The organism is Vibrio sp. CB1-14 (genome assembly GCF_040412085.2).
Lineage (GTDB): Bacteria > Pseudomonadota > Gammaproteobacteria > Enterobacterales > Vibrionaceae > Vibrio > Vibrio chaetopteri.
In genome coordinates, this window is the sequence record NZ_CP115920.1 from 1,730,144 (window position 1) to 1,845,486 (window position 115,343).

The 115,343-nt window shown below is 45.1% G+C and carries 108 protein-coding genes and 1 pseudogene (2 of these 109 running past the window's edge); 70 read left to right on the top strand and 39 right to left on the bottom strand.

Features of this window, described 5'->3' with window-relative positions; all coding sequences use genetic code 11:
* The 4 genes from PG915_RS07795 to PG915_RS07810 form a co-directional block, all read left to right on the top strand.
* Nucleotides 1-901: the 3' end of a calcium-binding protein gene (locus PG915_RS07795; RefSeq protein WP_353498611.1), read on the top strand. Its footprint begins 1,196 nt before the window's first position; 901 of the gene's 2,097 nt are visible here — the last part of the coding sequence; its start codon lies beyond the left edge, outside the window; the stop codon is at nucleotides 899-901.
* A gap of 235 nt (nucleotides 902-1,136) precedes the next feature.
* Complete coding sequence (locus PG915_RS07800) at nucleotides 1,137-2,429, top strand: GGDEF domain-containing protein (RefSeq protein ID WP_353498612.1); 1,293 nt, start codon at nucleotides 1,137-1,139, stop codon at nucleotides 2,427-2,429.
* Nucleotides 2,430-2,694: 265 nt separating this feature from the next.
* The gene (locus tag PG915_RS07805) at nucleotides 2,695-4,152 is read left to right on the top strand and encodes a hypothetical protein (protein ID WP_353498613.1); all 1,458 of its coding nucleotides are present in this window, start codon (nucleotides 2,695-2,697) and stop codon (nucleotides 4,150-4,152) included.
* 35 nt (nucleotides 4,153-4,187) lie between these two features.
* Complete coding sequence (locus PG915_RS07810) at nucleotides 4,188-4,754, top strand: hypothetical protein (protein ID WP_353498614.1); 567 nt, start codon at nucleotides 4,188-4,190, stop codon at nucleotides 4,752-4,754.
* A gap of 27 nt (nucleotides 4,755-4,781) precedes the next feature.
* Here PG915_RS07810 and PG915_RS07815 read toward each other — a convergent pair.
* The 3 genes and pseudogenes from PG915_RS07815 to PG915_RS07825 all read right to left on the bottom strand — a co-directional run bounded on the left by PG915_RS07815 (nucleotide 4,782) and on the right by PG915_RS07825 (nucleotide 7,648).
* Nucleotides 4,782-5,526: pseudogene (locus tag PG915_RS07815) on the bottom strand (SanA/YdcF family protein).
* A gap of 23 nt (nucleotides 5,527-5,549) precedes the next feature.
* Nucleotides 5,550-5,873 carry a DUF3392 domain-containing protein gene (locus tag PG915_RS07820; RefSeq protein ID WP_353498615.1) on the bottom strand — a complete coding sequence of 108 codons (324 nt, stop codon included), beginning with the start codon at nucleotides 5,871-5,873 and terminating at the stop codon, nucleotides 5,550-5,552.
* 86 nt (nucleotides 5,874-5,959) lie between these two features.
* Nucleotides 5,960-7,648, bottom strand: a complete 1,689-nt coding sequence (locus tag PG915_RS07825; protein ID WP_353498616.1) for an NAD-dependent malic enzyme — start codon at nucleotides 7,646-7,648, stop codon at nucleotides 5,960-5,962.
* Between the two features lie 209 nt (nucleotides 7,649-7,857).
* Here PG915_RS07825 and PG915_RS07830 point away from each other — a divergent pair, with 209 nt between their 5' ends.
* A complete protein-coding gene (locus tag PG915_RS07830) occupies nucleotides 7,858-10,233 on the top strand; it encodes a helicase-related protein (RefSeq protein ID WP_353498617.1) in 2,376 nt (791 codons plus the stop codon).
* Between the two features lie 230 nt (nucleotides 10,234-10,463).
* Nucleotides 10,464-10,850, top strand: a complete 387-nt coding sequence (locus tag PG915_RS07835; protein WP_353498618.1) for a transporter — start codon at nucleotides 10,464-10,466, stop codon at nucleotides 10,848-10,850.
* Nucleotides 10,851-10,936: 86 nt separating this feature from the next.
* On the opposite strand, the gene PG915_RS07840 is transcribed toward PG915_RS07835, so the two are convergent.
* The 6 genes from PG915_RS07840 to PG915_RS07865 all read right to left on the bottom strand — a co-directional run bounded on the left by PG915_RS07840 (nucleotide 10,937) and on the right by PG915_RS07865 (nucleotide 16,213).
* Nucleotides 10,937-12,043 carry a phosphoribosylaminoimidazolesuccinocarboxamide synthase gene (locus tag PG915_RS07840; RefSeq protein ID WP_353498619.1) on the bottom strand — a complete coding sequence of 369 codons (1,107 nt, stop codon included), beginning with the start codon at nucleotides 12,041-12,043 and terminating at the stop codon, nucleotides 10,937-10,939.
* A 344-nt stretch (nucleotides 12,044-12,387) separates the two neighbouring features.
* Nucleotides 12,388-12,789 carry a hypothetical protein gene (locus PG915_RS07845; RefSeq protein WP_353498620.1) on the bottom strand — a complete coding sequence of 134 codons (402 nt, stop codon included), beginning with the start codon at nucleotides 12,787-12,789 and terminating at the stop codon, nucleotides 12,388-12,390.
* Between the two features lie 338 nt (nucleotides 12,790-13,127).
* A complete protein-coding gene (locus PG915_RS07850) occupies nucleotides 13,128-13,316 on the bottom strand; it encodes a hypothetical protein (protein ID WP_042498447.1) in 189 nt (62 codons plus the stop codon).
* A 164-nt stretch (nucleotides 13,317-13,480) separates the two neighbouring features.
* Nucleotides 13,481-14,524: a J domain-containing protein gene (locus PG915_RS07855; RefSeq protein WP_353498621.1), complete on the bottom strand. Its 1,044-nt coding sequence runs from the start codon at nucleotides 14,522-14,524 to the stop codon at nucleotides 13,481-13,483.
* 57 nt (nucleotides 14,525-14,581) lie between these two features.
* Complete coding sequence (locus tag PG915_RS07860; RefSeq protein ID WP_353498622.1) at nucleotides 14,582-15,265, bottom strand: DUF2786 domain-containing protein; 684 nt, start codon at nucleotides 15,263-15,265, stop codon at nucleotides 14,582-14,584.
* A 267-nt stretch (nucleotides 15,266-15,532) separates the two neighbouring features.
* On the bottom strand, nucleotides 15,533-16,213 hold the full coding sequence (locus PG915_RS07865) for a DUF3334 family protein (protein ID WP_353498623.1): 681 nt from the start codon (nucleotides 16,211-16,213) through the stop codon (nucleotides 15,533-15,535).
* A gap of 271 nt (nucleotides 16,214-16,484) precedes the next feature.
* Between PG915_RS07865 and PG915_RS07870 the strand changes: the two genes are divergently transcribed.
* Nucleotides 16,485-19,523: a D-2-hydroxyglutarate dehydrogenase YdiJ gene (locus PG915_RS07870; protein ID WP_353498624.1), complete on the top strand. Its 3,039-nt coding sequence runs from the start codon at nucleotides 16,485-16,487 to the stop codon at nucleotides 19,521-19,523.
* Between the two features lie 66 nt (nucleotides 19,524-19,589).
* Entirely contained in the window at nucleotides 19,590-20,054 is a 465-nt protein-coding gene (locus PG915_RS07875) for a methyltransferase family protein (RefSeq protein WP_353496027.1), read from the top strand.
* Between the two features lie 63 nt (nucleotides 20,055-20,117).
* Here the strand turns inward: PG915_RS07875 and PG915_RS07880 are convergent, their stop codons facing one another.
* Together PG915_RS07880 and PG915_RS07885 are read right to left on the bottom strand one after the other, a co-directional pair.
* Complete coding sequence (locus tag PG915_RS07880) at nucleotides 20,118-20,843, bottom strand: DUF3581 domain-containing protein (RefSeq protein WP_353496028.1); 726 nt, start codon at nucleotides 20,841-20,843, stop codon at nucleotides 20,118-20,120.
* Between the two features lie 199 nt (nucleotides 20,844-21,042).
* Nucleotides 21,043-22,248, bottom strand: a complete 1,206-nt coding sequence (locus PG915_RS07885; protein ID WP_353496029.1) for an MFS transporter — start codon at nucleotides 22,246-22,248, stop codon at nucleotides 21,043-21,045.
* Between the two features lie 280 nt (nucleotides 22,249-22,528).
* Here PG915_RS07885 and PG915_RS07890 point away from each other — a divergent pair, with 280 nt between their 5' ends.
* From PG915_RS07890 to PG915_RS07915, 6 genes are all read left to right on the top strand, one after another.
* Complete coding sequence (locus tag PG915_RS07890; protein ID WP_353496030.1) at nucleotides 22,529-22,894, top strand: DUF333 domain-containing protein; 366 nt, start codon at nucleotides 22,529-22,531, stop codon at nucleotides 22,892-22,894.
* Nucleotides 22,887-24,107 carry an alpha/beta hydrolase gene (locus tag PG915_RS07895; RefSeq protein ID WP_353496031.1) on the top strand — a complete coding sequence of 407 codons (1,221 nt, stop codon included), beginning with the start codon at nucleotides 22,887-22,889 and terminating at the stop codon, nucleotides 24,105-24,107. The genes PG915_RS07890 and PG915_RS07895 overlap by 8 nt, the downstream gene beginning before the upstream one ends.
* Nucleotides 24,108-24,392: 285 nt before the next feature.
* Nucleotides 24,393-24,467 (top strand): tryptophanase leader peptide, encoded by a 75-nt coding sequence (gene tnaC, locus PG915_RS07900; RefSeq protein ID WP_112461785.1) that lies wholly within the window; start codon nucleotides 24,393-24,395, stop codon nucleotides 24,465-24,467.
* 324 nt (nucleotides 24,468-24,791) lie between these two features.
* A complete protein-coding gene (tnaA, locus tag PG915_RS07905; protein ID WP_353496032.1) occupies nucleotides 24,792-26,264 on the top strand; it encodes a tryptophanase in 1,473 nt (490 codons plus the stop codon).
* Nucleotides 26,265-26,385: 121 nt separating this feature from the next.
* A complete protein-coding gene (locus tag PG915_RS07910; RefSeq protein ID WP_353498683.1) occupies nucleotides 26,386-27,600 on the top strand; it encodes an aromatic amino acid transporter in 1,215 nt (404 codons plus the stop codon).
* Nucleotides 27,601-27,703: 103 nt separating this feature from the next.
* The gene (locus PG915_RS07915) at nucleotides 27,704-28,087 is read left to right on the top strand and encodes a RidA family protein (RefSeq protein WP_353496033.1); all 384 of its coding nucleotides are present in this window, start codon (nucleotides 27,704-27,706) and stop codon (nucleotides 28,085-28,087) included.
* 103 nt (nucleotides 28,088-28,190) lie between these two features.
* On the opposite strand, the gene PG915_RS07920 is transcribed toward PG915_RS07915, so the two are convergent.
* A complete protein-coding gene (locus PG915_RS07920; protein WP_353496034.1) occupies nucleotides 28,191-28,412 on the bottom strand; it encodes a hypothetical protein in 222 nt (73 codons plus the stop codon).
* A 282-nt stretch (nucleotides 28,413-28,694) separates the two neighbouring features.
* Here PG915_RS07920 and PG915_RS07925 point away from each other — a divergent pair, with 282 nt between their 5' ends.
* Nucleotides 28,695-29,465, top strand: a complete 771-nt coding sequence (locus PG915_RS07925; RefSeq protein WP_353496035.1) for a siderophore-interacting protein — start codon at nucleotides 28,695-28,697, stop codon at nucleotides 29,463-29,465.
* A gap of 345 nt (nucleotides 29,466-29,810) precedes the next feature.
* Nucleotides 29,811-31,268, top strand: a complete 1,458-nt coding sequence (locus tag PG915_RS07930) for a glyceraldehyde-3-phosphate dehydrogenase (protein ID WP_353496036.1) — start codon at nucleotides 29,811-29,813, stop codon at nucleotides 31,266-31,268.
* Nucleotides 31,269-31,401: 133 nt separating this feature from the next.
* On the opposite strand, the gene PG915_RS07935 is transcribed toward PG915_RS07930, so the two are convergent.
* Nucleotides 31,402-32,991 carry an alpha-amylase family glycosyl hydrolase gene (locus tag PG915_RS07935; protein ID WP_420884598.1) on the bottom strand — a complete coding sequence of 530 codons (1,590 nt, stop codon included), beginning with the start codon at nucleotides 32,989-32,991 and terminating at the stop codon, nucleotides 31,402-31,404.
* Nucleotides 32,992-33,181: 190 nt separating this feature from the next.
* Nucleotides 33,182-34,069, bottom strand: a complete 888-nt coding sequence (locus PG915_RS07940; protein ID WP_353496037.1) for a LysR family transcriptional regulator — start codon at nucleotides 34,067-34,069, stop codon at nucleotides 33,182-33,184.
* Nucleotides 34,070-34,552: 483 nt separating this feature from the next.
* Between PG915_RS07940 and PG915_RS07945 the strand changes: the two genes are divergently transcribed.
* The 15 genes from PG915_RS07945 to PG915_RS08015 all read left to right on the top strand — a co-directional run bounded on the left by PG915_RS07945 (nucleotide 34,553) and on the right by PG915_RS08015 (nucleotide 47,966).
* Nucleotides 34,553-34,771 carry a Flp family type IVb pilin gene (locus tag PG915_RS07945; RefSeq protein WP_353496038.1) on the top strand — a complete coding sequence of 73 codons (219 nt, stop codon included), beginning with the start codon at nucleotides 34,553-34,555 and terminating at the stop codon, nucleotides 34,769-34,771.
* Nucleotides 34,772-34,869: 98 nt separating this feature from the next.
* A complete protein-coding gene (locus PG915_RS07950) occupies nucleotides 34,870-35,310 on the top strand; it encodes an A24 family peptidase (protein ID WP_353496039.1) in 441 nt (146 codons plus the stop codon).
* Between the two features lie 31 nt (nucleotides 35,311-35,341).
* On the top strand, nucleotides 35,342-36,163 hold the full coding sequence (gene cpaB / locus PG915_RS07955) for a Flp pilus assembly protein CpaB (RefSeq protein WP_353496040.1): 822 nt from the start codon (nucleotides 35,342-35,344) through the stop codon (nucleotides 36,161-36,163).
* On the top strand, nucleotides 36,163-37,530 hold the full coding sequence (locus PG915_RS07960; protein WP_353496041.1) for a type II and III secretion system protein family protein: 1,368 nt from the start codon (nucleotides 36,163-36,165) through the stop codon (nucleotides 37,528-37,530). Before cpaB (PG915_RS07955) ends, PG915_RS07960 begins: the two co-directional genes overlap by 1 nt.
* On the top strand, nucleotides 37,527-38,021 hold the full coding sequence (locus PG915_RS07965; protein WP_353496042.1) for a hypothetical protein: 495 nt from the start codon (nucleotides 37,527-37,529) through the stop codon (nucleotides 38,019-38,021). The genes PG915_RS07960 and PG915_RS07965 overlap by 4 nt, the downstream gene beginning before the upstream one ends.
* A 2-nt stretch (nucleotides 38,022-38,023) precedes the next feature.
* On the top strand, nucleotides 38,024-39,265 hold the full coding sequence (locus tag PG915_RS07970) for an AAA family ATPase (RefSeq protein ID WP_353496043.1): 1,242 nt from the start codon (nucleotides 38,024-38,026) through the stop codon (nucleotides 39,263-39,265).
* Nucleotides 39,262-40,533 carry a CpaF family protein gene (locus tag PG915_RS07975; protein WP_338164258.1) on the top strand — a complete coding sequence of 424 codons (1,272 nt, stop codon included), beginning with the start codon at nucleotides 39,262-39,264 and terminating at the stop codon, nucleotides 40,531-40,533. Before PG915_RS07970 ends, PG915_RS07975 begins: the two co-directional genes overlap by 4 nt.
* A gap of 1 nt (nucleotide 40,534) precedes the next feature.
* Nucleotides 40,535-41,437 (top strand): type II secretion system F family protein, encoded by a 903-nt coding sequence (locus PG915_RS07980; RefSeq protein WP_353496044.1) that lies wholly within the window; start codon nucleotides 40,535-40,537, stop codon nucleotides 41,435-41,437.
* On the top strand, nucleotides 41,434-42,282 hold the full coding sequence (locus PG915_RS07985) for a type II secretion system F family protein (RefSeq protein WP_353496045.1): 849 nt from the start codon (nucleotides 41,434-41,436) through the stop codon (nucleotides 42,280-42,282). Before PG915_RS07980 ends, PG915_RS07985 begins: the two co-directional genes overlap by 4 nt.
* A 37-nt stretch (nucleotides 42,283-42,319) precedes the next feature.
* Nucleotides 42,320-43,009 (top strand): tetratricopeptide repeat protein, encoded by a 690-nt coding sequence (locus PG915_RS07990; RefSeq protein ID WP_353498684.1) that lies wholly within the window; start codon nucleotides 42,320-42,322, stop codon nucleotides 43,007-43,009.
* A gap of 3 nt (nucleotides 43,010-43,012) precedes the next feature.
* A complete protein-coding gene (locus tag PG915_RS07995; RefSeq protein ID WP_353496046.1) occupies nucleotides 43,013-43,495 on the top strand; it encodes a TadE/TadG family type IV pilus assembly protein in 483 nt (160 codons plus the stop codon).
* Nucleotides 43,482-44,042 carry a tight adherence pilus pseudopilin TadF gene (gene tadF / locus PG915_RS08000; protein ID WP_353496047.1) on the top strand — a complete coding sequence of 187 codons (561 nt, stop codon included), beginning with the start codon at nucleotides 43,482-43,484 and terminating at the stop codon, nucleotides 44,040-44,042. Before PG915_RS07995 ends, tadF begins: the two co-directional genes overlap by 14 nt.
* Nucleotide 44,043: 1 nt before the next feature.
* On the top strand, nucleotides 44,044-45,696 hold the full coding sequence (locus PG915_RS08005) for a TadE/TadG family type IV pilus assembly protein (RefSeq protein ID WP_353496048.1): 1,653 nt from the start codon (nucleotides 44,044-44,046) through the stop codon (nucleotides 45,694-45,696).
* Between the two features lie 8 nt (nucleotides 45,697-45,704).
* Nucleotides 45,705-46,325 carry an OmpA family protein gene (locus PG915_RS08010; RefSeq protein ID WP_353496049.1) on the top strand — a complete coding sequence of 207 codons (621 nt, stop codon included), beginning with the start codon at nucleotides 45,705-45,707 and terminating at the stop codon, nucleotides 46,323-46,325.
* A 192-nt stretch (nucleotides 46,326-46,517) separates the two neighbouring features.
* Nucleotides 46,518-47,966 (top strand): hypothetical protein, encoded by a 1,449-nt coding sequence (locus PG915_RS08015; protein ID WP_353496050.1) that lies wholly within the window; start codon nucleotides 46,518-46,520, stop codon nucleotides 47,964-47,966.
* A 173-nt stretch (nucleotides 47,967-48,139) separates the two neighbouring features.
* Here the strand turns inward: PG915_RS08015 and PG915_RS08020 are convergent, their stop codons facing one another.
* Entirely contained in the window at nucleotides 48,140-48,910 is a 771-nt protein-coding gene (locus PG915_RS08020) for an AraC family transcriptional regulator (protein ID WP_353496051.1), read from the bottom strand.
* A 451-nt stretch (nucleotides 48,911-49,361) separates the two neighbouring features.
* On the opposite strand from PG915_RS08020, the gene PG915_RS08025 reads away from it, so the two are divergent.
* From PG915_RS08025 to PG915_RS08090, 14 genes are all read left to right on the top strand, one after another.
* Nucleotides 49,362-49,541: a Flp family type IVb pilin gene (locus PG915_RS08025; protein ID WP_353496052.1), complete on the top strand. Its 180-nt coding sequence runs from the start codon at nucleotides 49,362-49,364 to the stop codon at nucleotides 49,539-49,541.
* A gap of 62 nt (nucleotides 49,542-49,603) precedes the next feature.
* On the top strand, nucleotides 49,604-50,116 hold the full coding sequence (locus PG915_RS08030; RefSeq protein ID WP_353496053.1) for an A24 family peptidase: 513 nt from the start codon (nucleotides 49,604-49,606) through the stop codon (nucleotides 50,114-50,116).
* A 9-nt stretch (nucleotides 50,117-50,125) separates the two neighbouring features.
* Entirely contained in the window at nucleotides 50,126-51,475 is a 1,350-nt protein-coding gene (locus PG915_RS08035; protein ID WP_353496054.1) for an AAA family ATPase, read from the top strand.
* Complete coding sequence (gene cpaB / locus PG915_RS08040) at nucleotides 51,468-52,223, top strand: Flp pilus assembly protein CpaB (protein WP_353496055.1); 756 nt, start codon at nucleotides 51,468-51,470, stop codon at nucleotides 52,221-52,223. Before PG915_RS08035 ends, cpaB (PG915_RS08040) begins: the two co-directional genes overlap by 8 nt.
* A 9-nt stretch (nucleotides 52,224-52,232) precedes the next feature.
* Entirely contained in the window at nucleotides 52,233-53,699 is a 1,467-nt protein-coding gene (locus PG915_RS08045; RefSeq protein ID WP_353496056.1) for a type II and III secretion system protein family protein, read from the top strand.
* 10 nt (nucleotides 53,700-53,709) lie between these two features.
* Nucleotides 53,710-53,982, top strand: coding sequence for a hypothetical protein (locus tag PG915_RS08050; RefSeq protein ID WP_353496057.1), 273 nt, complete (start codon nucleotides 53,710-53,712; stop codon nucleotides 53,980-53,982).
* Between the two features lie 9 nt (nucleotides 53,983-53,991).
* Nucleotides 53,992-55,206 (top strand): TadE/TadG family type IV pilus assembly protein, encoded by a 1,215-nt coding sequence (locus PG915_RS08055; RefSeq protein WP_353496058.1) that lies wholly within the window; start codon nucleotides 53,992-53,994, stop codon nucleotides 55,204-55,206.
* A complete protein-coding gene (locus PG915_RS08060; protein ID WP_353496059.1) occupies nucleotides 55,203-55,637 on the top strand; it encodes a TadE family protein in 435 nt (144 codons plus the stop codon). The genes PG915_RS08055 and PG915_RS08060 overlap by 4 nt, the downstream gene beginning before the upstream one ends.
* Nucleotides 55,630-56,172 (top strand): TadE/TadG family type IV pilus assembly protein, encoded by a 543-nt coding sequence (locus PG915_RS08065; protein ID WP_353496060.1) that lies wholly within the window; start codon nucleotides 55,630-55,632, stop codon nucleotides 56,170-56,172. The genes PG915_RS08060 and PG915_RS08065 overlap by 8 nt, the downstream gene beginning before the upstream one ends.
* 9 nt (nucleotides 56,173-56,181) lie before the next feature.
* A complete protein-coding gene (locus PG915_RS08070; protein WP_353496061.1) occupies nucleotides 56,182-57,402 on the top strand; it encodes an AAA family ATPase in 1,221 nt (406 codons plus the stop codon).
* Nucleotides 57,403-57,418: 16 nt separating this feature from the next.
* Complete coding sequence (locus PG915_RS08075; protein ID WP_353496062.1) at nucleotides 57,419-58,870, top strand: CpaF family protein; 1,452 nt, start codon at nucleotides 57,419-57,421, stop codon at nucleotides 58,868-58,870.
* 13 nt (nucleotides 58,871-58,883) lie between these two features.
* Nucleotides 58,884-59,852: a type II secretion system F family protein gene (locus PG915_RS08080; protein ID WP_418642283.1), complete on the top strand. Its 969-nt coding sequence runs from the start codon at nucleotides 58,884-58,886 to the stop codon at nucleotides 59,850-59,852.
* 1 nt (nucleotide 59,853) lies between these two features.
* Nucleotides 59,854-60,774 carry a type II secretion system F family protein gene (locus PG915_RS08085; RefSeq protein ID WP_353496064.1) on the top strand — a complete coding sequence of 307 codons (921 nt, stop codon included), beginning with the start codon at nucleotides 59,854-59,856 and terminating at the stop codon, nucleotides 60,772-60,774.
* 10 nt (nucleotides 60,775-60,784) lie between these two features.
* A complete protein-coding gene (locus PG915_RS08090; protein ID WP_353496065.1) occupies nucleotides 60,785-61,798 on the top strand; it encodes a tetratricopeptide repeat protein in 1,014 nt (337 codons plus the stop codon).
* A gap of 148 nt (nucleotides 61,799-61,946) precedes the next feature.
* Here the strand turns inward: PG915_RS08090 and PG915_RS08095 are convergent, their stop codons facing one another.
* The 7 genes from PG915_RS08095 to PG915_RS08125 all read right to left on the bottom strand — a co-directional run bounded on the left by PG915_RS08095 (nucleotide 61,947) and on the right by PG915_RS08125 (nucleotide 69,579).
* On the bottom strand, nucleotides 61,947-62,975 hold the full coding sequence (locus PG915_RS08095) for a DUF4382 domain-containing protein (RefSeq protein WP_353496066.1): 1,029 nt from the start codon (nucleotides 62,973-62,975) through the stop codon (nucleotides 61,947-61,949).
* Between the two features lie 39 nt (nucleotides 62,976-63,014).
* Nucleotides 63,015-63,296 (bottom strand): CG2 omega domain protein, encoded by a 282-nt coding sequence (locus PG915_RS08100; RefSeq protein ID WP_353496067.1) that lies wholly within the window; start codon nucleotides 63,294-63,296, stop codon nucleotides 63,015-63,017.
* Nucleotides 63,297-63,537: 241 nt separating this feature from the next.
* A complete protein-coding gene (gene cobA / locus PG915_RS08105; RefSeq protein WP_353496068.1) occupies nucleotides 63,538-64,293 on the bottom strand; it encodes a uroporphyrinogen-III C-methyltransferase in 756 nt (251 codons plus the stop codon).
* 112 nt (nucleotides 64,294-64,405) lie between these two features.
* Nucleotides 64,406-65,263, bottom strand: a complete 858-nt coding sequence (locus PG915_RS08110) for a formate/nitrite transporter family protein (protein WP_353498685.1) — start codon at nucleotides 65,261-65,263, stop codon at nucleotides 64,406-64,408.
* A 118-nt stretch (nucleotides 65,264-65,381) separates the two neighbouring features.
* The gene (gene nirD, locus PG915_RS08115; RefSeq protein WP_353496069.1) at nucleotides 65,382-65,705 is read right to left on the bottom strand and encodes a nitrite reductase small subunit NirD; all 324 of its coding nucleotides are present in this window, start codon (nucleotides 65,703-65,705) and stop codon (nucleotides 65,382-65,384) included.
* A gap of 2 nt (nucleotides 65,706-65,707) precedes the next feature.
* Entirely contained in the window at nucleotides 65,708-68,266 is a 2,559-nt protein-coding gene (nirB, locus tag PG915_RS08120; RefSeq protein ID WP_353496070.1) for a nitrite reductase large subunit NirB, read from the bottom strand.
* Nucleotides 68,267-68,958: 692 nt separating this feature from the next.
* A complete protein-coding gene (locus PG915_RS08125; RefSeq protein WP_353496071.1) occupies nucleotides 68,959-69,579 on the bottom strand; it encodes a LysE family translocator in 621 nt (206 codons plus the stop codon).
* Between the two features lie 282 nt (nucleotides 69,580-69,861).
* On the opposite strand from PG915_RS08125, the gene PG915_RS08130 reads away from it, so the two are divergent.
* Complete coding sequence (locus PG915_RS08130) at nucleotides 69,862-70,944, top strand: TRAP transporter substrate-binding protein (protein ID WP_353496072.1); 1,083 nt, start codon at nucleotides 69,862-69,864, stop codon at nucleotides 70,942-70,944.
* A 71-nt stretch (nucleotides 70,945-71,015) separates the two neighbouring features.
* Here the strand turns inward: PG915_RS08130 and PG915_RS08135 are convergent, their stop codons facing one another.
* Nucleotides 71,016-71,555, bottom strand: coding sequence for a DUF3124 domain-containing protein (locus PG915_RS08135; protein ID WP_353496073.1), 540 nt, complete (start codon nucleotides 71,553-71,555; stop codon nucleotides 71,016-71,018).
* 310 nt (nucleotides 71,556-71,865) lie between these two features.
* On the opposite strand from PG915_RS08135, the gene PG915_RS08140 reads away from it, so the two are divergent.
* On the top strand, nucleotides 71,866-73,977 hold the full coding sequence (locus tag PG915_RS08140) for a methyl-accepting chemotaxis protein (RefSeq protein ID WP_353496074.1): 2,112 nt from the start codon (nucleotides 71,866-71,868) through the stop codon (nucleotides 73,975-73,977).
* Between the two features lie 47 nt (nucleotides 73,978-74,024).
* Here PG915_RS08140 and PG915_RS08145 read toward each other — a convergent pair whose 3' ends face one another.
* From PG915_RS08145 to PG915_RS08180, 8 genes are all read right to left on the bottom strand, one after another.
* A complete protein-coding gene (locus tag PG915_RS08145) occupies nucleotides 74,025-76,076 on the bottom strand; it encodes a GGDEF domain-containing protein (RefSeq protein WP_353496075.1) in 2,052 nt (683 codons plus the stop codon).
* 226 nt (nucleotides 76,077-76,302) lie between these two features.
* A complete protein-coding gene (emrD, locus tag PG915_RS08150) occupies nucleotides 76,303-77,511 on the bottom strand; it encodes a multidrug efflux MFS transporter EmrD (protein ID WP_353496076.1) in 1,209 nt (402 codons plus the stop codon).
* A gap of 196 nt (nucleotides 77,512-77,707) precedes the next feature.
* A complete protein-coding gene (locus PG915_RS08155; protein WP_353496077.1) occupies nucleotides 77,708-79,375 on the bottom strand; it encodes a mechanosensitive ion channel family protein in 1,668 nt (555 codons plus the stop codon).
* Nucleotides 79,376-79,406: 31 nt separating this feature from the next.
* A complete protein-coding gene (locus tag PG915_RS08160) occupies nucleotides 79,407-79,574 on the bottom strand; it encodes a hypothetical protein (protein WP_353496078.1) in 168 nt (55 codons plus the stop codon).
* Nucleotides 79,575-79,879: 305 nt separating this feature from the next.
* Nucleotides 79,880-80,176 (bottom strand): ribosome hibernation-promoting factor, HPF/YfiA family, encoded by a 297-nt coding sequence (hpf, locus tag PG915_RS08165; RefSeq protein ID WP_353496079.1) that lies wholly within the window; start codon nucleotides 80,174-80,176, stop codon nucleotides 79,880-79,882.
* 94 nt (nucleotides 80,177-80,270) lie between these two features.
* The gene (locus PG915_RS08170) at nucleotides 80,271-81,551 is read right to left on the bottom strand and encodes an MATE family efflux transporter (protein ID WP_353498686.1); all 1,281 of its coding nucleotides are present in this window, start codon (nucleotides 81,549-81,551) and stop codon (nucleotides 80,271-80,273) included.
* Between the two features lie 148 nt (nucleotides 81,552-81,699).
* Nucleotides 81,700-83,613, bottom strand: coding sequence for a monovalent cation:proton antiporter-2 (CPA2) family protein (locus PG915_RS08175; RefSeq protein WP_353496080.1), 1,914 nt, complete (start codon nucleotides 83,611-83,613; stop codon nucleotides 81,700-81,702).
* Complete coding sequence (locus PG915_RS08180) at nucleotides 83,610-84,248, bottom strand: NAD(P)H-dependent oxidoreductase (RefSeq protein WP_353496081.1); 639 nt, start codon at nucleotides 84,246-84,248, stop codon at nucleotides 83,610-83,612. Before PG915_RS08180 ends, PG915_RS08175 begins: the two co-directional genes overlap by 4 nt.
* Before the next feature lie 150 nt (nucleotides 84,249-84,398).
* Between PG915_RS08180 and PG915_RS08185 the strand changes: the two genes are divergently transcribed.
* The 5 genes from PG915_RS08185 to ihfA all read left to right on the top strand — a co-directional run bounded on the left by PG915_RS08185 (nucleotide 84,399) and on the right by ihfA (nucleotide 90,057).
* On the top strand, nucleotides 84,399-84,872 hold the full coding sequence (locus PG915_RS08185) for a GNAT family N-acetyltransferase (protein WP_353496082.1): 474 nt from the start codon (nucleotides 84,399-84,401) through the stop codon (nucleotides 84,870-84,872).
* 125 nt (nucleotides 84,873-84,997) lie between these two features.
* A complete protein-coding gene (locus PG915_RS08190; RefSeq protein ID WP_353498687.1) occupies nucleotides 84,998-85,696 on the top strand; it encodes a class I SAM-dependent DNA methyltransferase in 699 nt (232 codons plus the stop codon).
* Nucleotides 85,697-85,888: 192 nt separating this feature from the next.
* Entirely contained in the window at nucleotides 85,889-86,872 is a 984-nt protein-coding gene (gene pheS, locus PG915_RS08195; protein ID WP_112461716.1) for a phenylalanine--tRNA ligase subunit alpha, read from the top strand.
* A gap of 18 nt (nucleotides 86,873-86,890) precedes the next feature.
* Nucleotides 86,891-89,296, top strand: a complete 2,406-nt coding sequence (pheT, locus tag PG915_RS08200; RefSeq protein WP_353496083.1) for a phenylalanine--tRNA ligase subunit beta — start codon at nucleotides 86,891-86,893, stop codon at nucleotides 89,294-89,296.
* Between the two features lie 467 nt (nucleotides 89,297-89,763).
* A complete protein-coding gene (gene ihfA / locus PG915_RS08205; RefSeq protein WP_006074250.1) occupies nucleotides 89,764-90,057 on the top strand; it encodes an integration host factor subunit alpha in 294 nt (97 codons plus the stop codon).
* Nucleotides 90,058-90,162: 105 nt separating this feature from the next.
* Here the strand turns inward: ihfA and PG915_RS08210 are convergent, their stop codons facing one another.
* Nucleotides 90,163-90,939, bottom strand: coding sequence for a RelA/SpoT domain-containing protein (locus tag PG915_RS08210; RefSeq protein ID WP_353496084.1), 777 nt, complete (start codon nucleotides 90,937-90,939; stop codon nucleotides 90,163-90,165).
* A gap of 231 nt (nucleotides 90,940-91,170) precedes the next feature.
* Between PG915_RS08210 and PG915_RS08215 the strand changes: the two genes are divergently transcribed.
* Nucleotides 91,171-91,824, top strand: coding sequence for a thiopurine S-methyltransferase (locus PG915_RS08215; RefSeq protein ID WP_353496085.1), 654 nt, complete (start codon nucleotides 91,171-91,173; stop codon nucleotides 91,822-91,824).
* Between the two features lie 97 nt (nucleotides 91,825-91,921).
* Here PG915_RS08215 and ppsA read toward each other — a convergent pair whose 3' ends face one another.
* Complete coding sequence (gene ppsA / locus PG915_RS08220; protein ID WP_353496086.1) at nucleotides 91,922-94,309, bottom strand: phosphoenolpyruvate synthase; 2,388 nt, start codon at nucleotides 94,307-94,309, stop codon at nucleotides 91,922-91,924.
* A gap of 154 nt (nucleotides 94,310-94,463) precedes the next feature.
* Between ppsA and ppsR the strand changes: the two genes are divergently transcribed.
* Together ppsR and PG915_RS08230 are read left to right on the top strand one after the other, a co-directional pair.
* Nucleotides 94,464-95,297, top strand: a complete 834-nt coding sequence (gene ppsR / locus PG915_RS08225) for a posphoenolpyruvate synthetase regulatory kinase/phosphorylase PpsR (protein WP_353496087.1) — start codon at nucleotides 94,464-94,466, stop codon at nucleotides 95,295-95,297.
* 134 nt (nucleotides 95,298-95,431) lie between these two features.
* Nucleotides 95,432-96,052, top strand: coding sequence for a TPR domain-containing protein (locus PG915_RS08230; protein WP_353496088.1), 621 nt, complete (start codon nucleotides 95,432-95,434; stop codon nucleotides 96,050-96,052).
* 70 nt (nucleotides 96,053-96,122) lie between these two features.
* On the opposite strand, the gene PG915_RS08235 is transcribed toward PG915_RS08230, so the two are convergent.
* Together PG915_RS08235 and PG915_RS08240 are read right to left on the bottom strand one after the other, a co-directional pair.
* Nucleotides 96,123-97,181 (bottom strand): 3-oxoacyl-ACP synthase III family protein, encoded by a 1,059-nt coding sequence (locus PG915_RS08235; protein WP_353496089.1) that lies wholly within the window; start codon nucleotides 97,179-97,181, stop codon nucleotides 96,123-96,125.
* Between the two features lies 1 nt (nucleotide 97,182).
* Nucleotides 97,183-97,863 (bottom strand): hypothetical protein, encoded by a 681-nt coding sequence (locus PG915_RS08240; RefSeq protein WP_353496090.1) that lies wholly within the window; start codon nucleotides 97,861-97,863, stop codon nucleotides 97,183-97,185.
* Nucleotides 97,864-98,047: 184 nt separating this feature from the next.
* On the opposite strand from PG915_RS08240, the gene PG915_RS08245 reads away from it, so the two are divergent.
* The gene (locus tag PG915_RS08245) at nucleotides 98,048-98,821 is read left to right on the top strand and encodes a ferredoxin--NADP reductase (RefSeq protein WP_353496091.1); all 774 of its coding nucleotides are present in this window, start codon (nucleotides 98,048-98,050) and stop codon (nucleotides 98,819-98,821) included.
* 20 nt (nucleotides 98,822-98,841) lie between these two features.
* Here the strand turns inward: PG915_RS08245 and PG915_RS08250 are convergent, their stop codons facing one another.
* Nucleotides 98,842-99,273: a hypothetical protein gene (locus PG915_RS08250; protein WP_353496092.1), complete on the bottom strand. Its 432-nt coding sequence runs from the start codon at nucleotides 99,271-99,273 to the stop codon at nucleotides 98,842-98,844.
* 146 nt (nucleotides 99,274-99,419) lie between these two features.
* Complete coding sequence (gene nrfA, locus PG915_RS08255) at nucleotides 99,420-100,835, bottom strand: ammonia-forming nitrite reductase cytochrome c552 subunit (RefSeq protein ID WP_420884599.1); 1,416 nt, start codon at nucleotides 100,833-100,835, stop codon at nucleotides 99,420-99,422.
* Nucleotides 100,836-101,339: 504 nt separating this feature from the next.
* Between nrfA and nrfB the strand changes: the two genes are divergently transcribed.
* The 10 genes from nrfB to PG915_RS08305 all read left to right on the top strand — a co-directional run bounded on the left by nrfB (nucleotide 101,340) and on the right by PG915_RS08305 (nucleotide 109,553).
* Nucleotides 101,340-101,933, top strand: coding sequence for a cytochrome c nitrite reductase pentaheme subunit (gene nrfB / locus PG915_RS08260; protein WP_353496093.1), 594 nt, complete (start codon nucleotides 101,340-101,342; stop codon nucleotides 101,931-101,933).
* 1 nt (nucleotide 101,934) lies between these two features.
* Entirely contained in the window at nucleotides 101,935-102,624 is a 690-nt protein-coding gene (gene nrfC, locus PG915_RS08265) for a cytochrome c nitrite reductase Fe-S protein (protein ID WP_353496094.1), read from the top strand.
* Nucleotides 102,621-103,577 carry a cytochrome c nitrite reductase subunit NrfD gene (nrfD, locus tag PG915_RS08270; RefSeq protein WP_353496095.1) on the top strand — a complete coding sequence of 319 codons (957 nt, stop codon included), beginning with the start codon at nucleotides 102,621-102,623 and terminating at the stop codon, nucleotides 103,575-103,577. The genes nrfC and nrfD overlap by 4 nt, the downstream gene beginning before the upstream one ends.
* A 1,092-nt stretch (nucleotides 103,578-104,669) precedes the next feature.
* Complete coding sequence (locus PG915_RS08275) at nucleotides 104,670-106,649, top strand: heme lyase CcmF/NrfE family subunit (RefSeq protein WP_353496096.1); 1,980 nt, start codon at nucleotides 104,670-104,672, stop codon at nucleotides 106,647-106,649.
* The gene (locus PG915_RS08280; protein WP_353496097.1) at nucleotides 106,642-107,070 is read left to right on the top strand and encodes a cytochrome c-type biogenesis protein; all 429 of its coding nucleotides are present in this window, start codon (nucleotides 106,642-106,644) and stop codon (nucleotides 107,068-107,070) included. Before PG915_RS08275 ends, PG915_RS08280 begins: the two co-directional genes overlap by 8 nt.
* An 87-nt stretch (nucleotides 107,071-107,157) precedes the next feature.
* Nucleotides 107,158-107,577, top strand: coding sequence for a GNAT family N-acetyltransferase (locus PG915_RS08285; RefSeq protein WP_353496098.1), 420 nt, complete (start codon nucleotides 107,158-107,160; stop codon nucleotides 107,575-107,577).
* A complete protein-coding gene (locus PG915_RS08290; protein WP_353496099.1) occupies nucleotides 107,570-108,064 on the top strand; it encodes a GNAT family N-acetyltransferase in 495 nt (164 codons plus the stop codon). Before PG915_RS08285 ends, PG915_RS08290 begins: the two co-directional genes overlap by 8 nt.
* A 1-nt stretch (nucleotide 108,065) precedes the next feature.
* A complete protein-coding gene (locus PG915_RS08295) occupies nucleotides 108,066-108,533 on the top strand; it encodes an ASCH domain-containing protein (protein ID WP_353496100.1) in 468 nt (155 codons plus the stop codon).
* On the top strand, nucleotides 108,534-109,049 hold the full coding sequence (locus PG915_RS08300) for a GNAT family N-acetyltransferase (RefSeq protein WP_353496101.1): 516 nt from the start codon (nucleotides 108,534-108,536) through the stop codon (nucleotides 109,047-109,049).
* A gap of 18 nt (nucleotides 109,050-109,067) precedes the next feature.
* Nucleotides 109,068-109,553, top strand: a complete 486-nt coding sequence (locus PG915_RS08305; RefSeq protein ID WP_353496102.1) for a GNAT family N-acetyltransferase — start codon at nucleotides 109,068-109,070, stop codon at nucleotides 109,551-109,553.
* A 25-nt stretch (nucleotides 109,554-109,578) separates the two neighbouring features.
* Here the strand turns inward: PG915_RS08305 and PG915_RS08310 are convergent, their stop codons facing one another.
* Nucleotides 109,579-110,277 (bottom strand): DUF1826 domain-containing protein, encoded by a 699-nt coding sequence (locus PG915_RS08310; protein ID WP_353496103.1) that lies wholly within the window; start codon nucleotides 110,275-110,277, stop codon nucleotides 109,579-109,581.
* A gap of 244 nt (nucleotides 110,278-110,521) precedes the next feature.
* Between PG915_RS08310 and PG915_RS08315 the strand changes: the two genes are divergently transcribed.
* The 3 genes from PG915_RS08315 to PG915_RS08325 all read left to right on the top strand — a co-directional run bounded on the left by PG915_RS08315 (nucleotide 110,522) and on the right by PG915_RS08325 (nucleotide 113,393).
* Complete coding sequence (locus tag PG915_RS08315) at nucleotides 110,522-112,426, top strand: alpha/beta fold hydrolase (RefSeq protein ID WP_353496104.1); 1,905 nt, start codon at nucleotides 110,522-110,524, stop codon at nucleotides 112,424-112,426.
* 119 nt (nucleotides 112,427-112,545) lie between these two features.
* A complete protein-coding gene (locus tag PG915_RS08320; protein ID WP_353496105.1) occupies nucleotides 112,546-112,983 on the top strand; it encodes a GNAT family N-acetyltransferase in 438 nt (145 codons plus the stop codon).
* A gap of 254 nt (nucleotides 112,984-113,237) precedes the next feature.
* Entirely contained in the window at nucleotides 113,238-113,393 is a 156-nt protein-coding gene (locus PG915_RS08325) for a hypothetical protein (RefSeq protein WP_353496106.1), read from the top strand.
* Between the two features lie 70 nt (nucleotides 113,394-113,463).
* On the opposite strand, the gene PG915_RS08330 is transcribed toward PG915_RS08325, so the two are convergent.
* Nucleotides 113,464-113,715, bottom strand: a complete 252-nt coding sequence (locus PG915_RS08330; protein WP_353496107.1) for a GlsB/YeaQ/YmgE family stress response membrane protein — start codon at nucleotides 113,713-113,715, stop codon at nucleotides 113,464-113,466.
* Between the two features lie 183 nt (nucleotides 113,716-113,898).
* On the opposite strand from PG915_RS08330, the gene PG915_RS08335 reads away from it, so the two are divergent.
* A protein-coding gene (locus PG915_RS08335) for a mechanosensitive ion channel family protein (RefSeq protein ID WP_353496108.1) crosses the window boundary here: on the top strand, nucleotides 113,899-115,343 show its 5' portion. Its footprint extends 259 nt past the window's final position; 1,445 of the gene's 1,704 nt are visible here — the first part of the coding sequence; its start codon is at nucleotides 113,899-113,901; its stop codon lies off the right edge, out of view.

Consider the following 115,343-nt stretch of genomic DNA (forward strand, 5'->3'; position numbering starts at 1 on the left):
CGATCGAGATGGAACTGATCAGCTGATAGATAGTTCGGTAGAAAAAGTATCATTTTCGGAAGGGACTTACACATTGATTACTGGTCATAATGCTCAAGACGGACACCCAGGCAATGTGAACAAAATGACTGCAGAGGATCAGGTTGATACTTTGTTAGTCGGCGATGGTGGCCATGACATACTTACTGGTGGATCGGGTAGCGACGTACTATTTGGTGACACTGGTGTAAATGGAGGTTCTGGAAATGACACTCTCAATGGTGGCGCTGGAAACGATCTTCTAGTTGGTGGTGGAGGAAATGACATACTAGACGGTGGTATAGGTGAAGATACGGCAGTATTTAGTGGCTCAATCCTAGAGTACAGGGTGGATAAAAATTATATCAAGGATTCAATCTCCAATCGAGATGGAACTGATCAGCTGATAGATAGTTCGGTAGAAAAAGTTTCATTTTCGGAAGGGACTTACACATTGATTACTGGTCATAATGCTCAAGACGGACACCCAGGCAATGTGAACAAAATGACAGCAGAGGATCAGGTTGATACTTTGTTAGTTGGCGATGGTGGCCATGACATACTTACTGGTGGTTCGGGTAGCGACGTACTATTTGGTGACACTGGTGTAAATGGCGGAACTGGAAATGACATACTCAATGGTGGCGCTGGAAACGATCTTCTAGTTGGTGGCGGAGGGAACGACATCATTGATGGCGGCGAGGGGGAAGATACCGTAATTTATAATGACGCGAGCATCACTAAAATAACTAAGGCCGATGATGTTTATACTATTGAGACGAATGAGGGCACCGATACAGTCGTAGGTGTTGAGTTGATAAAGATAGGGGATGATGACTCTATAAGTCTTGTATCTTATTATGACGAATTCATCACTAGTTAATCATTTGTAGAGAAATGACATCGACACAATAGACCATATATTTCGTGTTTCACTCAAGCGAGGGCTATTTTTTAGCTCTCGCTTTTTTATAAACCCACCCCAAAAGTCAACGCTCCCATTTTCAGCAGGCGAGGGAAGTCATACAATCCAAATTTACCTATTGCTAATGTTCAAGCGCCAAGCTAGTTTTGTTGATGGTATTGTCAAAGACTTGTGGTGTTGTTGAGTCGGTTTTATGAAGTTTTCGGTAAAGTTATTGTTGTCACTTATCCTCGTGACTTTGGTAGTGATCAGCAGCTATCGACTTTGGGGTGATCAAAAACGGCTTGTAGTATTGAGTGACAAATTTGGTTTTTTTGCGACTAATGATCAGTTCCAAGGTGGCGCGAGTCTATCTTCGCTAAGTCAGTTGGATCAAGGCGTTCAGCTCGATTGCACATTAAAGAAAAGCGATTACGCATGGCCTTATTGTGGCGTCTCTGTGCACTTTAACTCAGACCCACAGCATGGGTTAGATCTTTCTGATTATCATACACTTGAACTTGATATCGATTACGATATTCCTCCTAATAACGACCGCTCTCTTCGAGTCTATTTTCGCAATTACAATCCTATCTACTCTAATACACAAGATGAGTACACCCACAAATATAACGGCGTCACGCTACAGGCTGATGCAGGGAAAATGATCATTCCATTGCGTAATTTCCAAGTCATGACTTGGTGGGTGGTAGACAACAAAATTCCTATCGCGCACGCAGCGCCTGAGTTTACTAATATCAACAAGTTTGAACTGGCTACTGGGTCAAACTCCACGCTAGGTGAACACTCGATCAAACTTCATAGTATTACGTTGGTCGGCCGCTATATGTCTGGTGAGACACTGTTTCTTTTAATGCTGGTGGTTTGGGTTATTGTTGCTGTGTTTGCGTTACTATGGGAACTGCGAAACTATCAGCTTGATATGGAACGCGAGAAACGCAGAGCCAGTTACTTGTCCCAAGTTAATCAACGCTTAGAAAGCGAGAACATTAAGTTCTCTGAGTTAGCGCACCGTGATGAGTTGACGGGGATTCGTAATCGTCATGCCGTCCGTGCTTGGCTGGAAAGGCAGCAGCTGCAAATTCAGGCCTCGTCGATTGGTGTACTGTTTATCGATATCGACTATTTTAAGCGTATCAATGACACCTACGGTCATGGTATCGGCGACGATGTGCTGCGCGAGTTTGCGATGGTGCTTTCTGATCTCGTAGGTAGCAATGACAAAGTAGTGCGCTGGGGCGGCGAAGAGTTTGTGGTATTTTGCCAGCAAAAATCACAACGCGAACTGGTGAAGATGGCAGAGCAGATACGTCACTATGTTCACGCGCATTTATGGGTGCACGGTGACGAGATGAGTTGCAGCATTGGAGTGGCGTTGGGACAAAATCATCAGGTTTATGAGACCATCAATTTTGCCGACGATATGCTTTATGAGGCGAAACGGCAGGGACGAAATTGTGTTAGAGCGATTAATATTAGCGTTTGATTGTGCTTGAACATGGACTACTCACACTGCCCGGTAAAAAAATAACGAATAATCTGCAGAGAAGAAGCGAAAAATTGTCAGTGATGGCATATGGTTACGATAGGTATATCAAATTAGTACTTTGATTTTCAGCTAAGTTAAGGCTTCAAAACTAGGGATCATCTTGTCAACAGTAAAATGACGGTATTCCTAGTGGCCGGGTTTTAGTAGGATGTGCCGCCCAAATCTAGATAGCACTATGACAATAATTATGAGGTTCTAGGTAATGCAGACACGTCTACGGTGGTTCGGCTCTTTACCAATGCTGGTGTTACTTGGATGCAGCGGTAATATTCCCCCCAATGAGCGACAAACAGCTCGCGATGAGATAGATGCTACTTCCGGTCAAATTGTTAGCAAATTGAGTGATGAGTACAGTGAAATTCCCACTTTAGTTAATAACGCATACGGTTATGCCGCCATCAGCATGTCGGGAGTCAAAGTACCGGTTGTTGGAGGAGGGACGGGTATAGGGGCTATCTACAATAACCGCGATGGTAGCGTAACCTATATTGACGTGGATCGTTACGATGTTGGTGCAGGTTTAGCACTGGGCAATAATGAAGCCTTACTTATTTTCGATGATAAGCAGTCGCTAGAATCTTATCGAGCCGGTGTGTGGCGGTTTTCTATAGGTGCGGATGTGAGCTTCGGAGAGAGTAGTACTCATGTCAGTTCCACGATAGTGGGTGATGATGACGTTCCCATCTATTTAATCACAACATCTGGTGCGTCAGCGATAGGCAGCGTGCGAGTGGTATCAAGTTCTGTGAACTATGATTTAACAGAAACGGGAGTCGGGGACATTGGTATCGCCAATAGAGACTTAAATACCGATGCTCCAGCGAAGGGGGCAAAGAAGTGGGATAGAGCGCTGCCGTTTTATGCTCAACAGGTGATAGATAGAGGGTATTCTCTCCCAAAACCTTACGGAATCAGTATTATTTACACCGATACTTTTCAGTATATGGATATAACTGACCTCAACGTTGGCATTAATGGCTCTCAGAAGTACCCAATAGAGTTTGTTTCGTTTGATAATAATAGCAACAATACTCAATCACCTCAGCTTAAGCTCGATGCTTGGCTATTTCCATTTATGAATGTATTTGGTGCGGTGGGGAAAATCAGTGGCACGGCTGATATAGGAATTAAGTTCAGTGGCAACGACCTTATTGATCAAATGGAAGCGAACTGCAGCCTACCGCCACTACAAAGACCGAAAGTATGCTTGTTAAGGGATGCGGAAGCCGAGTTTGTCGCGCCAGCACAACTTGAAGGGAATAACTACACTCTCGGAACTGTTTTGGCAACGGGATGGAATGACTATTTCGTTACTCTGCCAATTTCATTTACCTACGCCGATATGAGAAAAAACGACGCAGAAGGATTGATTCTCAACGTTTCACCTCGTGTGGGTAAAGTGATCCCTACTGTGGGGTCGCAATCTGTGGCGGTATATGCCGGTGCAACATATCTCGATAGCACGCTAACTCTGACAGGCACCTACACCTTTAATGGGGTTGGTATCGACTACAAGGTGAAACAAAGTAATACCGATAAGTGGGCTGGCCTTGTTGGTGCGAATTACAACTTTAATCGTGATTGGTCTTTGATGATGGAATACGGCTGGAAAAGTGATAGGAAACGTCAGTTTGTTTCTGCATTGAATCGACGTTTTTAGTCGCTACTTTCATCAGTACACGATGAGGAAATAACATGAAACTCCAACGCTTATTGCTTTTAGCTGCTTTGGTGATCGTTAGTGGATGCACATCCTTAAGCGAGCAGCAAAAGATAGCTGAGCGAAATGAGCTTGATACGGTTGCTCAAACCACCATATCAGAACTACTAAAACAAGAACCACACCTACAAACACAAATGGATGAAGCGTTGGCCTACGGCGTAGCAAACATGAAGGTATCTAAAATACCTGTAGTGGGTGTCGGCGGTGGGGAAGGCGTATTAGTGATAAAGGGCGACGAACCTCGTGTCTATTTTACAGTTCAGCGACTCGACTTTGGCGCTGGCTGGGGTGCGCGTTCTTATAAGGTGTTGATACTTATGAATACGCAAGAGTTGGTGGCTGATTGGAAGGATGGTGAGTGGTATTTTGACATTGGTGCAGAGGCCTCTGCTGGCAGCGCTGCTGCACAAGGCACTTCAGGTGATTTGAATCCTGAGTTCACTTTACATGTGCTATCCGATGGCGGGGCATCAGCGACAGTCACTGCAAGGGTGATTCGCGTTACAGTCAATAAATCGCTTACGGAGCCATTACCGTGAGCGAGAGTATCTTGGATGATTGAAACTCTATTGTTCCAAGTTATCTCGCGGCTCTATCTTGTCTGGCTCAATGGATTCTTGTAGCGGAGTACTTTCAGGTTCTGGTGCTGTCACAATCGGCTCTTTAGGGCCAAGAAAGCGCGGCTGAGTGTGCATGACATACAAGTCGAGCAGCGCTTTAGTCCTTGCAAACACTTCTCGTAATCTTACCGAATACCCTGACTTAGAGACGGGGCCTGCGACCGCTAGGCATTGTGCATTAATGTCATAATACTGAGCGATAAACAGAGCGCGTTCACAATGGAACTTTTGCGTGATGATCAAAAAAGTTATCTGTATCGAAAATTTCTTTGGCACGAACGATAGAATCTAGAGTGCGAAATCCGGCGTAGTCGAGATGAATCGCAGGCTCAGGTACATTTGCTCTGAGCAGATCCCGCTTCATTGTCCATGGCTCGTTGTAGGAGCGGTGGGCGTTGTCGCCGCTGAGCAGAAAGTGCGACACCTTGCCTTCGTCGTAAAGTTCGATAGCTGCATTAATGCGATGAGCATAGTACTCATTGAGTGTTCGGCCTAGATATTTGCTTGTGCCTAGCACCACGGCTACTTGAACATTGTCTATCTCAGAAATAGAGGTAAGCAGTTGGTCTTTTGCTCGCCAACTGATCCAGCGGTCAATAGCGACCACAGCTACAACGACAGCAAGCAAAGCGACAACGAGTAGGCGTGCACTGCGTTTCAACAATGAAACTAGCGCACCACGTTGCCACATTTCCTTATCAAATTTAAAGGTCACTAAATCTGTCGATTCCTTTGAGCCCAAATGCCGATACCTATAAAGCTTAAAACCACAATGGAAAACATCAAACCCGGGTCGATGTTACTAAGTGCATTCTTTAACACTGGCGTGGCTTTAATGATGATCAATCCATAACCAAATGCGTTAAGAAGTATAAAACAGACTGTTCGAATTACGAAATTAGTATCACGTAATGCGTTACGCATCAAACGATTAATGTCGGCGCCGAGCACGACTAGCGTGCAAGCGACTAAAGCGGTGGCGATTTCAAGAAGGTAAGGTGAAATAAACTGTCCGCCAGGCGCAAACATATCAAACATAACTAGGGTTCCTCTTCGTGTTCTAAGCGCTTCATTAGACAAAAAGGCTCTTGATAACAAGAGCCTTTGTGTGACATTGATTCCGGTTAGAACGCCGAGCGCTTATATTTGCGATACACAGGCTGCCAGAAGTTCTCTTCAATGGCTTTGAGTAGTGTCTCGTCAGTGCATTCTTTCGCGACACCTTGCTCAATCGCTTTCTTAGCAACAGCGTAAGCAATACGTTTTGATACCAAATGGATCTCTTCTAGAGGTGGCAATAGCTGACCAGAGCCTTTTTGTGCCAGTGGCGAGCATTCAGCAAGTGCACGGCTTGATTCCATCAGCATCTCATCGGTAACGCGAGACGCTTGTGCGGCCAATACGCCAAGACCTATGCCTGGGAAAATGTAGCTGTTGTTACATTGCGCGATTGGGTAGGTTTTACCCTCGACAACCACTGGGTCAAACGGGCTACCCGTTGCCACCAACGCTTGGCCTTGAGTCCAACGCAGAATATCGTTTGGTGTCGCTTCAACACGGCTTGTTGGGTTCGAAAGTGGGAACACGATTGGACGCTCGCAGTGCTGGTGCATCTCTTGGATGATCTCTTTGCTAAACAGACCAGGTGCACCAGAAACGCCGATAAGAACGGTTGGCTTTGCGTTCTTAATCACATCATGCAGTGAGAAGCCAGAGTTATCTGATTCCCAGTTTTGCGTGTGGCTGTGCTTTTGCACCAAACGCTGCTGGAAGTCGAGTAGGTTTGGCATGCCTTCTTGCAGCAGACCCCAACGGTCTACCATGAAGACCTGTGAGCGAGCCTGTTCATCACTGATACCTTCAGACACCATTTGTGCGACGATAGCTTCTGCAATGCCACAGCCAGCAGAACCAGCGCCTAAGAAAGTGATGCGCTGCTCAGAGAGTTTGTTGCCTGCTGCCTTACATGCCGCTAGAAGTGAGCCAACGGTAACGGCTGCCGTACCTTGAATATCATCGTTAAAACAGCAGATACGGTCTTTATAGCGCTCAAGAAGCGGCATCGCATTTTTCTGTGCAAAGTCTTCAAACTGAACGAGGGCATCAGGCCAGCGACGCTGAACAGCTTGGATAAAGTCTTCAACAAATGCACGGTACTCATCACCGGTAATACGTGGGTGACGCCAGCCCATGTACATAGGGTCAGCAAGACGCTGTGGGTTGTTGGTGCCCACATCAAGAACGATAGGTAGTGTGTAAGCCGGGCTGATACCACCACAAGCGGTATAGAGAGCCAGTTTACCGATAGGAATACCCATACCACCGATACCTTGGTCGCCTAGACCAAGAATACGCTCACCATCAGTCACGACGATAACTTTTACGTTGTGGTTACGAGCGTTGTTTAGCAGATCGTCAATGCGATCACGATTTGGATACGAGATAAATAGACCACGACCACGGCGATAAATGTTAGAGAAGTTCTCACACGCTGCACCAACCGTTGGTGTATAGATAATCGGCATCATCTCAGAAATGTGATTTTGAACTAAACGATAAAAAAGGGTTTCGTTCGTGTCTTGGATGTTACGCAGGTAAATGTGCTTATCCATGTCATTGTCAAAGCTGGTGTACTGCTTGTAAGCACGATCCACTTGCTCTTGAATGGTTTCAGTGGTTTCTGGAAGTAGGCCTTCTAGGTTGAAGGACATTCTTTCTTCTGAGGTGAAAGCACTGCCTTTATTAAGCAATGGTGTACTAAGCAGTGCAGGGCCTGCGTAAGGAATATAGAGTGGTCGTTTGTTGTTGTTCATTAGGTTACCTGATATGGGAACAGTCATTCGGGAAGTAGGAACAATTAGGGCGCTAATTTAACACATTTAGGGTAGGTTAGCGAAGTGCAAATGTTAACTAATTGTAGAATTTATCAAGGAAAAATCGGATGCTCAGTGCGACTGTCACTGCAACTGTAGCTTGGTTCAGGGTATACTCGGCACACCCATGAGAAACTGCTGACATATCCATGATCTTACCTATCGACGCCATCGAACACGACGTTAAAAATACACTCACTCATTCACACCTAATTGTTGAAGCAGAGACAGGCTCCGGCAAGTCAACCAGACTACCCATTTGGGCGATGGAGCAGGGCAGAGTGCTGGTGGTTGAACCCAGACGTATTGCTTGTACCTCGTTGGCAGAGTTTGTCGCCGAGTCTCTAGGCGACCGCGTTGGTAAAAAGGTCGGGTATGCCATCAAGTTGGAAAACCGATATTGTGATGAGTCGAATATCGTATTTGTGACACCAGGTGTAGCGCTGCGCTGGTATGCCGACAATCAGCTGACGGATTTTTCCGTGGTCGTGGTGGATGAGTTTCATGAACGCCGCTGGGATACTGATCTGTTGGTTGCTTTGCTCAAGCAAAAGCAAAGTCATCGCACCATTATCACTTCGGCAACCATTGAAGGTGAAAAACTGGCGAGCTATTTCGATGCCACAAGACTGGTTGCGAGCGGCCGTGTTTACAATGTCGATGTGGTGCATCGCCGAGAGGACAGTCGCCAACTTCCAGATAGTCGTTATCTTGATAGTCGAATCAAACAAGAACTTGAGCTGCGGCTGGATGACACCGAGGGTGACGTGTTGGTATTTCTTCCTGGCAGAAAAGAGATCCAACAAGTACAAACTGCACTGATTTCCTTAGCAGAAAGCCGTGATTTGATGGTGACTCCACTTCATGCCTCGGTGAGTGATGAACAAAGAGCGCGAGCCATGACCGTACAGTCAAAACGAAAAGTCGTGCTCGCGACTAATGTGGCGGAAACATCGCTCACTATCCCCAACATTTCATTAGTCATTGACTCAGGACTTGAGCGTCGCAACGTTCAGCGTAACGGCCAAACGACGCTGATGCTTACGCACATATCCAAAGCCAGTGCGGCGCAGCGCTGCGGTCGTGCTGGGCGGGTGATGAATGGCGTATGTGTTCGTCTCTATGGAGAACATGCGGCGCTTGAGGCTGTGACGCCACCAGAGTTGCAGCGTGAGTCTATCGTTGAGCCAATGCTTGCTGCCGCAGTGTGTGGCCATGAGCTCGACGCTTTGTCTTTCATTGACAATATTCCGGATAAATCTTTGGTCAGTGCCAAGGCACAGCTTTTCGAGTTCGGAGCTATCGACCAAGAAGGTATTACAGAGCACGGTTTAAAGCTCGCCCCTCTGCCTATTGACGCCATCTATGCCGACTTGGTGACTAAGATGCCGACAAGGGCATTGAAAGAAGTGATGATAGACCTGACCGCAGCGATTTGTACCACAGGTAAGTTATATCAATTAACCAGTAACGAAGAAGCTTTGGAGCGGTTAGACCAAGAGGAAAAATATGGCTGTGATGCTGAGCTGATGGTTGGCTTGGTTCGAGGGCATCAATATTCTGGGGTAACAGTAGAGCCAGATGCGCTTCGAGAAGCGCAGGGGCTTGCAGAGCAAATGCGCGCCGCGTTCGAACTGCCTTCATTGGAGGTCGCTTCTCGTTACAACAGAAATCAGTGGTTGGCAGAGATGATTAAAGCCAACTCAAACTTAGTGTTTGTACGCCGTGAACGAAGGCGTGATGCGTTTGGTAATGGTCATATAGAAGTGTTACTTGGACGTGCGAGTCGGTTAAAACACCAATCTGAGGCGGCGCTGGTGCTTTCTACCCACTCTTTACCGGGGAGAGGTGTAAAGCAAACCATGACTTTAGGTACCTTGATGGTACCGGTGGAGCTAAACTTACTGCGTGAACAGGGCGTTGGTGAATGGGTGAATGGTGATACTGAGCAGACGAAGCAAGGATTGGTGAGTCACCAATACCTTGTATACGCTGGGCGTAAAATTGGTCATCGTACTGGTCAGCCACAAGGTGAGGCGGCGCTTGAAGTGATCAGTAAAGCGATAGTTGAAGGAAAGTTATACTCGGGGCTTGCTGAAAAAATCGGTAAGCAGATGCAGCACTTTCAGCTCTATTGTGATTTGGGGCTTGCTGACACCACCTTCGAGAAGCCCATTCAAAACCCTGAACAAAACTCAGCAGATGATTTAACTCAATGGTTTTATCATCTGCTTGTTGAGCTGGGCGTTGAAAGCCAAGACGATCTTGAGTTAATCGATGCCTCCGACTTTGTGTTTGACGGCATTCCTGAGTGGGAGTACCAAGATTTTGCTGATAAGTATCCACTAGAGGTTCAGCTCAGTGGCCTAACACTTACCGTGCAGTATTTTGGCAAAGGCAAGCTGGTGGAAGTCAGCTATTCATCGGGCTCTCGAAAAGAGGATCCTAAACGCAAAGAATTGCCGGCATGGTCTGGTTGGCGAGTGAAATATCGCAAAGCCAGCCGAGTGCTGGATTTACGCTAAATGCTTCGCGCTTCGAAATAAAACAGCATACGCATCGGTAGAATACACAACAAGTTACACAACAGAGTTCTGTTTGATGAGTGTATGTTCAAGAGATGTTGCGAGATAGGTTTTTATATCACTTTTGTGGGCATAAAAAGGCTATAAAAGACCGTTTTTATATATCCTATTGCTATATAAGCGAGTATGAATGATAGTGATTAGGTAGCATTCTGCAATCGGGAGTGAAGATGTGTGATGATAAAAAATCGCCAGTGGAGTTTGATTACACCAGTTTTCTCGGCGAGTCGTGCAGTAAAAAATGGACTTTCCTCGAAGCTATTGCTTCGGTGGCTCCAGTGTTTGGTGAAGCTTGGAAGGAGACAACCAAACAAGACAGCGATCCAGACAGTCGTCTATGGCAAATAGCGTTGCAGTCTCTTTCTAGCCGCCGTAGTGATGAATCTAATTTGGTGTCGTTGATCCGTATCGCAAGGGATGAGCATATCGAGCGTTTGCAAGTGATCATGCCGTACTCGCTAGAACCAGATCAAATCACCAAGATACAAAGCAAGGCTAATGCCGTGATCACCACGTTGCCAGATGACGATGTGTTGATTGCAGAAATTCAAGCCTAGTTTTTTCAGGCATAGCTTTTCGCTAGACGCATATTAGAAGAGGGGAGCCATTGGCTCCCCTCTTTGTTTTTCAATTCTGACTGTACTTAATCGGCGATTAAGTCGTACTCAGCGCGAAGAATATCAATGATTTCTTGTTTTGGATTCTCACTCAATGTGATTGGGCGTCCAGTAATTTTCTCTGCAATACCCGTGTATGTGCGAGAAACGTCCATCAATGCTTCTAGTGGTAGTGCGTTGTCTTTTGCCAATGCTTCACGCTCTGGCATGCGCTCTTTGTTTAGTAGAATGTCTGGATCAGGGAAGTGGTTAAGTAGGAACTGGCGGAAACCTTCTTTTGAATTTTCCACAATCTCACCTTGTTGGTAAGCCTTAGTGTCCCAAATGCGCGATGAATCTGGCGTACCGACTTCATCCATGTAGATGAGCTTTTCGTTGCCTTTTGAATCTGTCACATAGCCAAATTCAAACTTGGTATCAACAAACGTTTGGTCAATAGCTTCAAGGGCATGGCTAATCACACCAAAGCCGTCTTTAAGCAGTTTTTCATAGCTGTCGATATCGTTAGCGCTTGAGAAATTAAACGCTTCGAAGTTGTCGCTGATGTTTTGACGCGTGATGTTCACATCATCCGCTTCTGGCACACCTGGAATGCCGTGCAAAATGCCTTTTGTAGATGGCGTGATGAGGATTTCATCCAGTTTAGAGTCTTTCTCTAACCCTTCTGACAAGGTAATGCCGCAGAATTCACGTTCGCCTTTTTCATACGCACGCCACATTGAGCCAGTGATATATTGACGGCAGATAGCTTCAATCATTACCGGTTTGGCTTTTTGAACGATCCAAACGAATGGGTGTGGAATATCAAGAATATGGCTGTCAGCGAGTCCGTTGTCTTTGAACAGTTGGAACCAGTGGTTAGAGATCGCATTAAGCGCAGCGCCTTTACCAGGAACGCCGCGAAGATCGCCTTCACCGTGCCAAATACAATCAAACGCAGAAATGCGGTCACTGATAACCATAATGGCTAGTGGGGCATCTTCTGCCACATCGTAGCCTTTTTGTTTGATTAGGCGGCGGCTATCTTCTTCAGTCAACCAATAGACAGAACGCACTTTGCCACTGTGAACAGGCTTATCAGTGCGGATTGGGAGATCGTCGTTTACGGCTAGAACTTGATCAGCAAGACTCATGGAGACATTCCTATCTGGTTTACGTCGCGATACTGGGCGACAACAAGTGGAAGAGTGGAATCACTCATAATTGCCACGCATCATACCAGAACTGTTTGATCCTGCCAGAGAAAAAGCAAACGTTTGCGCAATTAGTTATCAAACTAACGTTAATCGATGAAAAAGTACTCTTTGATAAGGGAAAGGCTTTACGTAACAGAGTGGTAATAAGTGACGTTCTAGAGAGCTAAGTACAAGAAGACTAAGATAAACAAGAACGATGAGCGATAGTCCATCGTCCGGCACCTAAGTAGCAGTGAATAAGAGGCAGTGAATTCTTAGATGCGGGACGATGAATCCAAGAATTAGTGCAGGTAATGCTCACCAGAGAGGAAAATCACCTCACATTGATGGCCTAGCGCCAATGCATTTAAAGTGGCTTGCTGCTGAGTAGTGAATGAGCCATTAGCGATGATGGCGCAGGCATTACCAGAGCGAATGGCTTTTTCTACTACCTGATACTGGTTGAGACTTGCCGATGGCTTCATTTGTACCATGTGATTGCCAAGCTTATGAAAATGCAGAACTTGGCTAGTAGAAGGGCGAGGGCATTCTGCTGTTAACAAAATCCACTGAGGTCTAGATGTTAATTGAGACAACTTTTCAAGGATCTCATCCTGGATCCCACGTTGTGCAGCCGCACTGTCAAATGAGGTGTATGAGCGTGAAACATTGTATCTAGACTGCATTGAATTGTTGATTAACATAACCCTGTTCCTTTATACATGTTGTATGTATATACAGTAGTTTTTTGTAGGGTAAAGATCAAGCACTTTCTGAGCGCTAATTCTTCAATTGAATTTAAGTATTTGTTTTTATTTGGATTTATTTTCTACAGAATAGCAGGTTTGGTAATGGTTTCCTGTTATCCAGTACTAGCCAAAAAACACTGTATAAACTACCTGTATAAAAACACGGCTCATTGTGAATAGAAGCTAGGGCAATACAATCGAAACTAGGATAAGAAAGGAGTCGAGAGCCTTTGAGCGCGTAGCATTTGGGAGGCGGAAACTAAAACGCCTCTGAGGGCAGAGGCGCATTGCGGTTATTGCTGAGCGTTTGCTCGATTTCTAAATTCGATTTCTGCTTGGTTGAACTGTCTGACGTCCATGATGGCGAAACTCAAACACTTTTCACATGAATGATGGTGTTTGCCATCAATGTACTCGTGCTTGGTGACAAAGCTAGGTGCATGGCACCAATCGCAGATATCTTGTTTGGTGAATGTATACATGTTTACTCCCCACCCTTATATGTACGTTAGTACGGAGTTGTACTCGGTACGGGTGTTATTTTCGGGGCTTATTATGACACAAAAACAAGGCTTTTGTTAAATTAATGTTTCAGAAAAAGAGTGCTTAGACGTTTTTGGTTATATTTTAGACATTTTTAATAGCTTTAGTGCCTAGACTGAAGGTTGGCAGTCAGTGTATTTAAAGCGAGGTTAAGCTGCTTCATTTCTTCTTCACTGCCCTGAGCATCAGGATGATAGACGCGGCTCAGTTGTTTGTAGCGAGTTTTTAGCTGTTTCGCGTTCAAGGGCTGGTTCGGCTCAAGTCCAAAGCGCAAATAGGCGTCTCTAAGAGGGGATGTAGGTTGCGCAGTAGGCGGAGCCGTGCGCAGTTGATCGTTGGCGAGTTTGAGTTGGCGCTGCAGTTGCTGAATATAAAGCTGCTGTTTGGTAAGTTGGCTTTGCAACTGGTCTGTATGGTTCCGATGATTAGTGCTGTGCGTTTGCTTTTGTTCAAGCGTCTGAGCTTGGCGCTGTCTATAAAATAGTAGAGCGAGCAATGCTGCGATGATGAATAGATAAACCAGATGTAACCAGCTGCTGAATCCGGAATCACCTTCTTGCGATGTTGCAGTATTAGTAGAGTTGGTATTTTTCTGGTTTGCTTGCTCTTGCTGTTTAAGTGCTTCGATTTGCCGCAATTGCTGTGCATTGTATTGTGCCTGCAAAGCCTCTTCGTAGGCATTTTGGTAGCTATCAGAGGCATCTTTAGCAAGTGAGTACCAAAGTACGGCTTGGTCTTCGTCTGCAATCGCAGGTGAACCTTGCTGGTAGAGTTTAGCGACTTTCCCCAGTGCGGTTACATCACCGTTTACCGCCAGCTTAGTATAAAGCAGTAACGCTTTGGCGGGATTGGCTTGTACGCCTCGACCAAACTCCAATGCTTGTGCGTAATTGAAGGTCGCTGCAACGTGATTGTTTTCACTGGCTTGCTGATACCAATACGTGGCTTTACCAAGATCGCGTTTGACTCCTTCACCCGTTTCATAAGCGAGTCCCAACTGATACTGAGCATCGGCGTTGTTGAGTGTGGCCTGTTGTTCAAGGTGAGTTTGCTGTTCAAGGTGAGAAAGCGAAGACCACGCCGGAGCGGAAAACCAAGCACAGGAAAGCAGCACATAACATACAACGTTAAGTAAGCGTCTTGGCATCAAAGATACACTCCGGGTAGGCGCGAGCATGAAGGTCGCGCTAGTGAAATTGGAGACTTATTTAAGCAGTTTTGGCGCTTGGGCACCATCAATCGGGCGGTTTACTGAGATCTTGCGACCTTTTTTCAAGCCGACTTCGTAGTCTGCTGTGATGTTCTTCATCGCTTCTTTGAGCTGCTGCTTGAACGTTTCGCGATCGATATTTTTGAACTCTTTATCAATGTAGTTATTGATCTTATTGTTGGACTCATCATCTGGCGCGATAACAGGAAGCTTTTCAAGCGCGCCTTCAATCCAGCCAGAGACAAATGAATTCACGCGTCTTGTTACTTCAGTATTCGCGGTACCGGAGCCAGCAAAGCTATTGCGGAATTGACCTGTATGCTCATTCATTTCACGGTAGATGATATCAAACGCGAATGCGGCGAAAATGGCGCGATCTGCCTCACCAATAAACTCGACGCGCTTAAGGCCTTTGTGGTTCAGTAATACCGCTTCAACACCAAACTTAGTGTTAATACCGCGAATGACGCGAAGTAGGGTAGAACTGATGGTGGTTGGCAGTAGATGTGTCGATTGTGTTTTGCCCATTTTAATGAACTCGATATCGTCTTTATCGAGGCCATACTTAAGCATCAGTCTATGCGCCATTTTGATGGCGTTTGCTGCTTCATTGACGTTTGCAGAGTTACCAAGCTCTAGGCACTTAGCAATCTTTTTAAGGGCTTTTTGTTTATCCATCGACAACCTGAAGTCTCTATACCGCGGAAGAAAAAACGGGCGCTTATTTTAGCGACTTTTACGCTAAAGGGGAAGAGTGTCACAGTCAGACTGTATGTTGATGAAACAAGGAAGGATGGAAATTCGTACGAAGCGAGTCGCCAAAGTCGCTATGTTGTCGCCCAAGTGACTATGTTGTCGCCAAAGTCACTATGTTGTCGCCAAAGTCACTATGTCGCCCAAGTGACTATAGAGTCACTTGGGCATGCGATAAAGGAAATGGGAGGCTTAAATACCGAGTTCGTCGAGCAAATCTTGACTGTTGTCGACCGCTTCTGACTTTGAAGCGTCTTTCTCCGCTTGCTTGGAACGCGCCTGTTCAATAATCGTGTCTGGGCATTCGTCCGGCTGAACTTCAAACTCTTCCATTTGGATGAATTCGGTTTTATCCATTGCAAACTCAAGATAGAAAATATTGTTGTCTTCGGTGGAGAACGTCACACGGCGTGCTTGAGGGCGCTCTAGATTGGTGTCGACCGACAAAACGACCTGTTTATTGATAGACAGCATTTTCGGTTGGTTCTGAGTAATGTTGGTTTGTAGCTCTTTACGTACTTTGTTGGTGAAGTCGCCAACGAGTTGGTTCATCAGCTCGCCCAGAACATCGCCCACTTCGTCTGAGTTATGGTGAATCGCTAGCTCTTCTTCAGGCATACCCATGTTGCGCATGTAGTTGGTATAAAGTTCAAGTGCTGCTTTAGAGGTAAAGTTAATCACCACCAGTCCAGAAAAACCACCATCAAACAAAACAAAGCAGCCGTAGTCAGGCTTTAGTGTGGTTTTTGTTATCTTCTGCACCATCGCGGAATAGGTGACGCTCGATTGTGTTGCTGAAGTGAGGACGGTAGAGACCGACTGACATAGTTTAAGCAGAATATCTTCTGTAGTGATTACTTTTGTTTTTTTCATTGCGAACCGCTTGATCTAATGATGTCTTCCATAGGTTTGGGAGTGTGTCACGAAGCTTACTCGTTGAAAAGGCATAAAACAGAGGTGTTGTCCGCGAGTTTCCGATTTGATCACACTTTTAATTGTTGTAAAGTGGCGGGATAAGTAAAATCGATGTGCTTTCAGCGACGTATATAACGTTAGCCGTGACGTCTCTATGTACGCGTAAGAGCATTCATACAATTTACTCCTTTGCTGAGAGGATCAGCAGACTTAAGGGGCAGGAAGCTAAATGTTACCAAGATTACATACTCAAACCGATATTCATCCCACTGTACAGGTGTTTCTCCAGCAGCTAGAAGCGAATGGCTTTAGCGGCGATATAGAGACTCAGTACTCTAGCCGTTTGGCTGTTGCGACCGACAACAGTGTCTATCAAAAATTGCCGCAAGCCGTTGTGCACCCGAAAGCCACCCAAGATGTTCAATTGATTGGTGAGCTTGCTAGCCAAGACAAGTTCAGCTCAGTGACGTTTTCCCCGCGTGGTGGTGGCACCGGTACCAACGGTCAATCTCTAACCTCTGGTGTGGTGGTGGATTTGTCCCGCTATATGAATAGAGTACTGGAAATCAATGAAGATGAAGGTTGGGTTCGAGTACAAACTGGTATTGTTAAAGACGCCCTAAATGATGCAATTCGTCCGTATGGGTATTTCTTTTCACCAGATCTATCGACCAGTAATCGCGCTACTCTAGGTGGCATGGTTAACACCGATGCATCGGGACAGGGCTCGTTAAAGTACGGCAAGACCTCTGATCACGTACTTTCTTTACAAGCAGTATTTGCTGATGGTTCGCTGCTGGAAAGTGATGGTTCGGGTGCAGGAGTTCCATCGGGTAGCTTTGCTGAGCAAGCTCTCGCGGTATCGAAGAACGTATGTCAGTCACAGCGAACCTTAATCGATGAAAAGTTTCCTCCGCTTAATCGCTTTCTAACAGGCTATGATCTGAAAAATGCTTATCAGCCAGACAGTGATGACTTTGACTTCACTCGTATTCTTTGTGGCGCCGAAGGTTCACTGGCCTTCATTACTGAAGCGAAGCTGAACCTAACACCAATCCCTAAGGCGCGAACTCTAATCAACGTTAAATACAACAGCTTTGATTCCGCGCTACGTAACGCACCGTTTATGGTTGAAGCCAATGCATTGTCGGTTGAAACCGTGGACTCAAGGGTACTCAATCTTGCGAAACAAGATATTGTTTGGCATACCGTCAGTGATTTGATTAGTGACGTGCCGGGCAAAGAAATGCAAGGCCTAAACATGGTCGAGTATGCAGGGCAAGATGAACAGGAAGTCGCTCGCGCAGTAAAAGCACTCACCGATAGCTTGGATGAGAAACTAAAAACAGAACAAGACGGCATTATTGGTTACCAAATTACCAATGATGTGGCGAGCATTGGGCGCATCTATAACATGCGTAAGAAAGCCGTTGGCCTGCTTGGCGCAGTCAAAGGCAGCGCTAAACCGATAGCTTTTGCTGAAGACACCTGTGTGCCGCCAGAGAATTTGGCGGACTTTATCGCAGAGTTTCGAGTCCTACTGGATGGTCACAATCTAAATTACGGTATGTTTGGCCATGTCGATGCCGGTGTACTTCATGTAAGACCGGCGCTAGACATGTGCGATCCGAATCAAGAAGCGCTCATGCACCAGGTCTCCGATGAAGTTGTCGCATTGGTGGCGAAATACGGCGGTCTAATGTGGGGTGAACACGGTAAAGGTTTTCGTTCTGAGTACGGCCCTGAGTTTTTCGGTGATGAGCTGTTTAATGAGCTCCGCCGGATTAAATCTGCGTGCGATCCTCTCAATAAGATGAACCCCGGTAAGATTTGTACGCCGTTAGGGAGTGACGATGAGCTGGTGAAAGTATCTGACGTTAAACGTGGCACTTACGATCGTCAAATTCCAGTTGAAGTACGTGATAGCTTTTCTCAAGCGATGGAATGTAACGGCAATGGTTTGTGTTTTAACTACGATACGGCGTCGCCAATGTGTCCGTCGATGAAGGTGACGGCGGATCGTCGCCATTCTCCAAAAGGGCGTGCCGGTTTGGTGCGTGAGTGGCTAAGACAGCTGTCGGAGCAGGGCTTTGATGTCATAGAGCTTGAAAATGAGACCAAGAAATCACCAAGTGCGAAAGGATTGATCGAAAAGTGGCGCAATACCTTCAACAAGCGCCACGAGTACGATTTCTCTCACGAAGTGTATGAGGCGATGAATGGCTGTTTGGCCTGTAAAGCGTGTGCTAGCCAATGTCCAATCAAAGTCGATGTACCAAGTTTTAGATCTCGATTCCTCAACTTGTATTACACGCGATACCAGCGTCCAGCAAAAGACTATTTGGTTGCGAATATCGAAACCATGCTGCCCTATATGGCGAAGGTACCAAAAGTGGTCAACTTTGCGCTTAAGCAGCCTTTGGTGCAGAAGCTGACAGAAAAGTCGGTGGGCTATATTGATGCGCCGTTGCTGTCGGTGCCAACCCTGAAATCGAGAATTAAACATCAGCCAGTTTCAGAGTTCAATTTAGAACAGCTTCAAGCTATTCCAACTGCACAGCGTCAAGACTATGTGTGTATTGTTCAAGACCCGTTTACTAGCTTTTATGACGCTCAAGTGGTGGAAGATTTCGCCAAGCTGATTTTGAAGCTGGGTAAGAAGCCGGTAATCTTGCCGTTTAAACCCAATGGTAAAGCAACCCATATTAAGGGCTTTTTGGCACAATTTGCGAAGTCTGCTCAAAATACAGCGGACTTTCTGGCGGAGGTCGCGGCACTTGATATACCGTTAGTCGGCGTCGACCCTGCATTAGTGCTTTGTTACCGCGATGAATATACCGAGATTCTTGCTGAGTCACGTGGTGATTTTGATGTCCTTACAGTACATGAGTGGTTAACACCAATGCTCAAGGATATTGAACCCAGCAACGTGATTGATGAGGCGGACTGGTATCTGTTTGCGCACTGTACTGAGAAAACCAAAATGCCAAATGCTGAAAAAGAATGGGGTAGTATTTTCCAGCACTTCGGTGGACGCCTCACAACAGTTCCAGTTGGTTGTTGTGGTATGGCAGGCACGTTTGGTCACGAATCAGATAAGCTGCAAATGTCGAAAGATATTTATGGGCTTAGCTGGGCGCCAAATCTGGATAAGCTTCCGACAGAGCGTTGCTTAGTAACGGGATACTCTTGCCGAAGCCAGGTGAAGCGTTTTGAACACGCGCCAACCAAACATCCATTGCAGGCTGTGTTGCAGTTGTTGAATTAACCTAATTTTAAAGCGTCCTAGTCGGGCGCTTTATTATGTGTATTCTCGAAAAATCAAGGAGTCGATGTGAAAGCACTAGAGCTGAAGATACCGCCGGTGTTGGTTTTTTTGTTTGTTGCCGCTTCGATGTACTTTGTGGCTAGATACGACAATGGTTGGCTGTATACCTATATTCCGCTGAAAAGTGTTTGGGCAGCGGGGCTGTTTATCATTAGTGGCTTTATTGGTGTGTCCGGTGTGCTGGAGTTTAGAAAGGCGCAAACGACGGTCGACCCGACCAAGCCAGACAAAGCCAGCTGCGTAGTGGATAGCGGTATCTTTTCAAAAACTCGAAATCCGATGTATCTCGCACTGTTTGTTCTGCTGCTCAGCTGGGGGTTTTGGCTTGAAGACGGCTTAGCGCTCACCTTATGTTGGCTGTTTATTCCTTATATGAATCGATTCCAAATAAAACCTGAAGAACGAGTGCTCGAGGCTATGTTTGGTGAGCCTTACAAGCAATATAAAGATAAGGTTAGGCGCTGGGTTTGATGCTTATTTGAATAGAAAGTAGCAAGCCGTGTCATGTTAATGTGACACGGCTTGTGATAGTTGTTAAGCGTTTTGGCTTAGCGTCTCAAGAAACAGATCCTTACGTTCATGGAAGCGAGCTACAAGATCGTCGACCGCATTGGTATCGTAGGGCTTAAGACCACTTGCAACCATACGTTTAACGCCTTTACCAACGACATCACCGTCTTCTTTAAATGCAAAGTTAAGTGTGACTACACCACGTTTGCCTTCAACATCAAATGTCGCTCCAGTGAATTCAACTTCTGGGTGCTGAAGATCTAGGCGGTCAAACTCGACTTCCATACTCTCATAAATCACCAGAGGACGCTGGCAGTTGATCATCATCTGCTCTTGTTCCATTAATGGAACCATGATGTGAGGGAAGTTCATGCCAGAGAATTGAACATAGTTGGTCACGACATGTTCGATGAACGCTTGGTCATGGCTAACCTCACCTTGGTGAGTCATTTGCAAGTATTCTTTGCCCGCTGTATCAACAACAGCACTCTCGTGCTCGCCTTTTTCGACGACGTTCAGAGCAACACCGTCACCTACCATGCCGGAGAAATTAAAGCGCATCTTTTGGCTAATGCCTTCTTTTTGAAGTAGGACTGCGAATAGCAGATCGCCCGGTACACAAAAACGCTTGTTGTCTTCGTCATGGATAGGGTTGAAATCGCCCGCGACTTTTTTAGCGAAATGGCTCGCTTGCTTGCGGGTGAACTCAAATTGGCTTTCGCTTGTTGATACGTAAGGTGTTAGAAACATAATTCTCTTAGGATTAACTCAATTGCTGGCGATTATATATTAAGAAATCGTTTAACTGGTTCATCCAGTGTAGATTTTACTTAGAATTGTCGGTTTGACGTTTGTGCTTTGAGGCACAGTACTCAATTTTGATATTTTGAGTGGCAGTAAGGGAAAGGAGGCGAGAGTTCCGCCTCCATGGTGCTCGTAGTCTATGGGGTTAGGCTGAAGCGGCTTCAGACGTATTAGGCTTGGAAATCATAACCAGTGCGGCAATACACACAAGGGCGACAACAATACCGCCTAATGACAGTGTAAACACAGAAGCATAACCGAACTTGTCAATCGACATACCCGCTAGCATCGCCCCAACGCCAAAGCCTCCAGCCATACAAAGCATTAATAGACCTTGTGTAAGGGCTGGCGAGTTGGGGCTTAGTCTTCCTGCAATTGCTGGAATAATCATGTCATTCCAAGACATAGCCTGCATAAGCACAACGAGCAGCGCGATGGGTAAGATAGTGTTTACATCATGACCCGCCGTTAACCAGAATAATGAACCGACAACCAAGTACACTGCCTGAGCAGCATACCACACCATAAATGGTCCACTTTTTTGCATCCAACGCCCAGCAGATTCGAGCATGAAAATACTGATCACGGCAGACACCGCCATACCAAGCGCAGAATTACCAATCTCTACGTGGTACACCTCTTTAATAAGCAGTGGACCGAGCTCCATGAGGTTGGAGGAAAGAAACATAGAGAAAAACACGGCAAGCAAAAATAGGAACCAAGGCATTGCTTTTTTGGTTGCCTTCGGGCTGTGCTCTTGTGTCTCGCCCGATAGGGCTTCTTGCAGATTGGCTTCAACTGGAGGAGGCGGTGCAATGGTTACCATAACGAGGACAACAAAGACGAGACCCATCAAAATCAGCAATTGATTGGTGCTACTAACGGCCATCCAGTCAGCGAGGGCGACAAGGAGTCCGGTCACAACGATGCCGAAAAATTGACATTGATAGAGACTCGCCAATCCGCGACCTTCTTCTTTTTGATTCTTGCTAGAGGCAATCACAAAGGTAGGATTAAGCACGAGCAGTGCGACACTCCCAACGCCAATGAGTGCACCGACAATCCAGTAAGTCGTGGTTGAGGTATCGGCAAAGTAGAGGGTCAACAGCGCGATAAAGTGAGTCAACAGAGCAAGGCGTTGCAAGATCTGATGGCAAGAATGTTTGTCAGCCAGACCGCCAATTAATGGTGCGAGTAATCCAGCTCCGCCAATCAAGGCCATGACTTGGCCGAGCAAAGCACCGCTGGCGGTTCTTTCAATGATGATAGGATTGAGCAAAATTGCGATGCCTACCCATTGGACAATCCCAAGTGAAGCTTGGGCAAAATGCCATAAACGAACACCCTTCATAAGTTGTGACCTTCTACTAATAATTTACTCATGAATTTTCAAGTATCCGCACCAAGATACAAGTAACATACTATGAGTTACCTTCTCACATTCGAAGACGTGTTACCTTGAAGGATTAAAAATTCGAACTAGAGCATCCGCTGACAACAACCAGGCCACAATAACCATCTGATCTGTTGCATATTTTACAGTTTCATCTAACTTTATTAGACACACGTGAGTCACTTTCCCTTTGTGTAGATAGCGCGTCGGTGAAAGAGGCGAATAAAGGAGAATCCCTATGAAAGGTGGAAATCTAATCCGTTATTTTGCTTTGGCGGCGATAGTGCCAACAGTGCTTATGGGGTGCGCAAAATCCGATCCCGAGCCTGTAGGTATGGCAAATCCCGCCGCTGTCTACTGTGAAAAACACGGTGTTTACGATCTAGAAACAGGTATGTGTACTTTAAAATCGGGTGAAAAAGTGGATGCATGGGAGTATTTTCGAGCTCATCATCAGCAAGGCCCTGATAGCGCAGCACGTTTTTGTGAAGCGACGGGTGGCGGTTATATAGAAGACAAGAAGCAGTGTGCTTTGCCAGATGGCAAAGTCATGGATGCCGAAGAGTACTTTCGTGACCATCAAATGAGTGGCGCTGGTGGATAAGATCAACAGTCAAATTTCAGCTGTTCGTCGCTACCTAAGCCATCTTGCTTTACTGAGCGTTAGTGTTTTTTTCACGATAAGCATGACAGGCTGCACCAATCCTATCATTGAACAAGAACCAGAGATGTATACCACCTCTGGTTCACTCGCCCCTTATTCGCAATCCAACTTCAATCAATATATTGAACAAACCACCAAGTGGCTTGATGAGACTCGTGTATTTCATGGTGCTGGATACGATGCTGAGATGAAAGCGGTAAGTCCTTATCGATTAATACCAAATCATCCCAACGGGCAGGGGGTGCTATTGGTACATGGGTTGGGTGATTCGCCTTATTCATTTATTGATATTGCACCTGTCTTGGCTGAACAAGGTTACTTAGTGCACGTCATGTTGCTGCCTGGACATGGTTCTAGGCCAGCAGATTTAATGCTGCCCAATGTGAAAGACTGGCACGAAGCAGTTGCCAATCAAGTTACGCTGTTAAAGCGCGATGTTGATGAAGTGTGGTTAGCGGGGTTTTCTACCGGAACTAATTTGGTGACTTCTTATGCTGCTCAAAATCCAAAAGCGGTCAATGGGTTGGTTTTATTCTCACCTGCCTTTAGTCCTGATGATGTCATCGTACGTTTTGCTGGAACAGCGAGCGTCTTTGTTGACTGGGTGAACGTCGCAAAGGAACAAAACTATACCCGCTATGATTCACTTGCCATGCATGGTGCTGCGCTTTATTACCAAACGACAACTCAGGTAGAGTTGGATTTGCAGCAATATCAGCTAGAAGTACCCGCCTTGTTGATGGTGACAGAAAACGACGAGCTGATTGATACCGAAGGCGTGTATTCGCTGTTTAGAACCGAGTTCGTCAACCCAAACAGCCGTTTGGTGTGGTATGGCGAAAAGTCCTATCCTGATGCACGGGTTATCAAGCGCAGTATGGATCTTCCAAAGCAAAATATCGAGAGTGGCTCGCATATCTCAGTACTCTATCGCGCCGACAATCCTTTATATGGGGAAAGAGGGCTAATGCGACAGTGTGGGGGAGCGGAGGAAGGAGAAGTCTATACGGTAGATTGTGTTGGTATGCCAACATTGACCTATACCGCTTGGGGGTTACTTAAAGAAGATCGCATTAGTGCTCGCCTAAGCTGGAATCCCTATTTCGATACCATGATGGAAAGAGTGGTTAAGTTTATGAAAACGGCGAACTAGAAACTAGCAATTGAATGACCGCATAAACTCTTGATTATTTTATAAAGGCAATGCTTGGTGTCTTTATTAACTAGTACGCTGTATTGATCTGCTTCAAAATATTCTTTTATAAACAAATTACAATTAAAGAACATTCAACTTTTTTGTTAGCAGGTTCTCAAATTATATCCTATAGTAATGACATGTACGGTAACTTATAGATAATACACTTAGTTAGTTCGATAATGTCTTGTTTGAAAAAACGAACAAGGCTTGATAAGTCGAGTATTGTAAGTAGGTAAATAAATGAATAAGTTCAACACAATCAGTAGCTGGTTCACACTAGACTACAAAATCGCTTTCTTCTTCCCTTCGAGATAACTCTCTCGCACTGTCCAGTGCGTCTGCCTGACAGCAACATGCTGACTGCAACACTAGGTATACTTACACCAGTGTGTACTCAAACCATTGTGTACTCAAACCATTGTGTACTCAAACCATTGTGTACTCAAACCATTGTGTACTCAAACCAAAGTTTACCCGTGTTGATGATCGTAGCCTGTGCTAGCGGCGTCATAAAATAAAACAATCAAATTCAATCGTATCTGGATATATTCCTAGATAGGGTTATCTGCAATTAAAATTTATCTCAGTCTTAACTATAAATAAAAGGCTTGAAGATAAATATATATAGGGTAATTAATAATGGAAAACTTCAAACACCTACCAGAACCATTCCGCATTCGTGTTGTTGAGCCTGTAAAACGTACTACACGTGAATATCGCGAACAGGCGATTATTAAAGCAGGTATGAACCCATTCTTATTAGATAGTGAAGATGTATTTATCGATCTTTTGACCGACAGTGGTACTGGTTCTATCACACAAGAAATGCAAGCGGCGATGTTACGTGGTGATGAAGCGTATAGCGGTAGCCGCAGCTACTATGCATTGTCAAATGCAGTGAAAGACATTTTCGGTTATGAACTCACTATCCCTACCCACCAAGGTCGTGGTGCAGAACAAATCTATATTCCTGTGCTAATTAAAAAGCGTGAAAAAGAGAAAGGTCTTGATCGCAGTAAGATGGTGGCGTTGTCTAACTACTTCTTCGATACCACTCAAGGTCATACTCAAGTGAACTGTTGTGTGGCGAAAAACGTTTATACAAAAGATGCGTTCGATACTGCTGTGAATGCAGATTTTAAAGGCAACTTTGACCTTGAGAAGCTAGAGCAAGCGATTGTAGAGGCGGGGCCTGCCAACGTACCATACATCGTGAGTACTATTACGTGTAACTCTGCGGGTGGCCAGCCAGTCTCTATCGCTAACCTGAAAGCGGTATATGAGATAGCTCAGAAGTATGACATTCCAGTGATTATGGATTCAGCGCGCTACGCGGAGAATGCGTACTTTGTTCAGCAACGTGAGCCTGGTTATCAAGACTGGACGATCGAGCAAATCACACGTGAGTCGTACAAATATGCTGATGGTCTAGCGATGTCGGCGAAAAAAGACGCTATGGTGCAGATGGGCGGTCTACTTTGCTTTAAAGACGACTCATTTATGGATGTCTATACCGATTGTCGTACCTTGTGTGTGGTTCAAGAGGGCTTCCCGACTTATGGTGGTCTCGAAGGCGGTGCGATGGAGCGCCTTGCTGTTGGTCTTTATGACGGTATGCGTCAAGACTGGCTAGAGTACCGCATCAATCAAGTTCAATACTTGGTGGATGGATTGGAAGCGATTGGTGTGGTTTGCCAGCAAGCTGGTGGTCACGCAGCGTTTGTCGATGCCGGTAAGCTTCTTCCACATATCCCAGCGGATCAGTTCCCTGCGCACGCACTGGCATGTGAGCTGTATAAAGTGGCGGGTATTCGCGCGGTTGAGATTGGTTCACTATTGCTAGGTCGCGATCCAGCAACGGGTAAGCAGCACCCATGTCCAGCAGAGCTACTTCGACTAACGATTCCTCGTGCAACTTACACGCAAACGCACATGGATTACGTCATCGAAGCGTTTGAGAAAGTAAAAGCCAACGCACACAACGTGAAAGGGCTCGACTTTACTTATGAGCCTGAGGTGTTGCGTCACTTTACTGCCAGACTGAAAGAGGTGGAAGTGGCCGTAAAGGGCGAAGCTCACAAGGCTGAAGAGAAGCAACTCGAAGAAGCCTAGTCACACCTAAAGAACGCAGCCTTTGAGCTGCGTTCTTTTTCCTAAAAACAACATAATAAAAAACAAAATAATAACGATAGATCACCCTAATCCAATAACGTGAATTTAAGAGAGCAGAATGATGAAAAAGAATCCGTCGCTCATTGGTGGCGCGTGCATCATTGCTAGCGTCTGTGTCGGCGCTGGCATGCTTGGGCTACCCAGTGCAGGAGCTGGCGCATGGACCGTGTGGTCAATGCTGGCGATCGCCATTACCATGATTGTTATGACAATATCGGGATGGATGTTGTTAGAAGCATTTAGACATTATGATTTAAAGGTCTCTTTCGATACGGTGACCAAAGATTTACTAGGTAACAAGGTCAACTTACTGAACAACATTACCGTTTATTTTGTTGGCGGTATATTACTGTACGCCTACATTACTTCTTCCGGTTTAATCCTTCAGGATGTGTTAGGCCTGAATGCCAAAGTGGCATCGGCACTGTTTGTACTCATTTTCTCAGCGTTCGTTTGGCACTCCACTCGAGCGGTAGATAGAATCTCCGTCGTTTTGATCGCCTTCATGATACTGAGCTTTGTGTTTGGCGTGTCGGGACTGGCGGTCAAGGTCGACATGTCGGTACTGTTTGACACCATCGGTGAGGAAAATGCATACGCGCCATACGCTATGGCTATGTTGCCAGTCGCGTTGACATCGTTTGGTTATCACCATTCGGTATCATCTATGCGTGCCTATTACGGTGAGGAAACCAAAGCCAAATACGCTATTTTGGGCGGCACGGTGATAGCGCTTACCCTCTATTTCTTATGGCTTTTCAGTATCTTCGGCAACTTACCGCGCGCGAATTTCGGCCCGGTTATAGAACAAGGTGGGAATGTTGATGCATTGCTCAAAGCGCTGGGCTCTGTCATAGAATCGGAGCAGGTTGCAAACGCCATCAATACCTTCTCTATGGCGGCGATATTGTCATCGTTTATTGGTGTTGGCCTAGGTGTATTTGATTTCTTAGCTGACTTCTTCAAGTTTAGCGATGACAAATCAGGTCGTACTAAGACGTGGCTAGTTACCTTTTTGCCACCACTCGTTCTGTCACTGCTGTTCCCATTCGGCTTTGTTATTGCCATTGGTTATGCAGGCGCGGCTGCGACGGTGTGGGCATGTATTATCCCAGCATTATTAGCTCGCAAAACACGTCTGGTGCATGCAGGCGCAGGAGGCTTCACGGCTCCTGGGGGCAATGCAATGATTTCTGTCGTCATCGGGTTTGGGGTATTGACCGCAATCTTCCATGTGCTTTCTATGTTGGGAATGCTGCCTAACTTTACTGGCTAACGTTATTCCCAGTTTTAAAACCCGCCATTATTTATGTTCACTGTGACCAGTAGCCCGGTGTTACTGGTTCACTCTGAGCGCAATAGACAACTAGGAAAATAAAATGAACGCAATTTCTACAGATAAAGCGCCGCTTGCTATCGGCCCGTATGTTCAAGGGGTGAGCTTTGGTGATATGGTCATCACCTCGGGTCAGTTGCCAATTAATCCTGAAACTAAAGTCATGCCAGACGATGTGGCTGAGCAAACGAGTCAGTCTCTTCAAAATGCGCTCGCGATCATTTCTGCATGGGGCTTGGAGGCAAGCAATATTGTCAAAACCACGGTGTTTGTGAAAGACCTTAATGATTTCGCTAAGGTTAACGAGGCGTATGAGCAGTTTTTTGTCAGCCAGAATGCTCCATTTCCGGCGCGTTCGTGTGTAGAAGTAGCAAGGCTGCCAATGGATGCCAAAGTGGAAATTGAGGTGATTGCTGTAAGAGGTTAGCTGGTGTTTGGGGGCGCCTCTAATGCGGCGCCTTATCGTGAGCTCGCAGCTCATTCCCAAAATATAGACGGGTTTTATTGTGTGGTCACACTAAATTGAATTGTTATTTGCTCTGCCAAGTTTTACTGATCCATCCCCCAATATTCTCATCAAAGTAGCTTCCGCTAAATTCTTGTTTGTATTCAACGACATTGTCGATGCTTGGGCTTTCATCCAAAAGGTGATTAATATAAACAGCCATCGGGTCATCGAACTGATCACGCCGCTTTCTTTCTGCCACTTCTTTGATGATTTGCATGCGGTATGCCTTACTCATTTTTTTCATGTTTTACCTCCATTGTTGTGAGCGGTCTATCAACAATAGAAGTCAATCCTACCCTGGTCAAATTATGAACAGTGCTTTGTAGAAAAATATACTAAAGAGTGATAGGTGGCGTTTGCGTGGTACAACCAACATAGCCTTATATTGGGGAGAAAATGACCGAACTTTGTTGAGAATCGATAAAGTAAAAGTATGTAAAATCGGAAAAATTTGCCATCGGATAGCATCTCGTTTCGCTTCGCTTGTGTTAGACTTAATGCAAACAATAATCATTAAGTAGATACAATGAAAAAGCCAACTCCTAAAATGGCGTCTGTTAGTCACAAACAGACCCTGTCACCTAACATGATACGAATCACATTACATAGTGAAGCATTTACACAGTTTCCTATGGACAGCCTTGGCGGTTACATTAAACTGCTTTTTAACGAGCATGGCGGTACTGATCTCGATGACGAGCCATTTGATGCGCGACCAAAAATGCGCACGTATACTATTCGTCGCCTCGATACATTGCGTGGTGAAATTGATGTTGATTTCGTGACTCACGTTACTGAAGACAAACTTTGTGGCTTTGGTGCTCGCTGGGCAATGGCCGCGGAAGTAGGGGACAACGTATCGCTTGTTGGTCCAGGTGCTCTACAAGAAGTCAATGTGACAAAAGATTGGTTCTTCTTTACGGCAGATATGACGGCCCTACCGGCGCTGTCAGTAAAACTCACTATGCTGCCACAAGGCGCGAAAGGCTATGCCGTAGTTCAGATAGAAGATATGGCAGACAAACAAGAGATTTACGTACCTGAAGACATGCAGATTATTTGGACTACGGGTTCGTTATCGAATGAAGCAAAAGCTTTACCATGGCTTGCGGGTGAACCTTTTGTATGGTGTGCTAGCGAATTCGATGAAATGAGAGCGTTGCGGCAGTATTTTAGAAACGACAAAGCCATTCCAAGAGAAGCGATTTATATCAGTAGTTATTGGAAACGCGGTGTTGCTGAAGACGGCCACAAGGCTATTAAAAAAGAAGACCATGATAAGTTTGAATCTCAGTAGTAAATTGTGACTTGCAGCCACTATTGTTAATATACTTATTCGATTCGATGATAATTCTATTAGAGAGTTGTCATCGTTCTTGATTGTTTCTATAAAATAACCTCGATCTTGGTGACTATTTCTTACGACTAAGGTCGAGTATTTAACCAAAAATTATCCTACTCAAGTCACACTTTTCCGTCCTCTTGTGCTGAATTATTTTTACTAGCAGATTAAGTGTCTGTTTGTTACACTGCGCGGCATAAAATATAACAACACGATTACATCCCTGTGTCGCTCAATATCTCTTGTACCCTACATACGAGACATAGCGAGCCTTTAATCCTAGAGAGGCCCCCGGTTACTATGAGTAATAGCAACATCTCGCAAACTGAAATCCACCAAAATCAATGGCAATTAAATCAAACACTCGCTGAGTCGATTCTGCCGCTACTTGGCAGACTCTATCGAGAGAAAGGCGTGGAAGTGCTTTTATTTGGTAAAACACTGGTTAACGCAACCACCATCGATATTATTAAAACTCACCGTGTTTCCCGCCATTACAGTTCTACTTCCGTCTCTATTTCTCAAACTGCCCCAATCATTGAACGTCTAATTGAACTTGACCTTTCTCCTTGCTGTATCGACGTAGGTCAGTTGGCGACTCAATACTGGTCTCTCAATGACAGTCATCAAAACATCGATGACTTCTTATTGACGACTCTGAACGAAAGCATTGAGAGCAATGGCTCACTAGAAGCACGTGATGTTGTGCTGTACGGTTTTGGACGCATTGGCCGTTTGCTTACGCGTATTTTGGTTGAGAAGAGCGGGTCAGGTTATCCGTTACGTCTGCGCGCCATCGTTGTGCGAGGCGGTCGAGATGGTGACCTTCAAAAACGTGCGAGCTTGTTGCGTCGTGACTCGGTTCACGGTCAGTTCAATGGCAGCATCTTAGTTGACGAAGACAACAAAGCTTTGATAGTGAATGGTAACTACATTCAAATCATCTACGCGAACAGCCCAAAGGATGTAGATTACACCCAGTACGGAATTGACAACGCACTCGTCGTCGACAATACAGGTGTTTGGCGAGATGCGGAAGGCCTAAGCCAGCATGTTACGTGTAATGGTGCTGAGAAAGTGCTATTGACTGCACCGGGCAAAGGAGACATTAAAAACATCGTGTTTGGTGTCAATCACGAAAGTATCTTAGCTGAAGATACGATCGTTTCAGCGGCGAGCTGCACCACAAATGCCATTACACCAACGCTTAAAGCGGTCAACGATAAATATGGTATCGTGTCCGGTCACATCGAAACGGTGCACTCTTACACCAACGATCAAAACCTTATCGATAACTACCACAGTGGCGATCGCCGCGGTCGTTCAGCATCACTCAATATGGTACTGACCTCAACAGGGGCAGCAAAAGCAGTGGCCAAAGCGCTACCTGAGCTTGCGGGTAAGTTGAGTGGTAACGCTATTCGTGTTCCAACCCCTAACGTTTCAATGGCGGTTGCGAATTTGAATCTGGAAAACAGCACGACTAAAGAAGAGTTAAATGCTTACCTTCGCGAAGTGTCGCTAACATCTCCACTTTCAGCTCAGATTGACTATACCGATTCGACGGAAGTGGTGTCTACCGATCTAGTAGGGGCACGTCATCCGGGTATTGTTGATGGCCAAGCAACCATCGCACAAGACAATCGCTGTGTACTTTATATCTGGTATGACAATGAGTTTGGTTACAGCTGCCAAGTGGTACACTGTATGGAACAAATGATGGGTGTGAAATATAAGACCTACCCAGCGCTAGCATAACAATCCCTCGTTTCTATCTAGCCGTTAGAGTTTACGATTGTTAGTGTCTAGGAATAGTAACGAAATGAGATAGTAAAAGCCGCCTTCAATGCTTATTGAAGGCGGCTTGTTTTTTTAGGCTTATCGCTGTTTATTATTCAAGTGATAGGAACCTAGCTTGGAACGGAGCTAGGTCGATGTTATAGAAACCAGAAGCCAATGTTACGTTGTCATTCGTTTGCAAATCATTAAGGTTGCCACTAAATGACAGTTTATCTGCAGAAATAGCAATGGTTTGATTCGATGCTGTCGTATTCACGATATATAGAATCGATTCTTCACCTGATGTTTTTAGATCCCCATAGGCATTCGTTGTTGCGACAACGTTATTGCGAGTACCTTGAGCGAGCGATGGGTACTGCGAACGAAGCGTCATTAGCTCTTTCACGTAGTTCTTAAGATCGGCTTGCTCTGTCGTTAATGTGATGCCTGTGACTCCTTCTATCTTGCCACTCATACGTGCTACATGGTCATCACATTTTCCTGCGATCGCGCAGTCATTGGTTACTTGATCAGCAAAACCTTCTAATTCATCACCAATTTCTTCACCGTAATACAGCGTGATGGGGCCAGTATAAGCACCTAGAAATGAGATGGCGGCTTTATGTCGTTGCCAATATTCAGCATCCTCTGGCTCAGCCAGGTTTCCTCGTTGAATAAGATCGCCCAAACGCACTAAGTCGTGGTTGCCAAGCATCAAGTTAGGCTTGGCGTGGGCAGGGTAGGCGTCATGAGTTCGCATACCTTCAGCGAGCTTCAACCCACCTTGATTAGAACCATAGCCTGATTCTTCAACGGCAAAGGTTTGTACTAAGCGATATCGCATTGGGAAATCAAATGCCGAACACAGAGCTGGGTTTTCTTTGCTGCCGTAGCCATCACGAGCAATATCACTCTCACCACGCCATATCTCTGCCACCATGTAGCCAAGTGGGTTAACGAGTTCACCATCAGCATTGGTATAGGTGACTTGCTGCGACGCATCGTCAACGGCCTTACGAATTTCCGCCCATGCATCCGTTGGAACTTGGTAAGCTTGGTCTAGTCGCCAACCATCAATTTTTAGTTCTTTAACCCAATATTCCGCCACCTCTTTGAAGAAAGGCAGACTCTCTGGATAGCTTACAGGGTTACTTGCACCGACTGGCTGGTTCCCAGTGGGTGAAGCCATTACGTTGTCTTTATGATGACCGAACACACCATCAAAGAAGACGTAAAGACCCCGCTTGTGCGCCTCTTCAACTAACTTTTTAGCATCGTCCATGGTGCCGAAACGAGGATCTATGGCAAAGTAGTCTGTAGCGAAGTATCCGGTCGCATCCAGTCTATCTGCCCAATGATCTTGGCCGTTAATGGGTACTGAATTGAATATCGGTGTTAGCCATACCGCATTCATGCCTAAGTCTTGAATATAGTCGAGCGAGTCAATAATGCCTTGGATGTCACCCATATGGTGACTGGTACCGTAACCAGTCCCATGGCCGATAGAAGGATTGCCATCGACAAAGCTTTCAACCATCACTTGATAGATTCGTAAGTCATCAGTTTGCGCAGTGTTATCAGCGCGGCACGCATAACTAGTTGTGGTGCCACCTTGGTCTGTTGGCGAGGTAGAATCGCCAGAGCAGCCCCACAGTAGGGTTGCGCCAACGGAAAGAGAGATAAGGGATTTAACCAGTTTCACACGATGTCCTTATTATATTTTTGTAGCTCGATAGGGCATCTTTGATTATTTACTAGGTGAGCATTAGGCGAATCATCCATGTGATGAATTTGTTAGGGAGGAGTAACAAGGCTGAGAGATCGCAATCACGCTTGGTGTAATTATGATAGCACCAAGCGTGATGAATGAGACTTGTAAAAGATGAAGACGGTTAGTTGGCGAGTGCAGCAACAAAGGTACTTTGTTGATCGATGACGGTTTTTAATTGGCTTCGTATCCACTGATTGTAGAGACTAAAGTCTGAGTGGGTCGACCAAAATAGTGATGCGGTAACCTTTTTGCCAAAAAATTCTAAGTTGTCGGTCATAATGGCAAGTTCTTTTGTTGTTAGTGAAGGTTCCACAATATGCTCAGGTAAAAACGCTATGCCTTTTTGGGCTTTGCATAGTTCGACAATGGTGGACAGATCATCCAACCGCCATATCTGATGTGTTGCCAAATCGGATAGGTTAAGCAGTTCATCAAAACCATCCATCAACAAAACGCGAGGTAAACTCGGTTTGTTTTCCAATAGTGATGCATGTCCCACCCACCAACAATTGACGTTGAATAACTCGTCCATATTAAAATCGTTGTCGGTTTTGTGATAGGGATTGCCTAGCGCTAGGTCTACTTTTCCTTGGTTAATATAGTTGCTCAGAACAAAACTCGGTTTAGTGACGACTTCGAGGTCGATCTCAGGAAATGCTTCCGAAAATTGAAACAAGGTTTGCTTAACATTGCTGTTATAAACCAAAGGATCAATGCCGACGCGAAAAACGATCTGTTCCGAGTGGCTCATTTTACTCACTGCTGTAAGCAAATCTCGATATTTACTGACTACCGGAGTAGAAAGGTGAAATAAACGTTTGCCTTTGTCGGTTAACGTCACTTTAGCGTTTTGCCTGATAAAAAGGTTAAACCCCAAATCAGACTCCAAATTTTGAATTGCGGTGCTTACTGTGGATTGAGATTTGCCCAGCTTACGTGCTGCTGAACTAAAAGACCCCGCCTCAACCACTGCAACAAACGAAGCAATATTGTCGAATTGCAGCTTCATAAATTGACTAACCTTTATGCCGTTTGACTATTTATAGTTATGTAAGTTGTGCTTTTAGCATACATTAGCTTGCTCTTAAGTCATTTACAATAGTGATACTTAAAGAGTGTTAGTTTGGTGTTGATAAACCATAAATCAATGCAATGAATTTTGCTTTACAGGGCATTTCGTGCGCTCAACCATTCGGGATTGGAATAACGCTCCGTAACCCGTGCAATAAATCGAACTTGTAGTGTGATCTGTGCCACATAATCCGCATCAACGCACGAGTGGAAACTGTCCATTTCACAAGTTAATGTTGAAAAAGTAAACACTTATAACAACAGGCACGGCACTAGAGTTGGCGGATTGTTAGAGTTGTAAATAAGGGGTTTCTTTGAACAGGCTATCGATAAAATCGATAGAAGCTATTTTTTTGATATTTTGAGCATAATTTAGAATAGACCATGCTTATTGTTGAATAATGTTCAAAGGAATAAAAATATGATGACTAAGCTTTATGTAAACGCAGTGACGCTTCTAAACGAATTTAAGCGTGATGAGCGCGGTGTTACAGCAATTGAATATGGTTTGATTGGTGTAGCGATGGCGGTTGCTTTGACAGCGATATTTGCTACTGGTACAGATGGAAAAGACTTTATTTCACAATTGACGGCTACGTTTACTTCCATAGGTGCTGAGTTGGAAGGTGCTAGCGAATAGAGCAGAAACTATCAAGTGTAGTAAAGCAGTGTCGGCGATTCTCACAATGCCGGCACTGATCATTGTCAAGTAAGCTCGTATTTCACAAATAATTATAAATGTTTTATGTAATTTCGCTTATATGCGCTTGTACATGTATATCTATCCTCGATGCTCGTTTTCGACGCATCACTAACATGAGTGTCTTGGGCTTGATGGCCTTGCAATGTTCGCTGCTGATAAAAAGTGAGATCTATTTAGAATCCGCTTTGCTAGTCCTAACAGTTGGATTTGTTCTATTTTGGCGACGTTGGATTGCCGCTGGCGACATTAAGCTTGCGAGTGTACTGGCCTTGGCGTTGCCTTTGAGCCAATTACCAATGGCAGCCACATTAATGGGCTTGGCTGGAGGGTTAGTTTCATTGTTCTACCTCATGCTCAACCATTGGTTTCCAAACAGAAAAAAACGTCAAGTTGGCATCCCGTATGGCGTTGCCATTAGTTTAGGATTTTGCTTAGTGATTGTGGTGCACCAAGTGCCTCTGCTTTTAAAGGCTTAATCATAATTAGAACACCTCGGGGGAAACGAACATGCGTTCTCGGTTAGTGCTGCTGATAGCGGTATTGGCTTTAGTTATTGGGGCTTTTGGGCTTCTTGACATGCTGAACCAGAAATCTACGCCACAAGCACAAGCAGAGGTTGTCCCAGTGCAACCTGTAGAAGAGCACGTCTCAGCATGGCGAGTCAGTTCCGATATTGCCAAAGGCACACCTATTCAAACTGAACAAGTTGTAAAAGTACAATTACCCATGAGTAAGGCGCTGGCACATGGCGTCAAACAGGACACTCATATAGATTTTTCACCTTCGACCCTAACCAATCGTGCATTAGAGATAGGCACTATCGTGCTTCCAGAATATCAGGTAAAGGCAGGACAACCCGGTTACATCGACTTACTTGTTACTGAAGGAATGACGCCATACCCGCTGCAAGTCAGTGATAAAAATCTCATCAACGATTACATCCGCCCGGGCACCTATATCGATATTTTGACGGTCAGTTCACCGAACAACAATCTAGCGGCCAACACAGATAAGCCAAGAAGCTTTAAAGGCGTTAACGCCAATATGTTTCTAAAGCAGGTCAAGGTACTCAATATTGACAACGATGATGACAATTCAGTAACTGCTAGAGCACCGACTAAAGAGCTTGGTTTTACCACTGTGGTGATTGAAGTTAATCCCGATGATTTACCTAGGTTAGCGCTTGCACAACGAACCATGCACATTGAAATCTACCGCAGTCAAACCTATCGCCAGTCGACCTATGTCGAGGTTCGCAACATTATGGATAATTACGTGGGAATTGAAGAGTTTCGAGGTAAAACTGCGATGCCAGGAGAGGCACTGTAATGAAGTTTAGCCAGACTAAAAAATGGATAGCGCAGTGGTGTCTAAGCTCACTTATGGTCTTACTTGCGACACCTTTAACGAGTGCAGCGGAACGATATATTACGCTTGGCGAAGGCGAACACATTAAGCTGGATTCGCCAGTGGGCAAGGTGTTTATCAGCGATCCGACCGTTGCCGACTACAAAGTGATCAGTGACGACACCTTGGTCGTGTTCGCTAGCAAAGTTGGTCAATCACGCCTAATTGTTTATGGCACAACAGATGAGGTACTGATTTCCGATCGCATCATTGTCGATCTCAATCTATCGGAAGTACGTCGCCAACTTAAGTTTCATTTTCCAAATGCCAATGTAAAAGTTGAATCTATAGGCTCGCAAGTTGCTGTAAGTGGTGTGGTGGAGTCAGAACAGGAGCGCGATGATATTTACCGTATGGTCGCAACGCTACTTGGCCGAGAAAAGACGGAGCGTTGGGATGAAGCGCAAAAATTAACGTTTAAAACCACAGGCGGCGACCTTGAAGAGCCAGAGAGCATGATCTTCGCGCGAAACATGACCTGGGAAGGCATTATCGAGCGCATTGAGGTTGCGACCGTTCAGCAGGTCAATGTGAAAATTTCAGTCGCACAAGTCACCGAGTCGTTCTCGCAAACCGTCGGTGTGGACTGGGGGTCAGTCGGGAGTAGTGTTGGTGAATTTGTTTTTAACCAATTTGAGGCAGCTGATATTGGCACGTTGATTACCGCGCTTGGTAATGACGATATTGCGCAAATTTTGGCAGAGCCAAACTTGACGGTTCTATCTGGAGAGTCGGCTAGCTTTCTCGTTGGTGGTGAAGTGCCGGTAGTAGTTTCAAGTAACAGCAGTATTAACATCACGTTTAAAGAGTTTGGTATTCGCCTCGATTTGACCGCAAAAGTGCTGAATCAAAATAAAATTCGCATGCAGCTGTTTCCAGAAGTATCGGAAGTCGAAAAATATGTAAAAGCAGCAGGCATTGAAGTACCTCAACTTACCTCTAGACGAGCAATGACCACAGTTGAACTTGCAGATGGCGATAGCTTCATTTTGGGTGGCTTGATGAGCAGCGCTGATTTTGAGCAAATGCAAAAAATTCCATTGGTCGGTGATATACCAGTCTTAGGGGCTGCGTTTCGTAAATCCGTTACTGAAAGACGACGTACTGAGCTTATCATCGTAGCAACGGTCAACCTTGTCGAGCCAATGCGTTCGACCGATGTCCAACTTCCTTATATTCGCAAAACGTCGACGCTGATGCGCTGGTTAAATCTCGCGGATACAGAAGGGTACATGCAACCTTCGAATGCGACAATTCGACTGGTCGAGCAGGGAGGGTTTATCCAATGATGCAAGTTAACTTGAAACTGTTGGTCTTGGCATTTTTTCTGTTATCAACCGGTATTACGGGATGTACTACAGAGCGTTACTTCGACGGCAATGGTGCTGAAGCGCTGGTGTATCAAGAAGTGCACCGTGTTGATTACGTCATTAAAAATCGCAGCGAGTCTCAGAAAAAGATGGAGCAGTTGATTGCGCTTTCAGAATCTTTTGATAAAGAAGCCGCATATGTGGTCGCTTACAAATCAACGGCAGATCGTCAGCTAGCAGAAAAGGCGTTTAAAGAGTTTTCAACGTTGGCCGTGACACCGTCTCGCGTTCAATATCGTCAAGAGCAAGACATGATTGCCAATGTTCGAATCTCAGTAGCCGTTCGTCAACTTAAAACCCAAATTTGCCAACCTGCGCAGCTAGAACAAGAAATTGCGCAGCCTGACTGCTTTGTGGAAACCATGCGTCTAAAACAAGTCGCGTATAAGTCGCGCTTGGTGGGAGAGTAATCGTGTTTGATTTAACGAAAGCACTGAGCACCAAAGTCAAACCTGAACCGAAGAATCAAACCGGTGTTGCGGGTTGTACTTTGTTCTATCAATCAAGTGAGTGTCTGAATCTTGTCCAAGAAGTGTTCCGCTTTGAAGGCTGGAATGATCCTCACTGTGTTCGAACGGTCAAAGGTCATGCCAAACTGACAGAACAGCAGAGTAGCCACATCGTTATTCTCGAGTTGAATGAATCGGATAACGTGGTTGAAGATGCGAAGAACTTTGCCAGCAAACTGCCAACTCATAAAGGTGTGGTGGTTATTGGTAAAGAGGATGCCATATCCACACTACGCTCATTGAAAGAAATGGGTTTTTACTACGTTTTTTGGCCGGTAAATAAGCAAGAGTTTGCGGACTTTTTGACGCACGTAAACAATAACCTCAAAAACTTCTCCGGCGTAAGTAAAGCGCGTAAAGCCAAACGGGTTGCCGTGGTTGGAGCCAAAGGCGGGGTTGGTACTTCGTTTATCGCGACCGAGCTGAGTTCACTTCTTTCAACTCAAGGAACCGACACGATTCTCGTGGATCATCAATATGTAGACAGTGATATCGATGTTCTTCTGGCACTAAAAGAGTTTAAGCCAAGAATGATCGATGAGTTTACCGCGCCATTACATGAGATGGATGAAGAAGGGGCGCTCAGTTACCTTCATACCGCGCGTAAAAACTTACGCTTGCTGGCACTGGATGGCGATATGAGCCAAACAGAAATCTTGAATTACAGCCAAAGTTTGTGTGATTTGCTATCGCGCAACGCGAACTTTATTATCGAAGACTACTCCGGCAGCGTTAGCTTCCCAGTCGAACCACAAATGTTATTGGATGGATTCGACGTGGTTGTATTGGTATTGGATGCTTCTGTTTCGGCAGTGCGCAATGCTAAGCGCCTTATCGACAAGGTGGAGAACTTACAGCTAACGTTGTCATCGAGACTGCGCATCATTACCGTCGTGAACTACCATCGCCCCGAGGCTGCCTATGTGATGGACAAGAGCGATCTTAAACGCTATCTCGGTCAAGAACCGAGCTTGGAAATCGCATTCTGTAAAAATCTGTCGCACATCATCATTGACGGTAAGCGTGCCCATAAACACGACCGCCACATGAGCCGTTCACTCGACCACCTAGTGAAGCATATTAATGGCCAGCCTATTTCCGTACCGCGATTCAATCGTTGGTTAGGTAAGGTAGGCGCGAAATGAGTTCCAACAAAGAGATGTATCTAGCCTTCCGCGGGCAGATTTTTGAAGCACTGGACCCGGAAGCGGTTCAAAAGATGAGCCGCAAAGAGCTTGAGTCACAGATTCAAAGTGCCGTTGACTTGCTTGCGACGGGCTATCAGCGACCGATCACCTCTATGATGAAAACGGGTCTCGTCAAAAGTTTAATTGATGAGCTGTTTGGGCTTGGGCCTTTGCAACCATTGGTAGAAGACCAATCGATCACCGATATCATGGTGAATGGGCCTAACAACATCTTTTATGAGCGTCACGGTAAAGTACACAAATCGGATCTGACCTTTGTAAACGAGGAGCAGTTGCTTGCAATTGCAAAACGTATTGCCTCACGTGTTGGTCGCCGTGTTGATGAACTCTCTCCAACGGTAGATGCACGTTTAGAAGATGGCAGTCGTGTCAATATCGTCATACCGCCAATTGCCTTGGATGGCACCTCGGTCTCGATTCGTAAGTTCCGAGAGCAGAATATCGGGTTTGAAGACTTAATAGAGTTTGGTTCCATGTCGATGGATATGGCGAGAGTGCTAATGATCGCCTCTCGTTGCCGTATGAATGTACTTATCTCAGGCGGTACCGGTTCGGGTAAAACGACACTACTGAATGCGTTGTCACAGTACATTGCTGAAGATGAACGTATTGTTACCATAGAAGATGCCGCAGAACTTCGGCTCCAGCAACCTAACTTGGTGAGGTTGGAAACGCGCACTTCAAGTATCGAACAGACGGGTGAGGTGACTCAGCGAGATTTGGTGATTAACGCCCTGCGTATGCGTCCTGATCGTATCATTCTTGGTGAGTGTCGCGGTGCAGAAGCGTTCGAGATGCTTCAGGCAATGAATACGGGCCACGATGGCTCCATGTCTACGCTGCACGCCAACACCCCACGAGATGCTATTGCCCGTGTGGAATCGATGGTGATGATGGCGAACCTTAATCAGCCGTTAGAAGCAATACGTCGTACGATTGTAAGTGCTGTGCAATTGGTGGTTCAGGTTAACCGTCTGCGAGATGGTAGTCGAAAAATTACCAGTATCTCAGAGATTGTTGGCTTGGAAGGTGACAGCGTGGTGATGGAGGAAATCTATCGTTTTCGCTATGACGACAGTGAATATGGTGAAGCGGTTAAAGGTGAATATGTGACCAATGGCATCATGCAGCGCTCTGAGCTAGTAAAGAAAGCACAGTTCTTTGGGTTATACAAAGACTTAATGGCGTCATTTACGGGGCGCTAATATGCTTTGGATTTCACTTATATTATTCGCGCTAGCATTACTGCTCAATCGAAGCAGTAAAAAAAGCAAACTGGATCAGTACTTTCAAGTTGATCATCAGGGGGCTGAGAGTGTTAGTGCGATTAATATTCGCTCACTGTCTCAAAAACACAAGCTGCAAAAGTTAAGAGAATCGATTTCACCAACCTTGATGATATTGGGACCACGTTCGACGCTTTATATCGCTTTGTATACGATTGGCGCTGTGACCGCGTCTTGGTATGTGTTGGTGGTCTTTTTGCATCAAAAAAATCCACTGCTAATCAGCGCAGCGGTGGCAGTATTTTTGGTGATTGGCTACCGTTTCTTACTCTCGCGCCGCCGTTCAGAATTTGAAAACAGCTTCCCAGATGCGCTCAATATCTTGATGAGTGCAGTCACAGCGGGTGATAGTTTGATGCAGGCGATTGGTTATGTGGGTGACACCATGGATAACGCCATTGGTCGCGAGTTTAAGTTGATGGCAGACCGGTTAAAGATGGGGGAAACACCGGAAGTAGTATTGATGCGCTCTTGTAAGAACTATCCGTATCCAGAGTTTTTGTTTTTTACCATTACTCTGCGCGCCAACATTTCACGTGGCGGTCAGCTTAAAGGGGTATTGGCTAGGCTCATTCGTGTACTCGTGGATTCAAGAACGCTTGAAAAGAAAAAGATGGCAATGACGTCGGAAGCTCGGATTTCAGCCAAGATTGTAGCAGCGATTCCCGTCGCCTTTACGGTGCTACTCAATTACATCAATCCAGGTAATGTTGATTTTGTTCTCTATGACCCAGATGGAAGAGTCATTCTCTATTACGTCCTGATCAGTGAAATGATTGGACTGACTATTATCTGGCTGTTAGTGCGGGGGGTGAGGGCATGATGTTACTCATTGCGGTCACGGTATTTTTTGGTTGCATTCTTGTGGTTATCGCTGAATCGCTACGTGTGGAGCGACGCCGTCAGAAAATGGACAGTTTGGTTGGTATTCAAACCAAATCTGGTACGGCGAAGATCAAACACTTTATGGTTCGCTTTGGTAAGGAGCACCGAAAAGAGCTTGAGCAGAAATTAATTGAGGCCGGTTACTACAATAAAGAGTGGGCGAAATATTACTTTCCGCTCAAGTTTCTTATTTTGGCTGTGTTGCTTGCTCTTGTGGCGTTTAGCGATATCTCCAGCACCAATAAGCTTCTTAGTGCGCTGCTTTCGTTAGTGGGCGTAATCGTAGTACCGGACTTAGTACTCTCTTTGCGAAGCAAAATGTTGATTGGTCGTACGTCGGCCAAATTGCCTTACTTGCTTGATATGATGTCAGTTTGTGTCCAAACGGGCATGACGATTGAAGCCAGCTTAGCGTATTTGGCGGACGAACTAGAGATGTTCGATAAAGATCTGTGTTACCAAATCAGACGAACTTCGGATGCGGCTCGCATCCACGGCTTAGAAAAAGCGCTCAATGATCTGGGTCAACGACTACCTACACCTGCAGTACGAAGTTTTGTATTAACCGTTATTCAAAACTTGCAATACGGCACATCTGTTGCCCAAGTGATGAGTGATCTCGCGGAAGATATTCGCAAGGTTCAAATTCTAACCGTTGAAGAGAAGGTGGGTAAACTCGCCGCCAAAATGAGTGTGCCACTGATCTTATTTATTATGTTTCCCATTGTTGTGCTGATCCTTGCACCGGGGATTATGCAGATGTCGATATCGTTAGGGAGTTGATGTGAACGGATTACAAAAATGCGGTTTGCTGGTCTTGATGACTCTCACTCTTGTTGGTTGCCAATCTTCAGCTGATCTTGCTCAAAGTGAAGCGGCCACCGTCACGAGTATGGAAAAAGTAGATAACTATGACGGTTTGATTAACCACTACAAGACCAAGCTCGAAGCGGGGGACAATTCTGTTTCGACAGTAGAAAAATTGGCGTGGGCATACTTCAACAAAGGCGATGTCGAATCGGCGAGTTTTTACGTTGATCATTTGATAGAGCAGGGTGCTCAATCCGCAAGCTTGTATCAGTTACGTGGGCAGGTTTTGGTTGCTCAAGATAAGTCTACAGAGGCGATTGAAGCGTATTTAGCGTCTCTGAAAGCGGGGAATACCTCTGGCAAAATTCATGTTCTGCTTGGGGTTGCGTACAGCAAAGAGAGTGATTTCGACAGTGCTAAAGCTCAGTTCAACCAAGCAAGGCTTAAAGGCTATGACGATATCGCAGTCAAAAATAATATCGCCATGCTTTACATCGCACAGCAAGATTATAAACGTGCTATCCAAACTCTCGCTCCCGTCATTGCTGACGCACCAGAGAATAAAGTCGTGCGTGCCAATCTTGCTATCGCACTTATCAAGGCAGACCAAATTGAGGCGGCCAAAAAGTTGTTAAGTGATGAATACAGTTATGCTGAGCTCACACTGATTGCTCAGCAGCTTAATCGCGAAGAGAGCTGATATATGGCTGGATTCAGAAAGCAACGTGGCGCCACCGCCGTAGAATTTTCCTTGGGTGCGATTGTGCTCATGTTCTCGACGTTTGCGATCTTTGAAGTGTGTTACCGCATCTACGTGATAAACATGACCGAGTATGCGCTGCGTGAAACGATACGCAACACCAAAATCTATCAGGGAAGTGGAGTACACGAGCAGTATGAGACTCGGTTTCAAACTTTGATTGCGAATCAAGATAATCTTTGGAGTTTTCTCATTGACGAAGACAAATTTTCGATTGATGGCAAATATTTCCCGAGCTACTCAGATTTTGTCAATAACGTTGGCTATTCAAAGCAAGATCTCACGTTCAACTACGATCTAGCCGAAATCACAGTCAGTTATGAGTACACACCGATTATTCAAGTTTTTGGTGCTGAGCAAGTGGATATTTCACGCACCATGGTGTTGAACCTAGAACACGAGGGGTGGAAAGATGAGGCGGAATAACGTTGCCCGTTTTACTTCCCTGCGTAGCCAAAAAGGGGCTTTCGCGATTGAACTTGGGTTCGTATTGATTGGTTTGTGCGCCATATATCTGTTCGCTACCGACCTTAGTCATAAATTATTGGTACGAGCAAAGTTGGATCGTTCAAGCTTTGCACTAGTCAATGTTATCAAAGAGCGCTCTCGTTATTTTGATGCTGACATTGCAGGTAGAACGAATTTGCAGTTGTCACAGCAAGACTTGACTGATTTAACTGCCGTCGCAAGTCGAATGTTGGATAGTTCCGTAGAGAATGTCGCGCTGCAAATTGAGTCTTACGTGATTGGTGAAAGCGTGGTGACGCATCGGAGTCCCAAGTTCTCGTCACTTGGATGTCGAACAGATTCGTTGAGTAATTATCAGTCATTAGTCCCCATCGAGAAGGGATTATCGTATCCGATATACCGCGTTACTCTCTGTGAAGAACACCACTCTTGGTTTGAAGCATTTTCATCGGGTGAGGATGCCGACATGCGTCTGACCTCTTCGTCGATAATGCCAGGGAGGTAGTATGACCGTTAAGCAGAGAAAAATGGCTCACTCTCGACCTAGCCTGAATCGACAAAGGGGTGCGGCTGCAATATGGATGGGACTGACGTTAGTGCCGATTATGGGTTTTACCTTTTGGGCGGTTGAAGGGACGCGATACGTGCAAGAAACTAGTCGCCTACGTGATGCGGCTGAGGCTGCAGCCATAGCCGTGACGATTGAGGATGTAGAGACCGACTCACAAGCGATGGCGAAACGCTATGTGGAAAACTATGTGCGGGACATAAAGACAAGCTCAGTAACCACGATAAGAACGTTCCAAGAGCAAGACTTGGATATTGACCAGGAAGAGTATACACAATATACCGTTAACGTAACGACGACTCATGATTCATGGTTTGCGAGCACTTTTATTCCGTCTTTCGATGAGACACAAGACTTAGCGGGTTATTCATTGGCTCGTAAATATCCGGCGTATTTAGGTGATAATAATATCGATATCGTCTTTGTTTCGGATTTTTCTGGTTCCATGTCGTCTGAATGGGGTAGTGGTAGTAACAGAAGTACCAAAATTGATGACTTGAAGGCTGCAATACAAGCGATAACTGAGAAGGTGTTGTGTGATGATATAGATAGCTGCGCGGATGATGAAGATCAATCAGTTAGGCTAGATAATAAGATTGGTTTTGTTCCTTATAACATACGCACGCGTGCCAAATACAATAATCAGGTATATGCGGTCACCGAACTTTTCTTTAATGATAATCACAGGGATTGGGTTTCGGAGTACAGATACAGTCACGTTGACTGGAACGAATGGCGAACATTCGATGATGATTATGTAGAAGATTGTGCCGATGATTTTTGGGAATGTGAACCTCTTGAGCACAAAAGCTGGAAAAAGTGTAAGGACAAAGGAAAGAAATGCCCAACTGATGCTCAGTATTTATTGGCTGAGACAAACCAGAAAATAGCGAAGCGAGTTGACGATGTATTGTCTAAGCAAGAATATGTTCCAAAACGAGAGAAGAAAGGAAAGCCCGTTTACATATCTTACGGTTATCCGGATGCGCTTGAATATGTCGACTTTCAAACCACGGTTGACTCAATGTTTGATGACCGAGAGGTTCATTCAGGCAGTGCTTATTTGATCAAGGATGCGGATCTATATCGAGGCTTTGGTCAGGATAATGAAGATCAGTTCTACAATATTGACCTAACGAATGACCCGTCATTTGTTGATAAAGTCAAAGAAATGGAAGAAGACGGCAGTACAGCTGTGTTTCAGGGAGTTTTGCGAGGGTTCAGAATGTTGAACGATGGAGCCCCAGATACAGACGATGAAGATGAGATCGCAGAGTACAACGCCAAAGTAAAAATGATCCTAATTCTGAGTGATGGTCAAGAGTCACCGCAAAATGGAATATTTAGTGCTTTAGCAGATGAAGACACCTATGATATGTGCGGTGTCGCTAGAGAAAAAATTCCAGGCTTGTACATAGGAGTGATCGGGATTGGTTACAATGCCCAAGGTGAAACTGGCTTTCAAGACTGCGTAGAAAACCCCTCTGAAGATATCATCAATGTAAAAGATGGATTGGACGAGTTAATTGACAAAATAGAAGAGCTAATCCGCAAAGGCTCCAAGAGCAGCGGCGTAACCAAGTTGTATTAGGAGAATTCATGAGATATTTAATGAGCGCCGCCGCGCTATTCGTTATTACATTGAGTAGCCATGCGAGTGAAGATCAGTTTCAGGCATATTGTCAAAACAGTGCTGGCGAACAGCAGTATTCAGTATCTGTCTCTGATGTAAGGGCTATCGCTCAACACAGAGAAGGTAAGCTGAGTATTGAGCAAACAGGGTTTAGTGATGAATTTGCCTCAATGTTGGCAAAGCAAAACAGCGCGGTTTTCGACCGTTCAGATTGTACCTCGGTGATGTCAGTCGCTCAGGCGGGTACTGATAACCCAGTGGTGCGTGTGAACTTTGCCTTCGATAGCTATGGGTTAACACCTATGGCGAGAACGTCACTCAACAAAACAAGCTCGATGTTGTCAGAGGCTTCCTATGACCTGATTATAGAAGGGCATACGGATAGTAAAGGGTCTGAACAATACAACCAAGGGTTGGGACTGCGTCGGGCTTTATCGGTACATGATGTATTGCTGTTCCAAGGTGTTGAGCGAGACAGTATTACTGTTAAGTCATTAGGCGAAAGAGAGCCATTGGTGCCGAATAATAGTGCTGACAACCGCGCTCAAAATCGCCGCGCTGAGATCTATGCTGTATCGGAGAATTAATGACGGTGTTCACGCAATTCTTGAAACCCCTCTTAATTGATGAATAAGATCACACAATTGCGCTTCATTGTAGCGACACTGCTTTGGGGCTTTGATAGAATAGAAAATTATATCAGTAAGAAACCCTTCATTTTATAAAAATAAGCGGAATATGGAAATGTTCAGGCGGTTAAGAAGGATTATGAGGTTGTTGTGAATCTAGAAAAATTATTACCACATTTTAGAGCGAAAACATTGATCACGTTAGCAGGCGTGACGATGATGTCAGGCGCTTGGGCTTCTGAACTGGTTAATAGCAGTGAGCAGTCGGAATTAGACACTATTAACAGTGAATATTCGTCTCGTTACGGCGAAGTTGGCCTAGATGATACCATCTCTCTTTACAACAAGACTTCTTCAAGCATCGAAGCAAATAAAATTAAGCTGCTGAACAGTATTGATATCGTCAAAGCGGACTCTCAAGTATTCCAAGAGAAGCTTCTGCAAGGTGAATACGATGAAGGTATTGCTTTAGCATTACGTGGCGTATCGACCTCCATCAATAAGCTCAACACTGAGCTAGCGGATGCTGAAACCAAGCTTAAAGAACTCAATAAAACCATCGCTTCTAATCAAGCTAGCGTGACGCAAATTGAGCGTGATAAAAATGATCAATTATTGGCACTTTATCGCAGTATCAAAGACCGTCATTTAAAAGAAGCCAATGTGGTTCATCAAGAAAATTACTCAGGCAAACTTGAGTGTAAAGTGACTGAAAGTTTGTCTGCGTGTGTGAACCGCAACCTGCCTTATATGAAAAACGCTTTTGCACTTGAAAAGGGCGGTTCTGAGCGTATTAACCTGACGTCATACAAAGTGGTCGATGCAACGCAAAAGTTGAATGGTGACCTGACTTATACTGTCTCAGCTGAGTATAAGAATGCCTTTAACTCGAACTTAGAAGGTGAAATTCGTAAGGCTCTGAATCTTGATAAAATCAGATTTGTATTTCGCTCTAACTCTGCAAAAACAGATTATTACATTAATGATGAAAAAGTGGGCAGCGGTGACGTGATTGAGCTGTCCGGTAACTACGTCGGTGTTTATAGTGTCAAAGCCGTGAATAATGGTAAGACACAATCACTGCGTCTGAATTTGAAAAACGACGGGGATTATTTCTTCCCGTTTGCAAAGAAAACTCAGAAAAAATCTGTCGCTAAATCATCAGCACCTGCGGTAAAAAAGGCTACTCCTGCTGCCAATAGTGCAAAAAACAACCAGGCGGCACAAATCACGAAGAAAGTGCTAAATGATCCTAAATCGGCCGAAATGAAAAAACTACCAAAGCAGGAAGTTGGCACGTTTTCTAATACCGTCGTATACAAAGACGAAGTCTTTACCTATTTGTACCCAGTGTATCGCGGTAATAATAAATCAGCAGAAGTGTTCTTAAGCCGCGCTGACGCGACACAATATTGTGAGCAAAAACTGTCGTCTAAGTTGCCAACTAAAGCCGCTTACAAGTACCTAGAGCTGTATACAGATCTAAAGCCGGGTGATTATTGGACAGCAGAAGGGCGCGTTTACTCTTCGCAGAAGAAAGATGTATTTGACAAGACGTTTGATACTAACCGCTTTATTTGTATGGTGAGCATGAATTAGCGGTTTTTTTATCGAGCTTGATATTCCCTGTTTGAGAAGCGAACACAAGAGTGGTCACAACGGTTGTGTGACTCTCGAGGCCTGATTTCGATATTTCATCGGAGTTGGGCTTTTTAGTTGACGGCTTTCTCTATTGGTGTTTCTTGGTTCGTGTAGGCCTGTTTAGCATTCGCTCAGCTAATCTTAAGTATCCCTTTAAAATTTCGAAAAGTTCCAGGGCTCATGCCTGTTTTCTTCTTAAAAAATCTCGAGAAGTAAGAGACATCTTTAAAACCACTTTGATAAGCGATAGCAGAGATTTGTTTAACTTCATTTGCGAGCAATAAACGCTTGGCATGTTCGAGTCTCAACTGGCTTACATGATCTCTGAAGCTTCGACCGACTTTTTTATGGAAGACGCGGGAGAAGTGCTGGGTAGATAGATGACAGTGTGCTGCCACATCAACCTCTCTTAGGTTTTCGTTATAGTGCTTCTCTATGTAGTCTAACGCTGCATCAATGGTGTTGAGTTCTGGTCTCGTTTGTTGCTGATTAACTTCCTTTCTTATTTGTGTTTCACTTACGCTTGATACAGTAGGTTGGGTGTCTCCGTTTTTTTCCAGCAAAGACGTAACATGTTCAAACGCGAGTGCGGTTTTCTTAAGTGCATGAGGGGATGTGATATCTACATGTGCTTTGACGAGCCCACTCTTTAAATAAGCCTCAGGAATACTCGAGTCGTGAAACAGTACGAGGGTTTTGGAGAGATTCTGGCAGATTTTCAAAAGTGTTAATAGTGTAGTGTCATTATCATAACTTTCTGAAAAGTAAAAACAAACCCGTTGAGAGGGCTGGGTGATTACAGAAACATCGTCCCCAACTTCAATCACAGTGATCTTTTCGCTTAAATAGTCTCGTATAACCTTTGGAAGCAAAATAGTCGGCTTCCCCATCCAATACGCCATTTTTCTCTCTCAAAAGTGCGACAATCCGCTTAAACTATATTATTAGCTTAGTAGCACAGGATTTTTTTACCAAAAAACATCATAAAAGTGACACCTAAACTTAAAACAATCTCATTGTTAATACACTCAATACAGTTAAAGGCATGATTTTTCTTTGACTGGCGCATTTTAAACGGCCTCTATATTTAGAGTTCTAGCAGTAGGACACTATGAAAGTGATGTTTATTAGTCAACCAATTGCTTTAATTTCTAAGTCTGAGTTGACTATTTTATGCTATAACTAAAACATAAGTTTACCCGTGAATTAACTTATGTTTAAAAATCAGAATTGTTTTATCGTAGTAGATGTCAAAATAGTTACACAAATTGAATAAGAAAGTCCTAACTAAACAGCATATATTCTCCTAATTTGAAAGAGCGTTAAGCAAACAGAGACCAAAAGGAGATTGTTATGTCGACGCTAACTAAATTGTGTAAGGATTTCATCAAAGATGAAGAAGGTTTAACAATATTAGAGTATGTCATTGGCGCAGCTTTAATTATCACAGTCTTCGTTATCGCAGGCGGCGGTATTTGGGGAGACTTGAAAACAGAACTTGATTCACAAATTGACAAAGTTGAGGCGTTATAAGTCTGAAGCGAGTGACCATGACCTCATTTTTAGGTCGTGGTCATACGGCTTGGAGGGGTAAAATGGATTTTATCGAGTATGCGTTATGGCTTCCACTTCTAACGGTAGCAGTGTTTGATATTAGAGATAATCGAATTCCAAACAATTGGGTAATTCTTTCTCTAATTACAATGGTAGCGGCTCTTGCCTTAAAATATAACGGGTTAACAAACATACCAGCATCTAATCTTATCGCTTTTTTCCTGATGTTAGCGTTGGGTTTTGTTTTGTTTAGTATGAGGGTAATGGCTGGCGGTGACGTTAAGCTCATGGCCGTGTTAGCTCTCGGAACCGGGCTTGAACACTTGGCAACGTTTTTAATGGCAACCGTGCTGTGTGGCGCGGTATATGGTCTTTTCTATCTTTTCAGTTACATCTCACGTTCTCATCTAACTGTAAAGGATCAAGCTCTTAAGTACGTTAGGGAGCAGATCGTTTTGAGGCGTCATTTAGCGACCAGAATTTCCAACAAGCTCCGCCTTCCATTCGCTCCAGCGATCATTACTGGATTTGCGCTATACCCGATGTGGGTTTAAGGACAGTTTATGAATGCCATTACGTCTTTAGCAAACAAACCTTTGCTTTCACCTCAAATTGATCCGCCTCCAATGCCTTCTGCATTGAAGGAGCTTGATATACCGGTGGTTGTGCTGGAAAACTTAGTATTGAAGCATATTGCACACCTTACCAAAGCTACGGTTCTTGAGCTGGCAGATGCAATGGGAGTGAGTACACATATTGTCGACGAGTTACTCAATTATCTTAGAAAGCGCTCGCTGTTGGAAGTGTTCCAACCTATGGGACTTAGTGGCTCAGCTGATTATAGTAACAATCATGTGCGCTATGGGTTGTCAGCCTCTGGCGAGCAAGAGGCTGATTTAGCATTTATGAAAGACGCTTACGTCGGTCCAGCTCCAGTGTCGTTGGATGACTATCGAAGAGTTGTGGCTCTGCAAGATGTTAGAGTAAACAGTATCGGACATGAGCAAATTGCTGGGGCTCTTCGAGGAGTTTTTGGCGCAGACAAAATGATCGAGATCCTCGGGCCGGCGCTCAATTCTGGTCGAGCGCTTTTGTTGTATGGAAACTCTGGTACAGGTAAAAGCTTCGTAGCAGCGCAACTTATTAACTCATTTGAATCGTCGATCTATATACCATTCGCAGTATACACATCTGGTAGCATTATTAGAGTCTTTTCAGACGCACACCATAAGATGTTGGACAACAACTCAACGGCCAATCGTATTCACTTCAATGAGCAGTACGATAAACGATGGGCGCTGTGTGAGCGGCCAAATATTCAAGTAGGTGGCGAACTTACGATGGAGATGCTGGAGGTAAATCACTCTCAACACAACCGTGTTTGGTTAGCACCACTTCAGATGCTGGCTAATAATGGACTGCTTATTATTGATGACTTAGGTAGACAAAAAATATCAGTGGGAGCATTGCTCAATCGCTGGATTGTGCCGATGGAATATTACGTGGATTATCTGCAGTTGCCGAATGGACAACAAGCGGCTATTCCGTTCACGCTTAATTTAGCTTTCTCAACGAATTTAAATCCCCTAGATATAGGTGACCCTGCTTTTTTACGTCGTTTAGGATACAAAATAGAGTTCTTCCCTTTAAACCAAGAAGATTACATGACTCTTATAGAAGAAGTATCAGAAAGTAGAGGGCTAACTATAAATTCGGAGTTTAGGGAAATGGTATTGCGACTACATAGCACAGATAGAACACCATTTTACCCTTGTATCCCTAAAGACATTATTGGGATATGTAGTGATATTATAAAATTTAATCAAGAATCGCACGTAATTACGCCATCTATATTGGAGTCAGCATGGCGACTATATTGCACTTCCGATGGAATGGGAGGAAATAATGAGTAAATCACAAGTCTTTTTGTTGATGTTGATATCTGCTGTATTAGGCTTGGCTGCTGTATATATCGCCAAGCAATGGATGGAAGAACAGAACCAGCCGCAGGTTGTCACAGAGACGGTTGAAAGAGAGCCAGTGGTCTTTGTCGAACAGGAGATCATCGCAGGTACGATAATAGAGAGCAAACATCTGTCGGTTAAGTTATTAGAAACTGATTGGGTCGACGATGAAGACCATTTCTCTGCTGTCGATGATGTTGTCGGAAAAGTTGCCAGCACATCGTTGTTTCCGGGTGAAATTGTTCATTCTTATCGACTCTCTGTTCCAGGGGAGGGCTCTACACTTGCGGCTGTGATAGAAGATGATAAGCGAGCCGTGACGATTCGAGTCAATGATGTCATAGGTGTAGCAGGCTTTTTGCTTCCGGGGAACAAAGTAGATGTTCTTAGCACTGTTAAGTTTAATCAAACTCGGTCTAAGACAAATACCGTGTTGAAAAACATTAAAGTGTTAGCAGTAGACCAAACAGCCAGAACCAACGACAACAAGCCTGTCATTGTAAGAGCGGTGACGCTGGAAGTGACACCAAAAGAAGCTGAAAAGCTTTTAACCGCAAAAAGCAATGGCGAAATACAACTCGCGCTGCGAAATCCTCACCAAAAAGACAAGCCAGTCGCGAAAAGGACTTACGTTCCACAACCAAGTGTAACGATCATTAAAGGGACTCAATCCTCAAATATAAGAGTAAGGGATTAAGGTAATACTATGAAATGGATTGTCAGTATACTCATCGCTTATCTTTTTAGCACAGTTTCGTTGGCAGCAACTCAAGCTGGAAAGTTAGTTAGTGTTCCTCATCACAAGTCTAAGAACGTCATCCTTGCAGGCAAGGCGAAGCGTGTCTCTCTGGGAGATCCTGATGTACTTGATATTGTAATGCTCCGCTCTAATGAAGTGTTTCTGATCGGCAAAAAGCTTGGTTCAACAAATCTGATGGCATGGGATTCTAGAGGACGATTGATTGAGTCCATCAATATCGAAGTGACTCACGATCTCAATGGAGTGAAGTCCAAACTCTATGAATTCTTACCAAACGAAACCATTGAAGTTCACAGTTCGCAAGACAAGCTGATACTCAGCGGGCAGGTTAGCAACCAAGCGGTTATGAACATGGCCGTTAAAGTAGCCGAAACCTTCACCGCTGGTGCACCGGCTGACGAGGGTACGGAATCTAAAGATGAAACGGTAGCTGATACCAAGGTGATTAATTTAATGTCGATAGGGGGCGCTCAGCAAGTCATGCTCGAAGTGACGGTAGCTGAGGTGCAACGCAGTTTGGTTCGACGATTTGATTCTGATTTCCACTTCTTCAACCAAAATGGCAACTTCGGTTGGGGTGCCACTAGTGGTGGTGGTGTCATCGATGCAATTGGTGGCGGTGTCGGTCCAATCTTTAATGTTCCTAGTATCGAAGAAACGGGCTTGTTGGCGACTTTCCTAGACGGAAATACTTTGTTTACGCTAGCACTAGATATCGCGAAAGAGAATGGTGTGGCCAAGGTATTAGCAGAGCCAAACTTAACAGCATTGAGTGGTTCTAAGGCTGAATTTTTGGCTGGTGGTGAGTTTCCTATTCCGGTTCCCAACAGAGATGGTATCACAGTCGAGTATAAAGAGTATGGTGTCGGTCTCAAGTTCGTCCCAACCATTCTTTCTGATCAAAAGATCAATCTGGTTTTATCTGTCGATGTTAGTGAAATAGCCAACTCAGGTTCACTCACTCTAGACCCCATAGAGACCAATGCAACCTACATTATTCCTCCCATTACTAAGCGCACAGCTGCTTCAACATTGGAACTGGCTGACGGGCAAACGATCGGGATTGCAGGGCTACTTAGTGAAAACGTAAGAGATGTCTCTAGCAAGCTACCGGGAGTTGGCGATGTACCCGTACTAGGGCAGCTTTTCAACAGTCAAGAATTTATATCGGGTGAAACTGAGTTGGTCATCCTTGTTACACCAAGACTGGCGACGCCTGTGGATCGTTCAAAATTGCTTTTGCCAACGGATGCTTTTGTTAAACCCAATGATGTTGAATTTTATCTGCTTGGGCAAGGGGCATACATCGCAGAGATGGATGACGCAAGCAACCCTAACCAACAAAGTCAAACGACTACGACAGTTCCATCTAATCAAGGTGGCTCTGAAGGTTCATTTGGACACTCGCTATAAGGGACATGCAATGAACAGACAAACATTAGGAATTATGCTAGCGACATTTGTTCTTTTCGGATGTGCAAATGATGCGCCACTGGGACAATCGGTAGCCAGGCTCAAGTATGAACAAACTTACGATCACAACGCTACAGCCAACAACTTAGGCGTTGTACCAACTGGCACTGGGGCTAGGATGCAAGTGGCCTATGACGAGTACGCAGGTCAGTCCGCTTACGATGGCAAAGCGGAAAAAGTTCTTGGAAAAGACTTAGTCCAGCAAAGAAGAAGTTCTAGATAGAGGTGATGTATGAATCGCGCTCGGAAAATGACGAAATCAACAAAACGGCAAAAAGGATTAACTCTGATCCTCTTTACGTTGGTGTTTATTGTTTTTATGTTTTTCGCTGGTTTGGCATTCGATTTTAATCATGCCACTTTGAACAAAACGCGATTACAAAACAGTGTTGATGCGGCGGCGCTCGCTGCTGCGGTCAAGGTCAGTGATGGCTTTGACACGACGGTAGCAACGGCAGCAGCTAAAACGGCAATAGCAACCCTATTTTCTTCTACAGGAAACACCGAAGTGACGGTTCCGGATGCGTCCATTGCCGTTCAATACTCCAATGACCCTCAAAATTTTTCGGGAAGTTATGACTCAACGCTGGTGACCTTTGTCAGAGTCTCCGTAGCGGACGTACCACTAACCAGCTTTTTTATCGGCTTTTTTGGTTCTTCCAAACAGGGTGCAGCCAGCGCTGTTGCGGGGCCAAGTTCATCCCTGAATTTTGCTTGTAACATTGTCCCGATTGCTGTCTGTGCTGCGACCATAAGTGGTAGCAACGACTTTTTGGGGTTTAATTTCCATGAAGTGTATGAACTGAAAGTCGCAGACCACAACGCATCTCAAATGGGCCCGGGTAACTTTCAACTATTAGATTTTGGTTCAGGTGCTAGTACTGTGCGTGATGCCTTAGCAGGTGGTTTTGATGGTTGTATTGATATTACTGAAAATGCAACAACGAAACCGGGTAACACCATCGGTCCAGTAGGTCAGGGTCTCAATACGCGATTTGGGGATTACTCTGGTGGCGGGGTAAATGCTGTAGATTTCCCACCTGACGTATACGTTAGAGAGCCCACTACAGAAGCGACAACTGACAACGATGGTAACGTGGTATATGACAATTCATTCCTATACTCCGATTATTTAGCAGGCGCGGCCGGATGTGACGGCTCGGCAAGTGGTGATTGTACCTCAGGAAACAAAGGTAGACGCATTTTACCAATACCTATGGTTGATTGTACCGGTTCTGGTGGTGGGGCGACGACGCTACCTATTACCTCGATTGGTTGCTTCTTCTTACTGCAAAAAGCACCGAACAATAATGGGGCAAAACAAGGGGTGTTTGGTGAGTTTTTAGAAGACTGCACAGTCGAGAACGGTAGCTTTGGGTCTGTTCCAAGCACTGAAGGTTTGTTTAAGATTCAGCTCTATAAAGATCCTGGGAGTGGTGAATCATGAGATATAAAGCACCTGATAATCAGCGTGGACTCGCGGTCATAGAGTTAGTGTTAGTGACGCCACTTATCATCATCTTTATGGCTCTGTTTTTAGAAGTAGGTAGCTTCTTTATTGACCATCAGACACTCAATAAGATGGTTCGCAATGGTGCCCGTCATGCGGTTACAGAGGTGTACGGTACGGTAGGGGGCGGTATTGCAGACACAGATGAGATAAAGAATTTAGTCGTTTATGGAGTGAGATCAGGCGGAACGGAATCGTTGCTCGATGGTGTAACAGTGGACGATGTAACAGTCGTAGAAGCCGGAAGTCTAATCACGGTCAGTGCAAACTACACCTACTCTCCGCTCTATTCGACGATACCGTTCTTGACGCAGGCATTGAGCGTCACCATGTCAGCTTCTGCAATAATGGAGAAGAGAGATGACTAGGCATATAAAAGGGCGTGGAAGAAACTCTTCCAGAGGGTTAACGATTCTTGAGTTCACCTTGACAGTGTTAGTTTCAATGCTTCTGGTTCTTTCTGCATTTGAATTTGGACGCTATGTATATTCAATGCAAATGCTAAACGAAATGACGAGAAAAGCGGCACGATTAGCGGCGGTGTGCTCTATCGGTGATCGTGACGATATTAAAGATCTCGCAGAGATTGTCGAAAACCGTCCTTATGGTTTCACAGCCAGTGATCTGGAAATTGCCTACCTAGATCGAGATGGAAGTGCAGTTGCGGTTGATGGGTTTAGTTCGATGTCAACTGATGACAAAGATGATGTGCTCGCACAAGTAAGATATGTACAAGCGTTCGTATCGGACGATTATAAATTTCAGTTTGTCCGATTTCTATCATTTTTAGGGGATGCAGGAAGCATAAAAGTACCTAATTACCAGACGGTTATACCGGCGGAAAGCCTTGGTGTTGTGAGACCAACCCAAAGCTCCCCATCCGGTGCTACTGAAGACTGCTAGGAGGCGATCATGGGAGAAGCGGTGCCGATCAAAAACAATATAGGTGTTGGGGTTCAATTTTCATTAAAGACCAACCTTCATATTTGGACTTTACACAGTTCGAATGAGTTCAAAAGTCACATTCGTAGTGAACTTGCTCGCAGCAAGAACACAGTGGTTGAGTATATTTCACTTTCAGCTGTGAGCGAGGAAGGGTTATCTAGTTTTCACGAACCAGACATCATCATTGTAGAAGCGAGCGAGGACTGGGCTGAGAAGATTGCGGATCTGCAAAAATACAATCTACCTTTCGGTGAAAATGAGGTCTCGTTGTTAGTCTTCGGTGATGACAATGACAGTGGAAATCTCAAGTTAGCACTCAAGCTCGGTGCCGCCGACTATTACTCCCGCCATGCTGAGATAGAGGTATTCGTCCCATTTCTAAGAGAGATAGCAGAGCGTAAAATCGCAAACAGGAAGATGGGAGAGCTTTTTCTGTTTATGAATGCGAAAGGTGGTAATGGGGCTTCTACTTTAGCATTAAACTCCGCTGTCGCGCTCGCAGAGAAATTTCCTAATCAAGTGCTCCTAATCGATATTGACACTCAGTTTGGGCTACTCAATGAGTACTTAGATATCTCGCCCAAATATGGTTTGGTTGAAGCGATTGAGACACTCCAGGATATGGATGAAGCCTCTATAAGCAGTCTTGTGACTAAGTATGGCGGTAAGCTGCACACCATCGGTTTCACAAGAGGACAAAGTAGTATCGCTATCGCGAAATCAACCGATGTTCAAAAGTTAATACCTATGCTTAGGCAGTACTACAAATACGTGATTATTGACTTTTCGAGAGGCATTGATCCGATTTTTTCACCACTAGTAACGCCTGCAACTAAGATATTTTTGGTACTGCAGCAAAACTATATGTCACTTAAAAATACCAGTCATCTTGTCAAGAGCCTAAAGCTAGAGTTTGGTGTTGTTACCGATAGTTTGAATATTGTAATTAACCGTTTTGATCAAGGTCAGTCTATCTCCATCAAGGATGTAGAAGCGACCGTTCCTAACATTAAAGTGGATGTTATCCCTAATGACTTCAAGAACGCAAATGAGAGTGCCAACTTAGGCAAGCCAGTCGTCGAATACCGTAGAAAAAGTGCTATTGGTAAAGCGATAAATAAGCTCTGCTCAGACCTGATGCCTGAAGAGTCTAAACAGAAAGGGTGGCTAGCGCGCTTATTCAGCTAGTCCAAGGAGGGATGGTATGTTTTTTAGGAAGAATAGCAGTCCAAACAATGAGTTAGAAAGTCATGTAAAAGGTAGTCGAGACTCTAAATCCATCGATAGTGTTAAAACCATCAGCGAGGTCGAGACAACGTCAGACACTGAAGATGTTCATGATGTTGTCAGCCTTAAACAAAAAGCAATTGAAGACACAAGAAAGCAGTTGGAACAAGATCTTGCTGTTAAGCACTACTTCCATAGAAAATTAATGGACACGCTGGACTTGGGTTTATTGGCGTCTTTGGAAGAGAAAACGGCGAGAACTGAGCTTCAAAATGCTGTTTGCCAATTGATGGACGACGATAACGAGCATCCCTTGAGTTTGGAGGGTAGACAGCGCGTCTTATCTCAGATCGAAGATGAAGTATTTGGCTTAGGTCCCCTAGAACCACTGCTAAAAGATACCTCGGTGTCGGATATCTTGGTCAATGGTGCCAAAAATGTTTATGTCGAACGCTTCGGTCGACTTGAGAAAACACCGTATACGTTTCTAGACGACCGGCATTTACGTAATATTATTGATCGGATTGTAAGCCTTGTGGGCCGCAGGATCGATGAAGCGTCACCTATGGTCGACGCTCGATTGACCGATGGTTCGAGGGTCAATGCGATTATCCCACCTCTTGCTATTGATGGTCCATCAGTGTCGATACGTCGATTTGCCGTTGATAGGCTCACCATGGACAACTTGTTGGAGCTGGATTCGGTATCACCTGAAATGGCAATGTTCGTAGAAGGAGCAGTAAAAGGAGAGCTCAACGTATTGATTTCCGGAGGTACAGGCTCTGGTAAGACAACGACTCTTAATATTTTTTCTGGCTTCATCCCATCAGATCAACGCATTATTACAATTGAAGACTCAGCAGAACTTCAGCTCCAACAACCCCATGTCATTCGCTTGGAAACCAGACCAGCCAACTTAGAAGGCAAAGGTGAAATCACGCAGCGCGAGTTAGTTAAAAACTCACTACGTATGCGACCTGACCGTATTGTTGTTGGTGAGGTGAGGGGCAGTGAGGCGGTCGATATGTTGTCTGCGATGAACACAGGTCATGATGGCTCACTCGCTACTATTCACGCCAATACACCTCGCGATGCATTGAGCCGGGTTGAAAACATGTTTGCTATGGCAGGTTGGACGATATCGGCTAAAAACTTGAGGTCACAAATTGCTTCAGCAATTCACATTGTCGTTCAAATGGAACGTCAGGAAGATGGCAAACGAAGAATGGTGTCAATTCAAGAAATCAATGGCATGGAGGGAGAAGTTATAACCATGTCGGAGATCTTTAGGTTTGAGCGAGAGGGTGTCGATAGTGAAGGTAACGTAAAAGGGAAGTATGTAGCGACAGGAGTGGTACCCGATTGCCATTCTCACCTAACGAAGCGGGGCATCGATGTACCGTTTGAACTTTTTAATGATTTAAAGTGAGTGTTAGGGAGAACTGAAGATGAGTATGACACTGTTTTTTGTACTGATTTTTACGGCTGTATTTATTATTTCACAGGCACTCATCCTTCCTGCGGCTGGTAAAAAAGTAAAACATATAGAGCTCACGAAGCGGCTAAATAAAGCAAAAGGCCAGCTTGATAGTGAAAGCATCACACTGCTTAATGATTATTACAATAAATCCCTATCGCCTATTGATAGAAGGCTAGTATCAATCAAGTATTTTGCAAACATGAAGAAAATGCTTGAGTTGGCAGGTGTAAAAATGGGGCTAGGAGATATATTGGCACGCACAATATTGATCTGCTTGTTGATAACGGTTGCTTTGTTGTTGATGGACTACCCTTGGTATTTAGGCCTAGTAGCAAGTGTTATTATTATTTCTGGTGTGATCTTTTATATAAACTGGAAGATAAACAGTCGATTAGAGAAATTTGAGGAGCAACTTCCTGAAGCCCTAGATATCATGCGCCGAATGTTGCAAGCAGGGCAACCTTTGACTCAGGCTTTTCGAGAGGTGGGATATGAACTGCCAAACCCAGCAGGGGAAGAGTTTAAACATACCTTCAACCTTCTCAATTTTGGTTATGACCTGAAGATTGCCATTCTTTCAATGGCAGATAGAGTTCCCACTGTCTCCATGTTGGCTTTTTCATCAGCTGTGTTATTGCAAAAAGACACTGGTGGTAACTTAGCGGAGAACTTACAGAAGGTGTCAGTGGTTTTACGAGCCAGATTTAAACTCGCAAGGAAAATCAAAACACTATCCGCAGAAAGTCGTATGGGCGCATGGATATTGGTCTTGGCTCCGTTTGTGCTATTTATGGCTCTTTACTTGGGTAATAGAGAGTTTGTGGAGCCATTGTGGACGGATCCACGAGGCATAAAATCAGTGATTTTTGGAATGGTAAGTTTACTGATTGGCGCTATTTGGATTAAGAAAGTAGTGAACATCGAGGTGTAACATGGACGTGCTTGCAACTCTAGATATACCGCGTGAATGGGTATTTTTAGCCGTGCTAATGTTGGCGGTGACAATACTCGTGTTTGGTATCGGTTTCTTATTTGTTGGTGCCAAATCTGCGTTAGATAGGAGAGTTCATAACCTTGCCTCTCCTGAGCAAAAACAGGAAAAGAGCAAAGTGATTGATACACTCGAGTCTTTGGCTCCTTTCTATGTACCAAGTTCCGAAAAAGAGCAGCAAAATGTTCGGCTAAAGCTGATGCATGCTGGTTTCCACAATAAAAATGCTATTGCTAACTTCTACGCGTTGAAAATGCTGTCATTCACGATAGGTGCAGTTTTAGCCGTGGCTGTGTTTGTTTTGAGCTCTAACGGCAGTCAAAGCATCCTATTTGCGGCACTGTTGGTATTTATTGGATTATTCGCGCCCAACTTTATATTGGCGCGTATAGCATCTAAAAGACAAAGAAGAATTAGAGCCGGAATACCCGACACTTTGGATTTGTTGGTGGTATGTACAGAGTCCGGTCTAGGTTTTTTGGCTGCGATGAAACGAGTCGCGAGTGAGACATTTATCTCGCACCCTGAGTTAGCTGATGAGCTCGAAACGATTTGTGCCAAAGTGAAAGCTGGTGTTGAGTTACCCAGAGCTTTCGACGAGTTGGTAATTAGAACCGGTTTGAGCGAGCTTAAAGGGCTTGTGAGTATGTTGTCACACGCTTCTAGGATTGGTGGCAGCCTATCCGATACTTTAAGAGACTATAATGAAGATTATCGAGATAGAAGAAACCAAGCTGCAGAGGAAATTGCAGCCAAAATACCGACTAAAATGCTGTTCCCAATGTTGCTATTTATCTGGCCTTGCTTCTTTATCGTGGCAATAGGACCTGCGGTTATAACGATAGTGTCGGCATTCGAATAAGGAAAATACGATGAAACGACTTACCTCACTTTTGATGTTAGCTTTAACGTTCGTTATTTTTGGTTGCTCGTCTACCGATACGGGTTCCAAATATGACACTTCTTTATACCAAGGAAGACCTATTGACACCCTGACTCAAGATCCTCCACCTCAATCAGAGGTTGAGGCAATTCAGAGGGGGGATGCGGCGCTCAATGCGGGTAACATTGACCTAGCGCTATATGAATATATTCGCTCCCTTTCTTTTGACAACCTAGCATACAAGGATCAGACCCTATATACGATCGGTAAGATTCATCTGTCTCGAGGCAACAATGACTTAGCTGAGCGCGCACTGAATATGTCAATAAATGCGAACCCAAATAACAGTAAGTCGTTGGAGCAGTTAGGTATGTTTTACGCTAGTACAGGCCGTGTGTCTGAGAGTGAGAGTTTCTTCTTAAGAGCGGTAAATGCAGACCAGCTGAGATTCTCGTCGCAACATACGATTCAGCGAGAGGATGTAAGCATCGGTCTCATTGAGTCGCTAAACACAGATCGAACATCACCTGGCTATGCATATATGGGGTTAGGGGTGCTTTCAGATGTTGATAATGAATACGACATTGCACGTGCCTTTTATGATAAAGCGGGCTCAATCTTGCCGTTTGAGAACAAGGTTCTTCTCAATATGGGTTACTCCTACTACATGTCTGGAGATTACACTAAAGCCAGTACGTTTACCCAGCGAGCACTGAACCGAGAGCCTGATAGTGAAAAAGCACAAAACAACATGGCGCTTATCTACTTAGCTCAAGGTTATGAAAATCGAGCTTTGAACATGTTTAGCCGTCACCTAGAAAGACCTGAAGCCCTTAACAACGTGGGCTATTTCTTGATGTTGAAAGGCAAACCCGAGCGCGCTATTCCTTATTTCCAACAGGCAATAGACGCGAAACCGTCTTACTACAAGTTGGCAAACGAGAATCTTGATCGTGCTCTTTCGGAGGTACGCAACAAAGAAATTATCATTACCAACAACTAGCCTTACTTTTAAATTATAACTCGTAGCACAAAGCGGCGCGTCCATGGAAGGGTGGCCGTTTTTCTTTTAAGTAAAAAAGAATTACAGGCAAAAAGAAACGCCCTTTAATCAAAGGGCGTTTCGAACATAAGTAGAACTCTAGTGTTACTTAGAATTCGACACTGGTGTTTTGATCACCTACTACTGATACATTTGGTTGAATACTGAAGATGTTAAAACCAGCCGCCACGGGATCTGAGCCTTCTTCGCCATCATCATGTTGAGCGGTACAAGTGTACCCAAGGTTATAGTTTCCTGGGTCTAGGAAACCGAATGAGAACTCGTAGAATTGCTGCGTTTCATTATAACTAACGTTAGCAGAGGTCAAAGGCTTAACGGTATCGGTTCCGCCAATAGGCGCCATGTTTTCTTGTGTAGTGCCGGTTTCATACAAGTAGACCGCTTGCGCTACATTGGCATCCGCTGGGTCGTTACAAGCGTTGAACGTCGCGGTTGCTACTGTGCCTTTGATATTGCCAGTCACAGCTGTATTGATCAGAGTTACCGAGGTACGCTGAATGCTGTAATCTGGGAATGTTGACGTATTTTTTAGACCTCGTCGAAGATCAAACTCTACTGCAAAGTCGTTGTTTTGCGGATTTACCGCAACCGAATCATTGAAGTACAGGACGCCCGTATTGTCTATTTTGCCCACGCCTTGTGGGCAAGCGCCGTTACCTTTAACTGATAACTCGCGCTCGGTATCGTCGTCTTCAATAACGTAGGAAGGGTGGGTCGGGTGATCGCCATCGTTAGCAAACACGCACAGTTTGTAGTTGCCTACAGTTACGACTTCATCTTTAATCAGCGGCATGACCTTACTGCCTTGATAGTCGAGTAGGTTGATGCTCAGTGGTACTGGGTCTTCACCGTCAGGAATAGGGTCACCATTCTCATCAACCGGGTTACCTTCATCGTCCGTTAAGTACACGTCATAGATGAGTGGTGAGCCTCCATCTTGCGGCAATAGCGCCACTGTGCCGAAGGTCACTACGACCTCTTTGACCTCATCTACTGGAGCGTCTGTAACGCTAAGCGTAACAGGCGTCGTTGCTGCTGGAGAACTTGAATCTCCACCACACCCAACGAGTGCAAGTGACACGACACCTGCAACGGCGGTAAGTTTTAAATACTTCATAACTCAATCCTTATTTACACTTCTAGCAAAGCGCGGTGATCAATCATCATTTTTGTCGCGGTCTTTACCTTTGTTGTTTTTGTCCTTGCCGTGCCCTTTACCTGGGTTATCGTCGCCATGGATGCTGCGGTTATCACCCTTGTTTTTATTGCCACCTTTCGAACCGTCTTCACAATCCTCTGAACGTAGTGTCATCACGTCACCTTCGATTTTTCGGCAATCGTCACTGATTTCCATGCGATCGCCTTTGATTGTAACATCTGCTTGTGCCGCAGAAAGGGGAAGCAAAGCTCCAAGAGCTAATGAGATAAGTGCTTTCATTACTAACCTACCTTTGCAAGTTGAGGGACACGTCAAGCGTGTACAGGTTAGTTAAGTTTAGTCACAATATGTCAGAGCTATTCTATGCTTGGAAAGCATTCTGTCAGCGGATAGCAGAAGTGAGACACGCTGTCAGAATATGGATGAAGGCTTGTGGGATAAGATGCATAAAAAAGCCAGCATCGTTTGCTGGCTTGAGTGTTTCATCGATGCTTTTGCCCAACAACATATTGTTGGAAGCTTAGCTAAACCAATTTAGCTTGTCGTGTAACTGCGTGACGCTACCAACAACAATTAAAGCAGGGCTTTCTGCTTCGCTAGCCATTTGAGGTAGCGTGTTTAGCGCACCTTGGAAAACACGTTGTTCTTTGCGCGTTCCATTCTCTATGACCGCACACGGCGTGTTTTCATCGAGACCGTGAGTAATAAGCTTGTCAGTAATACGACCACTTTGCTTCAGACCCATGTAGAACACGAGTGTATTGTTGGACTGAGCAAGCGAGCTCCATTCAATCTCACGTCCATCTTTTTGCACATGACCGGTAATAAACTGCACGCTCTGCGCGTGGTCGCGGTGGGTAAGAGGAATGCCTGCATACGCAGTCGCTCCTGCGGCTGCTGTGATTCCCGGTACAACCTCAAAGCTGATGCCGTTTTCTGCCAGCGTTTCTAATTCTTCACCGCCACGGCCAAAGATAAATGAATCTCCACCTTTAAGGCGAACGACTTTGTGGCCCTCTTTCGCCTTTTCTACCAAGATTTGGTTGATCTGATCTTGTGGAACGCAGTGATAGTCGAGCTTCTTACCCACATAAATCATCTCTGCATCTGGTTTTGCCAGCGAAAGGATATCTCTGGAGACGAGTCTATCGAAAACGACTACATCCGCAGACTGAATCACGCGATATCCTTTCACTGTCAAAAGATCAGGGTCTCCAGGCCCCGCACCGACTAATGAAACAAAGCCGGCATTTAAAGATGTGTGATTGGTGGTCATAAGCTACGCCTATCAAATCAAAATTTGGGTATAAAGAGTGACACTCGGCAATGTGACTTTTTATAACCAAAGAGTGAAAAGACCTCACCACGAAGGTGAGGTCTTATCGAGATTATTTCGCGCTTAGCGCTGGTTCAGCTTGCACTTGTTGTTCTGCTTCAGCAGAGATTGAAGGTGCAGTTTTAGCGTGAGTTAGGTAAAGCGGGATACAAGTCATGATTAGACCGCCAACGATGTTACCTAGGATTGTTGGGATAAGGTTGAAGTTCAACCAAGTCGCGATACCAAAATCAGCACCTAGAATCATGCCTAGTGGGAATAGGAACATGTTTACGACTGTGTGTTCAAACACAAGTGCGAAGAAGATGAAGATTGGGAACCACATCATAGCTACACGACCTGCAACAGTACGTGCTGTCATGTTACCGATTACGCCCAGACAAACCATTAGGTTACAGAAGATGCCACGCACGAAACACGTGATCCAACCGTCTATGCCCATGTTTTCAAAACCAAGGCTACGAGCAGTAGAAACCGCAACAAACTTCTTCGCTACCGCGTTTAGCTCAAGAGAGAAGTTACCCGTTAGTGATACAGCCACAAGGTAAGCAACAATCAATGAACCGATAAGGTTACCAAGACCTACTAGACCCCAGCAGCGCATGATACGACCCCAAGTGATACCAGGGCGGTTTTCAAATTTTGCCAAAGGCGCAAGACCGAAAACACCTGTAACTAGGTCATAGCCCATTACGCTCAGAATAACGAAACCAACAGGGAACACGAGCGCGCCCACAACGCCCATACCAGTTTGAACAATGGTCGTGATCGCTACAACAACCGCCAATGACAGAATGATACCTGCCATAGTACCGCGCAAAAGTAGATCGCGAGTGCTGGTTTTGGTCTTCGCTTCACCAACGTCGATCATAGTTTGAACGAATTGTGCAGGTTTAAAATCAGTAGACATCATGTCTCTCCAACAAAGTGTAAAAATAAAAAAGTTAAGATTGAATAGTGATAGAGGCTAGGGTGGCTAACCCCTATAGGCTATTCATTCTCTAGTTCATATTTGGCCTAGAGTAGGCTTATGCAGAAATCTCTACCGCACCTTTAGTCACGCGAGCTTTGTAAGCCTTCACGCTAAAGCGCTCATCTTCCATGCACGCGCCTGTTGCTAGGTTAAAGCGCTGCTTCTTGAGTGGGCTTGCAACCCAAAGCTCACCTTGGTGTTCAACAATCAAGCCACGTGATAGCACGTTAGATTGATAGAACGGATCCAAGTTGCTGATAGCGCGAACTTCTTCTGCAGCACTTGGGCGGAAAACCGCGACCTGCTGACCGTCAATCAACGCACAAACACCTGTGCCAGGGACGATATCTTGGATGTCACATACTTTTTGAAATGCCATGATTACTTCTCCAGCTCAACGTGTAGGATGTCGCCTTTCGCTTCAGGGTGTTTCTCTGTGAATGTCGCTGGACGGTGTTGATCACGCTCTTGAACGAAAACCACATTGTCATCACGCAGGTCACTGTTAATGAAGTGAGCAAAGCGTGTAAGCTGAGACTCGTCTTCAATCGTGTTTTTCCATTCACAGCTGTAATCGCCCACTAGACGCTGTACGTCAGCCTCAAGTTGTTCGTTGATGCCAAGCTTGTTATCCACGATAACTTCACGTAGGTAGTCCACACCACCTTCCATGTTTTCCATCCAAACTGAGGTGCGTTGTAGTGGCGCAGCAGTACGGATATAGAACATCATAAAGCGGTCGATGTACTGGATTAGTGTCGCTTCATCTAGGTCAGAAGCCAGTAGGTCTGCGTGACGAGGTTTCATACCACCGTTACCACATACGTACATGTTCCAACCTGCGTCAGTCGCGATGATGCCAAGGTCTTTACCTTGCGCTTCCGCACACTCACGAGTACAGCCAGACACACCAAACTTCATCTTATGAGGAGTACGGATGCCTTTGTAACGGTTCTCGATGCGAGAGCCCAAACCGACAGAGTCTTGAACGCCGTAACGACACCAAGTAGAGCCCACACACGTTTTCGCCATGCGAAGTGCTTTTGCATACGCTTGACCTGTCTCGTAACCCGCTTCAATCAGTTTCTTCCAGATAGCAGGAAGGTCGTCTTTTTGCGCCCCGAACAGACCAATACGTTGTGCACCCGTCACCTTAGTGTAAAGGTTGTATTCTGCAGCCACTTCAGCCAGCACTTTTAGTGCTTGAGGTGTGACTTCACCGCCAGCCATACGTGGGATAACTGAGTAAGTACCGTCTTTTTGGATGTTACCTAGGAAGTTATCGTTGGTATCGTGCAGCTTCACTAGCTCAGGCTTAAGAATGTGGTCACCCCAGCAAGACGCTAAGAGAGAGCCTGCTAGTGGCTTACACACTTCACAGCCGTAGCCTGTACCGTGTTTCTCAAGTAGTTCTTCGAACGTCTTGATCTCGCCAATACGTACTAGGTGGAACAGCTCTTGACGAGAATAAGCAAAGTGCTCACATACATCGTTCTTAACTTCGATACCAGATTTAGCAAGTTCAGCATTCAGAACCGAAGTTACAAGAGGGATACAACCACCACAGCCAGTGCCTGCACCAGTCACCGCTTTGATGTCGCCAATTGTGTGGTGACCTTGAGCAACCGCCTCTGCAATCTTGCCTTTTGTTACGTCGAAACAAGAACAGATAACCGCGGACTCAGGAAGCGAATCTGCACCTAGTGTCGGCTTTTCTGCACCAGCGTGTGCTGGAAGGATAAGTGCATCCGGGTGCTCTGGTAGGTCGATTTCGTTCAGCATTAGCTGAAGTAGGTCGCCGTAGTCGGAGGTATCACCAACCATTACCGCACCAAGAAGTTTCTTGTTGTCTTCAGAAACGATAAGACGCTTGTAAACTTCTTGCTCTTCGTTTTGGTAAACGTAGCTCTTACAGCCAGGAGTGCGACCGTTAGCGTCACCAATTGAGCCTACTTTCACGCCAAGAAGCTTAAGCTTCGCAGACATATCAGCGCCTTCAAATTTGCTGTCGTTACCTACTACGTGGTCAACCGCAACCGTTGCCATCTTGTAGCCAGGCGCTACTAGGCCGTAGAACGTTTCGTTCCAAGACGCACACTCACCAATTGCGTAGATGTTTTCATCTGAGGTTTGGCAGAAGTCGTTGATAGCAATACCGCCACGATGTGCAATATCTAGCTTCATTTCACGCGCAAGTTTGTCTTGAGGGCGGATACCTGCAGAGAACACGATGAAGTCAGTTTCTAGCTCAGTACCGTCGGCAAAGCGCATCACGTTACGTGCTGTTTTGCCTTCAGGAGCGATTTCTAGGGTGTTCTTGCTGGTGTGTACATTCACGCCCATGCTTTCAATTTTTGAACGAAGCTGATTACCGCCAGCTTGATCAAGCTGCTCTGCCATTAGCTTTGGTGCGAACTCAACAACGTGAGTTTCTACACCTAGTGCTTTAAGTGCACCGGCAGCTTCAAGACCTAGCAGACCACCACCGATGACAACACCGCTCTTGCTTTTCTTCGCGGTCGCTTCGATAGCTTTCAGATCTTCGATAGTGCGGTAAACAAAGCAGTCTTTGCTTTCGTTGCCTTTGATAGACGGAACAAATGGGAAAGAGCCAGTAGCGAGGATGAGTTTGTCGTATTTGATTTCACGACCAGTGCTGGAGTAAACGATGTGGTTTTCACGGTTGATATTGATAGCGCGCTCGCCAATCAATACGTTAATGCCGTGCTTTTGGTAAAAACCTTCTTTAACGAGAGAGAGCTCGTCAGCAGTGTGGTGCGAAAAATAAGAGGAAAGGTGCACACGGTCGTACGCTACGCGGGGTTCTTCGCAGAAAACAGTCACTTCATAGTTTGCCATATCCGCTTTCTCGACTAGGTCTTCGAGATAGCGATGACCAACCATGCCGTTTCCTACAACCACAAGCTTCATCTTGCTCATTATTAGTACCTAAGGGTTATTATCGAATCTACGCGCATTGTTAAATGTGAAAGAAAATTAAAATATGATGTAAATCAATTACAGAATTAAACTATCCTAAAGGGGTAGGTAGGGTGGTTAGATATCGTGCGTTGATATATTTACCGACATGACCTATCGGAAAATACAATGATGGGTTAATGGCGCGTGTCATTATGGTTATTTTTTAGGAGGTGATTTGTAACTTAGACTTGTTGTGTATCGTTTCATTTGTAGTACAAAATCAAGTTAATTACGAAATTGAAAGTTTAGACCACTTGAAGTGTTCTAACTATGAATAAATGTTAATAGCAGGGGATGATGGTGATAAGTGGCCTGATATTGATATAATTAACTAATAAACAGCTAAATATCTACGCCACACATTAAAGTGCCCGCAATACGATTCATAGTTTTGACATGTTAAGCCTGACCCAGTGTACGTTTCAGACCTTTACCTCTGGTTGCTTAAATAGTCATACAAATAAATTCACTGAGTAAAATAATTGCCAACATTATTGAGACTTGGAGAGTCATTGGTTTCGACTGAGCGGTGAAAGGAGGAAGCAGGGAGAGCTTACCAAAGTGAGAAGAGAGCTGGCGGTTGGTGTCGGTTTAACGCAATAAACTAAATGGGCTCCAAAAAAGAGCCCATTCTTTCATCTAAAAACAACTTAGCCAAAAAACAACCAAACACCAACGCCACACATGAGTGTGCCTGCGATGCGATTCATGGTTCGCACATTGTTGGCGTTACCCAGGGTGCGTTTTAAACCTTTGCCTCCGGTTGCATATATTGTCATGCAAACGAATTCGCTGACTAAGATAATCGCAAGCATCATGGAGACCTGGCCAAACATTGACTTGGATTGATCGATAAAGGGTGGAAGCAGTGAAATCATGAAAGCCCAGCCTTTAGGGTTGGCGATGGCCGTGACAAAGCCTTGTACAACAAGATCCCAATCGTTGTGACGTGACGATTGCTCAACTTCGGATGTGATGGCGAGTTTGCCGCGTGAACGCCACATTTGAATGCCTAGATAGAAGAGGTAAGTCGCACCTACTGCTTTGAAAATAGTGAACACTTCTGGATATCTCAGCATTACTGCCGCGATACCTAAAATAGCCGCTAAAGCAACAACCGCAACGCCCAAAAGCTCACCAATCATCATCCACAAGGTGCGACGATAACCGATGCTCATACCCATAGTAAGGGCGAGCGTCATGCACATACCTGGAGTAATAGATACAAAGAAAAAGGTGGGGATGAATATTGTCAGTGTAGCCCAGTCCATAGTGTTACTTTTCAAAATATTGAACAATTCGGCTATTAATATCAGAGAATCCGTGACAGAACTATCACTTTGTTAAACAGAATGGAATATTTTTAGCGGCCTCCGGCTTGGAGATAAATAAAGGGTTAGTGCGGCGTAAAGGATAAAATAAGGCTCGGTGGTTAAATAATAGACAGATTGCCTGTACGATCAGAATGAAGCCAAATGATAACACTTTGACATACAAGGTGTTTACATTCATTGTTGGTGAGCTACCCAATAACGTACACAGGAATCTAAGAAATGGACTTCAAAAAAACCATTCGTCGAGTCAGTACTCTTATCGTCGCATCTCTAACCACTCTTGCCGCAACTCATGTTCAAGCAGATGACAAAGTGTATCGTCTAAAACTTGCAGAAACCTGGGGGCCTAACACGCCCATCTTAGGGGATGCGAGTAAGAATATGGCTAAGCTTGCGAAAGAAATGTCGAACGGACGTTTGATCATTCGTATCGATTCGGCCAACAAGCACAAAGCACCACTTGGCGTCTTTGATATGGTGAAATCGGGACAATACGATCTTGGCCATTCCAGCTCTTACTACTGGAAAGGCAAGGTTCCAAACACGCTGTATTTCTCATCGATGCCATTTGGTATGACAACCATGGAGCAGTATTCGTGGTTTTATCACGGTGGCGGTTTAGAGTTGATGCAACAGGTGTATTCACCGCATAACCTATTGTCATTTCCGGGCGGTAACTCTGATATCCAGATGGGTGGTTGGTTTAAAAAAGAAATCAACACCATCGATGATTTGAAAGGGTTAAAAATGCGTATCCCGGGTTTCGCTGGTGAAGTGTTGGCTCAGGTTGGTGCTAAACCTACGAACATCGCTCCAGGAGAGCTTTATACATCGTTAGAGCGTGGCACTATTGATGCTCTAGAGTGGGTTGGACCTGCGTTTGATTTACGAATGGGCTTTCAGAAAATTGCGCCATATTACTACACCGCATGGCATGAGCCAGGATCCGAGACACAGTTCCTAGTAAACAAAAAAGTCTGGCAAGAGCTACCTGACGATCTAAAAATCATTCTAGAAACCTCGTTCCGCGTCGCGGCGTTTGATATGTATACTCAAGCGCTCCATGAAAATGCGAATAGCTGGTCTAAGATGAGTTCAGAGTACCCAGACATTAAAGTTCGTAGCTTCCCACCTGAAGTGATTAATGCTCTAAAACAAGCGAACGGTGAACTGCTTAAGCAACAAGCGGCGAACGATGAACTGGCAAAAGAAATCTTGGATTCACAAGCGTCATATTTAAATAAAATGCGTGAATGGACGACCATCTCACTGCAAGCTTACTTGAACGAGCAAACAAATTAAGTCTGATTGAAGCGTATCTAATTACGCATTAAAAACGGCCTATTTCACTGGTTGAAATGGGCCGTTTTGTATTAGTTCGTGGCTCGACTGGTAAACGAGATGTCTTTTCCGTGGCCGGAGCCTATCATCACTGCCTCAAATATCGGCTCCGATGCGTCATTCGGATTTGACCAATTAACAATAAAATTGGCACCGACCCCACCGCTCACTTCTCGTTTTTCTACTAGATACTCAGAGCTTGAAAGTGGTTCGAGTACATAACCTTTGTCTAGGAATTTTCTAACCAGTTTTCCTTCCGTGTCAAAGTAATCAATGCTATGGATTTGAATGCTCTGCTTTGGATCTGTGTTTCTCACAACTAACGTGGTCTCTAGCAGTACGGGTTTACCTCCATCGGTGTAGATATGAGAGTAAGCAGGGACGTAACTACTGCGATCTGCATTGCCACTTGCAGCAATGGTTGTTCGTTCGATTTGCTGTGCTTGATGGCTCAGCTTTTCTTCAATGGTATCGACTGATTTGATCAGTGACCCAAGATAAATGGCTAAGCCGATGGCAAGGACAGTAGAGAGAATGGAAACAATTTGGCTGGCTTTACGATTTTCAGTCATGTGGTCTCCCAACAAGGCATTGAAGTAATGCTTACAGTGTACTATTTACGTCCGGAAATGGGCTATTTGTTATCAAGATCATAGTGTTAACTTGGCAACTTTATTGTTAGTAGATATGTCTTGCCCCTCGAAAAGGCAATTCACTCATTTGGTGCTAGTAATGCACAGACTTGGTGCTAATCAAAGCCATTTGGTGCGATGAGGACTGTTTTCATTTTCCCATTCCCTGTAATTGCGAGTGTTTAAACCCTACAGAATACGGGTATATAAATTGCTTTATTATCAATAAACTAGATTCAAGGGATTGAACATGAACTTAACAACAACAGAAAAACGCTGGCTACCATGGTTTGGGAGCACGGGGAAAATCGCGATGCGTCTGGCTTGTTTTGCCAATCGCAGTCGCATTAATGAGCTTGAGCAAACGTTCGAGAGCATTGCTCAAACTCGGGTGAAGCTCTTAGAAACATGGACGCTTAATCAATGGCGGTTCTTAGAAGATGCCGCTTTCTATCTCTCCTCGAAGACGCAAGATGAACAAGCTGAGGCGCTCGATTTATTGCTTAAACGCAGCAAAGACTTCACAGAGCTTTTTTTGGTTGATAGCACCGGTGTAACGACCTGCTCAAGTTATCGTGAGCATAATGGACAAAAACTTACCGCTCCGAAAGCATTAGAACTGGGTCAAGTGAGGCCATTTTTACATGGCCCTTACGTTGACCAGAGAACGCTAACGATAGGGGCGTCATCATCCAAGTTTCATGATGTTGTTACCCTGATGTTCTATCAACCCCTTGATGCGAGTCAACCCAACTCTCCAGTGCTCTGCGGGCGTGTGCCAAATGATGTACTAGGAGATTTGATACAGCGAGAGGCGGGGCATATCTATAGTGAGTCAGGGGATAACTACTTATTTATGGTTGAGTCGAAGTTCGATCTAACCATCACACAAGGTGTTGCACTGTCGCGTTCTAGATTTGAAGATAATACCTTTTCCCATGGAGAGAACTTAAAGCAAGGGGTTCAAACGGATTGGGGAACGGTGCAAATTCGTCATCACACCGAATTTGAAGTGGTGTTTAATGATCCCGCGACCAATCAACTCCACCCGGGTGTGCGCGAAACGATCAAAAATGGCAGCAATGTATATGTTGATTATCCTGGATACTCGGACTATCGCCATATTCCGGTGATTGGTAAGGGCGTGACATTTCAGTTGCCTGGCTCCATTGATCGATGGGGCATGATGTGTGAGTCGGATTTGGAAGAAGTGCACCGCCATCGGTCGCTGGTGGGGCGCTTAACTCGTCGCTTTATGGCTTCAGCCATGTTGGTCACACTATTGCCAGTGGCGCTTCAGCACTTTTTGGGTTGGGATCCGTATTCGAGTGCGGGCATATCACTGCTAAGTGCTGGTGCATTAACGCTACTGTTTCGATCACGGACAGCGAAACCTTTGTCGCGAAGCCTTGAACAGATGACAGGTGTGATGAAAGTATTGGCCGAAGGAGATGGAAATCTAAAGCAGCGGCTTGATGCCTCCAAGTTTAAAGCGGACGAGACAGGGGATTTAGGCAGGTGGACAAACAGCTTCATTGATAACTTAGAAACAGTTGTATCAGAGTTGGTGTTTGCGAGTCGTGAAGTGAACAATGTCTCTGAATCTATGTTTCGTTGTAGTCAGCGATTGTCCAAGTCCAGTGAGGATACGTCTGGATCCATCTCTCAGCTTATTGATCTTTCCGAGCAGCAAGTTGAAGAAATCCGTTCTGCTAATGATAATGCGAGAGAAATGCATGTGTTGATGACGGAGTCTGTTGAACGTGCGCATCAGGAGTATGAAACGGCTCGTAGTAGCGCCGATAACATTAAAGATATTGTTCAATCCTCGTCTACCAGTGTAAATGACGTGAATAATGAAATGGAAAAGATAAGTGACATCGTCACATTGATAACAGACATTACTGCACAGACCAATTTACTCGCGCTGAATGCGGCCATTGAAGCGGCGAGGGCAGGTGAGCACGGTAGAGGCTTTTCTGTGGTCGCAGATGAGGTGCGAACGTTGGCAGACAGAACGGCTGCGGCAGCGAAGGATATTGGTGATTTGATGGAGCAATTAAGGCTTCAGTCTGAAAAGGCGGTGAATACCATGCGAGCGGGAATTGAAAATGTTGAAAGCAATGCGTATTTAGCGGATACATCGAAGCAAAATGAACAGCTACAACAATCTGTGAACTCGTTGTTTGCTGCAATCACTGGACTTGCGGAGATGAGTAACACCAACTCGCAGACGGCGGAGCATGCTGCTGAGTCGACAAGTTCACTGCAATATCAGTCTAAGCAGTTGGCGCGTCGTACATCACTTATGCAAAACTCCATCTCAAGGCTAGATCAATTGGTTGGCCGATTTGAAGTGTAGTTACCACAACAAAGGAGGTGCAAGCCTCCTTTCTGTTTTAACGCTCTTTAAGCCGCTTTATTAATACCATTAGCTTCTATTAGCTCCGCCAACTTAGCCTTGTCTACGATAACACTTCGAAGATCCTGGTTTCTCTTCGCTTCATACATGGCAAAGTCAGTATAGATGAGTAGCTGCTTAATACTTAGCTCGCTGCTGTCTGGTAAGAACACGCCTACCGCTGCGTGAAGCTGCAGTGTTTCATCTTGGCCACGAAGTTTAAAATCAAAACTCTCTAATCGTGGTAGCAATTCCGACAATTTATCTCTATTCAGAGGCGTAATAGCAACAAACTCATCACCACCAATTCGATAGCTCGTCCCTTTGACCGTTTGGCGCAGTAGCTTGGCGTAGCATCTAAGCACTTGGTCGCCGACAGTATGGCCGTAAGTGTCGTTTATTTGTTTGAACCCATTAAGGTCAATATAAATAAGTCCGTTTCCTTTGCCCAATGATTGTTTACGAATACGGTTCAAAGCATAGCGATTCTTTAGCTTAGTTAGGGCGTCGTGGTTTGCTCTATGGTTGGTGAGATAGCCAAACACGATGGTCACTAAAATAAACAATCCGAGCAGAACATTGATTATATTCAGCCGCTTTTTATCTAGCTCTTTTTTATTGAGCTCTCGCCAGTTTGCTGGTGGTTGATATTTCTGGTGAATCGCTTCTGTATCGACAAAGTCCAACGTACGGTTGAACAATTTTGCCAGAGTTTCACCACGCTCTGATTTCGGAAAACCAAAACTAAGCTGAGACTGATAAAAGGGTTTGAAGTAGTGGTCTTCGGTAATTTCTGACAGAACTTGCTCGTAGAGTAGGGTATTGAGTGTGACGCGGTTAGTGACGGCGTAGTCAATGGTACCGGCAATTAGACCTCGCACCATAGCTTCGGTGTCTTTGAAATAAACCAGTTCTTTATTTGGTAGCAATCGTCTGGTGATGGTGGCAAAAACATCATTTTCTACAACACCTACGCGCTCAGCAAAAAGCTCAGAGATATGTCTATAGACTTCTTCTTTAAACCCAACACGTTTTGCAATCACTCCATCGATGGAAGCAAAAGGCCGACTGAAAATCATATGTTTTTTACGATGCTTGAGATCGGCAATAGGGGTCATTACGTCGTGTTCGGCAAGCATTAGTTTTTGCAGTGACGCCGCCCAGGCTTTGTTTGGCTCATATACAAGCTCACATTGTAATGAACCAAGACGACAAACTTCTTTAACTAATTCAACGGCAACACCTTGAACACGGCCATCTTGGGATTGATAGACATAGGGCTTTCTGTGATTTAGATGAACCTCAAGCGGTGCACTCAGGTCTAGGCCTGAAGATTCAATGTCACTTTTAAGCTGTTTGATTGCTATGTTGGTGATGTAGCTTTCGATATAGCTGCGTATCTGCTTCTGAACAGTATCTTGTGAGATTATTTGACTGAACTTCGCTAGTAGCGGTGCATTTTCTGGTTTATTCGTAATGATAGAAACTGGCGGTATTGAGACTCTGTCATTAATTAGAGCCGCTTTAAATCCAGCATTCAAAAACCATTCTAGCTGCAAAAATGTACCAATGAAGCCATCGATATCTCCGCTGCGCATGCTTTCAAACACCACGTCATTGTCGTTAAAGCTTAAGACCCGTTTTTCGGGGTAGTAGCGTTGAATAATATCGTTAAACGCTGTCCCCATTGTGGTGCCAATCACAGACAGCTCGTCAAAGCTTTGCCCTGATTGGGTAAACAAATAGGTGGGTTCTATATTGATCGGCGGCGAAAAAATAAATCGCTTGGAGCGAGCTTTAGTAAAAGTGATGTTAGAGATAAAATCGAGTTTGCGATTTTCAACAGCATTTAGTCGCTCAGTAAAATCTGATACCGCAACATATTTAAAATGAAAGTTTGATTGACTCTCAATGGTCGAAAAAATAAATCTCGCTAAGAAGTCCCGCTCGTGGGCGGAGACTAGAAAGGTTTTATTTTCCGTGCTGGCGGCATGTGCGCTTGGAAAGGCATTAATGACGACTAGAGCAGTAGAGAAAACAATGACAACAAGGTGATGCATACAGCGAACTCTCAACTCCAGTGACTCCTTCCATGGCATTTTTGGGTAGAGGTAAGTCACTATTCTAGCCGCTGTATGCCATATTGCAATGTTAACCAACTGAAAACAAAATAGAAGTCTAGAAATGGTATTGAAACGCAATGATATGTCGAGTTGAGTCTAATTTTTTGCGGCAAAAAGGCGACGTGAAACGTCGCCTTGTGAGGTAATTCTGTCAATGATTGTTTTAGACCATGACGGCATCATTGCTGTTGTCATGACCTCGATCACGATTAGCAATATGAAGTCCCCACATCGCCAACAGTGCCATGATAAGCATAATTACCCCGAGCGGAAGTTGGCTGCTAGCAGGGATAACTGAGGCCCCAAGTGTGGCAAGTCCAGCTCCAAGGTTCTGCATGCCACCCAATACTGCGCCACCTGTACCCGCATGATTTGAGAATGGCGTTAACGCGCCTGTTGTCGCCGCTGGGAATAAGACACCAGCACCTAGAAAATAGACTGTGGATCCAAATGTCAGTGTCCAAGCGTCGGTTGCGCCTTGTAGACCTGGAAGTAACACCACCACAGAGCCAAGTACAATAGCAGCCAAGCCAAACTTGAATGCTGCTTGTGTTCCGTAACGTCTGGCCAGCATGGAGGAGAAACCAGCACCCAGCAAATAGCCTGGGATTGGCATTACAAACAGAATGCTAACAGTCAGCGCGGATAGTTTAAGTACACCACCAAACAGTACGCCGGCCGCTGCTTCGAATACAGCAACTCCAGCGAAAGTCGCTACAAGACAAATCACGTAACCTTGAAAGCGACGATCGGCCAGCACAAAGCGGTAGTTGTCCATTGCTGAGCTTTTACTTCTAAGTTCTTGAGGTAGCGTTTCCATCAGCTTCGATGCCATTACAATCACCACGGCAACGGCAAACAAAGTTAAGAACAGGTAGCTTGAGCGCCAGCCCAGTGTTTCTGTAAACACGCCACCAAGCACGGGTGCAAGCAGTGGTGAAAAAATCACGCACATACTAATGATGCTGTTTGCGCGGTGCAGTTCTTCCCCGGAGAAACAGTCACGAGAGAGTGTACGAGACATCGCTCCGCCGCTACCGATGCCAGCGCCTTGAATGAAGCTGCCCAACAAAAATAGCTCGAATGAGTGAGCGAACAGACTAATAACAGCACCGACAAGGTAGATAGCCAATCCAACTAGAATGATAGGCTTACGACCTAATTTATCTGATACAGGACCATATACGAACTGGGATAAACCGTAAGGGATCAAATAACACGCCATTACAGCTTGTAGCATGGCGGGGTTAACGCGAAACTCTTGCGCCATTTGCCCAATAGATGGGACATACATGGTTTGAGTCATTTGACCTACGGCGGTCAGAATAGCGATCAAAAAGGTCAGCTTTGCTAATGGAAATTTGGATGACATTTCTCAAATATCTCGTGAACAATAGGGAGTGATGAAACCTGCCTAGGATTTGCCCTGTCAGTGTTAGGGCGCAGATATTAGTGTCAGTTTGGGCTTTCATCAATAACAAAGCGTGATGTTAATCACGATAAATATTTCATCTATTGATTAGAAAAAATAATGCGAGTGTCCGGGGGCTTGGATACTCGCGGGTTGTTTATTTTGCTGTGGCTTGAGCAACAGCCAATAAGTCGGCTTCTGATGTTGCAGCATGCTGATATACGTGAACATCGCGTTGTGGGAATGGAATACTGATGCCGTTACTATCGAGCTGTTTCTTCACGTCTTCAGTAACGTCCCAGTAAACGTCCCAGTAGTGTTCTGTTCTCACCCATGGCCTTACAATGAAATCCACAGAACTCTCGTTTAAGGTATGAACATAGATCATCGGCTCTGGTGATTTAAGCACTTTTGGGTGCGCCGCAAGAATGTCAGAAAATACCTGTTTTGCCTTGTCTATGTCATCGCCATAACCAATACCAAACGTCATGTCTACACGTCGAGTTTTCTCAGCCGTAATGTTGTTAATGGTGTCACCCCAAATCTTGTTGTTTGGGATCACCAAGCGCTGGTTATCAACGGTTCTTATTGTGGTAGAAACCAGGCTCATATGATTCACCGTGCCTGAAATCCCAGCCACTTTAACAAGGTCACCCACATCAAAAGGACGATAGATAAGAATCATCATGCCTGATGCAAAGTTAGATAATGTATCTTGTAGAGCAAAACCGATGATCACACCTGCGACACCGAAACCAGTCAGTAGCGGGCCGAGCTCTATCCCTAATTGTGATAATGCGATAAGCAGACCAAGGGTTGTGACGCCTTTTTGTGCCATCGAGACAAAGAAGTCTTGCATCAGTACACTGAATTTCATGGTTGAGTGACTAACACTCTTGCGTACTGCTTTACCGACAATTTTTGCGAATGAGCGCGATAACCATAGGATGATACCAAAGACAAAGATCTTCACGATAAGTGACGGAGTGTGTTCCATTGCCCAGTCTTTGAAAGCGCCCAGCCACTCTGTGAGTAGCCCCATCATCACGCTGACATCAAGAATATCAGTGCTAATATCTCCGGTAATCGTAAACAGCAGTTGCTTGTAATCGGTTGTGTCAACACCATACTGCTCAAGTAAAGTAATGCTTGATTCTAGGCTTAAGATCAATAGGTTGATTTGACCTGTAATTCGAATCGCATCTTTTTGCAGGGAGGCTTTTTCTTCTTCCGGAAGATAAGCCAGCCTGTCATTAACATCACTTAACTGACTGTCTAGATACAAAACAGAATTATAGAGAAAATCCGCACGCTTTTTTAAATCACGCTCCAATGTGTTGCGTGCTTCAGTTGTATCTATCCCTAAGTCAGACGCCCATTTTAGAGTCGTGGACAGATCCGCATAGTATTCGTCCATTGTTGTAATGCGTTTTTGCATTGCGAACTGAACTTCGTCTTTAGCTGCATCTATGGCCTTTTTTGACTCTTTCAAGAGTCGCTCTAGGTCTTGTTCATTTACTGCAAGAAGGTTTTGCATTAACGTTATCTGGCTAGCGACAATTTGTTTGTTAGTTTCCGCATCTTTGCTGTTCACTAAGCGCTCGGACAATGATTGTCGAAGGGTATCGTTCTTGCGATCGACGATGCTCTCTTCAAATCGATTCAGCTCAGCGTAGTTACTGAGACGTTCAACGTCGAGAATAAGTGCTTCAGACTGAGACATTAAAGTCTGGTTGGTTGACGATACGCTATCCGAAGCCAAAGTCGTAATGGGTAGGGCAGTTCCAATTACCAATGCTAAAACAAGGGTTAGTTTGCTTTTCATTCGCTTTCTCAGAAGTTAATAAGTTTCAGATTTATCGCTGGGCGATCCATAAGTAAGTTTTTCGTGCAATCCAATAACCGGCTTGGGCTACGGCTTTGATTACTGTAAAGCTAAAGTTGGCGATGGAAGTGATCAGGTCACCCGTGCCCACCATAAGTTTGTATGCGTCGGTATGTTGAAATTCTCTATAGGTCATCATGTCTGCTCCACGTTGTCTGGAGCACATAGTAGCGAGATATAAATTGTAAAGTTGCCATTTTGTGCCACAGGCTTTGAAAAGCCGAAAAGACTATCTGAGCGGGAAATGACGAGCGATAGTTAAGGCAATAAAGCAGGTATTTTATTGCTCAATATCAGAGTAAGAGAATGTTAACGGGAATTGTCTGATTAAGTACTAAGCTTGGATTTCAGTAGGAAGGTTTAGTACCAAAAAAAGCCGACATTTTGTCGGCTTTGGAATCTTGGTTAGGCAGAAACCACGTCAATGATGTCGTGGTAATTTATTTAAGAGTGGATGTCCGATTTAAGCTGACCCTTGCGGGTGCGAAGTCCTGCTTCCAATTTTTTTAACGATGCCGCGATAGCGGGGTACATGATGTCGTGGGTGGCTTTGGCTGAGACTCGTACGCCTTCGTAGTTGGTGAATACTTCCACCTCATGTTGGTCATGCTCTTTTCTAATGATGATGTCGCTACTAATGAGCTGTGGGAAGTGATCCGCAATTTTTTCGAACTTGCTTTCTATTTCTTCTCTTGAGTCGTCGCCGATCGATACGTGATGGGTCTGAATGTTTATTTTCATTAATTGCACCTCTACTTTCACTACGTATTTTAAACCTAGCAAAGGAGAGGGCGTTTGACAAAGTCGTTACCGTTACCACTTTGAGTGCAAGGGGTTACTGAGACAGTGTTTTCTCTAGCTGCTTAACCGAATAACTGTATGTGAACCAAGCACTTATTCCTGCTAGAACGTTGCCAATTAGCGCACCATAAAAGAGCCCTTGAATTCCCCCAAACTGTGCACCGAGCCACAAACAAGGCAAGAAAAATGCAAACAATCGAAGAGTCGAAATGGTTAGAGCGGTTTTGGCTTTGCCTAGAGCATTTGAGATAGACACCATAAGCATACATACGCCAAGTGAGCCTAAACTAAATGGCACTAATATCAGGTGATAGTTCAAGATCTGAAAGACATAGTCTTCACTGGTCATGAGAGAGGAAAGCTGAGTGGCAAATAGCCAAGTAATGACGGCGACTAACAACTGAAATCCTAAAATGTAGCCTACGGCGATGTTAACCAGCTTTTTGATGTCCTCGAGATTTTTTGCGCCAAGCAGTTTGCCCACCATAGGCGGCATCGACATGGTTAAGGCAAGCACGGTCACAATGGCAAAAAACTCGTAACGTGAGCCAAGAGCCCAAGCTGCAACGGCTGCAGTGCCGAAAGTCGCGAGCAACTTTGTTGCCAGCATAGAGGATAGCGGTGGTAGTAGTTGGCTGACCATGGCGGGTGCCATGATTTTCCAAATCGAGCGCAAACTCTCGCCGATATCCACATTAGACCAATTAAATGATGCCCAGTTTTTTGACACTACTTTCGGGGCGACGACTGCAATGCCAATACCAAAGGCAACGATAGTTGCAATGGCAGCACCGTTGATGCCCATGTCAAAAGTAAAAATAAATAGAGGGTCAAGCGCAAGGTTGATAATGCTGGTAATGACCATCATCATTCCCGGCAACACAGTATTGCCGTTGGCGCGGCAGACACTGTAGTAAAAGTAAAGTACCGCACCTACCCATGAGCTCAATAGCCAATATGGCCAATAGCTATCAATGACCGGATAAACGCTTTCAGGGGCGCTTAACAGGGCAAGAATTGGGTGGCGGATAAACCAGATCAGCACGCCGATGATTGCCACGCCAGCACTGCCAAACACCAATATCAACCCACCTAACTGCTTTGCGTATTCATCATTGTTCCCGCCAAGTGCTCTGGAAATGATGGCTGTCGTTGCAATGCCAAGACCCACCTGTATACCAATGATCACCATTTGCATCGGCAGGGTAAAACCTTGTGCCGCGAGTGGCAGTACACCTAGCTGGCCAATAAATGCACTGTCTACCAGTTGAAAGCTCATGAGTGATAGGACACCTAGTACCATAGGTAATGTCATATTAAACAGTTGTTTAGCTAGCTGTTTTGAATCTTTATCCACGTTGTTCTCTTTGTTTTGTTTCTAATGCTGCTAGTAAAGGGTAGGGCAAATAAAACAATAAAGACGGGCAGTGTGCCCGTCTTTGTATTGAACAGACCTTTAATTACTATTCTTCAAACTTGTCGGCGTAGCCTTTTGGAGGTGGTGTCCAGCCACGCTCACGAGAGTGTTTGTCGTTGCGATCAATTTGCATCGCGTCCTTAATAAAACCCTCTAGTTCTATAAATAGATCACGGTAGTTATTATCAAAGCGCTCACCCTCAGCGCCACCTTTCCAACCTTCATAGAGACGGTCTGATTGCTTGTCTTCAATAACTTTGTAAGTGGTCTTTTGTTGTTCCACAAAGAAAGGATGGAAGCCTAAACAATTCATCGTTTTAGCACCAAGCTCTAGTGCCGAATGATAGGTTTCTGATTCAATGTAGTCCGCACCAGCTTGTCTGAGCTGGTAGCCATGTCCACGGTCGAATGCTCTTGCGAGAATTTTCACGTGAGGGTACGTATGTTTAACATACTTTACAAGCTCGATACTGGCTTCTTGATTGTCAATGGCGACGACGAGCAGTTTTACTTCCTCGATCCCCGCGGTATGAAGAATGTCAGGTTTGGAGGCATCACCAAAGAAGGCTTTGGTACCAATTTGGCGCATGTTATCCACCTGGTCAGCTCGGACATCTAATGCCACCGTCCTTACATGATTGGCGACCAGCAGTCGGTTAACGATTTGTCCGAAGCGACCCATACCCGCAATTAACACGCTACCACGTTCGTCAACGGTGTCTGCTTCTCTATCGTTACTCTCTTTCTCAAAGCGGGGTAAGATGACTTTGTCAAATAAGATAAATAGGCCAGGTGTTAGGAACATGGAGAGCGCGACGACCAGCGAAAGCGTTTGTGCAATGTCATTTGGCAATACATGGTTTTGAACCGAGAAGCTCAATAGTACAAAACCAAACTCCCCCGCCTGCGCCAAACTTAATGTAAATAACCAGCGAGCGCTGTTTTGTATTTTGAATATCATGGCCAGAATGTAGAGCACTGCTGCTTTCAACATCATGACACCGAGAGTTAAACCAATGATAACAAAGAAGTCGTTAAACAATATTTCGAAGCTGATGCCTGCACCAACAGTGATGAAGAAAAGCCCCAACAATAATCCTTTAAATGGGTCGATATTAGACTCAAGCTCGTGCCTGAACTCACTGTTTGCTAGAACAACACCCGCAAGGAACGTACCCAGAGCAGGAGATAGCCCCACTAAGCTCATTAATGCGGCAATCCCAATCACTAACATTAACGCTGTAGCGGTAAAGATCTCTCTAAGACCTGAAGACGCAACAAAGCGGAATAGCGGCCGACTTAAGAAGTGCCCACCAACCACAACCACGGCGATAGACGCAGTAATCACTAGGCCATAGACCCAGCCGGGCAAGCCTGCGACCAAACTAATCTGCTCATGATGTTCTGCGGCTTGATCAACTGCATTTTGGGCTTGCTCAACCAACTCCGGGATAGCTAAAAGTGGAATGAAGGCGAGCATTGGAATGACGGCAATGTCTTGGAACAGCAACACAGAAAATGAGCTTTGGCCGCCTTCCGTTTTTGCTAACCCCTTTTCATTAAAGGTTTGCAGCACAATAGCGGTGGAAGAGAGCGCAAAAATAAGACCAATGGTTAATGAAACACTCCATGTTTGTCCAAGTGCCAATGCAATACCCATGACAGCAGCGGCCGTACCACCCACTTGAATGCCTCCTAGGCCCATAAGCTTGTGGCGCATCCCCCATAGCATTTTGGGTTCTAACTCAAGGCCAACTAAAAATAGCATCATCACGACACCAAATTCAGCAAAGTGTTGAATTGTCGTCGTTTCTTCGCCAACCAGTCCGATAATCGGCCCTATGACAACGCCTGCAATCAAGTAGCCGAGAACAGAGCCAAGGCCAAGTCGTTTAGCAATAGGTACGGCAATGACGGCGGCAACCAAATAGACGAATGCTTGTAAAAAATACTCGGTCATGATGTACCCTCATCAGATTTAGCGGTTTGCTCTTGAGGCCAATAGTGATTGAGTTTTTCCATTGGCATAGCTTGTTGGATATCGAATTTATCTTCGACGAGTAGGGTGAGTAACTCACGCCAGCGTTCCCGATGCTCTGGTATGCGTCGCTCTTCTTGTGCCGTACGAGAGCCAAACAGACAAAATGGAGGAAGGTAGATCATGCCCGTCAACGTTGCAGTCTGTTCTAATGGTTGGAGCAACTCTCTGATTGTGAAATGGTTATAGCCGTCAGTTTGATACGCTTCCGCTCTACCGCCTGCGGAGATAGCACAGAAAAATGTCTTTCCATGCAGGGCAGTACCGTCTTGACCATAAGCAAATCCATATTCTAGGACTAAGTCTTGCCATTCTTTCAGAATAGAGGGTGTTGAATACCAGTAGAGAGGAAATTGGAAGATGATGATGTCATGATCAATGAGTCGTTGTTGCTCTTTATCAATGTTGATGTTGTACGTAGGGTACTCGTAATAGAGATCCACTGCAGTCACGCCCTTGACGGATGTTGCGTCTCGAAACATGGGAGCGTTGACTTCAGATCGGCGTTGTGAAGGATGAGCGTAAAGCACAAGAACTTTTTTGTTATCTTCGGGCATAATAGCTTCCGCTTGACGTTTTCTATGAGTCTTAATATTTAGTACACAACAAGCTATTTTTCAATTGGTTACCATCTAGTGACCACGGTAATACTTTTACCTATCAATGGCTGGATGTATTCATGACAGTTTAGGTGATAAGGAGTTGTTTTGAGCAAAATTACTATCCGACCAGCAACAACCCATGATGCTCGGTGGCTACTGAAACTTTATCAACAAACAATTCGCACTGTAAATCGCAAAGATTACAATAAGATACAGGTTAATTGCTGGGCTCCGTTAGACATGGAAATAGAGGTGTTTGAGCGCTATATTGATTTAAAGCAGCCATTTGTCGCTACTGACGGTGAACGTATCGTTGGTTACAGCGATGTACAGCCGGATGGTCTTATTGATCATTTTTATTGTCATCATAAATCTCAAGGGCAAGGTGTTGGCCGTGCTTTGATGAATGTCATTCATGAAAAGGCAAATGAGATGGCCTTACCCAAGCTTTACTCTTTTGTAAGCATCACGGCCAAGCCGTTTTATCTTCATTTTGGGTTTGATATCGTTAGAGAAAATGAAGCAAATGTTCGTGGTGTAGGGTTAAAAAACCTTTTGATGGAAAAAGAGATTGGATGATAATGGACTCAATGTTTGAAGTTAAATCACTAACACATGATGAGTTACCGTTAGATCTGCTTCTGATTGCGGATCCAGAAATTGCCCGCGATTGCCATAGTTTATAAATATGAAAGTAGGAGGCTCTGATGGGTGAAATGTACACCAAGCATGCGGACAAATATGCCGAAGCGATTGAAAACAATGCATATAATGCACTCTATGAACGCCCATCTACGCTTGCGCTCGTTGGTGATGTGAACAATAAACGGGTGCTTGACTTAGGCTGTGGCCCAGGCGTGTACGCGGAACACTTCGTCAAGCAAGGCGCAACTGTCACAGCGATTGATCTATCAGAGGAAATGGTAGAGTTGACTCAACGTCGTCTGGGTGACGCTGTCACATGTTATTCGCAAGATTTAACAGAAGGCTTACCCAAAGAATCCAGCGATCAGTACGACATCGTTGTCTGCCCCCTGATGATTCATTACTTAGAAGATTTGGTACCTTTGTTTACAGAAGTTCAGCGTGTTCTGAAAACGGGGGGAACCTTTGTGTTTTCAACTCACCATCCGATCATTGATTTTGAAGATGATGCCTTCAATAACTATTTTGATGTAGAACGTATTACTGAGCACTGGGATACCGTCGGTGAGCCAGTGGAGGTTTCGTTTTTTAGACGTTCATTGACTAACTTATTTGATAGCTTATCTGAAACTGGTTTTATTTTAGATAAGTTTTCTGAAGGTAAACCGGCACCGGAGATGCAAGCGGTGGCACCTGAGACATTTGAGCGACTATCTCGTCGTCCAAACTTCATCTTCATCCGAGCTCAAGCCAAATAATCGCCTCTAGAAAACCGCGATTACTCATCGTTTCCTGCTAGTTTTTCATCAAAAGGGCAAAAAACGTGTTTTTTTTGCCCAATAACCCGTTCAATTTACAAATCAATTTGGCATTAGCGGCGGGTTTTATTAGTATGTACAGCTATCAAAAAACACCCTTATGGATACTACCGGACGGTAGACGAGGAAACGATGCAACATCTAGAAGAGATCATTGCTAACGCGGGCACAGCGATTGACGCTGCAGACTCGCTAGTCGCACTTGACGAAGTGCGTGTTCAGTATCTAGGAAAGAAAGGTGAGCTAACGGCTCAACTTCAAAGCCTAGGTAAACTACCACCAGAAGAGCGCCGCAGTGCTGGTCAAGAGATCAACAAAGCAAAAGGCGTGGTTCAGCAAGCTATCGCGGCACGTAAAGATGCACTACAACGTGCAGAGCTTGAAGCGAAGCTAGCGGCAGAAACTATCGACGTAACCCTACCAGGTCGTCGTATCGAGAACGGCGGTTTACACCCAGTTACTCGTACTGTTGAGCGTATTGAAAAGTTCTTTGGTGAGTTAGGCTTTAGCACTGAGTCTGGTCCTGAAATTGAAGATGCATTTCATAACTTTGATGCACTGAACATTGCAGAAGATCACCCAGCTCGTACTGACCACGACACCTTTTTCTTCAATCCAGATCTGATGCTACGTACCCACACGTCTGGTGTACAGATCCGTACGATGGAAAATGGCAAACCACCATTCCGTTTCATCGCACCTGGCCGTGTATACCGTAACGACTACGACCAAACACACACGCCGATGTTCCACCAAGTGGAAGGCATGCTTGTTGACGAGAATGTTAACTTCGCACAGCTGAAAGGTATCCTGCACGACTTCCTAACAAACTTCTTCGAAGAAGATCTTGAAGTTCGTTACCGTCCGTCATATTTCCCATTCACTGAGCCTTCAATGGAAGTGGACGTTAAGCGTAAAGACGGCAAATGGTTAGAAATCTTAGGCTGTGGCATGGTGCACCCAAATGTACTTCGCAGCGTAGGCATCGACCCTGAAAAATACTCTGGTTTTGCATTCGGCATCGGTATCGAGCGTCTAGCGATGCTTCGTTACGGCGTAAATGACCTACGTTCGTTCTTCGAGAACGACCTACGTTTCCTAAAACAGTTCAAGTAATCCAGAGGGTTCATCACAATGAAATTCAGCGAATCATGGCTTCGTGAGTGGGTAAACCCTTCAGTATCTACTGACGAACTTACGCACCAAATTACAATGGCTGGTCTAGAGGTAGACGACGTACTACCTGTGGCTGGTTCTTTCACTGGCGTTAAAGTAGGTAAAGTGGTTGAGTGCGGTCAGCACCCAGACGCAGACAAACTACGCGTAACTAAAGTTGATGTTGGCGCCCAAGACGAAAATGGCGAAAAGCAACTGCTAGACATCGTTTGTGGCGCGCCTAACTGCCGTGAAGGTTTGAAAGTAGCAGTAGCAACAGTTGGTGCTGTTCTTCCGGGCGATTTCAAAATCAAGAAAGCAAAACTACGCGGTCAACCTTCACACGGTATGCTGTGCTCATTTACTGAGCTAGGTATCGATGTTGAATCTGACGGCATCATGGAACTGGCTGAAGACGCAGTAATCGGTACTGATTTCCGTGACTTCCTAGGTCTTGATGACGTGACTGTTGACGTAGACCTAACAGCAAACCGCGCTGACTGTTTCAGCATCCGTGGTCTTGCTCGTGAAGTTGGCGTTCTAAACCGTGCTGATGTAACAGCACCAGCGGTTAACCCTGTTGAAGCATCTATTGCTGATGTAGCTTCTATTGAAGTTAAAGCAACGGAAGCGTGTCCACGTTACCTAGGTCGTATCGTTAAGAACGTGAACGTTCAAGCGGAAACGCCACTATGGATGCAAGAGAAATTGCGTCGTTGTGGAATTCGCTCTATCGACCCTGTTGTAGACATTACTAACTATGTACTTCTAGAGCAAGGCCAGCCAATGCACGCGTTCGATCTTGCTAAGATTGAAGGTGGCATCGTTGTTCGTATGGCAGAGCAGGGCGAGAAACTGACTCTTCTAGACGGTACTGAAGCTGAACTAAACGCAGATACACTGGTTGTTGCAGACCACAACAAAGCACTCGCTATCGCGGGTATCTTTGGTGGTGAAAAGTCTGGTGTAACTACTGAGACCAAAGATGTACTTCTAGAGTGTGCGTTCTTCGCACCTGATCATATCCGTGGTCGTGCTCGTAGCTACGGTCTGCACACTGATTCTTCAATGCGCTTCGAGCGTGGTGTGGACTATGCACTGCAAGTAAGCGCAATGGAACGTGCAACGGAGCTTCTGGTTGAAATCTGTGGCGGTGAAGTAGCACCTGTTGTTGCTGTTGAATCTGACGCTGATCTTCCTAAGCCAAACACTGTTGAACTGCGCCGTACTAAGCTAGATTCACTTCTTGGTCACCACATCGCTGATGCTGAAGTTGTTGAGATCCTAGAACGCTTAGGTCTAACAGTAACGACGACTGATACTGGCTGGACTGGTGTTGCACCAACATGGCGTTTTGACATCGCAATCGAACAAGACCTGATTGAAGAAGTGGGTCGTATCTACGGTTACGACAACATTCCAAATCAACACCCTGCCGCAACACTTAAGATGCACAACCACGTTGAAGCGAATCTTCCGCTTAAACGCGTACGTGACCTACTTGTTGATCGTGGCTACCATGAAGCGATTACATACAGCTTCGTTGAGCCAGAACAGCAAAAGCTTGTTGTGCCAGACGTTGAGCCGCTGATTCTGCCATTCCCAATCTCTGCGGACATGTCAGCAATGCGTCTTGGTCTTATCCAAGGTCTTCTAAACACGGTTGTTCACAACCAGAAGCGTCAGCAACCACGCGTTCGTTTATTCGAATACGGTTTGCGTTTCATTCCATGCGAGAGCGCTGAAAATGGCATGCGCCAAGAGCCTATGCTTGCTGGTGTGATTGCGGGTACTCGCAGCGAAGAGCATTGGGATATTGAAACCAATACGGTTGACTTCTTTGACCTTAAAGGCGACCTAGAAGCAATTCTAGAACTGTCTGCAAACGAGAAAGCATACTCATTTGCTGCGGCGAAACATCCAGCACTTCACCCAGGTCAATCTGCAGCAATCGTTGTAGATGGCAAAGAGGTTGGTGTCATTGGTACTATTCACCCAGAGCTAGAGCGTAAGTTCGGTCTAAACGGTCGTACTATCGTATTCGAAGTTGAATGGTCTGCGATCAACACGAAAGTGATTCCAGAAGCGGCAGGGCTTTCTAAGTTCCCTGCAAACCGTCGTGACATCGCCGTTGTTGTTGATGAAGCGGTAGCTTCTGGTGACATCGTTGCTGCTTGCCTAGAGCAAGGGGGCGAGTTCCTAAAAGACGCGAAGCTATTCGACGTATACGTTGGTAAGGGCGTTGAAGAAGGCAAGAAGAGCCTAGCAATTGCTCTGACTCTACAGTCTCTAGAGCGCACGCTTGAAGATGCTGATATCGCAGGTGCGGTAGATGCAATTGTTGCTCATATTTCTGAGAAATTTGGTGCATCACTGCGTGACTAATCGCGATTAGCGTATCAACGTGAATTACCTGAAAAAGCGAGTTGCTGAAAAGTAACTCGCTTTTTTTATACCTCGATATAATGGGGAAGAAAAACCCAGTTTCATATCGAATGTATATTGCAACTCTCTGTTTTTACACAATAAATTACAACTCATCTGCATCAAGGTCACTATTTTCAATTTTGTTTATAATTTTATTAAAACCTGCTTTTGTTTTGATTTTTAGAATAATACTCTACTCGATCGTTTTTGGGTAATCTATATCTCTAAATTATGCTAAAAACACGATAACTTGCTAAAACTTAAAGCAAAATCCTGACATAGTTCTGAAATAAAAAAGTTGGCGAAAATCAGAAGGTTGGCTTACACTTTTCAAAGTTGGCCTGTTATGTTGTTGATTGGTCGAACGAAATCTTAAGCGTTATCACTGTGATAACAAGGTATGAATTAGCTTTGAGGGGAGTTTTATGGCGCTCACAAAAGCCGATCTGGCTGAGAACCTATTTGAGAAACTCGGATTCAGTAAAAGGGATGCCAAGGAAACGGTAGAAGTGTTTTTCGAAGAAATTAGAAAATCACTTGAAAGTGGCGAACAGGTAAAACTGTCGGGTTTTGGTAATTTTGACTTGCGTGACAAAAATGAACGCCCGGGTCGAAACCCCAAAACTGGTGAAGACATTCCCATTTCCGCTCGACGCGTAGTGACATTCCGTCCGGGTCAGAAACTGAAGGCTCGAGTCGAAAATATCAAAGTGGATTAATGTCCTACTGTTAAACAAAAAGACCACCTAGTGTGGTCTTTTTGTGTTTTAGGGGCTAGGTGTTAGAGGGTATCGAATGCTAAGCCATTGCCCTTATAGAGCGACCTAGGCCGCTCGAATGTTGGTGGTAATGTAAGGTTGCCAAGCGTTTTGATACAGCTCCATTGACTGACGTCGCAGACTGGCAATTTGTGCTGTCTCAAACTCGTTAAGAGCACGGTTTTCAGCGGCTGCTCTGCGCTCAATTCCCTGAACAATTTCATACAAATCGTGTTCAGGTCCACTCTTAACATCTGCGATGTCTTTAAGGTGCAGTTGTACTTCAGCGATAATTCCGGTCTTAGGTAATTTAACCAAGATGTTTAGGTCACGATATCCAGACGCTGCTGGGCTTTTAAAGCGGTTTTTAACCCTTACTACCTGAGCTTCACGGCTAAGCGCTTCATAAGCGCCTACAAGGCTCTCTACGTCCTTGGCGACGATAGTGCCTCGAGCTAGGTCTGTGATCTGATTAACCTGACCGTTGAGCTCGGTGTCAATCTTCACTTTCGCTCGCTCAGCAGATTTTACGCCTGCAAAGTACGCATCGGTGTCAGTCAGTAGGGTGGTGGTTTTACAAAGCGCTTCTAGCTCATGTTGAGCCTGGTGGGCTTTGCTGTACAAGATGTCAAAATCGTTATGGGGTTGGAAGGCAGCGCCTTGAACAGCATCAATACCGTACAAGCCACTAAGACTGTGTTTGAATACAGATGGACAAACTTCGTTTTGCTCTTGCTTTCCTTTTGTTGGGGTGGAATCGGATTGATTAAGCGTGGCCGCAAATGCAGGTGCGCGGCTGAGTACCAATAGCATTAGTGCTGCAGTACGAAGAAACGTGCTCATTCTCTCTCCTAGTTACGTTATAAAAACGGGTACAAAAAAGGCGTTAACGCGCAGGAGTGTTGCTAACAATGATATGGGGTTCCTTATGGAAAACCCAACAAAAACTGTGTAACAGAGTTTGTAAACTGTGATACCTATCGCGTAATAAAATCTACGTGAATAGGTGTGACATTTTGTCTGCACTCTGTAAACTCTACGTTAACCATTATCCACAGCGAATATGAACGATAAATGAACGATTTTGAACTTTGGCACGATAAGTGGGCTGCAAACAAAATAGGTTTTCACTTGGAAGATGTGAACCCGTTGCTTATTAAGTATTGGGAGCGAATATCTCCAAGCCGTGACGAGAAGGTCTTTGTGCCCCTTTGTGGTAAGTCAGAAGATCTAGTTTGGTTGGCGCAGCGTCACGATGACGTACAAGGCGTCGAGCTTAGTCAAATCGCGGTGCGTTCATTTTTCTCAGAGCATTTTTACACGCCAATGGTCACTCCAATCAATGGTCAGTTTGAGTTGTATCAATTTGATGAGCTGAACATTTATGTCGGTGACTATTTTACCGCGCCAATTCAGCCCGTAGAGTTGATTTACGATCGCGCGGCGATGATTGCCATGCCTAAAGAGGTGAGAGAGCTCTACGTTGAAAAGCTAAAACAAACGCTGAAACCGGGCGGCCGTATTCTTCTTATCACGTTGGATTACGTTCAAAGTGAGATGACTGGACCACCATACAGCGTTCCGAGCACAGAAGTGATAAAGTATTTTGGAGAGGACTTTGATGTAACCCTGTTAGAGCGTGATGATGCAGACAGCAATCACCGCCGAATTCAGCAAGGGTTAACTCGTTTTGCAGAAGAAGCTTGGCTTATTAGCCATAAAGGTTAATAAAAGTGGACACGGGATGTCATTCCAATAAATGAATATAAAAATGCCAGAGCGAGCGCTCTGGCATTTTCTTTACCACAGTGGTGATATTCAGTCGTTACTTAGCGACGTTACCAAGCTTCAGCCATGTATCGATCACTGTGTCTGGGTTAAGTGATACAGAGCTAATGCCTTGCTCCATCAGCCATTCTGCTAGATCATCGTGATCCGATGGTCCTTGACCACATATACCAACGTATTTGCCGGCTTTGGTTGCAGCGTCTATCGCCATTTTCAGCATCGCTTTCACAGCAGGGTTACGCTCATCAAATAGGTGAGCTACGTCGCCAGAGTCACGGTCAAGACCAAGCGTTAGCTGAGTCATGTCGTTTGAGCCAATCGAGAATCCATCGAAGTACTTCAAGAACTCTTCGGCAAGAACGGCGTTTGATGGCAGTTCACACATCATGATGACCTTAAGGCCTTGCTCACCACGACGAAGGTCGAACTTAGCAAGTAGGTCGATAACTTGTGCCGCTTCGCTTGGCGTACGAACAAACGGGATCATAATTTCAACGTTTTTCAGACCCATTTCATCACGAACGCGCTTAATCGCTTGCGTTTCAAGTTCAAAACAGTCTTCAAACACCGGTGAGATGTAACGAGACGCACCACGGAAACCAAGCATTGGGTTTTCCTCGTGTGGTTCAAACTCTTTACCGCCCACTAGGTTACTGTACTCGTTTGATTTAAAGTCCGACATACGAACAATTACACGCTTAGGCCAGAATGCTGCAGCGATGGTTGAAATACCTTCAGTAAGCTTGCTCACATAGAAGTCGATTGGATCTTTATAGCCACGAATACGCTGAGTGATTTCGGCTTGCAGCTCCGGAGACTGCTGGTCAAAGTTCAGTAGCGCTTTCGGGTGAATACCAATCATCTTGTTAATGATGAACTCAAGACGTGCAAGACCCACACCTTCGTTAGGAATTTGAGCAAAGTCGAACGCACGATCTGGGTTACCCACGTTCATCATCACTTTCGTTGGTAACAGTGGCAGTTCATCGACAGCAGAGCGGCGGATCTCAAAGTCTAACTCACCTTGATACACATAGCCCGTTTCACCTTCAGAACACGACACAGTAACAACAGCGCCATCTTCCAAGCTGTCGGTTGCGTTACCACAGCCTACAATAGCTGGAATACCAAGTTCACGAGCGATGATCGCTGCGTGACAAGTACGGCCGCCACGATTGGTAACAATCGCCGCCGCTTTCTTCATTACTGGTTCCCAATCTGGGTCAGTCATATCAGTAACCAGTACGTCACCTTCTTGAACAAGCGACATTTGATCCAATGAATCAACAAGACGCACTTTACCTGTACCAATGCGCTGACCGATAGCACGGCCTTCAACCAACACATCTGCTTTGTTGTTTAGTTGGAAACGTTCAATGACGTTTTGCTCGCTTTGAGAGCACACGGTTTCAGGACGAGCCTGAACGATATATAGCTTGCCGTCGATGCCATCTTTTGCCCACTCAATGTCCATTGGACGTTGATAGTGCTTCTCGATGATCATCGCCTGTTTGGCAAGCTCTTTGATCTCTTCGTCATTTAGAGAGAACTGGTTACGCTCCTCATCAGACGTATCGATGATATCTACCTGTTTGCCAATCTCTTGGTTGTCAGAGTAAACCATCTTGATGAGCTTAGAACCAAACGTCTTCTTGACGATAGGCGTTTGACCTTGCTCTAGTAGTGGCTTGTGAACATAGAACTCGTCTGGGTTCACAGCACCTTGCACTACCATCTCACCTAGACCCCAAGCCGAAGTGATAAATACCACTTGGTCGAAGCCAGATTCCGTGTCCAGAGTAAACATAACGCCCGACGACGCTTTGTCCGATCGAACCATACGTTGAATGCCCGCAGATAGCGAGATACCGCGATGGTTAAACCCTTGGTGCACACGATAGGAAATCGCTCTGTCATTGAACAGAGACGCGTAGACATGCTTAGTGGCTTCTAGAACCGCATCGATGCCTTTTACGTTCAAAAAGGTTTCTTGTTGACCCGCAAAGGAGGCATCAGGAAGATCTTCAGCAGTTGCGGAGGAGCGCACTGCGACAGAAAGCTCTTCATTGTCTTCAATGAGTTCTTGATAGTTAGTTCGAATGTCCTGCTCTAAATCAGCAGGGAAGGGGGCTTGTAATACCCATTGACGGATGGTTGCGCCTGTCTTACGCAGTGCGTCAACATCATCAACATCAAGTTCGTCTAATAGCCCGTGAATGCGCTCATCCAATCCTTCGAAATCGAGGAATTGGTTGAAGGCATGGGATGTTGTCGCAAAGCCATTTGGCACTGAAACACCCGCGTTAGCAAGATTAGATACCATCTCGCCAAGCGAAGCATTTTTGCCGCCGACCTTATCGACATCGTCCATTGACAGACCATTGAACCAAAGGGTGTTGTTTTGCATGTCTTTCTCCAGAAACATTGCAGCTGTAGGATATAGCAAACGATTACGTATTCAGTGAAAAAATATTTAACTATTTTTACAAACTGTGGGGGAACGTGATTGAATGCTAGGGTTTGTTATCGATATTATGTAAAGCATCCTACTTAAATTAATTTGAAAAATTAAATAGAAAATGAATATTTTAGGTCAAAGTCGTGACGTATTCTACGTTTCTGACGGTACAGCGATTACTTGTGAGACATTGGGGCACGTGGTGCTCGGTCAATTTCCATTCAAAGCCAAAGAAAAGACATTTCCCTTTGTAGAGAGCGCTCATAAGCTCGATGAACTCATTAGGGAAATTAATCAATCCTATGAACGTAATGGAGCGAAACCTTTGGTGTTTTTCTCCATTGTGGTGCCTGAAATTCGTGCAGGATTACTGGAGTCACAAGCGTTTTGTTACGATGTGTTAGAAAGTTTAGTGGCTCAGGTTAAAACGGATTTACAATTGGAACCTAAGCCAAAACTTCAGCGCTCACACAGTGTTGGCAAAGATTCTGCGAAGTACTTTGATCGTATCGCGGCGGTTGAATATACCCTTGCGCATGATGATGGCGTCTCGCTTAAAAACCTTGAGGAAGCCGACCTAATTTTACTCGGCGTGTCTCGCAGTGGTAAAACACCAACCAGCCTATATCTCGCTATGCAGTTTGGTTTGCGAGTCGTGAACTATCCATTTATCGATGACGACATTAAACGCTTGCGTCTAATGCCTGAGTTTGAAATCCACCGTCATAAGTTGTTTGGCCTGACTATCAACCCTGAGCGCCTAACTGAGATTCGTGAAAACCGTTTAGCAGGCAGTGAATACGCTAGTACTGAACAGTGCTTGCAGGAACTTGCGAGTGTAGAAGCGCTGTTTAGGCGCGAAGCAATCCCTTATATCAATACGACGTCACTGTCGGTGGAGGAGATCTCAACACGGGTATTAGAGCGAGCGGGATTGAAGCGCCGGGTGTTCTAGGAATAGAGGACCCATTTCCAACCCCAAAAGTTACCGATGACAAGACTTCAAACAGCGCTCTGACTCACAGCGCTGTTTGCGGCTAGCCGCTACAATAGTGCTTAACCTCATTCGAATAAGAACCCAGCCCTACTATGTTGATTTTCGTGTTGCTAAGCATCACTGTCTTTTTTGTTGTCGCTTATGCGAGTTTGAACAAAGTATCTGAACTTAAAAAAAGAGTTGGATACTCCACGGCGTTGAGTGCGAGCATTGTTGGCATATCATTATTGCTATGGAGCCAGTTTCGCACACCGTTACCAGAGCCAGCCCCTCTCAGTAATGTACAAGACCATCAAAGCGTCATGCTTGATCTTCAAAATTCACTAGCAGAATCTCCAAACGATGCCGAGTCTTGGTTTAAGCTAGGTCAGCTGTATATGCAGAGTCTGGAGTTTGATTCCGCCGCAACGTGTTTCAATTACTCGATTCGCCTCTCTAGCATGCCTTATGCTGGGCAGTATGCCGCTTTGGCTACGGCGCTTTACTATCAATCCTCACAAACGATAACGCCTGACATTCAGCGTTACCTAGACAAAGCGCTAGAGCTCGACAGTGACAATGACACGGCATTGCAACTTATCGCTTCGGACTACTTCTTAAATGCAGAATACGATGAGGCGATTCGCGTTTGGACTCAAATCTTAGATTCGAATAGAGTGGGGATAGATAGAGCGGCGATTATTGAAAAAATTAACCAAGCTAAAGGCATGTGATAGTTCATCACTTAAGGCCATAAACGACAGCCGCTAAAGGCGCTAGCGGCTAATAAAGTTGGTTTCGTTTTTAAGCGTGCGTATATACAAACCCACCATACATGTACTTGGTTGCTTCGGCGCCGAGAATTACCACCTTGCTTCCTTTTGATAGCGCTCCGCTATTAACGAGTTTAGAAAAACTGCACCAAATAGCAGCAGAACCTAGGTTTCCCCAGTGTTTGGCGTCGTTAATGATCTTGGCTGGATCAATGTCTAGTGCTTCGGCCAGCATGGTGTCGATGTGGCCGCTTGCTTGATGGGGAATGATGTAGTCAAAGTCGTTGAGCTCATAGCCACGGCTTCTCAAAGTTAGAATACTGGCTTGAAATAACGCTTCGCCGCTTTTTCTGACGTTGCTGGCATCATGGTGAAAACGTGCTTTACCGTCTTGGGTATATACTGACATTGAGCCGCCATCTAGCGATAACCCCGGTGACTGTTCAACCCCAATTTGACCTGTAAAACAGTCTGAAATCTTACCTACTCCCGGTACGTCTTCTGGAGCGATGATGACCCCGCCGGCACCATCACCCATTTGCATGTAATTGACCAACTGTGATTGGTCGAGAAACTCTGGGTGATAATCAAAGTACACGGACCCTGTTTCACTGCCGACAATCATTACAGGCTTGTTTAGCATCGCCATTCGTGGGATGGCGATTTGTAAGCCGCTTGAAAACCCAGTACAGGCTTGTCTTAACTCCATGAAAGGACCGTGATAGCGAAGCTTCTCTGCTACCCAAGCGATGCTAGGGGGGAGTTGAGTGTCCGGTGTCGTGGTGTGGCCAATTAAGTAGTCGACGGCGTCTAAACTAGTGTTCGATTGTTCAAGCAGTTGTGTCGCCACACTAACCACAAGATCAGAGTTACTTGGCGTCGGTGCGCTGGTATGGGAATAGATGCTGCGCGAGAAATGGCGTCCCTCAATACCTATAAATGGTGCGATTCGAGACGCGATTTTTGCGTAGCGTTTTCCTGCTAATCTTTCCAACGCATCTAACAGTTGTGCGTTGTTCAGATGTTGTTCTGGGAATAAATGGTGTGCGGCGAGCAGTGATACGCTACCGGGCAGAAACGTTGCACTCATATTAGCTCTCCCTGGCTTCAAAGATGTGCTCAAGCGTAATACCAAGCGTTTCAAACGCTTCTCGTTCAGTATTGAGTAATTTAAACAGCTTTTGTGAAATCAGTGTGTTGAGTGCTTGCCATCTTGCACGGTCGTATCCTAGAGCGAGAGCATGCTTTTTTGCGGCAGTAACATGACGTGCTTCGTCTTGTTTGATGGAGCGGCATAACAAAACAAACGGATGATGCGGGTCAAGTCGACCTTTCTCCAGGTTCAGCATGATTTTACAAACCAAAGCGTCAAGACATGCGATTTGAGCAAAATGCTCTTCGAAAGTGTTTCTGGAACCCAGTGAAGCAAAAAAGCGCTGACTGCGGCGTTTTATCGCAACGACATCAGAAGGTTGCTCTAGCTGAGATTGCACAAACTCAAGTGCATCTTCATGGTATTGCTCATCAGCGACAATGCGTTCAAAGTCACTTTGGGCTGACGAGAGTGTTTGTGGAAGTTCACGTTGTGACTCGTTGTAGAACACCCATTGCGAGCTTTGTTCTCCACACACCAATAAAGGGAGTAGTCTAGATAGCGCAATTTTCTGTGGCTGTGTAAATTCGAATATCGTATTTCGATATTCGTGAAGCCAGTATTTAACCGGACTTTCACTGACACCTTCAAAAGGAACAGCGGGAAAACATGGTTTCATGGGCACTCTCAAAATCCTTTTACAACACACACCATACCAAGACCGAGGTAAAGCCGAATTCCTTTCTTTTACGTAAAGTTTTTTACGAAATTCATATTCTTCTTATCTAAATCTTAGTTTATATCCTGATGAATTTACTTCTATGCTGAAAGTGTCAAATTGCATTACTTATCGGAGATGAGACATGACAGACGTTCCAAATGGATTGGTAGAAGGACGAGTTTTGGCAAAGAAGCAGTGGACTCAGAACTTGTTCAGTCTTGAAGTAACCGCTCCAATTGAGGAGTACGTGGCTGGGCAATTTACTAAACTCGGTTTGCTCAATGCTAACGGGGAGTGGGTACGCCGAGCCTATTCGATGGTCAATCATCCCAATCATGATTATGGTCATCAACATTTGGAGTTTTTGATTATTGCAGATAGTGATGGTCAGTTATCACCGAAGCTTAATCAGCTTGTTTCAGGAGACACTATTTATGTAGGTAAACAACCTTCCGGCTTTATGACACTCGAAGAGGTACCGGAGCACGCGCGTGACTTGTGGATGTTGTCGACGGGCACTGCCGTTGGCCCATTTCTATCGATGTTAGATGATGACAGTTTGGTAGATCGGTTTGATAAGATTGTATTGGTTCATGCAGTGAGACGAGCGGAAGAGCTTGTTTATGCTAAGACCGTTCAAGATGCACAGGCTCGGATGGGAAAGCAGTTTGAGTTTGTCTCGGTAGTTTCCAGAGAAAATCACCAAACCAGCTTGTCTGGGCGCATTCCTCAATTGTTGCTGGAAGGTAGGTTACAAAAGCATGTGGAGATGGAACTTAATGCACCTCATAGCTTTGTCTTTATGTGTGGTAACCCTGCCATGGTAAAAGACACAAGCTCTGCGCTAACAGAGCTTGGTTTAACAAAACATTTGCGAAGAAAACCAGGGCATTTTTCAAGTGAAAACTATTGGTGATAATTAATTGTTGGTGACAACTAGTAGGTATAACCAAGGCCAAAGTAGGCCGCTTCTAAGCCGGTGTTGTAACCGATATCTGCGGTGAAGCCTGTAACGCCAGTTTTAAACAGCAAGCCTACATTACCGTTGAATCGCAAATCCGATTCATAGGTTCTAAATGGCGCGTCTGTAATTTTTTCTTCACTTCGATTCGCTAAGCCTATACCAGCATAACCAACAAAGTTATCGCTGAGCGATTTAACCAATCCAACATTAAGGCCAAAATCATCATTATTCGGCCCAGTCCCTCCAGCCAAGTTAGCGTAGAAACCATAACTAAGATTTCTATCGTAATACAGGCCCACACCAAAGCCACCTTCGCTGGTGGTACCGACCGAAACACTATTGTAGGTACCGGCGAATGAGAAAGTAGAGGCTAAACATAGACCAAGCAGAAGACGTTTTTTCATGAGATCCCTTTTGTGTATGTGTGCCGTTTGTGTTTTTGGAAACACAATGTAGTTTCAGCTACTTACGATTCTAGCAAAAAGCCCCAACCGATGGGTTGGGGCTTACGTTAATCTCGAATGGATCACACATTCAATAGTGAGTAAACCTAGTAGTTCGCCTCACGCTCAGCCGCTTCTTTATCCCATTCTGGCACTACTGTTTCTAAGAAGTGCTTTTTCTCTGCGTTCATCTTATCCATATCCATCCCTAACGCCGCTTGCGCTTTCTCTTTAGTGGAAATGTCTGGGATCTCGACAGGGTCGGTGATGCCTTTTTTCGCGAGTAAGCGAATCAGTTTTGCACGAGCGTCAGCCGCTTTGTCGACTGATGTACCTAGAATTTCTAGCGCCATTTCCGGTGCATGCATGTGCACGCCGTGAGATGCGATTGCGTAGTCCCAACGCCACTGCGCATGACGAATATCCGTTAGGATTGGCTTCATTTCTTCCTCGGTTGCACCTGCATCCCATGCAGCTCCAGCTTCAAAGTGAGCGGCTACGATTTGCTTTTCTGCTGTGAGTTTCATGTTCAGTACTTGTGCTTTGCGAGTCGATACGATGCCTTGTAGCTGATCTTTGCTCTGAGTATGGCAGTTTGCACAGGTGTCTTCGAAGCGGTCAAACGGGTTACCAACTTTATGATCAGTATAAACAGTACCATCTTCTTTGGTTACTTTCGGCATATGGCAGTCGACACAAACAACGCCGTTTTTGCCATGGATGCCGTCACGCCAAGTTTCATAGCCCGGGTGCTGAGCTTTTAGCATAGGCGCTTTAGAGACGGCGTGTTGCCAGTCTTTAAAGTTGAGCGCGTCGTAGTACTGTTCCATCTCTCCAACGGTGGTGCCCATATCCCAAGGGAATTTCACGGCTTTCGTTGGCCCTGTGAAGTAATACTCAACGTGGCACTGAGCACAAACCGAAGCTTGTTTATCTAAACGCGATTGCTCATCAAATTTTTTACCAATTGCTTCAAAGGCGCGTTCAACGTAAGGGCGGGTCAGCGCGAGTTCAGGTTCGCCGTTCTTGAATTTTTCACTGCGGGTGTCGTGGCAATCTGCACAGCCGATAGGGTTTGAAATTTCAGCGCCTAAACGTGCCCATTTTCCTTCAAAGTATCCGTCTTCGCCGCGCTCATCGATAACACGCGCAACATCCGGGCTTTTACAGCTCCAACAGGCCATTGGCATTGGGCCTGATTTAGGGTCGGTTGGGCCACCCGTTCTAAGTGTTTGACGTACATCATCAAGTGCATAGAAGTGTCCACGAGCTTTGTTGTAATCTTTGGCAAAGCCGTAGCCTGCCCATAAGATCACCATGTTAGGATCGTGGGCAAGGGCGTCTTCGATTTCGACACTCTCGCTCGTTTGTTTCCAAGAATGGTATTGGTCAGGATGGTCTTGTTCGTAGGCCTGATTTCTTGGATCCATTAACTCTTTTTCAGAGGCAGCAAAAGCGGGCACACTTGCGGTGCCTAATATTGCTAATGCAGCAACGGAACTTATAATCCAGTGCTTGTTCACGATGGTATCTCCATATTCTAATTTTTGAAATGCGTTGTGGGGCAAATTTCCTAAACAAGATTTGGAGATGTCTAATGATAGACGTATTCATATTAACTCATAGATAGAAATATTTTATTACAGCTCGACCTATTTACTGTTTTAGATCAATTTAACTAGGTGATGAAGCTCACATCTATATCCATCTAACCCTAAAGGGTTAGTGTTTTTTGGTTCGGGGATGAATTTCATATCCATTAAAAACAATGGGTTATGTAAAAATTCACACAGCAATAATAGTGATATTGCTCACTAATTAAACGTTGGCTGTTAGGGGAATACAGATAGTCGTACTATTATATATTCGTGAAGCGTTGTGGCTCATCCTAAATAAGAATTGATTTCATTTCTGAGTAATTTCGGACTTATTTTAAATAGTTCGCTGATTGAAAGGAAAAGTCATTGGTTATTAATCCGATAAGTGAATGTTTAGGTTCGCAATATTGGGTTTAAGGAAAGGATAAAATGGGCAATGTTAAATTGACCATGGTGATAATGCTTCAGGCTCTCCTAGCATTTACTCTCTGTGGTTATTCACTCAATGCCTTTGCCGACGATGCAGCCCTCGTGCAAGAAGGGGACTCTACACGGCATAAGGTGGAGTTGATACGTGATAAGGATTACAAATGTATCCAATGTCACAAAGACTCGAAACAAACTCTGGCAGGCTCTCATGGAGAGAATGTTATCGAGATCAGAGGTACGGCGCCAAGCTGTACAGACTGTCATAGTAATATCGGCCCAGACCATCGTGATGGCGCGTCGACGGTGATTAAATATCATGCTGCACAGTCTCAACCTGGCACAGATAAAACCTGGTTAGATCCAGAAGCCATTCTCAAAGCAAACAGTCGATGTACGGATTGTCATCAACCGCAATATCTACAAAAAGATAGTTGGACGCATGACGTTCACGCAAAGAATCTAACCTGTACCAATTGTCATTCAGTTCATGCTGAGAAAGCCAAAGTGCTCTCTTACGACCACAAAGCAAAAATTAAGATGTGTGTCGATTGCCATAAAGACTTCAACGAAAAACGTGAAGAGGAGGGCAAGTAATATGAGTTGTTCAAGACGAAATTTCCTTGCCGGCACGGGCGCAGTGATATTCACCACGGGTGTGGCAACAACTTCAGTCATCACTGCACGTAGTTCAGTGGCAAGTGAAGAAACTGAGAAAGCAGTGCGTTATGGCATGCTTCATGACGAAAATGCTTGTATTGGCTGTACTGCTTGTACCGATGCCTGTCGTGAGGTCAATAAAGTGCCTGAAGGGGTATCCAGACTGGAAATCCACCGCTCAGAGCCTATCGGCGAGTACCCTGATGTGGAGTACCGATTCACTCGTGAGTCCTGCCAGCATTGTGAGAACCCTCCTTGTGTTTATGTGTGTCCAACGGGCGCTGCATACAAAGATGAGAAGACAGGCATTATCGACGTACACAAAGAGAAGTGCGTGGGTTGTGGTTACTGTTTAGCAGCTTGCCCTTATCAAGTGCGCTTTTTCCACCCTGAGGATCACTCTGCAGACAAATGTAATTTCTGCCGTGATACTAATTTGGCGCAGGGCAAACTGCCGGCATGTGTAGAGAGCTGTCCAACCAAGGCATTGGTGTTCGGTGATTTGAATGATCCCAATAGCGATATCAACAAAATGCTGAGCATTAAAGTGATTTATCGCGATAAGGAGCATCTAGGCACGAAACCTAAGTTGTTCAAAGCCGCATTCCATAAGGGAGGTGTAGTATGAGTACGTGGGAAACAGCCTTTCATTTCGACTCCCTTGTTTGGGACTGGATCATTGCGATCTATCTTTTCTTGGCAGGCATGTCTGCAGGCTCCGCTCTAATTGCCATTTACCTCAAGCGTAAGGTTATCGAAGGCGACCCCGCGCAAAACGGCATTATGAAGGCGATGGCTTGGCTCGCGCCTTTTGGCATCATTGTTGGTTTGCTTATTTTGGTATTCCACCTGACCAAACCGTTAGAGTTCTGGAAAATCATGATTTACTACAACCCATCCTCGGTGATGTCGATGGGTGTCATCTTATTCCAAGTTTATATGGCGGTGTTGTTTGTCTGGATTGGTATGATCTTCAGAAAGCCAATCATGGATGTGTTGGGAAGCAAATTCGATTTTGTTGAAACCATTTTGCTCAAGCTTGAGAAAATTGAAAACGGACTAGAGCTGTTTTTGGGTTTTCTGGCTATCGTATTGGCGGCGTATACGGGCTTCTTACTGTCCGCACTAAAAACGTACCCGATGCTAAATAACCCAGTACTGCCAATCTTGTTCTTGTTCTCGAGCTTGTCTTCGGGTGCTGCAGCGAGTTTGCTGTTCGGCATTCTAGTGTTCAAAGAAGATTCACATAGCCCAAGCGTGAAGTGGGTGCACAGCTTTGAGCGTCCAGTGGTGTTGTTTGAGCTGTTTGTGATAGTGACCTTCTTTACTGGCCTTATCTTCAGCGGTGGTCAAAACGAAGTCGCTGCATGGAGTGCCATCGGCGGTGGTTTTTGGTCTAGCTGGTTCTGGTATGGCGTGATTGGTATCGGGATGTTGTTGCCATTGGCGCTAAACTACTTTAGCCCAGGAGAAGTGAAGTTGAATCACGGATTTATTCTTGTGGTCACTACTTTGAGTTTGATTGGGGTGTTGATGCTGCGTACGTTTGTTTTGTATGCGGGGCAGATGACGGTGGTTTAGGGGGGGATGTTTAATGCGGACTCCTAACCCCCGTCATTCCTGCGCAGGCAGGAATCTTCTGGAGGCTTGGTGCACGCTTTGAGTAGACCCCTGCCTACGCAGGGGTGACGGCTTCTTTAATAGGAATGAGTAGAGAGCACAAGACTCTCAACAACCGTCATTCCTGTGCAGACAGGAATCTTCTGGAGGCATGGTGCACGCTTTGAGTAGACCCCTGCCTACGCAGGGGTGACGGCTTCTTTAATAGGAATGAGTAGAGAGCACAAGACTCTCAACAACCGTCATTCCTGTGCAGACAGGAATCTACTGGAGGCTTGGTGCATGCTTTAAGTAGACCCCTGCCTACGCAGGGGTGACGGGTTCTTTAATACGAATGAGTAGAGAGCACATGACTCTCAACAACCGTCATTCCTGTGCAGACAGGAATCTTCTGAGGGCTTGGTGCACGCTTTGAGTAGCCCCCTGCCTACGCAGGGGTGACGGCTTCTTTAATAGGAATGAGTAGAGAGCACAAGACTCTCAACAACCGTCATTCCTGTGCAGACAGGAATTTTCTGGAGGCTTGGTGCACGCTTTGAGTAGACCCCTGCCTACGCAGGGGTGACGACTTCTTTAATGGGAATGAGTGGAGAGTACAAGACTTTCAACAACCGTCATTCCTGTGCAGACAGGAATCTACTGGAGGCTTGGTGCACGCTTGAGTAGCCCCCTGCCTACGCAGGGGTGACGGCTTCTTTAATAGGAATGAGTAGAGAGCACAAGACTCTCAACAACCGTCACTCCTGTGCAGACAGGAATCTACCGGAGGCTTGGTGCACGCTTTGAGTAGCCCCCTGCCTACGCAGGGGTGACGGCTTCTTTAGTAGGAATGAGTAGAAAGTACAAGACTCTCAACAACCGTCATTCCTGTGCAGACAGGAATCTACCGGAGGCTTGGTGCATGCTTTAAGTAGACCCCTGCCTACGCAGGGGTGACGGCTTCTTTAGTAGGAATGAGTAGAGAGTACAAGACTCTCAACAACCGTCATTCCTGTGCAGACAGGAATCTACTGGAGGCTTGGTGCACGCTTTTAATAGGAACCAAATCATTACATGATCGGCTACATAGGATTATTTACATTAATCACAGTTGCAGTGACGAGCTCATGCGCAGTTTTGCATGGCCTGATTTGTTACGCTAAGCCTCAGCGTTTCGCTGCGAGTGAAATTAGCCTAAGCCGATTCTTCAGCACAATATCTTTCTTGTTCTCGTTAAGCTCTATTCTAGTATTGGCTTACGCATTCGCAGTTGACGATTTCTCTATTCGTTACGTTTCAGACAACTCCAATCAACAACTCCATTTAGGTTACAAACTCGCCGCCACATGGGGTGGACACCAAGGCTCGATGCTATTTTGGGTGGTGACATTGTCACTTTGGGGTGCGATTATTGCTTGGTCAAAGCCGAAAAACCGTTCAACGAGCTATTCAACGAGTCATGCAAGCTTGGTCATGCAGTCTATAGTCGCTATCTTCGCTTGGTTTACACTGCTCGCATCGAACCCGTTCGAGTTAAACACGGTCATGCCATTACAAGGTCGTGATTTGAATCCCATGTTGCAAGATATTGGGCTTATTATCCATCCACCACTACTGTATGTCGGTTATGTTGGATTTGCGTCAGTACTCGCGATGGCTTTGGGGGCACTACTGTCAAAGCACGTTGATCTAGACTGGATCCCACGTGCACGCATCTTCACTCTGGTAGCATGGCTGTTTTTGACAGCAGGCATCGCTTTAGGTTCTTGGTGGGCATACTACGAGTTAGGCTGGGGAGGGTGGTGGTTTTGGGATCCGGTTGAAAATGCCTCTTTGCTTCCATGGCTCACCTCTACTGCGTTATTGCATACCATGATGGTTGCTCGCAGCAAACAGCTTGTTTTTTGGACTTACTCTCTTGCGTTTATCACTTTCTGTTTGAGTATTCTTGGCACCTTCATTGTACGCTCTGGGGTGCTGACATCGGTGCATGCGTTTGCCGTCGATCCGACCAAAGGCTTTAGCCTGCTGGCGATTCTAACCTTAGTGTTTGTTCTCGCCTTTGTCGCTTTAATTGCCAGGGTCGATTCTATCAAGTCGCTCAGTATTACAAACTTGGCGACTAAGCCATTTCTAGTTCTGATTTCAGCTAATTTGTTTGTATTGGCTACCGCTGTGGTTGTGTTTGGTACCTTTTACCCGATGGTTTACGAACTTGCAGGACTTGGGAATATTTCGGTTGGTGCTCCGTACTTTAACTTGTTGTTTGGTCCCATCGCGATAGTGAGCTTATTTGTCATGGGAGCTGTACCGTTTCTTAGCTGGTCGCGTACCAGCCAGAAGTTGAGAATTGGACTGCCCGTTATGTTGTTGGTTGTTTCACTGATGTTGGCTTTTGTTATCGTGATCTATTGCACCATGCACTATGAGCCAGTCGGCGCGCAGTGGTCGAACTGGGCGCTCTTTACAGTTTGGGCAAGCCTTTGGGTTCTAATGTCACATATTGCTACAGTCCTCGCCAAAACTAAGCAGACATCGCTGTCGGCATGTATTGCGCACGTTGGTATTGCGATCGCGGCGTTTGGTTGTGTGATGAATGCTGAGTATTCTTATGAAATCACCAAAAGGCTTGGCCCTGGCAGCCAAGCAGAGTTTGGGGATTACCAAGTTACCTACGTTGATACCCATTTATACGTAGGTCGAAACTTTACCGCCGAGCAAGCCGTTATTGAGATCACCGTTCAAGACAACGACCCACATACTAGAACCGCCACGCCCGAAAAACGTCACTATTCGGTGCGAGTTATGACCATGACAGAGCCTTCCATGACACCACTGTGGCACGGTGATATTTATATCTCTTTGGGTGATAAAGTCGATACAACGGATTACGCCGTGCGTATTCAATTCAAAGCGTTTGTTCGTTGGATTTGGTTCGGTGCACTATTGGTGTGTATCTCTGCATGTACCGTATTGCTGAGATCGTCCAATAATGTGGCAGCTTCAAAAAATGCGTCACTGATATCGTCATTGAGGGAGACTGCGAATGATTGATAAATTGCGTTTGGCTTTCTCTCCAATCAAGCTGTTGTTTGCACTCTTGCTATGCTCAAGTCATGCATTCGCGACACAAGCCCACTCTGTTGACCTGTTTGAGTTTGATACTCCCAAACAGCAGAAGCAAGCTATCGATCTCGCTAAAACCCTTCGTTGTCCCATGTGCCAAAACCAAAACCTGATCGAGTCTAACTCTCCAGTCGCAAAGGATATCCGATTACGAGTGTTTGAACTGGTCAAATCAGGGAAAAGCAATCAGCAAGTGAAAGACTATATGGTCGATCGTTATGGTGAGCACGTCCTTTATCAACCCGCATTAACTGGTAAAAACATTCTCCTTTGGGGAATGCCCATAGTCTTCGCCTTATCACTCGGTGGTTTGATGGTTGTGACTATCCGTCGAAATTCCCGCAACTAGTTTGTAGCGATGTAAATAGACTATTGATATCAAAGCCTAAATTGTTTATCTCTATAACTAGTTCAAGGATGAAGGAGATAAGCTGCTATGCCGTATTCAGTTTCTACTGATAAACAACACCTCGATATCACACTCATACACCGCTATCTCTCAAACAGCTATTGGGCGAAGGGCGTTCCTTTATCTGTGGTTGAAAAATCGATTGAACACTCTTTGTGTTTCGGCGCCTATGACAGTGGCGGTAACCAAGTGGGCTTTGCACGCATTATTACTGACCGTGCGACGTTTGCCTATCTGAGTGATGTCTTTGTCATCGACGAAAAACAAGGTGAAGGCATTGCCAAGCTCATATTAAGCACCATAGAAAAGCACCCTGATCTGCAAGGCTTGAGACGAACCATGCTGGGTACTGTCGACGCGCATTCGCTCTACCAGCAATTTGGGTTTGAATCGATTCAACAGCCGGAGTTCTTGATGCAGAAAAAGGGAATTGAAGCCTATGTCTAACTTTAAAGGCCTTAGCAGCGAAGAAAGGCGCTATTCACTTTTGACAGATGCGCCTCAGCATAAGTCCACAGTCATCGATTGGTATTTTGATGCTTGGGGCAAGCGCGATCCTAACAACACTCTAGAAAGCTATTCCGAAAAGCTCGAGAACTTTTTGCAAGATGGCTCTATCCCGGCACATGTTGTTATTTGTGATGGCGATCGGCTAGTTGCCACCGCGCATATTCGAAAGCATGAAATCCCGAGTTACGTGGATTATGAGATGTGGCTTGGCGGTGTTTATGTTGACTCCGATTATAGAGGTCAAGGCGTCGCCAAAATAGTAGTTAATAGCGTGATTGAAGAAGCAAAGTCCCGTGGCATTAAGGCGCTTTATTTGCAAACGGAAGATCTATCTGGTGGGTTGTATGCGGAACACGGATGGAGAAAGCTTCATCAAATTAATAATAAAGGCTGTGAGGTGATAGTCATGGTCAAGGAACTATAATATGACACCTATCCAACGAGAGTTTTTCCAACGGTTTCTTAATACGTTGTCGGCGCCTGAAAGCATCGATATCGACAACATCATTGCTGAGCATTATTGCGCCGATGAATACAATGCCAACGAGTGCGCCAGACTGATTAACGAAGGTATCAAGACCGCATCATGCGGATTAAAAGCGGGTTGGGATATCGAAGATGAACCCTTGCCTCAAGTTGGCAGTTATTCGCTTGTCCTAGATTGGCAGCAAAACCCGGTATGCGTGATTCAATTAACGTCTGTCGAAGTATGTCCATTCAATCAAGTGAGTGACGAGTTCGCCTATGCAGAGGGCGAGGGCGATCGCACATACGCATGGTGGAAAGAAGCACATATTAAGTTTTTCGAATGGTACGCCAATGAGATTGGTGTGGTATTTTCGCCCGAAAGTGAATTAGTACTAGAGCGTTTTAAAAAGGTGTATCCAAGCTAAATGAAAAGTATCGCAATCCAAACAGAGCGTCTCTCAATGGCGCAGATCACTCACGTCGATTTTGACTTGTTTAAGCGCTTACAGACCGAGCATGAGGTTATTGAGCTTTGCTTTGATAAACCTAGCGATGAAGACATTCAAATGCGATTTGATGAACGCCTACCCACATGGTGTAAAGGTTCAGAAGAGTGGCTCTGTTTGGTTGTTTCACTCAAGCATACTGGTGAAGCCGTTGGTGTGACGGGCTTCAAAGTCTCAAATGGCTATGCGGAAGTTGGCTATTTGTTGCTTCCAGAATTCCATGGCTGTGGAATTGGCACTGAGTCGTTAGAAGGTTTAGTCAAATGGGCGGAGCGCGATCTCGATCTCAACAGGTTTTCCGCGATTGTGACAAAAGGAAACATAGGCTCAGAGCGTGTGTTAGAAAAATGCGGTTTTGTGCTGACCAAGGTAGAGAAAGACGCCTACCAAATAGGTGGTCAAACATTTGATGACCATATTTTTCATCGTGGATAATGTCACGAGGAGTGCCCTTTGATTCGTAATGTCACCGTAGCGGATGCGGAAGCTATCGCAACGATATACAACCACTATATAGTCCATTCAACTTGCACATTTGAAGAAGAGATCGTGTCAGCGAAGCAAATAGCTGAGCGTATTGAGACGCTGATTGACTCGAAGATGCCTTGGCTTGTGTATGAGCATCAAGGGCAAGTGGTCGGTTATTGTTATGCTAAGCAATGGAACGCGAGAAGCGCTTATCGGTTTACGGCCGAGTCCTCTGTTTACCTCTCGCCTGAGTGTCCGTTAAAAGGGGTGGGCAGTAGACTCTACGAGCAATTGTTTAGCCGATTACGTGACGATGGAATTAGGAACGTCATGAGTGTCATTACACTGCCGAATGATCAGAGCACCAGATTCCATCATAAAATGGGCATGGAGCAAGTAGGGCATTTCAAACAAATTGGCTACAAGTTTGACCGCTGGCTCGATGTTGGATATTGGCAGAAAACACTCTAAGCCAGAGGAGTATCTGTGGCTACTGCTAACCAAAATCTAACGTCAGTAATAGTCTGTTCTCCCCAGAAGCAACGGAGGGCGAGCGATGAACCAGACCGCCACCTTCGTTGCCGATCCATTTTTCTCCTTTGAGTAATGCGACATCTCCACAAGTCAGACGTTGAATATCCGTTTCACTTTGATGCAGCCCAGATTCTGAATCTGGAAGACCATTGCTGCCATGTCCGAGTTTAGAGCGATCTACGACATCGTGCTCTAACCAGTCAGTGGCGACACCGCTGTAGGTGGTTACCAAGCGGCAAGGCACTTTGTCAGTATGGAAGCGCGGGCACATGGCGCTTTCTAGTGTGGCGAGCCGAAGCCCTGCGTAATCAAGCTCAAACAGGCAGCAAAACATATCGACCAGTTCAGCGATATTTTGGAGCAGCGCTTTTGGAGCCAAGCCATCGGTGGCGTATTCCAATGCTGCAAAAGCGTCACTTGGTGATACTGAAACAGATTTTTGAAACTTAGGGTTATTAGCAAGAAACTCATTGGTTAAATGTTGTAAATCGGCGTCGAGTTCACGTTTCCAGATAGCGATATTCACTGATTCTTTATAGATATCGGTTAACACGGTTGGGTGGTCGCCAGAAGCACTTAATCGCACTGTGGTTTGTTGGGTAGTGGGAGTTTGTATACTGCCTGTCGGCGAAGTGAGTGGGGCAATTGAGTCGCGTAACATGAAATTTCGCTCCTGGATTGTTTGAATTTATTGTTATGTTATAACATAATTTCGAGTATTTAAAACGGTCGATTTTTCTCTATCCACTGCGTATTAGCCACCTATGACTGCGATCGATTCATTGTTTCGAGTTCATTAACGCGCCTTAAATTTTCTTGAATTTATTTCCCCGTAGCCCCCATATTATCCTTAGACTTATGGGGAAATCGGGGAAGCTCGATAGAATCAAGAAAGTGGAAACGAAATGGGCAAGCGATACATTATAAGCAATAAGCATCATGACAATTTCATGCTAGCACAGCGTCACGTCGACAAGATTGCGTTGGTGACTGAAGGTGGTGGACAGCGCGGAATATTCACCGCAGGAGTGCTGGATGCTTTCTTGCGAGCGGAGTTTAATCCTTTCGACCTACTTATTGGAACGTCAGCAGGGTCGTTGAATCTCGCCTCTTATATTTGCGGTCACCAAGGTCATGCTTACAAGATGATCGCAGAAGCCACTCGCCACCCAGAGTTCTTCACCTTAGCGAAGTATCTGCTGAGCGGTGAAGGACTCGATCTGGACTACCTCGTCGATAGTGCCGAATCAACAATACCTCTTAACTGGGATATAGGTGCGGACTTTCTTAGAACCAAACAAGTCGTTGCAGTTGCGACTCATGGAACCGAACTCACTAGCGCTTGTTTTGATGTCACTCGGGAGAACTGGAAGCATGTGTTAAGCGCTTCTTGCGCGATCCCTGCGCTTCACAAACGCCCCATTGTCTTTGACGACACTCGCTGGTTTGATGGCGGTATCGCTGCGCCCATTCCGGTGGAAGAAGCCTACCGACGAGGCTATAAGCATATTGTCGTTGTCAGAACCATGCCGATAGACTTTGAAGATCATCACCCCATGGTCGAAGCGTTTTTGAAACGAGCACCATCGAAAACGCTTACTGAGTTGTCGGCAATGCTGATTAAGCATGAAGAGAGCTATCGCCAGACTCAACGTTTTCTTGCTTCTCCACCGGACGATGTAGAAATCTATGAGATTTCCCCTGATAGAGCTCTGCAGTCCTCTGTCATTGGTAGCACCAAAAAGCAATTGGATTCTGATTATATGCATGGCGTGCGCCTTGGCCGTCTCTTTGTTGAAAGCGTGGGAAGAAAGCTTGATATCCCTTACAAACCTTATCAGCGCTATAAGATACAGACCTCAGAGTTTGCATCACAGGCGCAAAACAGCGAACGGATAGAAACAACATGGGCATCCCGCACGACAGGGCAATTTGAGGGTGAGGTTGGTGTCAATATAGAGTGGATTAACGTCAACCCCAATCGTCACCAAAGAGCGATTGTGTTGGTACAAGGGAGAAATGAAACGTTCTGGAAGTATCAAGAGTTAATTCACGAGCTTAGCCAGTACTTCAGTGTGTACACATACGATCATCGCGGTCAGGGTGAGTCTGAGCGCTTGGTTGAGGAATCAGAGCTTGGTCATATTGATGATTTTCGCCGCTACGTAGAAGACTTAGCGACCTTCATTGAAACGGTTGTTCATAAGCAAGGCGGTCATGATGACATTGAAATGTTGGCTCATTCGATGGGCGGTGCTGTCGCGACTCAATACTTAGCTACAAAACCAAATAAGGTAAAGTCATGTGTGCTAACAAGCCCTATGTTTGGTTTAAAGTTACCCAAAGTTGTTGGTGGACTTCATTCTGCAACCATTAAAGTCATCAGCCAGCTACAAAAAACACCTCACTACGCACCCACACAAACAGCGTTTGTGACTAAGTCGTTTGAAAACAATGACCATACGACGAGTAAAGTCCGTTTTCAGGCGTACAGCAACTTGTTAACCAGTAATCCACACTTGCGGCTAGGCGGAGTCAGCCCAAAATGGATCACTGAAGCGATGGCAGCCGGAAAGCAATGTTTGCACTACGCCAAATCGATCACCACACCGATACTCATCATCCAACCAGAAGCGGACAACGTAGTATCCAATCCTGCTCAGGACTTGTTTAACGAGCGCTGTCTAACTTCTCGAATATTGAGTGTCCCTCATGCTCGGCATGATATTTTGATAGAAGCTGACCGTTATCGAGATTGGACTCTAAAACACATCTTTAATTTCTATGACCACAGATACAAAAACGTTTAAACTCTGAGGGGTTACGCTAGCATCACGCAAGCATGTCATCGCCAATCAACTGCTAGGTAAAGAGAAGTGGTATGTAAATTACACCGTTGAAGTCGTTGAGGTATAAAGGAGTTACTCAAATGAACGTGTCGTATCGTGAAATGCAGGTCGCGGACTATGATGCTGTGATGGCATTGTGGAATGAAACAGAGCATATGTTAATCCGTGAAGCGGATAGCCGAGAAAATGTGACGGCTTATCTCGACAAGAACCCAAACATGAGTTTTGTTGCGACGGTTCATAGCAAAGTTGTTGGGGCAGTCCTTGCTGGAACAGATGGTCGTCGGGGCTATCTTCAACATCTCGCAGTTGATGAAGGGTATCGAGGTCAACGGATTGGAAAAACGTTGGTTGAAAAAGTAACCGACGCCTTCGCTCATATTGGCATCAGTAAAACCCATCTATTCGTGAACACTGAAAATGAACAAGCTCAGATGTTTTATAAGTCCATGGGGTGGGAGGTGCGTCAGGAAGTGAAGATGTATTCGTTTAACTCATCAGCCAATCTGGATATTTAACGTGATATCAGTCCTTTGAGTTTTCTCGTAGAGTACTTAATTAGGCACCGATTCTTGTAGGGGTTTGGAGACTACACATAAACGGGCTGTGTCTATAGGAGTTAATGCACTCTTTTGCTGAATGTGATCGGCCAAACTCATTCCTCCTATTGATAAACATATTTGAAAGTGACAATCCTCTTACTAGCATACGCGAGCGGGATCTAGTAAAGCGGTGTTTCCGTAATTCATTCTAATGATCAAGGAGAGGAAGAGTGAAGTCACTACTTATCGCTGTAGGTCTGATGTTGGCAACATTTTCCAGCTTAGCGGAAAATGGTGGAGCACCTGGCACAATTTGTCAGTTGGAGTCTGGGCAAGTAATAACCACAAACCTTACTACGTGTTCTAAGAACACCAAGAAGCTTTAACCAACATATAAAAGGTAACCAACGCCAGCGTTGGTTACCTCGTTAGTATTTGATATCCGTTTTTGTCGGTTTAGTTTTTAAGGAAGCGGTTGTATACGAACAGTAGGATGAACGCACCGAGCGTCGCTGTAATTATACTGCCGATGTTTACTCCACTTGCACCGCCAAATCCCAAAAAACCACCGATAAACCCGCCTACAAACGCGCCAGCAATTCCGAGGAGCATTGTTTTTATCCAACCACCACCGTCATTCCCTGGCATCAGCCATTTCGCTAAAGCACCTGCAATAAGCCCGAGAATAATCCACGAGAAAATGCCCATGTGTACCTCCTTTGAAGTGAGAATTTTCTTAAGCATAGACGATCGGTAGATTTTCAACGGTTGGCTATTGGTTGCAGACGGTGATCTTATAGACAATCTCAATTTAGAGATGGTGGGCAGTAAGCGATAGTGTTCTATTATTAGGGAACGAATAAAAAACTTAGCACCATCAAGGAGTTTTGAATGTGTGTTTCCTTTTCCTCGGTTATTTCTGCCTCGTCTTTACAGAGCAGATGGTCAGCCATTTTTCTATCGCTATTTTTGCTTTGTTTTAGTGGAGCTCTCTTTGCAGAGAGTGAATCGGCGCAAACAACATCTCCCGCGGCAACGAGAGCGGAAGCCGCTCTAACACGTGTCAACGGCGAAATTCGTGATTTATCTGAGCAATTAAAAGTCACAACTGGCGATCAAAAAGATGCCATTCAGTTTCGTTTGTTTAACAAGAACAATGAGTTGCGTGAAGTAATAGGCAATGCCATTGATGCAGGATCACTTCCCAAAGAGATGTTGATTGAGCAAGTGAGAGTCCAACAGCAATATACTATTGGGGCAAAAGAGTACCTTGAGAAGAAAATCGACGCCGTCTCTGAGGAGTTTAACGGAGCGAAAGAGGAGAATAAGCTTTCAATTTTGAATTCCTACAGTGAGCTTCAAGACTATTTGAATTCAAGCTACGATGCTAGCTGGCAAAATTTGGAGTGGCTCGACAAACTGGATGTGCGAGACGAAGAGGCGGAAGCAGAGTTTAAGCTTCTAATTGGCAATAAATTACGCCTAACCTCGGCGTCAATTGAATATTTTGGTCAACAAGCCACAGCGATCAGCGCGCAAATTGCTTCCGCACCAGAAGCGGATAAAGCGGGTTTACAAACCAGCCAGCTCATTTTAAAGCAACGTTTGAACATTGAGACTAAAAGCCTACGAAATCTTATTGTACTTGGAGATGCAGTCGGGATAGACACATCAGAATATAAGCGCCAAGTCTTTTCGATAACGGGGAACATTACCCAAGACATTCTCGATGGAAAAGTGATGCTGTCACTCATTAGCCATTGGTGGAGTCAGGCGGTAGATTGGCTTGCTGACAATGCGCCGCAACAGTTATTCCAAGTGTTGATTTTCCTATTAATCCTGTTTGTAACTCGCGCTATCGTTAAACTAGTGAGGAAAGTGGTTTCTAAAGCGGTGATCAATAAAAACCTCAAACTGTCCCACCTAATGCAGAACTTCTTTGTATCGATGTCAGGCAATATTGTCTGGGTGATCGGTATTATGGTTGGCTTGTCTCAGATTGGCTTAAACCTTGCGCCTATCCTAACCGGTTTCGGTATTGCGGGTGTAATCATCGGTTTCGCATTGCAAGATACACTGTCAAACTTTGCCGCTGGGATGATGCTACTTATTTATCGTCCGTTTGATGTTGGTGACTTTGTATTTGCAGGAGGTGTAGACGGCAAAGTAAGCCACATGAGTCTGGTGAATACCACGATTCGAACGTTTGATAACCAAATTATCATAGTGCCGAATAGCAAGATTTGGGGCGATGTGATAAAGAACGTGACCCATGAGCGCACACGACGAGTCGATATGGTTTTTGGTATCGGTTATGGGGATGACTTGCTAAAAGC

What these genes read in the sequence shown, in the direction of transcription:
- PG915_RS08245 (WP_353496091.1), top strand. Translation starts at nt 98,048, where the DNA reads ATGACAGACGTTCCAAATGGATTGGTAGAAGGACGAGTTTTGGCAAAG.
- PG915_RS07810 (WP_353498614.1), top strand. Translation starts at nt 4,188, where the DNA reads ATGAAACTCCAACGCTTATTGCTTTTAGCTGCTTTGGTGATCGTTAGT.
- PG915_RS07840 (WP_353498619.1), bottom strand. Translation starts at nt 12,043, where the DNA reads ATGAGTCTTGCTGATCAAGTTCTAGCCGTAAACGACGATCTCCCAATC.
- emrD (WP_353496076.1), bottom strand. Translation starts at nt 77,511, where the DNA reads ATGTCATCCAAATTTCCATTAGCAAAGCTGACCTTTTTGATCGCTATT.
- PG915_RS08025 (WP_353496052.1), top strand. Translation starts at nt 49,362, where the DNA reads ATGTCGACGCTAACTAAATTGTGTAAGGATTTCATCAAAGATGAAGAA.
- PG915_RS08235 (WP_353496089.1), bottom strand. Translation starts at nt 97,181, where the DNA reads ATGAGTGCAACGTTTCTGCCCGGTAGCGTATCACTGCTCGCCGCACAC.
- PG915_RS07975 (WP_338164258.1), top strand. Translation starts at nt 39,262, where the DNA reads ATGAGTTCCAACAAAGAGATGTATCTAGCCTTCCGCGGGCAGATTTTT.
- PG915_RS07880 (WP_353496028.1), bottom strand. Translation starts at nt 20,843, where the DNA reads ATGTTTCTAACACCTTACGTATCAACAAGCGAAAGCCAATTTGAGTTC.
- PG915_RS08030 (WP_353496053.1), top strand. Translation starts at nt 49,604, where the DNA reads ATGGATTTTATCGAGTATGCGTTATGGCTTCCACTTCTAACGGTAGCA.
- PG915_RS07965 (WP_353496042.1), top strand. Translation starts at nt 37,527, where the DNA reads ATGATGCAAGTTAACTTGAAACTGTTGGTCTTGGCATTTTTTCTGTTA.
- ihfA (WP_006074250.1), top strand. Translation starts at nt 89,764, where the DNA reads ATGGCGCTCACAAAAGCCGATCTGGCTGAGAACCTATTTGAGAAACTC.
- PG915_RS07850 (WP_042498447.1), bottom strand. Translation starts at nt 13,316, where the DNA reads ATGTATACATTCACCAAACAAGATATCTGCGATTGGTGCCATGCACCT.
- PG915_RS08155 (WP_353496077.1), bottom strand. Translation starts at nt 79,375, where the DNA reads ATGAAAAGCAAACTAACCCTTGTTTTAGCATTGGTAATTGGAACTGCC.
- PG915_RS08045 (WP_353496056.1), top strand. Translation starts at nt 52,233, where the DNA reads ATGAAATGGATTGTCAGTATACTCATCGCTTATCTTTTTAGCACAGTT.
- PG915_RS08170 (WP_353498686.1), bottom strand. Translation starts at nt 81,551, where the DNA reads ATGACATTACCTATGGTACTAGGTGTCCTATCACTCATGAGCTTTCAA.
- PG915_RS07985 (WP_353496045.1), top strand. Translation starts at nt 41,434, where the DNA reads ATGATGTTACTCATTGCGGTCACGGTATTTTTTGGTTGCATTCTTGTG.
- cobA (WP_353496068.1), bottom strand. Translation starts at nt 64,293, where the DNA reads ATGACCACCAATCACACATCTTTAAATGCCGGCTTTGTTTCATTAGTC.
- cpaB (WP_353496040.1), top strand. Translation starts at nt 35,342, where the DNA reads ATGCGTTCTCGGTTAGTGCTGCTGATAGCGGTATTGGCTTTAGTTATT.
- PG915_RS08280 (WP_353496097.1), top strand. Translation starts at nt 106,642, where the DNA reads ATGATTGATAAATTGCGTTTGGCTTTCTCTCCAATCAAGCTGTTGTTT.
- PG915_RS07940 (WP_353496037.1), bottom strand. Translation starts at nt 34,069, where the DNA reads ATGAAGCTGCAATTCGACAATATTGCTTCGTTTGTTGCAGTGGTTGAG.
- PG915_RS08330 (WP_353496107.1), bottom strand. Translation starts at nt 113,715, where the DNA reads ATGGGCATTTTCTCGTGGATTATTCTCGGGCTTATTGCAGGTGCTTTA.
- PG915_RS08290 (WP_353496099.1), top strand. Translation starts at nt 107,570, where the DNA reads ATGTCTAACTTTAAAGGCCTTAGCAGCGAAGAAAGGCGCTATTCACTT.
- PG915_RS08035 (WP_353496054.1), top strand. Translation starts at nt 50,126, where the DNA reads ATGAATGCCATTACGTCTTTAGCAAACAAACCTTTGCTTTCACCTCAA.
- PG915_RS08010 (WP_353496049.1), top strand. Translation starts at nt 45,705, where the DNA reads ATGAGATATTTAATGAGCGCCGCCGCGCTATTCGTTATTACATTGAGT.
- PG915_RS08050 (WP_353496057.1), top strand. Translation starts at nt 53,710, where the DNA reads ATGAACAGACAAACATTAGGAATTATGCTAGCGACATTTGTTCTTTTC.
- ppsR (WP_353496087.1), top strand. Translation starts at nt 94,464, where the DNA reads ATGAATATTTTAGGTCAAAGTCGTGACGTATTCTACGTTTCTGACGGT.
- nirB (WP_353496070.1), bottom strand. Translation starts at nt 68,266, where the DNA reads ATGAGCAAGATGAAGCTTGTGGTTGTAGGAAACGGCATGGTTGGTCAT.
- PG915_RS07930 (WP_353496036.1), top strand. Translation starts at nt 29,811, where the DNA reads ATGAGTAATAGCAACATCTCGCAAACTGAAATCCACCAAAATCAATGG.
- PG915_RS08320 (WP_353496105.1), top strand. Translation starts at nt 112,546, where the DNA reads ATGAACGTGTCGTATCGTGAAATGCAGGTCGCGGACTATGATGCTGTG.
- PG915_RS07945 (WP_353496038.1), top strand. Translation starts at nt 34,553, where the DNA reads ATGATGACTAAGCTTTATGTAAACGCAGTGACGCTTCTAAACGAATTT.
- PG915_RS07960 (WP_353496041.1), top strand. Translation starts at nt 36,163, where the DNA reads ATGAAGTTTAGCCAGACTAAAAAATGGATAGCGCAGTGGTGTCTAAGC.
- tnaA (WP_353496032.1), top strand. Translation starts at nt 24,792, where the DNA reads ATGGAAAACTTCAAACACCTACCAGAACCATTCCGCATTCGTGTTGTT.
- PG915_RS07910 (WP_353498683.1), top strand. Translation starts at nt 26,386, where the DNA reads ATGAAAAAGAATCCGTCGCTCATTGGTGGCGCGTGCATCATTGCTAGC.
- PG915_RS07805 (WP_353498613.1), top strand. Translation starts at nt 2,695, where the DNA reads ATGCAGACACGTCTACGGTGGTTCGGCTCTTTACCAATGCTGGTGTTA.
- PG915_RS08075 (WP_353496062.1), top strand. Translation starts at nt 57,419, where the DNA reads ATGTTTTTTAGGAAGAATAGCAGTCCAAACAATGAGTTAGAAAGTCAT.
- PG915_RS08300 (WP_353496101.1), top strand. Translation starts at nt 108,534, where the DNA reads ATGAAAAGTATCGCAATCCAAACAGAGCGTCTCTCAATGGCGCAGATC.
- nrfC (WP_353496094.1), top strand. Translation starts at nt 101,935, where the DNA reads ATGAGTTGTTCAAGACGAAATTTCCTTGCCGGCACGGGCGCAGTGATA.
- PG915_RS07915 (WP_353496033.1), top strand. Translation starts at nt 27,704, where the DNA reads ATGAACGCAATTTCTACAGATAAAGCGCCGCTTGCTATCGGCCCGTAT.
- PG915_RS08180 (WP_353496081.1), bottom strand. Translation starts at nt 84,248, where the DNA reads ATGCCCGAAGATAACAAAAAAGTTCTTGTGCTTTACGCTCATCCTTCA.
- PG915_RS08210 (WP_353496084.1), bottom strand. Translation starts at nt 90,939, where the DNA reads ATGAGCACGTTTCTTCGTACTGCAGCACTAATGCTATTGGTACTCAGC.
- PG915_RS08285 (WP_353496098.1), top strand. Translation starts at nt 107,158, where the DNA reads ATGCCGTATTCAGTTTCTACTGATAAACAACACCTCGATATCACACTC.
- PG915_RS08070 (WP_353496061.1), top strand. Translation starts at nt 56,182, where the DNA reads ATGGGAGAAGCGGTGCCGATCAAAAACAATATAGGTGTTGGGGTTCAA.
- cpaB (WP_353496055.1), top strand. Translation starts at nt 51,468, where the DNA reads ATGAGTAAATCACAAGTCTTTTTGTTGATGTTGATATCTGCTGTATTA.
- nirD (WP_353496069.1), bottom strand. Translation starts at nt 65,705, where the DNA reads ATGGCATTTCAAAAAGTATGTGACATCCAAGATATCGTCCCTGGCACA.
- PG915_RS08295 (WP_353496100.1), top strand. Translation starts at nt 108,066, where the DNA reads ATGACACCTATCCAACGAGAGTTTTTCCAACGGTTTCTTAATACGTTG.
- PG915_RS07855 (WP_353498621.1), bottom strand. Translation starts at nt 14,524, where the DNA reads ATGCCAAGACGCTTACTTAACGTTGTATGTTATGTGCTGCTTTCCTGT.
- PG915_RS08085 (WP_353496064.1), top strand. Translation starts at nt 59,854, where the DNA reads ATGGACGTGCTTGCAACTCTAGATATACCGCGTGAATGGGTATTTTTA.
- tadF (WP_353496047.1), top strand. Translation starts at nt 43,482, where the DNA reads ATGAGGCGGAATAACGTTGCCCGTTTTACTTCCCTGCGTAGCCAAAAA.
- PG915_RS08145 (WP_353496075.1), bottom strand. Translation starts at nt 76,076, where the DNA reads ATGCATCACCTTGTTGTCATTGTTTTCTCTACTGCTCTAGTCGTCATT.
- PG915_RS07925 (WP_353496035.1), top strand. Translation starts at nt 28,695, where the DNA reads ATGAAAAAGCCAACTCCTAAAATGGCGTCTGTTAGTCACAAACAGACC.
- PG915_RS07870 (WP_353498624.1), top strand. Translation starts at nt 16,485, where the DNA reads ATGTTACCAAGATTACATACTCAAACCGATATTCATCCCACTGTACAG.
- PG915_RS08090 (WP_353496065.1), top strand. Translation starts at nt 60,785, where the DNA reads ATGAAACGACTTACCTCACTTTTGATGTTAGCTTTAACGTTCGTTATT.
- PG915_RS07950 (WP_353496039.1), top strand. Translation starts at nt 34,870, where the DNA reads ATGTTTTATGTAATTTCGCTTATATGCGCTTGTACATGTATATCTATC.
- PG915_RS07835 (WP_353498618.1), top strand. Translation starts at nt 10,464, where the DNA reads ATGTGTGATGATAAAAAATCGCCAGTGGAGTTTGATTACACCAGTTTT.
- PG915_RS08310 (WP_353496103.1), bottom strand. Translation starts at nt 110,277, where the DNA reads ATGTTACGCGACTCAATTGCCCCACTCACTTCGCCGACAGGCAGTATA.
- PG915_RS08175 (WP_353496080.1), bottom strand. Translation starts at nt 83,613, where the DNA reads ATGACCGAGTATTTTTTACAAGCATTCGTCTATTTGGTTGCCGCCGTC.
- PG915_RS08275 (WP_353496096.1), top strand. Translation starts at nt 104,670, where the DNA reads ATGATCGGCTACATAGGATTATTTACATTAATCACAGTTGCAGTGACG.
- hpf (WP_353496079.1), bottom strand. Translation starts at nt 80,176, where the DNA reads ATGAAAATAAACATTCAGACCCATCACGTATCGATCGGCGACGACTCA.
- PG915_RS07980 (WP_353496044.1), top strand. Translation starts at nt 40,535, where the DNA reads ATGCTTTGGATTTCACTTATATTATTCGCGCTAGCATTACTGCTCAAT.
- PG915_RS07845 (WP_353498620.1), bottom strand. Translation starts at nt 12,789, where the DNA reads ATGTTAATCAACAATTCAATGCAGTCTAGATACAATGTTTCACGCTCA.
- PG915_RS07820 (WP_353498615.1), bottom strand. Translation starts at nt 5,873, where the DNA reads ATGTTTGATATGTTTGCGCCTGGCGGACAGTTTATTTCACCTTACCTT.
- nrfD (WP_353496095.1), top strand. Translation starts at nt 102,621, where the DNA reads ATGAGTACGTGGGAAACAGCCTTTCATTTCGACTCCCTTGTTTGGGAC.
- PG915_RS08230 (WP_353496088.1), top strand. Translation starts at nt 95,432, where the DNA reads ATGTTGATTTTCGTGTTGCTAAGCATCACTGTCTTTTTTGTTGTCGCT.
- PG915_RS07885 (WP_353496029.1), bottom strand. Translation starts at nt 22,248, where the DNA reads ATGAAGGGTGTTCGTTTATGGCATTTTGCCCAAGCTTCACTTGGGATT.
- PG915_RS08100 (WP_353496067.1), bottom strand. Translation starts at nt 63,296, where the DNA reads ATGAAAGCACTTATCTCATTAGCTCTTGGAGCTTTGCTTCCCCTTTCT.
- ppsA (WP_353496086.1), bottom strand. Translation starts at nt 94,309, where the DNA reads ATGTTTCTGGAGAAAGACATGCAAAACAACACCCTTTGGTTCAATGGT.
- PG915_RS07825 (WP_353498616.1), bottom strand. Translation starts at nt 7,648, where the DNA reads ATGAACAACAACAAACGACCACTCTATATTCCTTACGCAGGCCCTGCA.
- PG915_RS07990 (WP_353498684.1), top strand. Translation starts at nt 42,320, where the DNA reads ATGACTCTCACTCTTGTTGGTTGCCAATCTTCAGCTGATCTTGCTCAA.
- pheT (WP_353496083.1), top strand. Translation starts at nt 86,891, where the DNA reads ATGAAATTCAGCGAATCATGGCTTCGTGAGTGGGTAAACCCTTCAGTA.
- PG915_RS08160 (WP_353496078.1), bottom strand. Translation starts at nt 79,574, where the DNA reads ATGATGACCTATAGAGAATTTCAACATACCGACGCATACAAACTTATG.
- PG915_RS08135 (WP_353496073.1), bottom strand. Translation starts at nt 71,555, where the DNA reads ATGACTGAAAATCGTAAAGCCAGCCAAATTGTTTCCATTCTCTCTACT.
- PG915_RS08055 (WP_353496058.1), top strand. Translation starts at nt 53,992, where the DNA reads ATGAATCGCGCTCGGAAAATGACGAAATCAACAAAACGGCAAAAAGGA.
- PG915_RS07865 (WP_353498623.1), bottom strand. Translation starts at nt 16,213, where the DNA reads ATGAAAAAAACAAAAGTAATCACTACAGAAGATATTCTGCTTAAACTA.
- PG915_RS08060 (WP_353496059.1), top strand. Translation starts at nt 55,203, where the DNA reads ATGAGATATAAAGCACCTGATAATCAGCGTGGACTCGCGGTCATAGAG.
- PG915_RS08065 (WP_353496060.1), top strand. Translation starts at nt 55,630, where the DNA reads ATGACTAGGCATATAAAAGGGCGTGGAAGAAACTCTTCCAGAGGGTTA.
- PG915_RS07800 (WP_353498612.1), top strand. Translation starts at nt 1,137, where the DNA reads ATGAAGTTTTCGGTAAAGTTATTGTTGTCACTTATCCTCGTGACTTTG.
- pheS (WP_112461716.1), top strand. Translation starts at nt 85,889, where the DNA reads ATGCAACATCTAGAAGAGATCATTGCTAACGCGGGCACAGCGATTGAC.
- PG915_RS08020 (WP_353496051.1), bottom strand. Translation starts at nt 48,910, where the DNA reads ATGGCGTATTGGATGGGGAAGCCGACTATTTTGCTTCCAAAGGTTATA.
- PG915_RS08005 (WP_353496048.1), top strand. Translation starts at nt 44,044, where the DNA reads ATGACCGTTAAGCAGAGAAAAATGGCTCACTCTCGACCTAGCCTGAAT.
- PG915_RS07830 (WP_353498617.1), top strand. Translation starts at nt 7,858, where the DNA reads ATGATCTTACCTATCGACGCCATCGAACACGACGTTAAAAATACACTC.
- PG915_RS08250 (WP_353496092.1), bottom strand. Translation starts at nt 99,273, where the DNA reads ATGAAAAAACGTCTTCTGCTTGGTCTATGTTTAGCCTCTACTTTCTCA.
- PG915_RS08095 (WP_353496066.1), bottom strand. Translation starts at nt 62,975, where the DNA reads ATGAAGTATTTAAAACTTACCGCCGTTGCAGGTGTCGTGTCACTTGCA.
- PG915_RS08125 (WP_353496071.1), bottom strand. Translation starts at nt 69,579, where the DNA reads ATGGACTGGGCTACACTGACAATATTCATCCCCACCTTTTTCTTTGTA.
- nrfB (WP_353496093.1), top strand. Translation starts at nt 101,340, where the DNA reads ATGGGCAATGTTAAATTGACCATGGTGATAATGCTTCAGGCTCTCCTA.
- PG915_RS07920 (WP_353496034.1), bottom strand. Translation starts at nt 28,412, where the DNA reads ATGAAAAAAATGAGTAAGGCATACCGCATGCAAATCATCAAAGAAGTG.
- PG915_RS07860 (WP_353498622.1), bottom strand. Translation starts at nt 15,265, where the DNA reads ATGGATAAACAAAAAGCCCTTAAAAAGATTGCTAAGTGCCTAGAGCTT.
- PG915_RS07890 (WP_353496030.1), top strand. Translation starts at nt 22,529, where the DNA reads ATGAAAGGTGGAAATCTAATCCGTTATTTTGCTTTGGCGGCGATAGTG.
- PG915_RS08130 (WP_353496072.1), top strand. Translation starts at nt 69,862, where the DNA reads ATGGACTTCAAAAAAACCATTCGTCGAGTCAGTACTCTTATCGTCGCA.
- PG915_RS08240 (WP_353496090.1), bottom strand. Translation starts at nt 97,863, where the DNA reads ATGAAACCATGTTTTCCCGCTGTTCCTTTTGAAGGTGTCAGTGAAAGT.
- PG915_RS07995 (WP_353496046.1), top strand. Translation starts at nt 43,013, where the DNA reads ATGGCTGGATTCAGAAAGCAACGTGGCGCCACCGCCGTAGAATTTTCC.
- PG915_RS08215 (WP_353496085.1), top strand. Translation starts at nt 91,171, where the DNA reads ATGAACGATTTTGAACTTTGGCACGATAAGTGGGCTGCAAACAAAATA.
- PG915_RS08110 (WP_353498685.1), bottom strand. Translation starts at nt 65,263, where the DNA reads ATGTCTACTGATTTTAAACCTGCACAATTCGTTCAAACTATGATCGAC.
- PG915_RS08315 (WP_353496104.1), top strand. Translation starts at nt 110,522, where the DNA reads ATGGGCAAGCGATACATTATAAGCAATAAGCATCATGACAATTTCATG.
- PG915_RS08140 (WP_353496074.1), top strand. Translation starts at nt 71,866, where the DNA reads ATGAACTTAACAACAACAGAAAAACGCTGGCTACCATGGTTTGGGAGC.